A 115,343-nucleotide genomic window follows, 5' to 3' on the forward strand; every position below is an offset into this window, starting at 1 on the left:
CGGGGAGCTCGCCGGGACCCTCGTGCCCGACGGCGGCGAGGGGCTCGCTCGGGTCGTCGGCCTCGACCTCGGGGGACTGCACCCGCGGGCCCGCGAGGTGCGGTGGCGGCTGGCCGTCGACGTGACGAACCCGCTCGTGGGCGAGCGCGGGGCGGCCGCGGTGTTCGGGCCGCAGAAGGGGGCGAGCGAGGCGGACGTCGCGTTCCTGGACACGGCGCTCGTGCGCTGGGCCGACCTGCTCGAGCGCGAGACCGGCGTCCGCACGCACGACCTCTCGGGGGCGGGCGCTGCCGGTGGGGTGCCGGCGGCCCTCGTCGCGGTCCTCGGCGCCGAGCTCGAGCACGGCGCGACCCTGGTCGCGCAGGCGATCGGGCTGCCCGCGGCCGTCGCGGACGCCGACCTGGTGCTCACCGGCGAGGGCTCGTTCGACTCGCAGTCCGTCAACGGCAAGGTCGCCGACGGGATCGGGGCGCTCGCCGCGGCCGCGCCGGGCCGGCCGCCCGTCGTGGTGATCGCCGGGCAGGTGCTCCTGCCCGCGCGGCAGTCGCGTGCCGCGGGGATCACGGCGGCGTTCTCGATCGCTCCCGGACCGACCGACCTCGAGGAGCTCGTGGCGCGCACCGCGAGCCGGTTGACCGAGGTCGCGGCGTCGGTCACGAGCCTGTACCTGGGGTCCGTGCGTCGCTGATCCCGGCCGCTGAGTGCATGATCCGGCCGCGACGCGCCCGGCGAGTCGCGGCCGGACCATGCACTCAGCGTTTGGGCCAGTGCCACTGCGGCTCGTCGAGCGGTCCCTCGCGGCCCGCGACCGTCGTCTCGCCGAGCTCCTTGACGAGCTCGACGTGCACGAGCGCCGGGGAGGCCGTTCGCGAGCCGACCGCCGCGTCCTCCATGGCCCGGACCAACGCCTGCGAGTGCGTCACGACCACGACCTGCGTGCGTCGCGCGGCCCCGGCGACCAGGGCTCCGAGCGCGGGCAGCAGCTCGGGGTGCAGGCTCGTCTCGGGCTCGTTGAGCACGAGCAGCTCGGGCGGCCGGGGGGTGAGCAGGGCGGCGACCCACAGAAGGTAGCGCAGCGTGCCGTCGGACAGCTCGGCGCTGCCCAGCGGGCGCAGCAGGCCGTGCTGGCGCAGCTCGAGCGAGAACCGGCCGTCGTCCGTCACCCGCACGCGCACGCTCGACCCGGGGAACGCGTCCTCGACAGCGGCGTCCAGGTCGTCGGCCAGGCCCAGCTCGCGGATCGTCTCGAGGGCCGCGGCGAGGTCGGCGCCGTCGTGCGCGAGGACCGGGGTGCGGGTGCCGACGTGCGAGGCGCGAGCCGGGGCCAGGGCGTCGGTGCGGAACTGGTCGTAGAAGCGCCAGGAGCGCAGGCGCTCGCGCACCAGCACGAGCTCGGGGGCGCCGACGGGGTCCACGACCTCCGAGAGCATGCTGTCGAAGGACCGCAGCCGGCGCCCTGACGCCTGCCACACCCCGTCCTCGTCGCGCAGCCGGACCGAGGGGCCGTGCCGGTCGGCGACGAGCGTCGCGGGGCGCAGGACAGGTCCCGACCAGACGACCTCGGTCTTGATCTCGGGGTCCAGGCCGAACGACGCGCCGCCGTCCTGCGGCAGCCCCAGGTCGATCGCGTACCCGTACGCGCCGGTGAGCGACGCACCTGCGGACGCCGCGCCGTCGGGCAGGGGGTCCGGGCCGCTCGCGAAGCCCAGCCGCAGCGCGACCGGGCCACCGCGCACCGTGCCCTGCACGGGGTGCACGCCCTCGCGCACCGAGCGCCCGACGACCTCCGGCCCGGCCCACAGCGTCGAGGGCAGGCCGCCCTCGCGGGCCAGCGCCCCGACCGCGCCGCCCAGCGCGCACTCGGCGAGCAGACGCAGCGAGCGGTACAGGCTCGACTTGCCCACGCCGTTGGCGCCCGTCACGACCGTGAGGCGGCCCAGGGGCAGGACGAGGTGCCGCAGCGAGCGGTAGCCCTCGATGGCGAGCGTCTCGATCATCCCGCCAGGCTAGGCGCGGCCACCCACGGCGCGCGTTCCGCTGAGTGCATGGTTCGGCTGCGACACGCCCGGCGAGTCGCAGCCGAACCACGCACTCAGCGGCGGGGGGAGCGTCAGTCCGTGATCGCGAGCCCGTCGATCTCGACCAGCATCTCCTCGCGGGGCAGGCCCGTGAAGACCGTGGTGCGGGCCGGCAGGACGCCGCCCGGGCAGTTGGCCTCGACGAACGCGCCGTACGCGTCGTTCATGATCGGGAAGTCCTCGCGCTTGGTGAGGTAGACGCGCAGCATCACGACGTCGTCGAACGTGGCGCCCGCGCCCTCGACGATGGCCTTGACGTTCTCCAGGGTGCGCGTGGTCTGCGCCGCGACGTCCCCGGGGTACAGGTACTCGCTCGTCGCGGGGTCGACCGGGCCCTGACCCGAGACCTGGACGAACGGGCCCTTGCGCACACCCTGGTGGAAGGTGTGGGCCGGTGCCGGTGCGTGCGGGGTGCTGATCGGGGTCTTGGGGGTGTTCATCGTGTCTCTTTCTCTCGGGGTGGTCCGGGTGCTCCGCGACCGGGGTCAGAACTCGGTGCCGACGATGTCGACGACCTGGTCGTCGTCGCTCACGACGACGGCCACGCGCCACTTGTCGAACAGCGTGCACGGGTGCGAGATCCCGAGACCGACGACGTCGCCGGGCCGGATCTGCGTCGTGACCGGGGCGCTGCCCGCGGGCGTGGGGTCGATCGTGAGGTACAGGTGCTGGTCGTTGAGTCCCGTGACGCGCGCCCCCGCGAGGTCCTGCGCCGGGCGCAGCCCGCCGTTCTCGTCGAGCGTGCGCAGCCACAGGGCCGTCGGCAGGTCGATGTCGTACGACACGTCGCGCCGGCCCACGCCGCACAGCACGAGCCCGGGCTCGGGGACCGAGAGCACCTGCCCCCACACGACCGCGGCCGCGTGCATCGGCTCGCCGCCCGGGATGCGGTCCCACGGGTCCATGCGCGCGCAGAAGCCGTGGTCGTGGGTGACGTACGCGCCCGAGCGCACGACGACGCGCACGTCGCGCGTGACCGAGGACCCGTCGGGGCCGTCGGTCCCGGCGCTGCCCGGGATGGTGAGCGGGCCGGGGAGCTCGGCGAGCACGACGTCGAGGAACGAGCTGCCGCCCGCGGTCACGACCACGGGCTCGTCGTCGGGCACGAGGCCCTCGCGGACGAACGCGGCCGCGACGTCGCGCAGGCCCCGGCAGTAGGCCGTGACCTTGGCGAGGTCCTCGGGCGCGGTGCCGCCCGCGGCCGACCCCTCGTACCCGGCGACGCCCGGCACGCGCAGGCCTGCAGCGCGCACGGCGCGAGCCAGGCCCAGCGCGTCGGCCGTGCTGCGCACACCCGTGCGCCCGCCCGGGACGCCGACCTCGACGAGCACGCCGAGCCCCGCGACGACCTCGGGGGTCGCCCCCGCGAAGCCGCGCGTGAGGAGCCCGACGCCCTCGATCGAGTCGACGTACACCCACGCCTCGAACGGCGCACCGCCCGGGGCGACCGAGGCCTCGAGCTCGCGGCGCAGCCACGCGATGTCGCGCGGGTCCATGAGCTCGTTCGCGAGGAACACCCGCTCGACCCCCCACGTGCGCACGACGCGCAGCTGGGACGGGTTCGCGACGGTCGCGCCCCACGCCCCGGCGCGTGCCTGGCGCGCGTAGAGCGAGCGGGACATCGCGGTCTTGACGTGCGGTGCGTGCTCGACGCCGTGCTCGGCGCACAGTCGCGCCATGAGCGCGACGTTGTGGTCGAGCGCCGCGTCGTCGAGCGTCAGGAGCGGCCAGGAGAAGGCGTCGTCGGTGATGCGGGGCGAGTCGGCGAGCACGTCGGCGACGGTCCGCTCGGCGTCGAGCCGCAGGCCCTTGGTCGCGGGCCCGACGACGGCGCTCGCCGCCGCGGGCCCGGTCGCGTGTGCGGGTGGCTGGGTGGGGTGGGTCATGCGTTCCTCCCGGTGGGTTCGTAGCCGCAGCGCACGGAGCCCATCCCGGCGGAGACCGCGCGGGCGGCCTGCACGACGAGCGGGCCCAGCTCGCGCACCCGTGCGGGCGGCATGTGCGAGGCGAGGGCGGAGACGGAGAGCGCGCCGATCGCGGTCTCCGTGTGGTCGACGACGGCGGCCGCGACGCAGCGCACCTCGGCCTCGTTCTCGCGGTCGTCGATCGCGTAGCCGCGCTGGGCGACCGTGCGGATCTCGGCCCGCAGGTGCTCGGGGCTCGTGACGGTGCGCGCGGTGACGGCGGGCATGGGGTGCTCGAGCACGGCGTCGAGGAGCTCGACGTCGCTCGCAGCGAGGATCGCCTTGCCGACGCCCGTGCAGTACAGCGGCATGCGGCGCCCGATGCGCGAGGCCATGCGCACGACCGCGGTGTTCTCCTTCTTGTCGATGTAGACGACGTCGAGGCCGTCGTGCACGACGAGGTGGCACGTGGCCCCCGAGGCGCGCATGAGCGCCGCGAGGTGCGGTTCGGCGACCGTGCGCAGGTCGAGCCCTTCGAGGTACGCCTGGCCGAGCCGCAGCGTGCCAGCCCCCAGCACGAAGCGCCCGGTCGGGGTGCGCCGGACGAGGTGGACCTCGACGAGAGGCGCGAGCAGGCGCGAGACCGTGCTCTTGTGCGTCCCGAGGACGTCCGCGAGCTCGACGAGGCTCAGTCCGCGCGCCGCGTCGTGGCGCAGCGCGTCGAGGATCCCGAGCGCGCGCCGCAGCGACTGGGACGAGTTCCTGCTCGCGGCGTCGGTGGTCGTGACGGCGGTGGTCGCGGTGGCCCGCGGGCCGACACTCACGCGCGGACCGCCGGGACGGTCGGTCGCAGCGCACGCCCGGGGGTGGCCCCGGTGGGCAGGCCGCCCGCGAGCACGGGGACGCCGGCGACGAGCACGTCGTCGATCCCGGTCGCGGGCCGGCGCGGGTCCTCGTACGTCGCGACGTCCTGCACGGTCTCCGGGTCGAGCAGTGCGACGTCCGCGCGCGCGCCGGGCACCAGGCGGCCCCGGTCGGTGAACCCGAAGCGCTCGGCGGCCGCGGTCGACAGGTGCCGCTCGGCCTCGTGCCACGTCCAGTCGCCCAGCGTGCGCACGTGTTCCGCGAGGAACCGTGCGAACGCGCCCCAGCCGCGCGGGTGGGGCCGTCCGCCCTGGTAGATGGCGTCGGACCCGCCCATCTGGGCGGGGTGGCGCAGCAGGGTGCGGACGGACTCGGGGGAGTTGGTCGGCGGCTGGGCGAACACGCAGCCCGCACGCAGGTGCGTCGAGACGAGGATGCGCAGCGTCGTGTCGACCGGGTCGAGGCCGAGCCGGTCGGCCACGTCGAGCAGGGCCATGCCCTCGCTCCACCGCAGCTCGCCGGGGACGGCGGCCATGGTCACGCGGCCCCAGAGGTCGGCGAGGCCGGGAAAGTGCTCGGCCTTGAGGCGCGCGACGACGCCGGGGTCCTGGAGCATCGCGACCGTGGCGTCCGGGTCCGCGACGGGCAGCCACGTGGGCAGCGAGACCATCGAGAGGATCGAGGCGCCGCGCAGGTACGGGTAGGAGTCGAACGTGACGTCGAGCCCGGCCGCGTGGGCGTCCTCGACGTAGCCCACGAGCTCGGCCGCGGGGCCGTGGTAGTGCGAGACGTGGGTCGCGACGCCCGACGCCCGGGCAACTCGGACGAGCTCGGCCATCGCGGTCCCGGCCTTGTCCTCGTAGCCGCGCATGTGGCTCACGTGGGGCAGGTCGTGCTCGGCGAGGACGCGGGCCAGGGCGACGAGCTCGTCGTCGGTCGCGTTCGAGGCCGGGGCGTACTCGAGGCCCGTGGACATGCCGCACGCGCCGTCGTCGAGCGCCTCGCGCAGCAGGGCGACCATGCGACCGGTCTCCTCGGGCGTCGCGGGGCGGGCCGCGCCGCCCAGGACGCCGTAGCGCAGCGTGCCGTGCGGCACGAGGTAGGCGACGTTGAGCGGCGTCGTGCCCTCGTAGGTCGCGAGCAGGTCCGCGACCGAGCCGCCCCGGAACGTGGGGTGCTCGCCGTTGATCGCGCTGAAGTAGCCCGTGGCCCAGGTGTGCGCGTCGGGGGCTCCGTCCGCGACGGGCAGCGGCGCCGAGGGGGCGTAGGAGACGCCGTCCTGCCCGGTGACGATGCTCGTGACGCCCTGGCGCAGCATCGCGAGCTGCACGTCGGGGTCCAGGACCGCGGCCTCGCCGTGCACGTGGGAGTCGATGAAGCCGGGGAACGCGATGCGCCCCGCGGCCTCGACCACGTGCGCCCCGGCGGGCACGGGCACGGTGCCCGCCGGGACGACGTCGTCGATCGTGTCGCCCGCGACCAGCACGTCGACGGGCTCCGACAGCCCCTCCGGGGTCGTGAGCCGTGCGCCGCGGACGACGAGCGTCACCGGCTGGTCCGTGGTGCTCATGCCTGTCCCTCCGAGTGCTCGTCGCGGCCCTCGACCCAGCCGCCCACGCCCGCCCAGCCGCCCGCCGCCATCTCCTGGTCGAGGTGGCGCAGGAAGCCGTGCACGCCGGGGCGCTGCTGCCAGGGCTTCGGCCCGTCGAGCGGGCGGTACTCGACCCCTGCCGCGTCGAGGCGCGGCAGGTGGTCGTGCCCGAGCCGCGCGAGGAACTCGGCCGAGGCCGACCCGCCCGGGGCGCGCTCCGCCGTCGGGCTCCAGACGACCTCCGCGAACGCCGCGAGGCGCGGGAACGCCGCGTAGTCGACGCGGCGCGGGGAGTCGAGGTGCTCGGACCAGACCTCGGCCTGTGCGCCCAGCAGGCGGCCGGGCGCGGCGTCGAGCCCGGGGTACTGCGCGAGGACCTCGGGCGGGAACGGGTCGAACGCGTAGACGTCCTCGACCGTGCGCAGGAAGCCGACGGGCACGGGCTCGTCCTCGCCGTCGCCCGCGCGGTGGTCGAGGTACACGACCTGCTCGGGGGCCATGACGACGTCGTTGCCCGCCTCGAGCGCGTCCGCGCCGACCGTGAAGCCGCGCCACGCGGTCACGACGACGTCGCGCGGGAGCTGCTCGCCGAAGCCCTCGTCCCACACGACCGCCCGACGCCCCTTGGCCGTGACGTGCTCGCTCAGGCGGGCCAGGAACCAGCCCGCGAGGTCGGCGACGTCCGCGAGGCCGCGCTCCTCGGCGAGGGCCACGATCGCGGGGTTCTCGCGCCACAGGGTCGTGGGGACCTCGTCGCCGCCGATCGCGATCCAGGGGGAGTCGAAGACGTCGAGGACCTCGTCCAGCACGTTCGTGAAGAACTCGAGCGCCTCGTCCGAGGGGTCGAGGACCTCGGTGCTCACACCCCACGTGGTGCGCACCGCGTGCGGCGCCTTGCGGGTCCCGAGGAACGGGTAGGCCGCGACGGCCGCCTCGACGTGCCCGGGGGCGTCGATCTCCGGCACGACGACGACGCCACGCTCGCGGGCGTAGGCGACGATCTCGCGCAGGTCGTCCTGGGAGTAGAAGCCGCCGTGCGGCCGTCCGTCGAAGACCCCCGTGCGCCACGTCCCGACGTTCGACTCGGTGCGCCAGCCGCCGACCTCCGTGAGGAGCGGGTAGCGGTGGACCTGCATGCGCCAGCCCTGGTCGTCCGTGAGGTGGAGCTGGACCACGTTGAGCTTGTGCGCCGCCGCGAGGTCGACGAACCGCAGGACCTCGCGCGTGGGCAGGAAGTGCCGGGCGACGTCGAGCAGCACGCCGCGCCAGCCGAAGCGCGGGTGGTCCTCGATCGTGAGGGCGGGCAGCTGGGCGGCGTCCGCCGGGACGCCGACGACCGGCGCCGCGCGGTAGGCCTGCGGTCCCGCGAGCTGGCGCAGCGTCTGGACGCCCGCGTGGGCACCGGCCGCGTCGGCGGCCGTGAGCAGCACGGACTCGGGGGTGACCTCGAGGCGGTAGCCGCCTGCGGGGCGCGCCGCGTCGAGGGCGAGGGTCACGCCCGCGGGAGCGGCGGCGTCGGGCAGGGACGTGCCGCCCGACGACGGACCGGCGGGGCTGACGGTGAACGGCAGGTCGAGGCCGAACGCGTCCTCGGTGACCCGTCGCCACCAGCGCGCGGCGGCGACCAGTGCAGGGTCCGTGCGGACCGGCGTGCCGTCGGCCAGCGGGAACGAGCCGGCGGCAGGGTGCAGGCTCACGGGTGCGGGCAGGAGCCCGGGTGTGGGGGTGGGGGCGCTCACGCGTCGAGCCTAACCACGGCCCGGCGCTCGGAGTGTGCCGCGCACACGGGTTGTTGTGCACTGCACGACACCTCTCGGGGGTGATTCGCGTGTCGGTGGTGCGCCCTAGGCTCGCGGGCATGTCCGCGCAGAAGATCCGCCTCCTCGACTCGTTCTTCACGCTCGCGCACGAGCCCCACGCGTCCTTCCCCGACGACGACGAGTGGGTCGCGCTCGTCCGCGCACCCGAAGGCCTGACCGTCCTGCGCGAGGCCTCGCCCTTCGGCGGGGGCGGCGACCGGTGGGCCGGTTTCTACGGCGACCCTCACGGGCTCGGCAAGCCCGGCATGCTCGCGGCGATCGTCGGCCCGCTCGCCGACGCGGGGATCGCGGTCTTCGTCGCGTCGACGTTCCACGCCGACCTGGTGCTGGTCCCCGAGGACTCGGTCGAGTCCGCCGCGGACGTGCTCACCGACGCGGGGCACACGGTCACGCGGGGACGGCGACGGCGCTGACGGGCAGCCCGACGAGCGCCGACGGTGCCGCTCAAGATTGCGCAAGCGAACGCAAGCCGCTTGCGCTCTGCGTATAGTCAGGAGCATGTCCAGACGACTTGCCGAGGTGGCCAGGAAGGTCGGCGTCAGCGAGGCCACGGTCAGCCGCGTGCTCAACGGCAAGCCCGGGGTCTCCCAGGCGACGCGCGACTCCGTCCTCACGGCCCTCGACGTGCTCGGGTACGAGCGCCCCACCAAGCTGCGCGGTGAGCGCGGACGGCTCGTCGGCCTCGTGCTCCCCGAGCTCGCCAACCCCATCTTCCCGGCGTTCGCCGAGGTCATCGGCGGGGCGCTCGCGCAGCAGGGGTTCACGCCCGTGCTCTGCACGCGCACCGCGGGCGGCATCACCGAGTCCGAGTACATCGACCTGCTGCTCGGCCAGCAGGTCTCGGGCGTGCTCTTCGCGGGCGGGTTCTACGCCCAGCGCGAGGCCGACCACGAGCCGTACCGGCGCCTCGCCGAGCGCAACCTGCCCGTGGTCCTCATGAACGCCTCGATCGAGTCGCTCGACTTCCCGCGGGTCTCGTGCGACGACGTCGTCGCCATGAACCAGGCGCTCGGGCACCTGCTGTCGCTGGGGCACCGCCGGATCGGGCTGCTCCTCGGGCCGACCGACCACATCCCGTCCGAGCGCAAGCTCGCCGCGGCCCACGCGCTCGCGGCCCGCCACGGCGTGACCATCGACCCCGCGCTCGTCCAGCACAGCCAGTACTCGCTCGAGAGCGGCCAGGCCGCCTCGGTGCGGCTCCTCGACGCCGGGGCGACGGCGATCGTCTGCGCGAGCGACCCGCTCGCGCTCGGCGCGATCCGCGCGGTGCGCCGGGCCGGCAAGCAGGTGCCGACCGACGTCTCGGTCGTCGGTTACGACGACTCGGCGCTCATGAACTCGACAGACCCCGCGCTCACGACCGTCCGCCAGCCCATCGAGCCCATGGGGCGCGCGGCCGTCGACCTGCTCGCGAGCATGATCGCGGGGGCCGACGTATCGCGCGACGAGCTGCTGTTCGAGCCCGAGCTCGTGGTGCGCGGCTCGACCGCGCCGCTGCGGAGCACCGGGGCCGACTAGCCGCGCCGTTGCCGACGAGGGCGCCGTCCCGGGACTCCCGGGGCGGCGCCCTCCGTGCTGCCCGCGCCTGCCCCGCCTGTCCGGCCTGCCCTGCGTCTGCCCTCTTGAGCCTGGCTCCATCGAGAAGGTCGCGTTTTGATAACGCTGCTGTCGAGTTCTTGCGTGATTGCTGTCGAGTGATTACGTTGATGCTCAAGACGACGGATCCACGGATCAGGAGTCCAGCGGCCCACCCACCCGGGACGCCGCGCTCGACGAGGAGCACCCGTTCACGGCTGAACGGGACGGACGGAAGACGAGGACACGGTGCGCGAGGACGACTCGACCCGAGGGACCGACGCCACCTGGTGGCGCGACGCGGTCATCTACCAGGTGTACGTACGCAGCTTCGCGGACGGCGACGGCGACGGCACCGGGGACCTGGCCGGCGTCCGGCAGCACCTGCCGTACCTGCGGGACCTGGGCGTCGACGCCATCTGGTTCACGCCCTGGTACCTGTCCCCGCTCGCCGACGGCGGGTACGACGTCGCGGACTACCGCGAGATCGACCCGCAGTTCGGCACGCTCGCCGAGGCCGAGCAGCTCATCGCCGAGGCCCGTGACCTGGGCATCCGCACCATCGTCGACGTCGTGCCCAACCACGTCTCGGCCGCGCACCGCTGGTTCCAGGCCGCGCTCGCCGCAGGCCCCGGCTCGCCCGAGCGCGAGCGCTTCTGGTTCCACCCCGGCAAGGGCCCGGGCGGCGACGAGATGCCCACGCACTGGGTCTCCGACTTCCAGGGCACCACCTGGACCCGCACCACGAACCCCGACGGCACGCCCGGCGAGTGGTACCTGCACCTGTTCACGCCCGAGCAGCCGGACCTCAACTGGAACCACCCCGACGTCCGGCGCGAGCACGAGGACATCCTGCGGTTCTGGTTCGACCGCGGCGCCGCGGGCATCCGGATCGACTCCGCGGCACTGCTCGTCAAGGACGCCACGCTGCCCGAGGTCCCGGCCCACCCCGGCCCCGGCGAGCACCCGCACGTCGACCGCGACGAGATCCACGACGTCTACCGCGGCTGGCGTGCCGTCGCCGAGTCCTACGACGAGCCGCGCGTCCTCGTCGGGGAGGTCTGGCTCGCCGACCGCGCGCGGTTCGCGCAGTACCTGCGCCCCGACGAGATGCACACCGCGTTCAACTTCGACTTCATGGCCCGCCCCTGGGACGCCAAGGCCCTGCGCGAGTCCGTCCAGACCACGCTCGACGCGCACGCCCCCGTGGGCGCCCCCGCCACGTGGGTCCTGTCCAACCACGACGTGACCCGCCCCGTGACGCGCTACGGCCGCGAGGACAGCGCGTTCGCGTTCGGCGCCAAGCGGTTCGGGACGCCGACCGACCTCGCCGCCGGACGCCGTCGGGCGCGCGCCGCCGCCCTCCTGTCCGCCGCCCTGCCCGGCTCGCTGTACGTCTACCAGGGCGACGAGCTCGGCCTGCCCGAGGTCGAGGACCTCCCGCTCGACGTCATCAACGACCCCATGCACTTCCGGTCCGGGGGAGTGGACCCCGGCCGCGACGGCTGTCGCGTCCCCCTGCCGTGGACGCGCGGCGGCACCAGCCACGGGTTCGGGCCCGACGGCGGTGCTCACCCCTGGTTGCCCCAGCCCGCCGGGTGGGGCGAGGTGTCCGTCGAGGCGCAGGCCGGCGACGACGCGTCGATGCTCAGCCTCTACCGCCGCGTCCTCGCGCTGCGGCACACCGAACCCGCGTTCCGCGCCGACTTCGCGTGGGCCGACGACCTCGTGCCCGGCGACGCGACGGGCGACCAGGTGCTCGCCTTCACGCGGGGAGACCTGCTGTGCGTCGTCAACCTCGGGCCCGCCGTCCCGCTGCCCGCCGGGTACGACGTGCTCCTGGCGAGCGCCGACCTCGAGCCAGGCGCCGCAGGCACCCGGCTCCCCACCGACACGGCCGCATGGCTCCGGCGCACCCCGCCCGGCCACGCGACCGGCACCACCCCCGCCTGACAGCACCGACACGCACCACCCGCACACCCGCCCGACAAGGAGCAGAGACAATGAAGTCCACACGCCGCGCGATCGCCCTCACCCTCGTGGGGGCCCTCACCGCCACCGCCCTCGCCGCCTGCTCGAGCTCCGGCTCGGGCGACGACGAGTCCGCCGACGGGAGGACCACCCTCAAGGTCGTCTCCCTCCTGCCCGGCTCCGAGCCCGAAGCCATCGACGCCTTCAACGAGCAGGTCAAGCAGTTCGAGGACGCCAACCCCGACATCGACGTCGTGCCCGAGGAGTACGAGTGGAAGGCGACGACGTTCGCCGCCCAGCTCGCCGGCGGCACCCTGCCCGACGTGTTCGAGATCCCGTTCACCGACGCCAAGACCCTCGTCGAGAACAAGCAGATCGCCGACCTCGACACCCAGTTCCGCACCCTGCCCTACGCCGACAAGTTCAACCCCGCCATCATCGACGCCGGCACCGGACCCGACGGCCACGTCTACGCCATCCCCGCCAAGAACGTCTACGGCGTCGGCCTCCACTACAACCGTGCCCTGTTCGAGTCCGCCGGCCTCGACCCCGACTCCCCGCCCACCACCTGGGACCAGGTCCGCGAGTACGCCAAGAAGATCGCCGACGCCAACCCCGGCGTCGCGGGCTACGCCCAGATGACGCAGAACAACACCGGCGGCTGGCAGCTCACCGTCAACACCTACTCGCGCGGCGGTCGTGTCCAGGACGTCGCCGACGACGGCACGGCCACCGAGTCGCTCGACAACGACGGCACCAAGGAAGCCCTCGAGTTCCTCAAGACGCTGCGCTGGGAGGACAACTCCATGGGCAGCAACTTCCTCCTCGACTGGGGCACCATGAACGAGGCCTTCGCCGCCGGACAGGTCGGCATGTACACGTCGGGCTCCGACGTCTACACCTCGATGGTCCAGTCCAACGGGCTCGACCCCGCGACCTACGGCCTCACCGCGCTGCCCCTCGACGGCGGCGACGCCGGCGTCCTCACGGGCGGCACCCTCGCGGCCATGCCCGCCAAGGCCACCGACGAGAAGAAGGCCGCCGCCGTCAAGTGGATCGACTTCTTCTATCTCAACAAGCTCGTCGACCAGGACGCCTCCGTCAAGGACGCCCAGACGCTCGTCGCGAGCGACCAGCCCGTCGGCACGCCCGTGCTCCCCATGTTCAGCAAGGAGCAGTACCTCGAGAACCAGGAATGGATCAAGGACTACATCAACGTCCCGCTGAACCAGATGACCGGTTACACCGACACCATGTTCGACCTGCCCCTCGTCGGTGAGCCGTCGCAGAAGACGCAGGAGATCTACGCGCTCATGGACCCCGTCGTCCAGGCCGTGCTGACCGACCAGAACGCCGACATCGACAAGCTGCTGGCGGACGCCAACAAGCAGGCCCAGGCGCTGCTCGACCAGGGGTGACGCCGGCCCCGAGGTGAGGGGTGTCGTGCGACCTTCCCTCCGCGCTCGTGCCTCGCGCTCCCGCCAGGCCCGACCACGGTCGCGCCACACCCCTCACCCCGGGACCTCACCGCTGCTCTCGCCGAGGGCTCACCCGGTGCTCGTGAGAGCGGGCCCGGGGTGGCCCGGCCCCCCGGTCTCAAGAACTCCCGGTAGGTCGCGGGCGCCCCCTCCGACCGACCGGGAACCTCCTCTTCTCCTCGACCCCGAAGGACCTTCCGTGACCGCCACCAGTGCACCGGCGCGCAGACGCCACGAAGCGCCGGCCGACAAGCCCGCCCGACGACGGTCGCCCGCGACGTGGGTGCGCGGCGGCGGGCTCAGCAACCTGATCTTCATGCTGCCCGTGATCGTGATCTTCGGGGTCTTCTCCTGGTTCCCGATCGTGCGCGCGCTCCTCATGAGCGTGCAGGAGACGAACCTCGTCGACACCCGGTTCGTGGGGCTCGACAACTTCCGGTACGTGCTCGCCGACCCGCTGCTGTGGACCGCGGTCAGGAACACGGCGTACTTCGCGTTCCTCGCGCTGCTGTTCGGGTACCCGATCCCGCTCGTGGCCGCGGTGCTGATGAGCGAGGTGCGCAGGTACAAGGGCCTGTACTCGGCGCTCGCGTACCTGCCGGTCGTCGTCCCGCCCGTCGTGGCCGTGCTGCTGTGGAAGTTCTTCTACGACGCCGGTCCCCACGGCGTGTTCAACACGATCCTCGGCTGGGTGGGACTGGGCCCCTACCCCTGGCTGCAGGACGCCACCACCGCCATGCCGTCGCTCGTGCTCGCGGCCACGTGGGCCGGGGCAGGCGGCACGATCATCATCTACCTCGCTGCCCTCACGAGCGTCCCGCCCGAGCTCTACGACGCCGCCGAGGTGGACGGCGCGGGCGTGTGGCGCAAGGTGTGGCACGTGACCATGCCCCAGCTTCGCGGGGTCCTGTTCATCACGCTGATCCTGCAGATCATCGGGACCGCGCAGGTGTTCCTCGAGCCGTACCTGTTCACGGGCGGCGGCCCCGCGAACTCGACCATCACGATCCTGCTGCTCATCTACAACTACGCGTTCGCGAACAGCCTGGGCGGCAACTACGGCGCGGCGACCGCGCTCTCGCTCATGCTCGCGCTCGCCCTCGCGGCCTTCTCCGCCCTGTACTTCCGCCTGACCCGGTCCTGGAGCACCTCATGACGACCCCGCGCACCGACCGTCCCGCCGCCGTCCCGCCCGGGACGCCCGGCAGCACGCCCGACCTCGCCGGGCCCGACGGCGCAGCCCGCCCCGGCGAGTACCCCTCTCCGCTGGAGGTCTCGGCCCAGGGCGGCGGCTCCATGGCGGGGCTCGCCGAGAGGGCCTACCTGACCCGTCGCGAGGGCGACGCGGCGCGCGAACGCAGGCGGCGTCGTCGGGCCATGGACGGCGTGGCCGACCGCGGCGCGGTGTCCGTCGCGGACTGGCGGCGCCCCTCGGTGCGGTTCGGGATGGGCGGGACGCACGTCCTGCTGCTCGTGCTGCTCGTGGTCGCGGGGCTCGGGCCCATGCTGCTGCTCGCGAAGTTCGCGGTCACGCCCACGCAGGACATCCTGCGCACGCCCATGGCGATCTTCCCGAACGGCATCGCCTGGGACAACCTCGACAAGGCGTGGAACGAGGTGCAGGTCAGCAAGTACTTCTTCAACACGATCTGGCTCGCGCTGGGCTCGTGGGCCGTGCAGATGGTCGTCGCGACGACCGCGGGCTACGCGCTGTCGGTGCTGCGCCCGCGCTACGGCAAGGCGGTCCAGGCGGCGGTGCTGTCGACCATGTTCATCCCGGCCGTCGTGCTGCTCGTGCCGCTCTACCTGACGATCCTGGACCCGCCGCTGCTGGGCACCTCGCTCATCAACAGCTTCTGGGCCGTGTGGCTGCCCGCGGGGGCGAGCGCGTTCAACGTGCTGCTCGTGCAGCGGTTCTTCGACAACCTGCCGCGCGAGGTCTTCGAGGCCGCGCGCGTCGACGGGGCCGGCCCCTACCGGCTGTTCTGGTCGATCGTGCTGCCCATGTCCAAGCCCATCCTGGGCGTGGTGTCGGTGTTCGCGATCATCGCGAGCTGGAAGGACTTCCTGTGGCCGCTCCTGGTCCTCAAGGACCCCCTGATCCAGCCGCTGTCGGTGCGCCTGCCCGCGATCGCGGCAACGACCGACAAGGGCGTGTTCCTCGCGGCGCTCGCGATCTCGACCATCATCCCGGTGCTGCTGTTCCTCGTGTTCCAGCGCACGTTCCTGCAGGGCGCGGGGCTCGGGGGAGCGGTCAAGGGGTAGTCACGGGGGAGCGGTTCCATGGCGAGGGCGAGGGCGAGGGTCGTTCTGACGAACTGTCCCGTCAATGTCACGTCCGCGTCGCAGCCCTCCGGGGAAGAACCCCCAGGTGCGGCTGAGATGATGCGGACATGCCCTCGTTCTCGCCTCAGACGACGGCCGCCGGAACCGGTGCACGGACCAGCACCGCTCCTGCCGCTGCCGCAGAAGTCCGCCCTTACGACGCCCTCCTCCTCTACTCGTTCGGAGGACCCAACAAGCCCGAGGACGTCGTGCCGTTCCTGCGCAACGTCACGGTCGGCAAGGGGATCCCCGACGAACGTCTCGAGGAGGTCGGCGAGCACTACTACGGGTTCGGCGGCAAGAGCCCCATCAACGAGCAGAACCTCGCCCTCAAGGCCGCGCTCGAGGAAGAGCTCGCGGACCGCGGGATCGACCTGCCCGTCGTGTGGGGCAACCGCAACTGGGAGCCCTACACGCGTGACGCCGTCGAGCAGCTCGCCGGCACGGGCGCCCAGCGCGTGGTCGCCCTCGTGACCTCGGCCTTCTCGTCCTACTCCGGGTGCCGCCAGTACCGCGAGGACCTCGCGCTCACGCTCGACGCCCGAGGCGAGCTCGGAGCCGACGGCTCGACCGGCATCCAGTTCGACAAGGTGCGCTCCTACTTCAACCACCCCGGCTTCGCGCAGGCGAACATCGACGCCGTGCTCGAGGGGTACGAGGCGCTCGCGGCCAAGGGCGGCGACGTGCGCGAGGCTCGCCTGGTGTTCGTCACGCACTCGATCCCGCTGACCATGGAGGCCGCGTCGCGCATCTCGCACGCGACCTACTCGCGCCAGCACCTCGACCTGGCCCGCGTCGTCGCGGAGGAGGTCTCGACCCGCCTCGGCCACGAGGTCGAGTGGAACCTGACGTTCTGCTCGCGCTCGGGGCCGCCCGCGCAGCCGTGGCTCGAGCCGGACGTCAACGACCACCTCGAGTCGCTGGCCGCCGACGACGTCACGAACGTCGTGCTCTCGCCCATCGGCTTCGTGTCGGACCACATGGAGGTCGCGTACGACCTCGACACCGAGGCCATGGAGACCGCGACGCGCCTCGGGATCACCGCCGTGCGCGCCGGGACCGTCGGCACCCGCGCCCCGTTCGTCAAGGGCCTGGTGGACCTGGTCCTCGAGCGTGCGGCCATCGCGCGCGACGAGAAGTTCACCGAGGCCGTGGTCGGCGAGCTCGGCGCGTTCCGCTCGGTCTGCGCACCGGACTGCTGCCTGCGCCGCGACGGGGAGCCCAGCGGCATCCCCGCGCTGTGCAGCACGGACCTGCACCGCTGACCCGACGACCCGCACGACTCCCGGGACGTCGGCGTCCCAGGAGCACGCACTCCAGAGAGGCACGACGATGAACGACGCGCACCGCGTCCCCGTGGACCACGAACAGATCAACGACTCGATCCGCTACACGATGTGGTCGGTCTTCGCGCTGGCCGAGTCCCTGCCGGCCGACGCCGCCGAACGCACCGAGATGGTCGAGGCCGCGCTCGCCGCGGTCGGCGGCGGCGACGACCCGGCGGCCGTCGAGGGCGACCTCGTGGTCCGCGGCTGGTACGACCTGGGCGGACTGCGCTCCGACGCCGACCTCATGGTCTGGTGGCACGGCCCGACGATCGAGTCCGTCCAGGGCGCCTACCAGCGCCTGCGGGCGAGCGAGCTCGGCCGCCACCTCGAGCCGGTCTGGTCGAACGCGGCCCTGCACCGCCCGGCCGAGTTCAACCGCGGGCACGTCCCGGCGTTCCTCATGCACGAGGAGCCGGGCTCGTACCTGTGCGTGTACCCGTTCGTGCGGTCGTACGACTGGTACCTCCTGCCCGACGCCGAGCGCCGCACCATGCTGCGCGACCACGGTCTGGCGGCTCGCGACTACGCGGACGTGCGGGCCAACACGGTCGCGTCGTTCGCCCTCGGTGACTACGAGTGGCTGCTGGCCTTCGAGGCCCAGGAGCTGCACCGCATCGTTGACCTCATGCGGGACCTGCGGGCCACCGAGGCGCGCCGCCACGTGCGCGAGGAGACGCCGTTCTTCACCGGTCCCCGGACCACGCTCATCGAGTGGGCGGGGCGTCAGCCGCTGTCCTGACCTCGCGTCTCCGGGGCGTCCCGGACGTCCCCGGGGGCGCGGGCGTCGAGGAGGCGGCCCAGCGCCCCGAACAGGTCGACCGACAGCGGCACGTGGCCGTGCTCCCACGCCGGGGCGAGGTACTGCTGCTCGGCGAAGGTCCGGTCCGCCGTCGCGGTGGGCTCTGCCGATCCCGTTGCCGATGCCGCCGACCCCGCGCTGTCGCCGGACGTCTCGGCCCCGGGGGCCAGGACGTGGACGAGCGCGCCGAGCGCCGCTCGCAGCATGCTGTTCATGTGGTTCTCCGACGGCGGGCCGCGTCGCGGCGATCTGCTGGCGCCGGAGCGTAACCGGTCGAGGGCGCCCGGCGCCAGCGGGATGCGCACGAGATGCTCAGCATGCTGAGGGTTGGCATGCTGGGACCATGAGCAGCACCCGAGCAACCACGTCAGCCCAGCCCGCCGCGGCCCCCGCGACCGCCGACCGGGTCCGCCAGGTCACGGTCCTCGTCGGGGCGGCGGTCGCGATCGTCGGCGCAGCGTTCGGCTCCGGAGCGTTCGGCGGCCAGGCGATCCAGGACGCCGCCGGGGGAGCCCTCGCCGCCGACGCGACCCCCGTGGCGCCCGACGGCCCCGCGTTCTCCATCTGGTCGGTGATCTACCTGGGGCTCGCGGTCTTCGCGGTCTACCAGGCGCTCCCGCGCCAGGCCACCGATCCCCGCCTGCGGTCCGTGTCGTGGTGGGTCCTGGCCTCGATGCTGCTCAACGCCGCATGGATCGGCGTGGTCCAGACGGGCGTCCTGCCGCTCAGCGTCGTCGTGATCGGCGTGCTCGTCGCGGTGCTCGCCGTGATCCTCGTGCGGCTCGTGCGCACCCCGCCCACGAGCGGCGTCCAGTCCGTCGTCCTGGACGGCACGGTCGGCCTCTACCTGGGCTGGGCCAGCGTGGCCACGCTCGCGAACGTCGCCGCCGCGCTCACCGACGCGGGCGTGGGCGAGGCGGGTCTCGGCGCGACCGCCTGGGGTGTGCTCGTCGTCGCAGCCGGCGCGGTCCTGGCCGTCGCCTACGCCCTCTTCGCGGCGCGCAGGCCCGTGGTCGCGATCACGATCGGGCTGGCCATGGCCTGGGGGCTCGGCTGGATCGCCTACGGCCGTGCGAACGGCCCCCTCGTCGACGGCACCGTCGCGGTCGCGGCCGGCATCGCCGCGGGCGTCGCGATCCTGGCCCCCGTCGTGACCACCCTGCGCGCGCGCCGGGGCTGACGCGGCGCCGTCGGGCAGGGCAGGTCTCGCCCAGGGCCCCGGAGTGCCGGGCCAGGACGTGCGACAGGGCGGCCCTCGCCTCGCGGGGACCGCCCTGCCCAGGTCGAGGGCGACGTTACGGGTAGAGCCCGCGGATCTGGTGCGCCTCGGCCGTGCGCTGGATGCCGATGACGAGCGCGGCGTCGCGCAGGCTCAGCTCCTCGCGACGAGCCAGCGACGACACGCCCTGGTAGGCCACGTGCATGCGGTGCTCGAGCTTCTCGCCGATCTCCTGCTCGGTCCACCAGTACGCCTGGTTCGCCTGGACCCACTCGAAGTAGGACACGACGACGCCGCCCGCGTTCGCGAGGATGTCCGGCACCACGGTCACGCCGTTCTTGGCGAGGATGCGGTCGCCCGCAGCGGTGGTCGGGCCGTTCGCCCCCTCGACGACCCAGCGGGCCTTGACGGTGTGCGCGGTCTCGTCGTCGAGCACGCCCTCCACGGCCGCGGGGATGAGGACGTCCACGGGCAGCGCGAGCAGCGCGTGGTTGTCGATCGGCTCGGCGTCCTCGAAGCCGACCACCGTCCCGGTCTCGGCGACGTGCCGGAACAGCGCGGCGACGTCGAGCCCGTCCTCGTCGTGGATGCCGCCGTACTGGTCGCTCACCGCGACCACCCGGGCGCCCTGGCCCGCGAGGATCGCGGCGGCGTGCGAGCCCACCTTGCCGAAGCCCTGGACCGCGACCGACGCGTCCGAGAGCTCGAGCCCCGCCTCGGCGAGCGCGGCCCTGGTCGTGTGGACCACGCCCTGCGACGTCGCCGTGGTGCGCCCGAGCGAGCCGCCCACGGGGATCGGCTTGCCCGTCACGACGCCCGGGATCGTGTACCCCTGGTTGACCGAGTAGGTGTCCATGACCCATGCCATGGTCTGCTCGTTGGTCCCCATGTCGGGGGCCATGATGTCCCGCTCGGGGCCGATCACGGGCATGATCTCGCTCGTGTACCGGCGGGTCACGCGCTCGAGCTCGGCCTGCGTGTACTGGCGCGGGTCGATCGACACGCCCCCCTTGGCGCCGCCGTACGGCAGGTCCACGACGGCACACTTCCAGGTCATCCACATGGCGAGCGCGCGCACCTCGTCGATGTCGACGCTCGGGTGGTACCGCAGCCCGCCCTTGCCGGGGCCGCGCGAGACGTTGTGCTGCACGCGGTAGCCGCGGAACAGCACGATCTCGCCGCTGTCGCGACGCAGCGGGACCGAGACGTTGACCTCGCGGCGCGGGGTCGCGAGCATCTCGTGCAGGCCCGGGTCGTACCCGAGGATCTCGACCGCGTTCGCGAGCTGGCTGTGGGCCGTCGCGAGGGCCGAGGCCTTCTGGTGGGGGGGCTCGGCGGTGGATCCGGCCTGGGTGGGACCGCTGGTGGGCGGCGTTGACGTCGTCGTCACTCTTCCTCCGGGTGATGAGGGTTTTCCGGTCCCGAGGTGAGGGACCGTGCCCGTCCAACGTACCGCCAGGTCGGGGCCCGTTTCACGTCGCCCGCCGGATCGTCACCCGAGCGTGTCGATGCTCGCGAGCTCGTCGGGGCTCAGCGAGAAGCCCGTGACGTCGAAGTTCGCCTCGATCCGGGCCGGGGTCACCGACTTGGGGATCACGACGAATCCGTGGTCCAGGTGCCAGCGCACGACGACCTGGGCGGTGCTGACCCCGTGGGCCCTCGCGACCGCCTGCAGGGCGGGTGAGTCGAGGTTCGTGCGCTTGAACGGGCTGTACCCCTCGAGCACCACGCCGCGCTTGGCGTGCTGCTCGACGACCTGCGCGTCGTAGTCGTCCGGGCCCCAGGGGATCTGGTTGACCGCGGGCGTCTCGCCCGTCTGCTCGGACAGGACGTCGAGCTGGTCCACCGAGTAGTTCGACACCCCGACCGACCGCACGAGTCCCACGTTGCGCGCCCCGAGCATCTCGGCCCACACCCAGGGGGAGGCGTCGCCCGACGGTGGCCAGTGGATCAGCCACAGGTCCAGGTAGTCGGTGCCGAGCAGGCGCAACGACTGCGCGAGGGTCTCGTGCTCACGCCCGACGTCCGCGGGGCGCAGCTTGGTCGTGAGGAACACGTCCCCGCGCGGCACGCCGGACGCGGCGAGCGCCCGGCCCACCTGCTCCTCGTTGCCGTACATGGTCGCGGTGTCGATGTGCCGGTACCCGACGTCGAGCGCGTGGCGCACCGCGCGGTAGCAGTCGTCGCCCTCGGACTGCCAGGTGCCGAGGCCGAGCAGGGGGATGTCGCCGCCGGGCAGGGCGGCGGTGGGGATCGAGGTCATGGTTCCCAGTCTTGGCACGGGTGGCGCGGGAGCGCGAGCCGGAGAGCCGACCTACCGCCGAGCCCTGCGCCGGAACGACGACGGCGTCTCGCCCGTCAGGCGCGCGAAGGTCCGGGTGAACGCGGGCTGGTCGTAGAAGCCCGTGACGACCGCGATCTCGGCGATGGGGGAGTCGGAGCCCACGAGCAGCTCGGCCGCCCGGTCGACCCGGGCGCGGAGCACGAGCTGGCGCGGGCTGAGCGAGAACACGCGCCGCACGCGGCGGTCGAGCACCGCGGGCGTGCACCCCGCGAGCGCTGCGAGGTCCGCGACCGTGAGCGCCTGCCCCAGGCGCTCCTCGATGCCCGCGACGAGCCGCGCCATCGAGTCCATCGAGGCGTCGTCGGCGTCGTCCTCGCGCAGGTCCTGCGAGACCGAGACGAGCCCCACGAGGTGTCCTGCGGCGTCGTGCACGGGGAGCTTGGACGTGAGGAACCAGCCGGGCGTGCCGCCCAGGCGGCGGATGAGCTCGAGCTCGTTGCGCAGCGGACGGCCCGTGCGCAGGACCTCGGCGTCCTGCTGGTCGTAGCGCTCGGCGAGCTGTGGCACGAACAGGTCGGTGGCGCGCTTGCCGAGGACCGCGCGGCGCGAGCGCTCGTTGGTGCGGGCCACGAAGACCCGGTTGACCAGCACGTACCGGCCCGTGACGTCCTTGGCGCAGAACATGGTCGACGAGAGCTCGTCCATGAGGTCGACCATCGCGGGGCTGAGGGCAGCGAGCAGCGCCTCGCCGTCTGGCCAGGTGCGTGGTGGGGTGGACTTGTCCGGAAGCGATGCCATGACAGCCCGGATCGTACAAGACGAAGCGTCAGCAACGGAGGCACGCTAGGAGGATGAGCAGCCACGACTCGAGCGCCCCAGCGGGTGCTCCACGCGCGGACGACCGGTCACGAGCCGGTGCCTCCTCGCCCCTGACCAGCGTCGACGTCCAGACCGACACCCCGATCGAGGCCCTGGCCGACGACGCCGCGCGCCTCGCCCGCAGCTGGATCGCCGCCGCGGCCGCGGCCTCGGAGGGGGCGCGCGAGCGCAGGACCGCCGAGCGCCTCGGCGCCCTCGTGTCCGACCCTGCGGGCCTCGAGCTCGCGGTGCGTTTCGTCGACAACGTCGCCCGCCCCCAGGACGTCCAGGTCGCCGCGCACGAGCTCGGGCTCCTGGGCGACCTCGCCGGCGGCGCGAAGGGCTTCCTCGGCCCGGTCGACACCGCGCTGCTGCGTCTCGGCGCCCGCATGGCCCCGGTCCTGCCGAAGGTCGTCGTGCCCGCCGCGCGGATCCGCCTGCGCCAGCTCGTCGGTCACCTCGTGGCCGACGCCGGCCCGGGGCTCGGCAGGCACCTCGCGCGCACGCGTGCCGAGGGGTACGCGCTCAACGTCAACCTCCTCGGCGAGGCCGTGCTCGGCGAGGACGAGGCGCAGGCCCGGCTCGCGCGGACCATCGCGCTCGTCGAGCGTCCCGACGTCGACTACGTCTCGGTCAAGGTGTCCTCGGTCGCGTCCCAGCTCGTCACGTGGGACCTCGAGGGCTCGCGCGACCGCGTCGTCGAGCGGCTCCTGCCGCTGTACCGCGCCGCGCGCGACCACGGGGTGTTCCTCAACCTCGACATGGAGGAGTACCGCGACCTGGCCCTGACGACCGAGGTCTTCCAGGCGGTCCTGGGGCGTGAGGAGTTCCGTGGTCTGGAGGCCGGGATCGTGCTCCAGGCGTACCTGCCCGACGCGCTCGGCGCGCTCGACGGCATCACGGCGTTCGCGACCGAGCGCGTCGCGGCGGGCGGTGCCCCCGTCAAGGTGCGCCTCGTCAAGGGTGCGAACCTCGCGATGGAGAAGGTCGAGGCCGAGCTCCACGGCTGGGCCCAGGCTCCCTACCCGACCAAGCCCGACGTCGACGCGAACTACGTGCGCCTCGTCGACCACGCGCTGCGCGCCCCCCGCACCGACGCGGTGCGGATCGGCGTCGCGAGCCACAACCTGTTCCACGTCGCGCTCGCGATCCTCGTCGCACGTGCGCGCGGGGTCGCTCACGCGCTCGACGTCGAGATGCTGCAGGGCATGGCGCCGGGCGAGGCGCGGGCGGTGCGGGACGAGGTCGCTCGGGACTCGGGCCGCGTCGTCCTCTACACCCCCGTCGTGGCTCGCGAGGACTTCGACGTCGCGATCTCCTACCTCGTGCGACGTCTCGAGGAGAACGCGGCCGAGCAGAACTTCCTGCACGCCATGTTCGCTCCGTCGGACCACCCGTCGGACCATCCCTCGGACACCGCGATGGACCGCCAGGAGGCCGCCTACCGCGCCTCGGTCGAGCTCGGCACCCGCTACTCCGCCGCGGACGTGACGCCGCGTCGCCAGGCGCGCGACGCCGTCGGGCACGTGGCCGGGGAGCGTTTCACCAACGCCGCCGACACCGACCCGGCCGTCGCCGCCAGCCGCGCCTGGGCCGCGCGGATCGTCGGACCCGACTCCGGGTTCGTCCCCGCGCAGTCGCCCGAGGTGGCGAGCACGGACCAGGTGGACGACGTCGTCGCGCGCGCCGGCAGGGCCACCGCGGCCTGGGCGCAGGTCGCCCCCGCGGACCGCGCCCGTGCGCTGCGCGCCGTGGCCGCCCGGCTCGAGGAGGCCCGCACCGACCTCGTGACCGCCATGGTCCACGAGCCCGGCAAGACCGTCGCCGAGGCCGACCCCGAGGTCAGCGAGGCTGTCGACTTCGCGAGCTACTACGCGCAGTCCGCCGAGGCGCTCGACCAGGTCCCCGGCGCGAGGTTCACGCCCCACGGCGTGACCCTCGTGACCCCGCCGTGGAACTTCCCCGTCGCGATCCCCGTGGGCGGGATCGTCGCGGCGCTCGCGGCCGGCTCGGCCGTGATCGCGAAGCCGGCCCCGGCCACGCCGCGCTGCCTGGAGGTCGCGGTCGACGCGATCCACGCGGGGCTCGCGGACGCCGTCGCGGATGCAGCCGCCGGGAGCACCCTGACCGCGGAGTCCGTCCGGGACGTCGTGCAGCTCTCGCGCGTGCCCGACGGCGACCTCGGTCGCCACCTCGTGACGCACGAGGGAGTGGCCCGCGTCATCCTCACGGGGGCCATCGAGACCGCGCAGATGTTCGCGTCCTGGCGGCCGGGGCTCGACGTGCTCGCCGAGACGTCGGGCAAGAACGCGATCGTCGTGACGCCCTCGGCGGACCTCGACCTCGCGGCGGCCGACGTCGTGCGCTCTGCGTTCGGGCACGCGGGCCAGAAGTGCTCGGCGGCCTCGCTCGTGATCCTCGTGGGCTCGGTCGGTGACCAGCGGACCGAGACGGGGCGCCGGTTCTCGGTGCAGCTCGTCGACGCGGTGCGTTCGCTCGCGGTCGGCCCGGCCACGGACGTCTCGACGACCATGGGCCCGCTCACCGAGGCGCCCGGCGACAAGCTGCTGCGCGCCCTGACGACGCTCGAACCGGGCGAGCAGTGGCTCGTCGCGCCGCGCCGCCTCGACGCCGCGGGTCGCTCGTGGACCCCGGGGCTGCGCTCGGGCGTCGCGCCGGGCTCGTTCTTCCACCTCACCGAGGCGTTCGGCCCGGTGCTCGGGGTCATGACGGCCGCGACCCTCGACGAGGCCATCGAGCTCCAGAACGCGGTCTCGTTCGGACTCACGGGCGGCATCCACAGCCTCGACGACACCGAGGTCGACACCTGGCTCGACCGCGTCCAGGTCGGCAACGCCTACGTCAACCGCGTCATCACGGGCGCGATCGTGCAGCGCCAGTCGTTCGGCGGCTGGAAGCGCTCGGCCGTGGGTCCGGGCGCCAAGGCGGGCGGGCCCAACTACGTGGCCGAGCTGGGCACGTGGAGCGACGCCGTCGCCGCGGGTGCGGAGGGCGGGGCGCCCGACGCCGGAGCCGTCCCCGCGCGCGAGACCTCGCCCGAGGCGTGGCTCGCGTGGGCCCGGGCGGACGACGCCCGCTGGTGGGCGCACGAGTTCGCGGTCGAGCACGACCCGTCGGCGCTCCACGTCGAGTCGAACGTGTTCCGGTACCGGCCGATCGACGTCCTGACGGTCCGCGTCGGGGACGGGGCCGCGCCGGTCGAGGTCGAGCGCGTGCTGTCCGCGGCGCGCACGGCCGGGGTGCCGGTCGTCGTGAGCCGCGCCGCCGGGCAGTCGGCCGTGAGCCACGAGGCGTTCGCCGCGGCCGTCGCGCGTGGAGAGGTCAGGGGTCGCGTCCGCGTCGTGGGCTCGGCGCCCGGGCTGCGCGAGGCTGCGGCGGGCCACGTGGGCGACGTGACGGTGCTGGACCACCCGGTCCTCGCGAGCGGGCGGCGCGAGCTGCTCACGGTCCTGCGCGAGCAGGCGATCAGCCGGACGATGCACCGGTTCGGGCACGTGACGCGCTGACCCTCCGGACGTGTCAGGACCAGCGTGACCCAGGGGTCACGCTGGTCCTGACACGAGGCCGCCCCGAGGCACGTCAGGTGCGCCGCCGGGTCAGGGGCAGGTCGTCGTCCTGCAGGACGTCGGACAGCCGTCGACCGGCGAGCGCGGCCGCGTACTCGGAGGTCGTCCCGAGGTCGCGCGCCTCCTGGAGCACGTGACCCCTGACTCCCATGGCGGAGAGCTGCCCGCAGAGCTCGAGGACGTCGGCGCGCGAGTGCACGGTCGGGTCGACCGTGGTCCGCACCTCGTGCGGGACGCCCGAGCGTTGCAAGGTCGCGAGGGACCGGTACGCGGCCTCGCCCGAGGGAGCAGCGCCCGTGACCCGTGCGTACTGGTCGGGCAGGTCCTTGATGTCGAGCCCGACCCAGTCGACGAGAGGCAGGACGTGCTCGAGGCGTGCGGGCCACGCGCCCCCGGTGTGCAGCCCGACGCCGAAGCCCAGGGCGCGCACGTCGGCGATCGCCGACGGGAGCGCGGCCTGGAGGGTCGGTTCGCCGCCCGAGAAGACGACGCCGTCGAGGAGCCCCTGCCGCGTCGCGAGGAACGCCAGGACGTCGGTCCAGGGGATCGCTCGCTGCGCGCTGCGCGGCGCGGCGGTGACGAGGTCCGGGTTGTGGCAGTACGTGCAGCGCCACGGGCATCCCTGGAGGAAGACCGTCGCGACGTGCCGGCCGGGCCAGTCGACGGTCGAGAGCGTGGTCAGGCCCGCCACCACGAGGGGCGGGAGCGCACGCTCCGCGGACGAGCCCGCGGTGGCGGTCATGTCGTGTCCTTCCGGCCGGTCGTCAGGGGTCGTGGAACGGTCCCCGGGCAGGCTCGGGTCAGCGTCGGCACGACGTGCCTCGACGGTACGGGGAGGGGACGCTCGACTCACCGAGCCACTTTGTGAGAACCTTCACAAGCGGTTGTCAGTATGTCATGAGCGTCTCGCCGGGCGCGGGCGCGTACGTCCTCCGAGCGGTGCGGCCTAGGCTCGTGCCGTGCACCCGCGGCCTCGCCCGCCGACCGCGACGCACTACCGACCTCGCCGAGGAGGCCCCCGTGCTGGCTGTCTGGATCATCGTCGTCGTGGCGCTCCTCGTCGCGTGGCTCGCCTGGCTCGGGGCGACCGACCGGATGACGCGCAACAGTCTGATCGGGATCCGCACCCCCGCGACCCAAGCCAGCGACGCGGGGTGGATCGCGGGGCACCGGGCCGCGCTCAAGGTGGTGCTGCCGGGGGCGGCGCTCGTGACGGCGCTCGCGGTCGTCGGCAGCGTCATGGGTCCCGACGGCGCCACGGACGTCGTGTTCTTCGCCGTCGCCGGGGCGCTCCTCACCGAGGGGATCGCGGCGGCGGTGGTCGCCGAGGTCGCGGCGCGGGGTGCGGACGCCGTTCAGGGGGACGAGCACCCCGGCCAGTGGGACGTCGACTAGCGGCGCACGGTCAGTCCGACGCCCCGCGGATGAGCTCGGGGGAGAAGACGCGCGGCGACCGCGAGACGGGGTGGCCGGCGATGAGGTCGAGCAGCATCCCCGTCGCGGCCTTGACCATCTCCACGACGGGGTTCTGCACGGTCGTCAGCGCCGGGCTAGTCGCCCCGGCGACGCCGAGGTTGTCGAAGCCGACGACGGCCACGTCGCCCGGCACGGACTTGCCCCGTGCGCGCAGGACGCGCAGCGCGCCCTCGGCCATGAGGTCCGAGGCGGCGAAGACCGCGTCGATGTCGGGGTGGCGGTCCAGGAGCTCCTCCATGGCCGCCGCCCCGCCGGCCGCGGCGAAGTCGCCCGAGGCGATCGCGTCGTCGGGCAGGCCCGCCGCGCGCAGCGCCTTGCGCCACCCCGCGAGGCGGTCCACGCCTGCCGTCATGTCCTGGGGGCCGGTGATCGTCGCGATGCGCCGGTAGCCGCCGTCGATCAGGCGCTGGGTCGCGATGCGTCCGCCCTCGACGTTGTCGACGTCCACGTAGACCAGGTCGTCCATCGCGGTGAAGGGGCGGCCGACGAAGACCGCGGGGAGCGGGGAGGCGAGCACCGCGCCCTCGAGGTCGTCCTCGCGGTGGTGCGACGTGATGATCGCGCCGTCCACGTGACCGCTGCGCAGGTACCGCACGATGCGTCCCGCGTGCTCGTCGGGCCGGGCGATGAGCAGCACCAGCTGCAGGTCCGTGGGCGCGAGCGCCGCGCTGACCCCGCGCAGCGTCCCCGACAGGAACGGGTCCGTGAGGATGCGCTCGTCGGGCTCGGGGACGACGAGCGCGATCGAGTCGGTACGTCGTGTCACGAGTGACCGTGCCGCCCTGTTCGGGGTGTACCCGAGCTGGGCGACGGCTGCGTCCACGGCGGCCTGCGCCTCGGGGGAGACGCGCAGGCCGCCGTTGATGGCACGGGACGCCGTCGAGCGGGACACGCCGGCCGTCTGTGCGACCTCGTCCAGGGTCGGCGCGGAACTCAGGGTGCTCATGGTCTCAGTATCCTGCCAGGCCTGGATGAGAGAACTGCCACGTTCGCAGGCTCGCCCTCAGGGGCGGGCCGGGACCGCGTTCTGGGACGCGACCTGGGCGAACCAGTGCCCGCTCGCCTTGACGGTGCGCTCCTGGGTCTCGTAGTCGACCCGGACGATCCCGAAGCGCTTCGAGTAGCCCCAGGACCACTCGAAGTTGTCCAGGAGCGACCACGCGAAGTAGCCGCGGACGTCGGCGCCGTCGTCGATCGCGTCCTTGACGGCCCGCAGGTGGGCGTCGAAGAACTCGAGACGGTTCTGGTCGTCGACCGACCCGTCCTTCTCCACGACGTCGTCGTAGGCGCAGCCGTTCTCGGTGATGTAGAGCGGCACCCCCGCGGGGCCCGTGTAGTCCGCCTGGAGACGGTTGAGCAGGCGCGTGAGCCCCTCGGGCTGGACCTCCCAGTTCTGGTCCGTGACGGGCAGCCCGCGCGGGTGGTTGAACACGCCGTCGGCCGCGGGGTACGGGCTCGACGACGGGCGCTCGACCGGCGCAGAGCCGTCCAGCGTGGTCGACGCGGGCCGCGAGGAGACCAGCTCACCGTGGTAGTAGTTCACGCCGAGCGCGTCGATGGGCGACGAGATGATCGCGAGGTCACCGTCCTGGACGTGCTCCGCGAAGCCGTACTCCTCGACGTCCGCCAGGACGTCGGCCGGGTACTCGCCCTTGATGACGGGGTCCAGGAAGATCCGGTTGAACTGGCCGTCGATGCGGCGGGCCGCGTCGACGTCGCCCGCGTCGTCCGGGTCGAGCGGGTCGGCGACCGTGAAGTTGAGCGTGATCCCGAGGTTCGCCTCGGGGGCCCGCTCGCGCAGCGCCTGGACCGCGAGACCGTGGCCGAGCAGGAGGTGGTGCGCCGCGGCGAGACCGTCCGGACGGCTCTGGCGGCCGGGGGCGTGGACGCCGCCCGTGTACCCGAGGAACGCCGAGCACCAGGGCTCGTTGAGGGTCGTCCAGACCCCGACACGGTCGCCGAGCGCCTCGTGCATCGTCACCGCGTAGTCCGCGAAGCGGTAGGCCGTGTCGCGGTTCGTCCACCCGCCCTGGTCCTCGATCGCCTGCGGCAGGTCCCAGTGGTAGAGCGTGATCCAGGGCAGGAGGTCCTTGGCGAGCAGCTCGTCGACGAGGCGGGAGTAGAAGTCCAGCCCCTTCTGGTTGACGGCTCCGCCGCCCGGCTGGACGCGGGCCCACGACGACGAGAACCGGTAGGTGCCCAGGTTCAGGTCGGACAGGAGCGCGACGTCCTCGCGGAAGCGGTGGTAGTGGTCGCACGCGACCTCGCCGTCGTCGCCGCCCAGGACCGCACCCGGGACGCGGCAGAACGTGTCCCAGACGGAGTCCTCGCGGCCGTCGGTGTGCGCGGCCCCCTCGATCTGGAACGCGGCGGTCGCGGCGCCCCAGAGGAAACCCTGGGGGAACTCGACGCGGTCGGTGGCGCCCAGGTGGCGGGGGGTGATGATCTCGGTCATCCCTTGACAGCTCCTTGCATGATGCCGGCGACCAGCTGGCGACCGGTGAAGATGAACAGCACGATCAGCGGCAGCGTCACGAGGAACACGCCCGCCATGACGAGCGAGTAGTCCACGAAGTAGTTCGCCTGCAGCGACCGCACCACGAGCGGCAGCGTCGGGTTCTCCTGGTTCAACACGATGGACGGCCAGAAGAAGTTCGTCCACTGCTGGACGAACGTGAACAGGCCGAGCATCGCGGCCGCGGGCCGGGCCGCGGGCAGGGCGATCGACCAGAAGGTCCGGAACATCGAGGCGCCGTCGACGCGTGCGGCCTCGATGAGCTCGTACGGCAGCGACTCCGACAGGTACTGCGTCATCCAGAACACGCCGAACGCGGTGACGAGCGCGGGCACGATCACGGCCTGCAGCTTCCCGATCCACCCGAGGTCGGACATGAGGATGAACATGGGGATCACGCCGAGCTGGGTCGGCACGGCCATGGTGGCGATGACGAAGACCAGCAGGGGGCCGCGGCCACGGAACCGGAGCTTGGCGAACGAGTAGCCCGCGAGCGTGGAGAACAGGACCACGGACAGCGACGTGATGACCGCGATGATCACCGAGTTCGCGAACGCCTTCCAGAAGTTGATCGCGCTCGACCCGATGACCTCGGCGAACTGCGTGAACAGGCTCGCGTCGGGCAGGAGCTGCGGCAGCGCGGCCTTGGAGATCTCGGCCGGTGTCGACGAGCCCAGGATCAGCGTGAAGTACAGCGGGAAGATCGAGATCAGCAGCACGAGGCCGAGGAACGTGTAGGTGACCCAGCCCGGTCGGCGGGTGTGACCGCCCGTGCCCTTGCGGACGGGGCGGCGGTTCGGGCGTCGGGCGGCGGCGCGGGCGGCACCCGCTCCGGCGGTCTGCGCGACGACGGGGATCGAGCTCATCGCTTCTTCCGATCGTTGGGTGCGCTCGTGGGCGCGCTGGGTCGGCGGGCGGAGGAGCCTCCGCGCGGGCTGGTCGCGTTCTGGGCGCGCAGGGCGGCGGCAGCGGCCTTGCGGCGTGCGCGCTGGACGGCTCGTGGCGCCTTCTTGCTGGGGCCCGACGTCGAGATGCTGCGCGTGATCGCGAAGTTCACGAGCCCGATGAGCAGGATGATGATGAACAGGATCCAGGCGATCGCGGCCGCACGGCCGAAGTTCTTCTGGTTGCCCCACGCGACGTCGTACAGGTAGAGGACCGTCGTCATCCACTGACGGTCGGCGCCACCGAGGCCCTGCGCGTCGTAGGTGCGCGGCTCGTCGAAGATCTGCAGCCCGCCGATGGTCGAGGTGATGATGACGAAGATGATCGTGGCGCGGATCTGGGGCACGGTCACGGAGAAGAACTGCCGCACGCGGCCCGCACCGTCGATGATCGCGGCCTCGTAGAGCTCGCGCGGGACGGCCTGCATCGCGGCGAGGAAGATCAGCGCGTTGTAGCCGGTCCAGCGGAAGTTGACCATCGAGGCGATCGCGACGTGGCTCGCGAGGGCGTCGGCGTGCCAGCGGATCGGCTCGATCCCGATCACGCCGAGGAGCCCGTTGATGAGGCCGTACTGGTCGGCGAAGAGGCGGCCGAAGATGAGGCCGACCGCGACGGGGGCCACGACGTAGGGGAGCAGGACGCCCATGCGCCAGAAGGTCGCCGCGCGCAGGTTCTGGTCGAGCAGCGCCGCGATGATGATCGCGCACATGACCTGGGGCACGGAGGAGAGCAGGAAGATCGAGAAGGTGTTGCGCAGCGACTTCCAGAAGGTGGGCTGCGCGAGCACGTCGGAGAAGTTCTGGAGACCGACGAAGTCCCCCTGTCCGCCCAGCAGGTTCCACTCGTGGACCGACACGAAGGCCGTGTAGACGAGGGGGAAGAGCCCGGTGATCGCGAAGAGGATGAAGAACGGGGAGATGTAGAGGTAGGGGGAGAGCTTGACGTCCCAGCGGCCGAGGCGCTGGGAGAAGCCGACGCGCCGCTGGGGGCGTGGTGCCGGTCCGTCGAGGCCCTGGTTGGGCTGGGTGGGAGTGAGGACGCTCATCCGACTTTCCTGTGCTGGGTCGAGCGGGGACGCGATGCCCGACGGCGGGCTGGGACGGGGGAGCGCGGGGTGACCTCCCGTGGGGGTCACCCCGCGCGCCGGATCAGCTCAGGCCCAGGTCCTTGAAGGACTGGACGGCCTTGTCCCACGACGCCTTGGCGTCGTCGGTCTTCTCGACGTCGGTGCGCTTGATGGCGTCCTGGACGGTCTGGTGGATCGCGAAGTAGTTCGCACCCTTGAACGGCGCGCCCTCGATCGCGTTGGCGCGGGCGACGAAGATCGCGCCGACCGGCGCGGCGTTGAAGAACTCGTTCGTGAAGGCCTGGACGGCCTCGGAGTCCTGCGCCTCGACCTGCGAGGGGAACGTGCCGGCCGACTCGAACGCGGCGGTCTGCTGGGCGGGGTCGGTCAGCCAGGCGGCGAGCTCCTTGGCGGCGTCGGCGTTCTTGCCGGAGGCGGGCACCGTGAGGAACGAGCCGCCCCAGTTGCCACCGCCACCGGGGAAGACGTCGGCGACGTCCCAGCCGGTGACGCCGCCCGAGCGCTCCTCGATCGGGCCGGTCATCCAGGCGGGGCACAGCATGGTCGCGAAGCCGTCGTTCTGGAACGCGGCGTCCCAGTCGCCCGACCACTGCTCGAGGTGGGCCGACAGGTTGTCCGTCACGGACGCGGTCAGCACCGACTCGTACAGGCCCTGGATGTCGGAGTTGGTCGCGAGGTCCTTGGGCGTGCCGTCCGAGTTCTCGTAGGCGTTGTCGAGCTGGTTGACCATGCCCTGGTAGGTGGCCATGCCGCTGTCGAACCAGGCCTTGCCCGTCGCGGTGTTGTACTGCTTGCCCACGGCGAAGTAGTCGTCCCAGGTGGCGTCGGCGCCGCCGAGGAGCTCGGCGACCGCTGCGCGGTCCGTCGGCAGCCCGGCCGCGGCGAACAGGTCGGAGCGGTAGCAGATGGCCTCGGGGCCGATGTCGGTGCCGTACCCGATGAGCTTGCCGTCGGGGGTCGTGGCCTGCTGCGACTTCCACTCGACCCAACGGTCCGCGAGCTCGGGGTCCGTGAGGTCGGTGAACAGGTCGGGGTACTGCATGAGCTCGGGGAGCCAGTCGACCTCGATGGCCTCGATGTCGGCCAGCCCGTCGCCGCCGGCGGCGAGCTTGGTCGTCAGGTTGGTGCGTGCGTCCTCGGACTTCGCGGCCTTGACCTGCTTGACCTCGACGTTCGGGTGGGCGTCGGTGTAGGACTTCAGCATCTCGTCGGTGTAGCCGAAGTCGTTGAACGTCGCGACGGTGAGGGTGACCTTCTCGCCGTCGGACGAGCCGCTGCCCTCGTCCGACGAGCCGGAGCCCGAGGAGCAGGCGGTCAGGGTGAGGGTGAGGGCCGCAACCCCCGCGACGGCGGCTGCTGCTGTGCGGGTGCGGGTCGAACGAGTGCTGCTCAGCACGGTGACTCCCTTGTCGATGATCGGCGTGGCAGCGCTCCCATGCTCCTTCGAGTGGTAGCGCTCCCACGAAGTGCCACGATGGTGGCTGCTCGCTTCTCGGGATGTCAACCTCGGTAGGTGACCAAACGTCGTGGAAACGCTCCCATGGGAGTGTCTGCGCAGGTCACAGCGTTGCGTCGTCGGATCCTGTGCTCGAATCGTTATCGGTTACCGACCGCGCGTATGGGATTCGCGGCGCGCCCTGGTGGGCCTCGCGGACCGTCGCGCAGTCGCGAGACAGGGGCCCGTCAGGGGGCCGTGAGCCACTCCACGCCGGCCTGCTCCTCGGACGCGAGCGTGGCCCGGACGGCGCCCGCGGCGGCCTCCTCGACGGCCGCCGCGAAGAGCGGGACCGTCGCCTTGAGCTCGCCCTCGTACGACTGGCGCGTGCCGCCGTCGGGCAGGGCCACGAGCGAGACCGTGCCCGTCATCCGGACGGGAGCACCCGTGATCTCGAGCGAGACCGTGCCCCGACGGGAACCGTCCACCGCGGGCTCCCAGACCTCGGCCTGACGGATCTCGAGCGCGCTCCCCACGAACGCGCGCAGGTGGCCGGGGATCTGGTCCGTGGGCAACGTGCGCCGGACGACGACGGAGAAGCCCTCGTCGAGCGACCCTGTCACGTCGGCGAGGTCCACGAGGCTCTGCGGGCCGCCCGTGCGCTGCGCGCGCCACCGGACGAACGCCTCGCTCGCGAGCATCCGGGTGACGTCCTCCAGGCCGGCGGGGTAGTGCAGATCGACGCTCAGGTGCACAGGGTCTCCTCGGGACGTGCTGACCGGCGCGCAGGGTGCGCCGGGGAGACCGACTCTACCCAAGGAAGGGCGTCGATCCAGTGAAGGCGCCGGTGCATGCGTACGCTGGAGCCCGTGTCTGCCATGAGTGACTTGATCTCCCGCCATGCCGAGCTGTCGCCTGCCGACAACGAGTGGCTGCACCTTCTCGTCGGGGACTGGCAGGTCATCTCCGACCTGGCCTTCGCCGACCTCGTCCTGTGGCTGCCCACGGGCGACGGGAACTTCGTCGCGGTGTCCCAGTGCCGGCCGAGCACCGGGGCCACCGTGCACTACGACGACATCGTCGGCTCGATGGCCCCCGACGGTCAGCGACCCCAGCTCGAGCGCGCCCTGTCGGAGGCCCGCTCCCAGCGGTCCCGCGAGCCCCGCTGGTTCGGGGCGTACGCCGTGCGTGAGGAAGCCATCCCGGTCGTGCACAACGGGCACGCGATCGCCGTCGTGGCCCGGCAGACGAACCTCGGCAGCGGACGCACGCCCAGCCGGCTCGAGCTGAACTACGTCGAGGCCGCCGACGACCTCATCGCGATGATCTCCCGCGGCGAGTTCCCCGCACCCAACGCGGCGACCGGCCCCCGCCGGGGCGCCCCTCGCGTGGGCGACGGGCTGATCCGGCTCAACTCCGAGGGCGAGGTGCTCTACGCGAGCCCCAACGCCCTGAGCTGCTTCCACCGTCTCGGAGTGATCGGGCCGCTCGTGGGGCGCTCGCTCATCGAGGTCACGACCGACCTCATCGAGCACCAGACCCCGGTCGACGAGTCCCTGCCTCTCGTGGTCATGGGGCGGGCGCCGTGGCGCACCGACATCGAGGCCCGTGGGGTGGCGCTGTCGCTGCGCGCGCTGCCGCTCACCGAGTCGGGGCAGCGCATCGGTGCGGTGCTGCTCTGCCGCGACGTCTCCGAGCTGCGTCGCCGCGAGCGCGAGCTCATCACCAAGGACGCGACGATCCGCGAGATCCACCACCGGGTCAAGAACAACCTGCAGACGGTCGCCGCGCTGCTGCGCCTGCAGGCACGGCGCATGGACGTGCCGGAGGCGCGGGCGGCGCTCGAGGAGGCCATGCGCCGCGTCGCGACCATCGCCCTGGTGCACGAGAGCCTGTCCCAGACGCTCGACGAGGAGGTCGAGTTCGACGACATGGGCGGGCGGGCCCTGCGCCTGGCCGCCGACGTCGCCTCGGCCGACACCAAGGTCCGCACGGTGCAGACGGGGAGCTTCGGGCTGGTCCCGGCCGAGGACGCGACCCCGCTCGCGCTCGTCCTGACCGAGCTCGTGACGAACGCGGTCGAGCACGGGCTCGCAGGCCGCAAGGACGGGACGGTCGAGATCGACGCGCGGCGCAGCGGGTCGGCCCTGCGGATCGTGGTCGCGGACGACGGCGTCGGCATGCCGCTGCCGGGTGCCGCGCCCACCGTCAAGGCCAAGAAGAGCGGTCTGGGGTCGCAGATCGTCGCGACGCTCGTCACGAACGAGCTGGGCGGGACGATCGAGTGGTCCACCCGTCCAGGGGGTGGGACCCAGGTGGTCCTGGAGCTCGTGCTGCGCGACGGCGCGGGCTCGCGACAGGGGTGACGATCGGCCTCACGGGGAGGATCGGACGGGTCGACAATTCTCTTCCGTGGGCAACATAAAGGGCCGTCACCAGCAGGTGACGGCCCTTTATGAGAAAAGTATGTGAAGCTCAGCCGGCGCGACGGGCGCGAGCGGTGCGGCGCTTGAGAGCGCGACGCTCGTCCTCCGACAGGCCGCCCCAGACGCCCGCGTCCTGACCGGACTCGAGTGCCCACTTGAGGCACGTGTCGACGACGTCGCAGCGGCGGCAGACGGCCTTCGCCTCTTCGATCTGCAGGAGGGCGGGGCCGGTGTTCCCGATCGGGAAGAACAGCTCAGGGTCTTCTTCCAGGCAGGCTGCGCGGTGGCGCCAGTCCATGTGAGGTCTCCTTGGCATGGCGAGCAAGGCCACTTTGTGAATGTGTCGGACGCACGTCCACAATGGGCTTCGGGCTCAGGTGGGGGGTAATTGATGCTTGAACTAGGTTCACATCTCGTGAAGCCCAGCACAAGGGGTTACCGGAAAGTTTCTTCGGGGTGAACCGTGAGGTCTTGGTCACACTTCGGTGAAGGTGCAGGTCACGCGTACGCTGGGTTGTCGTGGCACCTGTGAGCACCCCGAATCAATCATCCCCCGAGCCCCCCGAGGAGGGGAAGGGCCCGTCGGCGACGCTCCCCGCAGGGGCGAGACCGCCCGCCCTGTGGGTCGTGGTCGCCGGGATCGCCCTCGAGGCGTTGGCTCTCGCTGCCGCCGCGGTGGTCGTCCTCGCCGAGCTCCTCTCGGGCGGCTCGTTCTCGGCCGGGGTCTCGATCTTCCTCGCCCTGTTCTGCCTCGGGGTCGCGGTCGTCCTCGGGGCCAGCGCTCGTGGCCTGCTCCGTGGCCAGCGGTGGGCACGGTCACCCGTGGCCACCTGGCAGCTCCTCCAGGTCGTGGTCGCCTTCAGCTGGCTCCAGTACCAGGTCACGCCCGGCGGGATCGGGACCATGGCGCTCGCCCTGGTCGTGCTCGTCGGTCTCATGCTGCGCCCGGTCGTCGTCGCGACGACCCGTGACGCGGCCCGCACCGACGGCTGAACCCGCTCGCGACGGTCCCTCGGCACGAGGCGCCTCGGCCTGCCCGTCCTCCGACGCGACCGCGACCGTCCCGGGCGAGGCGACCTGGACGGGCACCAGCTCGTTGCCGCGGATCGCGACCGCCCGACCGGTCGGCGCGACCTCGGGGTCGACCGACCAGCCCAAGGGCCTGCCGAAGACCTCGCTGCTGCCCCGTTCCTCGGGGGCCAGGACGAGTCCGCTGCGCGCGCCCCGCAGCTCGGCGAGGGGCCCCCGGTGGGCCGTTGCGGCCGCCACGGTCGAGGCCGACGCGAGGACGGTGACGCCGGTCCGCGCCAGGTCGGTGAGGAAATCCACCTCGAGAGGGAACGCCTGGACCAGCAGGTCCAGGTCGTCGACCACGACCACGTCGCCCACCACGAGCCCCGCTCCCGGCAGCGCGCCGAGAACGGCCCGCACCTCGGCCGACGACCGCCCGGTGACCACCCGAAGGTCGTGCGCACCGCCCTGGGCGAGGTCCTCGAACCGGGCGTCGGCAGAGACGACGGCCCGCAACCTCGCCGCGTCGTGAGCCTGGCGCGCAAGCACCAGCAGAGCGCTGCTGCGCCCGCTGCCCGGGGGACCTACGACGAGAGCGCCGCGCTCGACGTCGAGGTGGACGGGGTCCGCATGATCGCCACCGCGTCCTACGACCAGGCGTACGGGTGAGAGGACCGACGTGCGGGGGCCGGCCAGGCCCGCACCGACGGCGTGACCGGCCACCTCGGTGCCCGCGATGTCGGTCTCGGCCACGTACCGGGGAAGCGGGCGCAGCCGCACCGGCCCGTCGCGACCGGTCGGACCCCCGGATCCAGGGGTGACCTCGGCCGTACCGCCGAGCACGGCGTCGACGACCACCTGGCACTCGACGGCCTCGCCCGCCCCGAGCCACACCGCCCGCCCGGGGCGACCACCGCGCCCCGCGAGCCGTGACGGGACGCCGTGCGCGACGTCGTCGGGCACGGCGGCCGAGGCCAGCACGAGGCGGGGCCCCACGCGCTGGGACAGTCCCGCCAGGCCCGGGGACCCGCCCGCGAGCGCGACGTGCACGCCCGCTGCCGGTCCCTCGGCGAGCAGCCGACCGAGCTGGTCGGCCCCCGCCCCCGACGCGAGACGGCCGAGGGACGCGCGCAGGTCCTCCACGTCGTCGAGCAGCACGAGGGTCGGGCGGCCCCGTGCGTCGCGGAGCAGGAGGTCGACGAGGCGCGCGACCCGTCGTGCGTCGTGCCGTGGCACCACGGTCCCGCACCGTGGGTGCTGCGCGAGCCCGTCCGTGAGCGTCGGAGCAGCGCCGACGACGTGGACGTCCCAGCCACGGTCGAGGGCGGAGACCGCGAGCGCGCGCAGGGCCGTCGACCGCCCGGAGCGTGGGCGCCCGACGACCGCGAGGTGCCCGTCCGGGGGCAGCCAGGAGACCAGGCCACGCTGCTGCTGGTCAGGCAGGTCGGCCAGGGCCAGGGGCAGGCTGCCCGGCGCCGCACCCTCGCGGAGCACGCCCCCCAGGTCCGACGGCGTCACGCGAGCAGGGAGGGCGGGGAGCCACGGCGGCGCATGGGCCGGGAGGCGGGCGGCGTCCGCCGCGGCGACCGCGGCCGCGACGAGGTCGGTCACGGGGTCGGACGCAGGCCCGACACGGGCGAGGACCGTGTCCCGGGGCGCCCCCCATCGCCCGGCGGCTCGCACCCGGACGTCGGCGGGTGGAGCCGCCGTCCCCGCGTGCGCGCACTGGAGGGCCAGCGGCGGCCCGTTCCCGCGTCGCAGGACCGCCCGCCCGGGGAGACCGGTCGGGATGCGTGCGGCGTGAGGTGAGTCGATCACGTCCCGCGAGTCGCCCGGGTCGAGCTGCCGGAGCGCCAGCCGCAGGGAGATGTTCGCGCGCATGTCTGCCGTCACGGCCCCGGCGGGGCGCTGCGTGGCCAGGACGAGGTGCACCCCGAGCGACCGGCCCTGCGACGCGAGACGCAGGAGACCGGGGAGGAAGTCGGGGAGGTCGTCGGCGAGGGCCCGGAACTCGTCGATCACCACGACGAGCCGGGGCAGCGCCCCGCGGGGCAGGTCGTCGATGTCGGACACGCCGGCCTCCGCGAGCGCGTGCTCACGTCGGCGCAGCTCGGCGCGCAGACCGGTCAGCGCTCGTCCGGCGAGCCCCGGTTCGAGGTCCGTGACCTGCCCGACGACGTGCGGGAGTCCTGCGCAGGCGCCGAAGCCCGCCCCTCCCTTGAAGTCGACGAGCGCGAGCGCGAGGTTGCGCGGGCTGTTCGTGAGGGCCAGCGCCAGCACGAGGGACTGGAGCAGCTCGGACTTGCCCGCCCCCGTGGTCCCGGCGACCAGGGCGTGCGGACCGTCGCGGACCAGGTCGACCTGGACGGTCCTGCCCTGCGCGTCGGTGCCGATCGGGACGTCGAGTCCCGGGCGGGGGCGAGCCGCAGGGGGCGACCACCGGGCGGCGACCCAGGCGGGCCACGCGCCGGGCTCGTGGGGGAGCGGTACGTGCAGGAGCCCGGCGAGCGAGACGCTCGCGGCGAGGTCGGGGTGGGCGGGATCCGTGGGGTCGACGGGTCCAACGGGCTCGGCACCGGCGGGCCAGCGGCCGAGGCGTGCCGCGGCGGCGACGTGGCGCGCGTACCGCTCGGCCCGGTCGACCCCGACCCCGACCTCCGGGGCGGGCTCGACCGTGCCGTCGGCCAGGTGCCAGGTGTGCCGGGCCGTGTCGAGGAGCGTGCGGCACCAGGCCGGGACCGACCGGCGGTCGGCGGCGAGCAGGATCAGCCGCTCGGTCCCCGTCCGTCGTGCCCACCATGTCTCGACGGCCTCGGCCAGGCGACCGGACGTCGCGCCCGGGCTCCCCGGACCGGGCCCCGGGGGGACGTCCACCACGACGACCCGGACCGGCCGCGGGCGGCTCCCGCTCCCGCTCCCGCCCTCGTCCTGGGGAGCACGCGCCACCAGGTCGCTCCGGCGGGCGCCGGGCAGCCAGCGCAGCCAGGACCAGTCCGGCGCCAGGTCGTCCGGGTGCACGGCCTCGACCTCGGCCCCCGAGGCGACCTGGGCGAGGAGCAGGGTGCGGGCGGCCGCCAGCCGGGCGCCCCGGGGGCCGACGACGGCCACGCAGCCGTCGGGCAGGCAGGCACCCTGGGCGTTCGGGACGACGTCCCGGGGTGCGGGCCCACCCAGGGGCTGCGCGTCCGCGACCGGGGACGTGGCCGGGGAACGGGCCTCGGTCGCGTGATGGGCGGCGAACGCTGCGGTCATGAGGTCGGCCGGGTGCGGGGCCGGGTAGCGCGACCGGTCGAGCACGGCGCCCGGGACAGGTGCGCGCTCGTGCTGCGACGACGGCTGGGGTGACGGGCGACGTCCTGCCGCCCTGGCCCCCTCCGCGGGGCGCGCCGGGTCGGCGCCCGCCCTCCCGGGGGCCGACGCGTGCGGCACGGCGTGATCCCCTTCCGTGCCGCGCGGTCCGCGCGCGGCGGTGCGACGCCGTCGGGAGAGCAGGGCAACCAGGAGCGTGAGCGGGCCCACCAGAGCGAGGAGAGCGAACACGGGCTGGCGCGTGCCCGCCGCGAGCGCGAGCGACCCGACGGCCGGCGTGATCGCCATCGTGATCGACGCCGGGTCGAGGAGTCCGCGCGGCACGGGCCGGGCCGGGTGGGCGAGCCCGCTCACGACGTCCCACTCGTCGAGGTCGGGACGGGGGCGCAGGTCGTACGTCGTGGCGCCCACCCGCAGGACGTGACCCGGGCGCCAGCGCCGGGCGGCCACGCGCCGTAAGCGCCGCTGCCTGCCGTCGGGGGACTGCCGGTGGACCTGGACGGACGGCTCCGTGCCGCCCTGGACGGTGCCGCGCTCCGGCGCGCTGCCCGGGTCGCGCCTGACCCGAAGCCGCACCCGGGCCTCCGCCCCTGCCGCGGGTCCCCGCGCCCCCGAGGTCCGCAGGCCCTGGCGGCGCTGCGCGGCCAGGGTGACGACGACCGGCGGACCGGTCCTATGAGTCAGGACGAGCGGCGAGCCGGGCTCCAGCGGCAGCAGGCCTCCGCAGTCGGGCCCCGTGAGCACCGCGACGTGCCAGGGGGCGCGCAGCGCGGCGACGTCCGGGTCCACGGTGACGGCGCTCGCGGCCTGGTGCGCGCGAGCAGGTCGGGCCTCGCGGCCGTGCGTCCCGCTGACCGTCGCTCGGAGCGTCGCACCAGGCAGGAGAGGCCGCGTCCCGACCCGGTGGTCGTCACCGAGCAAGACGCCGTCGACCTCGAGCGGCGCGGTCGCGACCTCGGGGCGGCACGCGACGCGCGCGAGGTCCGGGCGGAGGTCTCCGAGGCGCGAACCCGGGGCCACGTCCAGGTCGACGCCCGGATGGAGGGTGATGAGCACCCGACGATCCTCGCGGTCGCACAGAGCTCGCCGCACACGCGGACGGCGCGCCTGTGGACGAGGAGATCGTCCACAGGCGCGCCGTCGGGCGTGCTTCCACGAGGTGCGGGGTCAGTCGACCGCGAGCGCCTCCACGGGCGACGTACGGGCTGCCGACCGTCCCGGGATCACCGAGGCGAGCAGCCCGGCGACGAGCGCCACGACCATGACCAGGGCGACGTCGCGCCACGGCACGGCGAGGGTCACGTCGCCCATGACGGCCAGGGCTGCGGAGGCACCGGCCCAGCCGTACAGGATGCCCAGCAGGATGCCGAGCACCGCGCCGACCCCCGCGATGAGCATGCCCTCGATCGCGAGCATCCACCGCAGCTGGGACCGGCTCAGGCCGATGGCCCGCAGGGTCGCGGACTCACGCCGGCGCTCGATGACCGAGAGCGAGAGCGTGTTCGCGACGCCGATGAGGGCGATGACGACCGCGACCGCGAGGAGACCGACGATGACGCCGAGGATCGTGTCGACGACCTTCTGGTACATCGCGCGCTCGACCGCGGCTCCCGTTACGTCGATCGGGAGGTCGGACTCCGCGAGTGCGTCCTGGAGGGCGGGCACCACGGACGCCGCGTCGTTGACGTCGGCCAGCCCGACCCACGCGCTCGTGACGGGTGTCCCGGTCGCGACGCCCTCGAGCGTCTGCGGCGTGACGAGCAGGGCACGACCACCCATCGGGGTCACGAGCGCCTCGAGGGTCGCGGGGGTGCCCTGGGGGTCCGCGGCGTCGGGGAGCGGGGCTGCGGCCAGCACGAGCTGGTCGCCCGACGAGATGCCCCAGTCCTTGGCGACCCCCGCCGGGACGACGACCGTGCCAGGGGCCAGGCCCTGGACCGCCTCCTTGTCGCGCACGAGCGTGCCCGCCGCCTCGGGTTCGACCCCGCGGGCGAGGAACGTGATGTCGCTCCCGTCGAGGTCGACCGTGACGGACGTCGCGGTCAGCGGGACGACGGACTCGACGCCGTCGACCTTCTCGGCCGTGCCGATCGTGGACTGCGGGAGCGCGACGGGCTGGTTGCCGCCGAACTCGTCGTAGCCGTCGGTCGCGAGCGAGACGTCCACGGGGTAGCGGCCGTCGAGCTCGTTGTTCATGCTCATCCGGGCGCTCACGGCCCCGGTCGACATCATGGCCACGAGCGTCACGCCGATGAGGAGCGCGGTGCTCGTCGCGGCCGTGCGGCGCGGGTTGCGCAGCGTGTTCGCGGCCGCCAGCTTGGCGGTGCTGCCCGAGCCCGTCAGGACCTTGCCCACGAGGCTCACGACCTTGGGGAGCCAGAAGATCGCTCCCACGAGGATGCCCACGAACGAGGCCGCGCCACCTGCGGTCGCGGCGAGCAGGCCTGCCTGCGCGCTGCCCTGCTGGCCCAGGAGGACCCCCAGGACCAGGAGGCCCGCACCGCCGACGACGAGGATCGAGGAGATCGCGAGGCGGACGCGTCCTGCACCCGACGTGAGGGTCGGCGCGTCGGAGGGACGCAGGGCGGCGAGCGGGGCGACCCGGGTCGCGGCGCGCGCCGGGGAGAACGACGCGACGAGGGTCACGACGGTCCCGACGAGCAGGGGGACGAGGACCGCGACGGCGGTCACCTGGACGACGGGCGGCAGCGGGATGCCGAGGTCCATGGTGCCCGCGACGGTCAGTGCGAGCTGGACGAGCCCGATGCCGAAGAGGATGCCGGCGACCGAGGCGACCAGGCCGAGGATGACGGCCTCGAGCAGGACCGAGCGGGACAGCTGCTTGCGGTCGGCGCCGACGCAGCGCAGGAGCGCGAGCGTCCGGGTGCGCTGGGCCACGAGCACCTGGAAGGTGTTCGCGATGACCAGGGCCGCGACCAGCAGCGCGATCGCCGCGAACGTGAGGATCACGTAGGTGAAGACGTCCTCGCCGCCCGTCATCTGGGCGGCCTGCTCCTTGGCGTACTCGGCGCTCGTCCAGACCTTGGCGTCTCCCCCGAGCGAGCTCGTGATCGACGACCGGACGGCCTCGAGGTCGGCACCGGGAGCCAGGGCGACCAGCACCGCGTTGTACGCGGTCGTCGCCTCGCCCGGGACGTAGCTGTCGGCCTCCCAGGTGGTCAGGTCGTCGTTCGACAGGACGCCCGCGCCGCCCACCTGGGCGTAGGCGCCCATCGGGTCGTCGAGGGTCCCGACGAGGGTCAGCTTCTCGTTCGTGTCGACGAAGGTGCCGGCGGGAGACTCGTCACCGGGCGCGGCTTCGTCACCGGGCGCGGCTTCCTCGGCGGGCGCGGACGCGCCGTCCCCGACAGCGGTAGCGTCGGCGGGTGCGGTCTCCTCGGGCGCGACGGCTTCCTCGGACGGCGCACCTTCGTCGGCCGTCGTGCCCGTACCGGCTGCAGCGTCCTCGGCACCGGGCGTCCACACCGAGCGCACGACCGTCACGGGGTCGCCGAGCCCGAGCCCGAGCCGCTCGGCGACGTCGGACGGCAGGGCGATCTCGCCCGAGCGGGTGGGCATCGCGCCCTCGACGAGCTCCTGCGCCTCGAAGCGCGGGTCCGAGGCGGCGGGGACGACGACCTGGTAGGTGCGCTTGCCCCCCGAGACGAGCTCGAAGGCGCGCAGGACCTGCGGGTCGGCGGCCTCGACGCCCTCGGTCCCGCGGATGTCCTCGAGGTCTGCCGGGTCGATGCCGGGACCGTTCGAGACCACGAGGTCGGAGTCGGCGAACTGCGCGGCGATCGAGTCGGTCGTGACGCGGTTGATGATGTTCCCCGCGAGCAGTGTCGCGGTGAGGAAGGCGGTCCCGATGAGGATCGCGATGCCGGCGGCGCTGAGCCGTCCGATGCTGCGGCGCATCTGCGCCAGGGTGAGCCGGACCATCAGGCGCGCACCGCCGTCGTGGTGCCGGTGAGGCCGTCCGCGGGGTCGCTCTCGAGGGTGCGCAGCGCGTCGAGCCCGGCGAGGACGGACTCGGGGGTCGGGTCGTCGATGTCTCCCGCGATGCGGCCGTCGGCGATGAGGATGACGCGGTCGGCGTAGGCGGCGGCCGTGGGGTCGTGCGTGACCATGATGATGGTGCGGCCGAGCTCGCGGACCGAGCGGCGCAGGAAGCTCAGGACCTCGGCGCCCGAGCGCGAGTCGAGGTTGCCCGTGGGCTCGTCCGCGAAGACGACCTCGGGCTTGGCGATGAGCGCGCGGGCGATGGCCACTCGCTGCTGCTGGCCGCCCGAGAGCTCGCTGGGGCGGTGCGTGAGGCGTGCGCCCAGGCCCAGGGTCTGGACGAGCGTCGCGAGCCACTCCTTGGTCTCGGCGTCGACCTTGCGGCCCGCCAGCTCGATCGGGAGCGTGATGTTCTGCTCGGCCGTGAACATGGGCAGCAGGTTGAACGACTGGAAGACGAAGCCGACGCGGTCGCGGCGGAGCCTGGTCAGCTCGTTGTCGCCCAGCGCGGTGATCTCGGTGTCGCCGATGAACCCCTGGCCGCTCGAGGCGGTGTCGAGCCCGGCGAGCAGGTGCATGAGCGTGGACTTGCCCGACCCCGAGGGGCCCATGATCGCGGTGAACGCGCCCTTCTCGAAGTCCACGTCGACGCCGTCGAGCGCGCGCACGGTCGCCTCGCCCTTGCCGTACAGCTTGGTCAGGGACCGGGCGCGCACGGCGGGCGTGCCCGGTGAGGCGGCGGTGCCGGGGATGGGCTGGTACACGGTGGTGTCCACGTCTGCTCCAGGGAGGTCGTCGTCGGTAGGTCTGGTCCCGCGGCGGGGCGCGTGGTGCGTCCGGCGTCGGGGCCGAGGGGGTGCGGGGGAGGGCGGAGGCCCTCGTTCCCACCTGATGACGACACTAGGAGCGGGGACGTGCCCGCCGCGTCCGGCGAGGGGCTGGTCCTGGTCGTGGGGGGAGTCATCCCGTGGTCGTACGTGCCTGGTCGGGCGGGTACGCCGCGCGTCGAGCAGGGACGTGTCGGGAGCCCGTCCGGCGCGTGGTGGTGCGCCAGGTGCCCGACGGCGTCACGCCCCCGGGCGCACCAGTCCCGTCTCGTAGGCGGTCACCACGGCCTGCACGCGGTCGCGCGCCTCGAGCTTGGCGAGGATGCGCCCGACGTGCGTCTTGACCGTGGCCTCGGCGACGAACAGGTCGCCCGCGATCTCGGTGTTCGACCGGCCTCTCGCCATGAGCACGAGCACCTCGCGCTCACGCTCGGTGAGCGAGGAGACCTGCTGCTGGGCGCCCGTGTCGACGAGCTGCTCGGCGGGCAGCGCGACGACGAGGTGCTCCAGGAGCCGGCGGGTCGAGGACGGGGCGATCACGGCGTCGCCCGAGTGCACGGTACGGATCGCCGCGAGCATCTCCTCCGGGGGCGCGTCCTTGAGGAGGAAGCCGCTCGCTCCCGACCGGATTGCCTCGAGGACGTACTCGTCGAGGTCGAACGTCGTGAGCACGATGACACGGGGCACGTGCTGCCCGTCCGCGGCCGCGGCCGTGAGCTGTGCCGTCGCGGCCAGCCCGTCGAGGTGCGGCATGCGCACGTCCATGAGCACGACGTCGACGGGGTGGTCCGCGAGCAGCCGCAGCGCCTGGAGCCCGTCGCCGGCCTCGACCGTGACCTGCAGGTCGGGCTGCGAGTCGATCACCATCCGGAAGCCGGCCCGCACGAGCTGCTGGTCGTCGACGAGCGCGACCCGGATCGGGGCGCGCTCGGGCAGGTCGGGCGTGAAGAAGGTGGAGGTCATGGATCCTGACGATCGTCGGGTGCGGGTGCGGGTGCGGGTGCGGGTGCGGGTGCGGGTGCGCTGCGTGGTCCCATCCTGCCCGACGGCGGGGCCGGCGGCGGGAGGACCGGGCCGGGACCCGCCGTCGGGCCGGGCGGTGAGGAGGGCGGCCCGGGGACCGGCGGGACCGGGGGCGCGGCGCCGTCGAGCCGGGGGATGGGCATGGTGAACCGGACGCGGAAGCCGCCCCCGGGGCGTGGACCCGTCGTGACGGAGCCGCCGAAGATCACGGCGCGCTCGCGCATGCCGAGCAGGCCGTAGCCGGGGGCTTGCGAACCGTCCGCGGACGCCCCCCGCCCGTCGTCGTCGACCGCCAGCTGGAGCGTGTCGACGCCCCAGGTCACGACCACCGTGACCGTCGGGTCCGGGCCCGCGTGCTTGAGGATGTTCGTCAGCGCCTCCTGGCAGACCCGGTACACCGTCAGGCCCGCTCCCGGGGGCAGGGCGCGCGGCGTGCCCATGCGGACCAGCGAGACGCGCATGCCGCTGTCTCGCACCTGCGCCACGAGGGTCTCGAGGTCGGCCGAGTCGGGCTGTGGGTTGAGCTCCACGCGACGCGTCGCGCCCGTGACGGGCAGGGGCCCCGTGGCGGGAGAGCCCGCGGAGGACGCGGACGGCCCGGAAGGGCCCGCGGGGAGCCCATGCGGGAGCGGCCGGGGCCTGTTGTTGAGGCCGGGGGCGTGCGTGAGCTGCGCGGGTCCGGCTGACGTCACGGCGTCACGGTCGTCGGTGCGCAGGACCCCGAGGAGCCGGCGCATGTCGGCCAGCGCGGCGCGCCCCGTCTCCGAGACCGTCGTCAGTGCGCGCGTGGCCGCGGCCGGGTCGGCCGCCCCCGCGTACCGGCCCCCGTCGGCCTGGGCGATGATGACCGACAGCGAGTGGGCGACGATGTCGTGCATCTCGCGGGCGATGCGGGAGCGCTCGGCAGCCGTCGCGATCTGCGCCTGCTGGTCGCGCTCGATCTCGAGGCGCTCGGCGCGGTCGACCAGCGCGTTGATGGTCTCGCGCCGCGACCGGCGCACGAGCCCGAACGCCCAGACCGCGAGGAACATCATGGTCGTGAACATCGTGGTGATCACGAGAACCGTGGCCGCCTCGCCCGGGCCGCTCGCCTGCATGGCGAGCGACAGCCCGAGCACGAGGGAGCCGGCGGCCGAGGAGATCATCGCGGTGCGGTGCGCCCAGCGGGGGCCGTAGACGGTGACCGAGAAGAGAGAGATCAGCAGGAGGACGTCGGCCGGGAGGAGGGGGATCCCAGCCAGCAGGTGGAGCAGCGCGACCGCGTAGACCGTGATCGCCGACGCCACGGGACGGACCCGGCGCCACGGCAGCGGGGCGATCATCCCGATCGTGAACAGCGTCGAGAGCGTCGAACCGCCCGTGGCGGACGTCCCGAGCGCCCAGGCCGCGGGCACGAAGGCGAGCGCGACGACGAGCGTCGTGGTCATGTCGACCCCGAACCGGTGCCGCTCCCACCACTTGCCCATGTTCTCGTACCAACCCATGCCTGCCAGCCTAGGTGCGGCCCGTCGTCGGAGGAGTCCACCCGTGGACGGACCAGGGGCGCGCCCCGGCGCGACCAGGGCATGATCCGGGCACGAGAGCGTGGGTCGGCCGCGCCGACGCGACCGGTCGGGCAGCGGTCACGACAGGTCGTGGGAGCGGCCTCCCATGACGTCCCGACGGCGTGCGCATGGCGGGCGCTACCGGGTGCAACCGGGCAGACCAGGGCAGAGCAGAACACCCCTGCCGCCGGTGTCCATCAGGTGTGTCATGGGTGTCCCACAACGCCTGCCGGATAACGCCAAAGTTCTGCGAATGCCCTAGCATGATCGAATGACCCACGTACTGCTAGCGGAGGACGACCCGGCGATTGCCGAACCTTTGGCGCGTGCGCTGACGCGTGAGGGTTACAACGTGGTCGTGCAAGGAACTGGTCAAGGAGCGATCGACGCCGCGAACGGTGTCGACATCGTCGTGCTCGACCTGGGCCTCCCGGACATGGACGGCCTCGACGTCGCACGTGAGATCCGCAACAAGGGCCTGACCACACCGGTCCTGGTCCTGACGGCCCGCGCCGACGAGGTCGACCTCGTCGTCGGTCTCGACGCCGGCGCGGACGACTACGTGACCAAGCCCTTCCGCCTGGCCGAGCTCCTCGCCCGCGTGCGGGCGCTCCTTCGGCGCACCCACGGTGACACCACCGACGAGGAGGAGCTGGTCGCGCAGGACGTCCGTATCGACGTCGCCGCCCACCGTGCCTTCCAGGGCGACCGGGAGCTGCACCTCACGACCAAGGAGTTCGAGCTCCTGCGCGTGCTCATCGCGAGCGCGGGCTCCGTCGTCGTGCGCGACACCCTCATGCGGGACGTGTGGGGCTCGGAGCCCGTGGGCTCCACCAAGACGCTGGACATGCACGTGTCCTGGCTGCGTCGCAAGCTCGGCGACGACGCCAACTCGCCGCGCTACGTCTCGACGGTCCGAGGGCTCGGCTTCCGTTTCGAGACCGGCGAGGGCTGATCAGCCGACAGGGCTGAGCGAAGGAGTAGGGCGTGCGTCGACGCGTGCTGCAGGCGACGGTCGCGGCCGTCGCCGTCGCCGTCCTGCTCCTGGGGTTCCCCCTGGCCTTCCTGGGAGCACAGTTCGTGCTCGCCAGCGAGAAGGCCCAGCTCCAGGGGCGGGTGGACACGCTCGCCCGGAACATCGACGCCCGGCTCTCGCAGAACGAGCCGATCCCGCAGTCGGTCCTGGACAACGCCTCCGAGGGGCGCCCGGGAGAGCTGCCCGCCTACGTCTTCGTGAACCTGCCCGACGGCGAGCAGATGACCGCCGGCGAGGTCATCTCGGGACGTGTCAACGAGGCCGCGGACCGGACCGACCAGAACGCGACGGTGGCCCTGACCACGTCATTCGCCGACAGCTACTGGAACGCCGCGAAGATCGTCCTGCTGGTCGTGGCGGCCTCCGTGGTCGCCTTCGCCGCAGGTATCGCCATGGCCGTGTGGCAGGCCAACCGGCTGTCGGCGCCGCTCGTGTACCTCGCGGCCTCGGCCGAGCAGCTCGGGTCCGGCCAGGTTCGGCCCCGCCTCGAGCTCTCCGGGGTCGAGGAGATCGACCTCGTGGCCGCCGAGCTCGCACGCAGCTCGGACCGCCTCGCCGGGCGCCTGGCCGCCGAACGTCAGTTCGCCTCCGACGCCTCGCACCAGCTCCGGACCCCGTTGACCGCGCTGAGCATGCGCCTCGAGGAGATCTCGATGGCCTCGGACGACCCGGCGATCCAGGAGGAGGCGCGCATCTCGCTCGAGCAGGTGGAGCGACTCGTCACCGTCGTCGACGACCTGCTGACCCAGTCCCGTCGCGCGCAGGGCGGCACGACCGAGGCCGTGCGCCTCATCGAGGTCGTGCGTCAGCAGGAGGAGGAGTGGGTCCCCACGTTCGCCAAGGCGGGGCGCCGGCTCGTGGTCGACGTGCCGGAGGGCTACCAGGTCCTGGCGACGCCCGGTGCGCTCGCCCAGGTGCTCGCCACGCTCATCGAGAACTCGCTCAAGCACGGGGCGGGCACCACGACCGTGCGCGCTCGTCCCAGCGGGACCAGCGGCGCGGTGGCGATCGAGGTCGGGGACGAGGGGGACGGGGTCTCGGACGAGATGGCCTCGCGCGTCTTCGAACGTGGTGCGACCTCGGGCGCCGGGACGGGGCTCGGTCTCGCGCTCGCCCGCGACCTGGCGGCGGCCGACGGTGGGCGGCTCGAGCTGGCCCAGCGTCGCCCGCCGATCTTCGCGCTCTTCCTCGCGGGCGTCCCCCGCACCCTCGACCCGCGGCTCGTGCTCCCGACCGGGACCACGATCTCGGCGTCCGGCGTCCGTAGACGGCGCAGGAGGCGCGGACAGGGCGACGAGGGCTAGTCCTTGTCGGCCGGGTTGCCGGCGAGATCGTCGGCGAGGCTCGGCCCGGTGTCGACCGGGCCGTTCTCGTCGGCCGTGCTCGCCACCTGCCCGCGACCCGCCGGTGACGAGCCCGTGAACACGACGCGTCGATAGGCGACGTAGCGGAACACGTTCGCCAGCGCGAGGCCGACACCGTTCGCCGCGACGTTCTCCGCGAGCGGCGACGTCAGACCCAGGATGCTCGTCGTGAACGCGAGCACACCGAGCGAGATGGCCATGCCCGCGGCGTTGACCAGCAGGAAGGTGAGCAGCTCGCGGCCGTGTCGGCTCGTGCGGCGGTCGGAGAAGGTCCAGTAGCGGCTGCCGAGCCACGACACGACCGTCGCGACGCTCACGGCGATCGCCTTGGCCTCGAGCGGGCTCGCGCTCAGCGCGTCCCAGGGGCCGAAGCGCAGGAGGTTGAACAGGCCGAGGTCCACGAAGAACGCGACGGTCCCCACGAAGCTGAACCGGCCCAGCTCGGCCAGGCGCGCGACGACGCGCGTCCGGCGCGGGGCGGCGCCGGACGTCGGGCGCGCTGCGGTCCCGGCGGGGACTGGCGCCCGGACGGGGACGAGCGAGAGCTCGTCGACCTGGCTGGACATGGTCGGCAGGGTACGCCGTGGACCTGGGAAAGATTGCCAGGAGCAACCGCCGGGTGGGACGGGTCGGCCGAGGGGCGGTCGAGCGACTACCCTCGGTACACGTGTCAGCACCAGTGATCGCCGTTGTCGGAGGCGGGCAGCTCGCCCGCATGATGGCCCCTGCGGCCGGTGAGCTCGGGGTGCACCTGCGGGTGCTCGTCGAGGCTCCCGGGACGTCGGCGGCCCAGGTGGTGACCGACGCCCCGGTGGGAGCGGCCACCGACGAGGGTGCGATCCGCGACCTCATCGCACCGGCGGACGGCAGGGCCCCGGCCGACGTCCTCACGTTCGAGCACGAGCACGTCCCCAACGACCTGCTCGCCGACCTCATCGAGCACGGCACCCCCGTGCGGCCCGCACCGCACGCCCTGGTCCAGGCGCAGGACAAGATCGTGATGCGACGACGACTCACCGAGCTCGGCGCCCCGTGCCCGCGCTGGGTCCCGCTGCCGGTCGACCCCGAGCAGGGGCACGCGACGCTCGCCGGGTTCCTCGCCGAGGTCGGCGGCCAGGCCGTCGTCAAGACGTCGCGCGGCGGCTACGACGGCAAGGGCGTGCGGGTCGTGTCCTCGGCGGACGAGGCCGCAGACTGGCTCGCCGCCGCGGCAGCGGGTGGCCCGCAGCTCCTCGTCGAGGAGAAGGTCCCGTTCACGCGCGAGCTCGCGGTCCTGGTCGCGCGGCGACCGAGCGGCGAGGTCCGCACGTGGCCCGTGGTCGAGTCGATCCAGCGCGACGGCGTGTGCTCCGAGGTCATCGCCCCGGCCCCCGACCTGACCGCCGACGAGGCCGAGGAGGCGCGTCAGGTGGCCGTCGCGATCGCCGAGGGGCTCGACGTGACGGGCGTGCTCGCGGTCGAGATGTTCGAGGTGGCTGAGGGCCCTGACGGCGCCGTCGGCTCGGCCGACGGCCGCCCCGCCCGCCGTGTCCTGGTCAACGAGCTCGCGATGCGCCCGCACAACTCCGGCCACTGGACCATCGACGGCTCGGTCACGAGCCAGTTCGAGCAGCACCTGCGCGCCGTCCTCGACCTGCCGCTCGGCGACACCTCGACCACGGCGCCGTGGACCGTCATGGCCAACGTGCTCGGGTCGAGCCTCCCGGCGCTCACCGACGCCCTGCCCGACGTCCTGGGTGCGTTCCCCGACGCGCGCGTCAACCTGTACGGCAAGGAGGTGCGCCCGGGCCGCAAGCTCGCCCACGTGAACGTGAGCGGCCAGGACCTGGGCGAGGTCCGCCGTCGGGCACTGGGGGCCGCCGCGCTGCTGCGCGGCGAACCCCTCCCCGAGAACCGCACCGACGAGAAGAAGGCCTGAGACATGACGGAGAGCACCCCAGTGACCAGCACCCCCGTGGTCGGGATCGTGATGGGATCCGACTCCGACTGGCCCGTGATGCAGGAGGCCGCGAACGCGCTGCGCGAGTTCGGCGTGGCCATCGAGGTCGACGTCGTCTCGGCCCACCGCATGCCCACCGAGATGATCGACTACGGCCGCGAGGCCGCCGGCCGCGGGATCCGCGTCATCATCGCGGGTGCCGGGGGAGCGGCCCACCTGCCGGGCATGCTCGCGGCCGTCACGCCGCTGCCGGTCATCGGCGTGCCCGTGCCGCTGCGCTACCTCGACGGCATGGACTCGCTCCTGTCGATCGTGCAGATGCCTGCGGGCGTCCCCGTCGCGACCGTCTCGATCGGGGGTGCGCGCAACGCGGGCCTGCTGGCCGCGCGCATCCTCGCCTCGGGCGTGGACGACGCCGCCGCCCGCCTGCGCGAGCAGATGGTCGCGTTCCAGGAGGGGCTGAGCGAGCAGGCCCACGCCAAGGGGGCCGCGCTGCGCGCCTCGGTCGCGGGCGAGCGCCGGACGGGCTTCGGGGCGTAGCTCCCCGGCACAGCGAGAAGGGCCCACGCCGGGCAGCGGCGTGGGCCCTTCTCGCTGCCGCCAGGGCGACGACGGCTCGGGACGACTAGGACTGGGGAAGGCCGCCCACGATGCCCGCGGGCAGCTTGCCGTCGCGGATGCCGGTCCAGAAGGCCGGGCTCAGGTCGGGGTCGAGCTGCACGGTCGACCCGACGCCGCCGGGACGGTAGTCCGGGTTGGAGATGGGCGGGGTGCCCGTGATGCCGTCGGGGCCGTTGGCCGCGCGGAACGCCAGGGCGAGCCTCCCGAGATCGAGCACGCCGGTCTTCTCGTCGACCTCGAGCGCACCGATACCGGCGCCGAGCAGCGAGACCTGGTCCCCGGGCCTCACGAGCAGGCTCGCGTCCACGGCCTTCTGGCTCACCGCGGCGATGACCTGCCGCTGCCGCTCACCTCGGCCGATGTCGCCCTTCGGGTCCGAGTAGCGCATGCGGGCGAAGGCCAGGGCCGTCGTGCCGTCGACCTCGTGGCATCCGGCGGCCCAGTAGAGCGCGCTGTTGGGGTCGTTGACGTCGTAGTCGAGGCACAGCTCGACGCCGCCGACGGCGTTGACGACGTTCGTCACCCCGCCCAGACCGATCTCGACGAAGTGGTCCACCGTCAACCCGGTCAGACCCTCGACCGTCTGGACGAGGAGCGGGGCGCCGCCCCACGAGTACGCGGCGTTGAGCTTGGCGGGGCCCTTGCCGGGAACCTCGACGAACGTGTCCCGCGGAAGGCTGATGAGGGCCGCCGGGCCGCTCGTCGGCTCGTGCAGGATCATGATGGTGTCCGTGCGGGCTCCTTCCGTACCGTCCTCTGCGATGCCGTCGCCACCACGCGCGTCGGAACCTGCGAGGAGGTACGTGGTGCCCGGGGTCCCTGCCGCGCCCGAGAGCGCGTCGACGTGCTGGATCTTGCCGTTGGCCCACACGAGCAGCCCGACGGGCCAGGCGACGAGCAGCACCAGCGCGAGGACACCCACCATCGCGACGACACGTCGTCTGCGTCGGCGCCCGCGGGGGGCACCGACAGCGGACGGCGGTCGGTTCGACGGCGGACGGGCGCCCGTGGACGACCCGGGGTGCGCCGAGGGGCCCGCACCTCGTGCCGTCGTTCCTGCTCCGCCCTGACGTGCCGCAGCAGGGCGCGAGGGCGACGTACCCGAGCGAGGTGCGGCGGTCCCGTTCCTCTGCTGCCCGGGCGCACCGGTCGCTGGACGCGCAGGAGACCCCTGCGGTCGAGCCGGCCTCCCTCGTGCCGGGGGGAAGGACGACGGTGCGGAGCTCTCGGCCGCCGTCTGCGACCGGGAGCCCGCGGCGCGGGCACGGCCGTTCTCCGTGGCGCCGACGGGCCGGGCCGGAGGGGCCGGCGGCGGAGTTCCCGGGCGGGACGGGGGAGCAGCGGCGGTCCGCGACGACTGGCGCTTGATCCGAGGCTCGGCCGAGAGCGGGACATCGGGGGAGATCGGCTCGACAGGGCGGTTCGAGGGAGGTCCCGAGCCGTCGGAACCGACCGCGATGGCGTCGCTCGCGCTGGGAGGGCGTCCCGCACGACCCGTCTGCGGGGTGAAGCTGGGAGGCCTGGTCCGTCCCGAGGGGGACTCGTCGTGAGACATGGGCTCAACCACCCACGTGTGCGACGGCGTCGGGCAGCGGAGGCCGACGGACCCGGAGGGCGTCCGGACGCGAGACGGACATGGGGACGATGATGCCATCGACCGGTCGCGACCTGGGGTAGGCGCGGCCGAGGCGGGAGTCCACGGCGGCAGCGTGCGCCCGAGCGACCACGTGCCGCTGACGCGACGGCGCGACGAGCGGGACCGTGCACGCGGAGGTCCTTGCTGTCGTGCCGGACGAGAGACAGCTACGAGAGGTCACGGGTCAAGAGCATAGGACGTACCCCGGGCCGCACCGGGACGCCCGAGAGGTCGCAGCGTGGAGGTCTCGTAGAGACACCCGCCGCGCAGGTCGCCGAGGCGTTCCCGGGACATGGACGGGCCCCGCACCGCTGGTGTGCGGTGCGGGGCCCGACCGACCCGTGCCGAGGCTCGGGGCCTCGCCGGAACCTACCCCGGCGTGACCGTGACGGCCCCGGCCGACGACACCGTGATGGTCCCGTTCTGGAACCGCTGGGACGTCCCGGAGGCCGAGACCACCGCCGCGGCGACAGGGAACCCGAGGCGACCAGCAGGACCGCCGTTCGCGACGAACGCCGCCTGGACGACCGTGGGGACGGTCTGGATCCCCGTCGTTCCCGCGATGTAGATCGTCCCGGTCTGGAAGGACTGGACGATCGCACCCGCCTCGACGCGCGGGCTGCTCGTCGGGAACCCGAGAGTGCCCGCAGGGCCTCCGCGGTCCCGATAGACGTCACCCATCCAACCCGACGAGTAGTTGAACCCCGTCGAGCCGGAGATGTACATCGTGCCCTTCGTGTACGGCTGGACGATCCCGCCCGCGACGCCGCGCTCAGGACCCGCGGGCCACCCGAGGGTCCCGGTCGGACCGCCGAGGGACCGGAAGTACATCTCGGCCAGGCCTCCGGTCGGGTTGCTCTGGATGCCGCCCGAGCCGGAGACGTACACCGTGGCGCTCGTGAACGCCTGGACGATCCCGCCTCCTACGAAGCTCGTGTTGCTGGTGGGGAGGCCCAGCGACCCCTTGTAGCCACCACGTGAGGCGTAGACGTCGGCCATCATCCCCCGCGCGACGTACCCGCTCGACCTCCCGTCGGTGTAGAGCACCCCGGACTGGAAGGGCTGGTAGGTGACGGGGTTCGCGGTCGTCGCAGGGCCCGTCGGGAAGCCGAGGGGGCCCGCCGGTCCCTTGGTCGACGCGTACACGGTCTGGATCGCCGTGGGGACCGTCTGGATGCCCGTCGAACCGGCGATGTAGACCGTCCCGCGCTCGAACGTCTGGACGATGCCACCAGCCTCGACCCGTTGGCCCCCGACAGGCAGACCCAACGGGTTCTTGGTCCCGCCGTTGGCCCGGTAGAGGTCGTACATCCACCCGGACACCGGGTGGTAGCCGCCGCCGTAGCCGTAGATCGCACCGTGCTGGAACAGGTGGACCTCGACCCCGTCCGAGGTCGTCCGACCCGTGGGGAAGCCGAGCGGCCCGGCGGGCCCGCCAGCGGCGACGTAGGCGGTCTGCACGGCGGGCGGGAGGGTGTGCACGCCTGCGGAGCCGGAGATCCAGACCGTCCCCCCCTGGAACGACTGCGTCAGCCCACCGGCGACGACGGAGCCCGGGGTCGTCGGGAAGCCCAGAGCACCGGCCGGTCCGCCGTTCGACGTGTAGACGTCGAGCATCCACCCTGAGACGAACGTGAACCCCGTCGCTCCGGAGATGAACATCGTCCCGTTCTGGAACGGCTGCGAGAGCCCGCCGGCGGGACCGGAGTGGGAGCCGGTGGGGAACCCCAGCACGCCGGCCGGCCCGCCCAGGGTGTTGTAGTAGAGGTCGAGCAGCCCCGCGGGCACCATCTGGACCCCGAACAACCCGGACATGTACACCGAGCCGCCCTGGAAGCCCTGCCTGACCCCGCCCGCGACCACCGAGGCCGCCGTCGTCGGGTCTCCGGCCGCGGCCCTGTTGCTCGCCACCTGGTACCAGTTCCAGATGTAGGGGGAGATGACGAACCCGGAGGAGCCGAACCAGTCGCCGAAGTACAGGAAGAAGTTGCGGTTCCCGTAGCTCGAGCACGAGTTCCCCGTGCCGTACCCTGCGGCGAGAGCCGCCGCGTTCGGCACGTAGGGGGTGTAGTTGTAGAGCGCCGCGGTGGCCTGGTTCTGGATGTGGACCTGGGTCGTCCCGCACGCGGTGTTCGGGTGGTACAGGATCGTGTTCGTCCGGCCCGCGACGTAGGAGTAGCTGGTGGGCCGGGCCTTGTAGAGCTGGAACTGACGAGCTGCGCGCTGCATCTGGATGAAGAAGCCCGAGTAGCTCGGGTCGCACCAGCCCCCTGCGTTGTCCGGGCACCCGTAGCCGAGAGCACGGCGGAACGTCGCCGCCGGCTTCCCGGCGGTCGACGTGACGAGCCCCTGCTCCTTCTGAAGGGTGACCAGGAGAACCTGCGGGTTGATCTTGCAGGCGACCGACACCTTGGCGATGATCTGCGCCGCGGTCTCCGACGGCGCTCCCTGGTAGGCCGCGCAGTAGCTGTCACCAGGGATCGTGTTGGTCGACTCGCGATAGCTCTTGAGACAGGTGTTGCCCGCCGCAGGTGTGCACCGGGCCCCCTTCGTCTCGATGAACGACTGGATCTGACTCGTGCTCATCGCGCCCGAGTCGTAGAACACGGCGTCGGAGATGATGAAGCCCGGGTTGAAGTCGGAGCCCGAGACGGCGGAGGCCGGGGCCGTGGAGAACAGCGCACCGGTGAGCACCAGCGCGAGCGACGTGAGAGCGGCCAGGAGGGAGCGTGCGCGCCCTGAGCGCGGACCCGGGCCGGTCATGACACGGTCACCACGACGGGAGCAGAGGCTCCCCACGCCGTCGTCGACTCGTAGGAGAGGACCGCGGTCCAGTCACCGGGGGAGACCTCGGCGGAGCTCACGATCAGCTCGCCGCAGGACATCGTCGTCGGCCCCTCGAGGGCCTCGGACGTGACGCTCCGGACGACCCCGGACAGGGACAGCTCGAGCGTGCAGGTCGCCTCCGTGTCGACGGTGTCGGCGAACCCCCGCACGACCACTCCCGCGGCAGGGTCCCAGGTCGAGTTGGAGATCATGACGTCGATGCTCCCCACCGTCGGCTTGGCCGGGCCCGGGGACGACGAGGGAGCCGGAGCGGAGGTGGACGGGGTGGACGGGGTGGACGGGGCGGACGGGGCGGGCGAGGACGGACCGGGGTCCGGAGAGACCGCGTCGTCCGTGGTCGTGGGGCTCGGTTCGACCGCGGTCGGGGAGGAGGTGCCGGCCCCCTCCGGGCTCTGTCCGCCGGTCGAGCACCCGCTCGCGACGCCTGCCAGCACGAGGACGAGTGCCGTGGTCGAGATCACTGCCTTGATGGTCATGGGCGCGCCTCCTGGGTCCGGTGGGCGGCTCGCGACGATCGAGGAGCCCGGTCCGTCCGGACGTGCACCGGCGTCGATGGATCGTCCGGTCGGGCTAGACGAAGGCGGGAGCGGCGTTCCTTGGCAGGATAGGTCGCCGACCACGGGACGGCGCGTCGAGGGCAGGTCGTCACCCCGGCGCGCGGGTCGGTCAGACGAAGATCCAGAACCTGTAGAGCAGGTAGTTCCAGCACGTGCTCGCCGCGACGATGACCGTCTTGCCGGCCACGACCGGCATGCCGAGCATGGCCGTCAGGTGGAGGAACGCGAGGGTGACCAGGTAGTTGAACCCCAGCAGGATCCCGTAGCGGGTGGTCTGTCGCAGAAGGTTGCCACCTTCGCGCGCCATGACCGTGCGGTTCAGCGTGAAATTGACCAGGACCCCGGTCCAGTACCCGATCGTCGCTCCCAACCAGACGTCCCAGCCCAGGACGCCGGTGCAGAACCAGAGAAGGCCAGCATCGATGACAAAACATAGGCCCCCTATGCTGATGTACTTCACCAGAGGGTGTCTCGCGAGGCGCCGAGGCATGGAATCAGCCTTCGAGGCCTCCTGCCGGGGGGCGGAGACGTCGTCGCTCGGCTGTACCTCGGTCATCGCTTCGTGCCACCTTTCGCCGTGCGCCCCTGCGCCGGGCCTCGCCTGGCCACCCGGGAGGCGGACCAGCCCCAGACTATAGTGGCCGCCATGAAGTTCCCCCTCCTCGGCGAAGCGTCGCAGACCCCAGCGCCCCGTACCGACACCTGTGCCGTGCTCAGGTGTGCAGCGGCGTCCGACCGGCGGGTGGCGGCGTGACGCGTCACTCCGTGCGTCGGCCGATGGACGGTCTGCGCTGGCTCGTCGTGTCGGCCGCGCTCTTCGCGATGTGTTCGTTGTGGGCGATCGCCACCCCCGCGATGTCCTCGCCGGACGAGCCCAGCCACGCCGTGAAGGCCGTGGCGGTGGCTCACGGGGAGCTCGTCGGGGACATCGGTCCTCGGCCGACGACGTGGATGATCCCGGGGGCGATGACGACGGTCGAGATCCCCGCCGACTACGCAACCGTGGCCGACCTGGGCTGCTACGTGGCGATCCCGGACCAGGACGCCTCGTGCATGCCGGCGTTGCCCAGTGATCACACGTCGTTCGCCGAGGCCCAGACCGCAGCGGGGCACTACCCGCCGCTCTACTACCTGCTCGTCGGCTGGCCGAGCACTCTCATGCCTGCCGATCCGGGGATCCTGGTCATGCGCCTGGTGTCCGGCGCGGTGTCCACGATCTTCGTCGTCGCCGGGCTGATCGCGCTGCGGGCCACCCGTGCGAGCCGGGTCGTGCGGTGGGGAGCGGTCACCGCGCTGACCCCGATGTCCCTGTTCCTCTTCGGGACCATCAACCCCAACGGGCTCGAGATCTCGGCGGCCTTCGCCGCCTGGGCGTCGATCTGGGCCGTGTTCCGCGCCCGCGGCCAGGCGCCGAAGCACGTGTACGCGATCGCGGCCGTGAGCTTCGCGGTGCTCGCCAACGTGCGTGGGCTGTCCCCGCTCTGGGCGATCGTCATCGTCGCGATCGCGGCCCTGGGCAGCGGTCAGCTCGGCGCGCTCTGGCGGGACCGACGTCCGCTGCTCCTCGGGAGCTTCGCATTCGTGGCGGTGGTCTCTCTGCCCGCGATCCTGTGGTCCCTGCGCTACGGGACGCTGTTGACGGGTGAGGGCATCTGGCCGCAGTACCAGGACCGGGTGCTGGCGGTCACCGACATGGTGCTCTCCCTGAGCAGGCAGTACGAGCAGATGATCGGCAACCAGGGGTGGTTCGACTCTCCTGTTCCTCTCCTGACCCTCCTCGTCTGGACCATCTCTCTCGGCATGCTGGCCGCTCACGCGCTGCAGCGTCGCGGGCAGGTCTCGGGCAAGCTCGCCTTGTGCGTGCTGTTCGTGGGCGTCGTCGTCGGGCCGATGCTGATCCAGCTCCCCGGGGCTGCCGACGCCGGGCTGGTCTGGCAGGGCAGGTACACGCTCCCGATCGCGATCGGTCTGCCTCTCCTGGCGGCCTGGCTCATCTCCGCACCGGGTGGGGGAGAGGGCACCAGCGTCGCGGAACGTATCGCCCGAGGCATGATCCCGGCGCTCGGCGTCGCCCACGTGCTGGCCTTCTACGGCACGGCCCGTCGTTACGCGGTCGGCATCGACGGCCCCTACGCGACGACGGACCCCGCCTGGTCGTCGAACCTCGGGTTCATGCCCGCGGTCGTCATCTACGGGGTCGCGGTGGCGGTCTTCCTGATCGCCCTGTCCGGTCCTCGGCGGCCTGGCGCCGTCGAGATCACGCCGGACCCGGCGACGGGTGGGACGGCCGCACCTGCCGAGGTCGCGACCGCACCGCAGGCCCTGGAGCCCACCCGGTCGTAGTCCAGGGGTGGGGTAGCATCGTGCAGTCCTCGGCGCGGCTCTGCCGAGCGAGTTCGCGATACGGAGGAATCGATTGAAGCGCGTTGCTTTTTACCTGTTCTGGGCCGCCGACGGTCATGCGGACGACTACATCCCATACTGTCTTGAGGACCTGGGACGCAGCGTCGAGACAATCGTCTTCGTGTCCAACGGCCCACTGGACGACGACTCGCGTGCGCGCATAGCGCCTCTCGTCAGCGAGATCGTCGAGCGTGAGAACGTCGGATACGACGTCGGGGGCTACCAGGACGCCCTGGCGCGCTTCGGTGCCGAACGGCTGCGCGAGTACGACGAGCTCATCCTCATGAACTACACGTTCTTCGGTCCGATCTACCCGTTCGCCGAGGTCTTCGAGCGCTCGGAGACCTGGAACGTCGACTTCTGGGGACTGACCGACCACGGATCGGTGACGCCCCACCCGTTCGCCGCGAAGAAGACCATGCACGCGCACATCCAGTCCCACTGGATCGCCGTCCGTCGTTCGCTCTTCGACACCGACGCGTTCCGTGAGTACTGGGCGACGATGCCGCTCATCGAGTCGTACAACGACTCGGTCGACCATCACGAGGCCCGCTTCACCCATCACTTCGAGAGCCTCGGGTTCGGCAGCATGGTGGCGTTCCCCGAGCGCAACTACCCCAGCAAGCACCCGGCCATCGACCTGCCGGTGCTGCTGCTCAACGACCGCTGCCCGATCATCAAGCGCAGGTTGTTCTTCCAGGACCCGCTGTACCTGAACGACAACGCCGTCATCGGCCGGGACGTCATCGAGAAGGTCAAGTCGACGGACTACCCGCTGAGGTTCGTCTGGCAGAACATCTCGCACACTGCCGAGCCGCGGGTCGTGTCGACGAACATGACGCTCACGCACGTGCTTCCCGACGTGCCGACCGGCACCGGGAGCGGTGCGAACCTCTCCATGGCCGTCCTGATGCACGTCTTCTACGAGTCGATGATCGACGAGATGATGGACTCGGTCGAGAACGTGCCCGTCCCGTACGACCTGTACATCACGACGACGGACGCGATCAAGAAGGAGTACATCGAGCGTCGGCTCGCCGCGCGGGGGCGGGAGCAGTTCGACGTCCGGGTCCTCGAGTCGAACCGCGGTCGTGACATCACCGCGTTCCTGATCGGGCTCCGTGACGTCCTCCAGGACCCCAAGTACGACGTGATGCTCAAGGTCCACTCCAAGAAGTCCGCCCAGGACGGCTTCGCGGTCGGGGAGTGGTTCAAGCGCCACCTCATGGAGAACCTGCTCAGCTCCCCGGGGTACGTCCAGAACGTCCTGGACCTCTTCGGTGACGACGAGTCCGTCGGGATGGTGTTCCCCCCGGTGGTGCAGATCGGCTATCCCACGCTCGGCAAGGCCTGGTACAGCAACAAGAAGCCGGCCGCGGCTCTCGCCAAGCGACTCGGGATCGACGTTCCCTTCGACGCGAACACGCCCCTGTCGCCCTACGGTTCGATGTTCTACTTCCGGCCGGAGGCGCTGAGGCCGCTGCTCGACGCCCGGTTCCGCTGGGCGGACTTCCCCATGGAGGGCCAGTACGGGGACGGATCGCTCGCGCACGTGGTCGAGCGGCTGTTCAGCTATGCGTCCCTCTCCGAGAAGTACACTGTTCACTCGGTGATGAACACCACGAACGCCGCGATCAACTACAACTTCCTGGAGTACAAGCTCAGCGCCCTGAGCTCCCGCCTCCCTGGAACCATCACCGAGCAGTACGAGTACCTGGTGTCGATCACCGGGCTGCCGAACGTGCTGGTCGCGATCAAGCGTTCCGTCGCGCTGCGCCACCCCCGCGCAGCCAACATCCTCCGCCCTGCCTACAGGGGTGCTCGAGGTGTCCGTCGCCTTCCTGGCGCCGTGGTCCGGAGCATCAAGGGCGGCACGACGGCCGAGAAGCGAGCGGACGAGGACCTCACGTGACTGCTGGTGTGTTCTCCGTCCCGCGCAAGCTGAGGCTCCAGGGCGGGCCGCTCTCGCTCGTCGAGGCCTTCGACCCGCGTGCGAACAGCATCGGGTTCCTGCGCTGGCTCATGGCGTTCCTCGTGATCTTCAGCCACGCTGGTCCGATCGCCGGTTTCTACGGCGGTCACGACCTCGGCGTCCAGATCAGCTCGGAGCAGTCGATCGGCGGCGTGGCCGTCGCCGGCTTCTTCTTCTTCAGCGGATTCCTGATCGCGCGCTCGCGCATGGGCTCGTCGACCATCTGGCGCTACCTGTGGCGTCGTTGCCTACGCATCTTCCCCGCGTTCTGGGCGACGCTCCTGCTCGTGGTCCTCGTCTTCGCGCCGATCGCCTGGTGGCACACGACGGGGTCGCTCACCGGCTACTGGAGCGTGAACTTCGAGTCCCCGCTCACCTACTTCTACAACAACATGTGGCTCGACCTGGGGCAGCGCAACATCGCCGGCATGGGCGCCGAGCTCCCGTACTCGCAGCTCCACGGAGGGTACGACTGGAACGGCTCGGCCTGGACGCTGCGCTACGAGTTCCTGGCGTACATCGTCGTCGCCGTGCTGGGACTCTTCGGTGCTCTGGCGAACCGGATGATCGGCGGCATCTTCTGCGCCGTGGTCCTGGTGCTCAACGCGATGCAGTGGTCGGGTGCCGGCACCCTGTGGTCGGTCAACCCGATCTTCTCGGACCCGTTCCTCCTGATGTTCCTCGCTCCGTTCTGCTTCGGGGTCCTGTTCACCCTGTTCGGCGACCGCATCCCGGTCGACGACCGCCTGGCGATCGGTGCGCTCGCTCTCGGGGCACTGACGTACGCCTACGGTGGCTGGAACGTCATCGGCCAGTTCGGCTTCCTCTACTTCCTCATGTGGTTCGCCGTCCGAGGAAGGATCACCAACTGGGAGAAGCACGGCGACTTCAGCTACGGGATCTACATCACGGCCTGGCCCGTGATGACGCTCGGAGCGTTCTTCGGCCTCCAGGACTCCGGCTGGCTGGTCTATCACGTCGTGGTGATCGTGGCGACGCACGTCCTCGCCTATCTCTCCTGGCACCTGATCGAGAGCCCGGCCATGAGCCTCAAGAACTGGACGCCACGGCTGCTGGACCGCGGGCTGACCTTCATGAGGCCGGCCACCACGTTCTTGCGTGAGGAGCTCGTCAACCCGGACTTCTCGTCCACGCCGTACGCCAGTCGGCTGCGCAAGCAGCGGCAGTCAGCAGAAGGACAGTCATGAGCGACACCCAGCAGGGCACAGGAGACCCCACCCCGGTGCCAGAGCCGACGCCGACCGTGCAGCCCACGGTGCGTCCGCGTGCCGCGCTGCTGCCGCGTCGTTCCTACATCCCGCTCACGGCCCTCGTCGTGGTCTCCGCGATCATGGCAGGACTCGGGCTCGCGTCGAGCAAGGGCTGGCTCGATGCCGAGGCTGCCGTGGAGGCGAACACCCCGGACACCTGCCGCTCCGACCTCGTCCCGGGGGACCCGACGATCTGGACGGGCCCCAGGACACCCGAGTCGGAGGCGGTCTTCGCGGCCAACACCACGAATCTCCCGTTCCCTGGCGTCCCCGGCCGCGAGGGCTTCATGTTCTGGTCGGACCTGCAGGCCAACAACTTCTCCGACATGCTCGGGCGGGCTCCGTGGCTCGACGAGCAGCGTGACCAGTGGCGTGACTACTTCGCCGACCTGCGTGCGGGGCTGGCCCGCGAGGGGACCGACCTGCTCGTCGTCGTCGCCCCCTCCTCGGGAACCGTCTACCCGGAGATGCTGCCCGACTGGGCACAGCCGCTGCGGGGTCTGACCCACTTCGACCAGCTGCTCGCCGTCTCGGGTGACCTGCCGATCGTGGACGTCCGAGGGACCATGCAGGACGCTGCCGAGGACGAGTGGGTCTACAGCGCCGTCAACAGCCACTGGACCCCTTACGGGGCATCGGTGGCGTGGCAGTCGATCAGCGAGTGTCTCCAGGACCTGTACCCGGACTCCGGCTACGACGGGCTCGCGAGCGCGGACGTCGTCGGGGTCGATGTCCAGGCCCCGCCGAACGAGTTCGCGGAGTGGGGTGTCGTCGCGCCTCGCGACGACTGGACGGTACCGACGCTCGACCCCGGCCCCGTGACGACCACGAAGGTTGCCGGCGACGGGACGACGACGGACCTCGTCTGGCCGGCCGGCGTCGACCTGCTCGAGCTTCCCGTGACCACGTCCGGGGGCGAGATGGCCAAGAAGGCGCTCGTCGTCGGCGACTCGCAAGGTACTGCTCTGTCGGCCTTCTGGGCAGGCTCGTTCGAGTCGACCGTCCAGATCCGTCACTTCCTGGACGACCCGAGCCAGCGCGCCAACGTGCTCGACGCAGCACGTCAGTCCGACGCCGACCTGGTCGTCTTCGAGCTGACGGAGAGATATCTGAGCCTGCAGCCGCCCACGATCCTCAACTGATCCGTTGGTGAGAGGACCCTGGATGGGCATGCACGGCATGTGTGGAGGGAGTACGGATCGATGACGACGTGTGTGGTGACCGGAGGAGCCGGATTCATCGGCTGCGCTCTCTCGACCGCGCTCGCGGACCGTTTCGACCGGGTGGTCGCGTTGGACAACCTGCACCCGCAGGTCCATGCGGATCAGGTACGCCCTCCGGGGCTGGACCAGCGCGTCGAGCTGTTCCGCGGGGACGTGACCGTGGCCTCCGACTGGGAGCGCCTCCTCGATCACGTTACGCCTGACGTGATCGTGCACCTGGCTGCTGAGACGGGGACCGCTCAGTCCTTGACCGAGGCGAGCCGTCACGGGCTCGTCAACGTCGTCGGCACCACGCGGATGCTCGATGCCCTGGCGACCCGCGACGTGCGACCGCGGTCGATCGTGCTGACCTCGTCCCGCGCGGTCTACGGCGAAGGGGCATGGCGGGACCGGCGAACCGGTGGGATCAGCTATCCGGGACAGCGTTCCCACGCGATGCTCACGTCCGGGCAGTGGGAGTTCCCGGGCCTCGAGCCGGTTCCGCACGGCTCGCGGACCGTGCGACCGGCGCCGTCGAGCATCTACGGCTCGACTAAACTGTGCCAGGAGAACCTCGTGGCGGCGTGGTGCCAGTCGATGGGGGTCGCCTCGGTGCTCTTCCGGCTCCAGAACGTCTACGGGCCGGGGCAGTCGCTGAGCAACCCTTACACCGGCATCGTCCCGCTCTTCGCGCGGATCGCCAAGGCCGGGAAGTCCATCCCGGTCTACGAGGACGGTGACATCGTCCGGGACTTCGTCTTCATCGACGACGTCGCGTCGGCGATCGTCGCCGGAACCGGACTGAACAGCTCCACGGCCGACCCGTTCGACATCGGGTCAGGCAGCGGGACGAGCATCATGCAGCTCGCGACCTGGATCGCCGCCCGGTACGGCGCTCCGGCGCCCCATGTCACCGGGGAGTTTCGCGACGGGGACGTCAGATCAGGCGTGGCAGACATTGAAGCGGCGCAGGCCGCCCTGGCATGGCGTCCCGCCGTGCCGGTGGAACGTGGGATTGGCCTACTGTGCGATTGGATCGATGGCAGTGAGCAGTACTGAGAGAACGGCGTCCGAACCTACGGGGAGTGAGGAGTTCCGGCTGACGATCGGCTTGATCTGGAATCTCGCTCGACGCCAGCTGGGCTCGCAGTACAAGAGGACGGCCCTCGGCCGTCTGTGGTCCTTGCTCAACCCGTTGGCCTCGATCGCCATCTACTCGCTCGTGTTCGGGCTGGTGATGCGGGGTGGCGTCGCGCCGGGGACGAACTCGGGGATCACCTCCTTCGCGGTGTGGATCGCCATCGGGGTCATCGCCTGGGGGTACCTCTCGGGGTCCATCATGTCGGGGATGAACTCCCTGACCTCCAACACGGCGCTGCTGACGAAGGTGTACTTCCCCCGCTGGGTCCTCCTCGTCGCGGAGATGGTCGCGAACACGATCAACCACCTCCCCGAGATCGGCATCCTGATCGTGCTGGTCCTCCTGGTCGGAGGACCTGGGGTGCTTCCGCTCGTCCCGTTGCTCCTCGGAGTCGTCCTGCTCACGGGACTCTTCGCGACGGGGGTCGGTCTGACGCTCTCCCTCGGCATGGTCTACTTCCGTGACCTGTCGTACCTCTGGGGGATCTTCAACCAGATCTGGCTCTACATCTCGGGAATCGTCTTCCCGCTCACGCTGCTGGTGAGCGTCCAGAACGATCTCTACGAGAAGGGTTGGGAGCTCAACGGCGAACCGATCCCGCTCGCACAGATCGCTCGTCTCAACCCTGCCCAGCTCTATATCGAGGCGTATCGGAGCATCTTGTACGACTTTTCTGCACCGTCGCTCGGAGTGTGGCTCGGCTGCCTCGCGTGGGCGGTTCTCGCGCTCGCTGTCGGGATCCTGGTGTTCCGCAAGCACAGCGCACGGATCGTGGAGGCACTGTGAGCAACTCAGCCATCTCCGTCAACGACGTCTCGAAGACGTTTCGGATGTACACGAACAGGAGCCAGTCGCTCAAGTCGTTGTTCGTCGACCGCAACCGGACCAAGTACGAGGACTTCTGGGCCCTGCGGGACGTCGATCTGGAGATCCCGGAGGGCAAGACCTTCGGCCTCCTGGGCAACAACGGCTCGGGCAAGTCGACCCTTCTCAAGTGCATCGCGAAGATCCTGACGCCGAACAAGGGCAGCATCGTCAGCCGTGGTCGCATGGCTGCGATGCTCGAGGTCGGCTCCGGTTTCCATCCCGAGCTGACCGGGCGGGAGAACGTCTACCTCAACGGGTCGATCCTCGGGATGAACCGGCAGGAGGTCGACCGCAAGTTCGGCGACATCGTGGACTTCGCCGGTATCGGCGACTTCATCGACCAGCCGGTCAAGAACTACTCCTCCGGGATGTACGTCCGTCTCGGGTTCGCGGTGTCGATCCACGTCGAGCCCGAGATCCTGCTCGTCGACGAGATCCTCGCCGTCGGTGACGCGGAGTTCCAGGAACGCTGCATGGGCAAGTTCGCCGACTTCCGTCGGGAGGGGCGGACGGTGGTCGTCGTGAGCCACGGCCTGGAGCAGATGCGCAACTTCTGCGACGAGGCCGCGTGGCTCTCGCACGGTCGGCTCATGGGTACGGGGCCGGTCAACGAGGTCATCGAGAGCTACTCGGAGGCGTCGCACCTGGCGAAGCCGGTCGAGGGCGGGGGCATGCGCATCGGGTCCGGCGGGGCGAAGATCACGCAGATGGAGTGGCTCCACCAGGACGGTCGTGACGCGCACGTCTGCCGGACGGGCGACGAGATCCGGATCCGGCTGCACTACTCCGCGTCCGAGCGGATCGAGCGCCCGGTCTTCGGGGTCTCGGTGCAGACCCTCGACGACAGGCTCATCTGGGGGCATCACGCCCAGGACTCCGACTACGTCCCCGAGAGCATCGAACCCGGTGACGGATCGATCGACGTGGTGATCCCCAGCCTTCCGCTGCGCCCCGACACGTACACCCTGTCCGCGTCGATCCAGGCGCCGGGGACGTCGCACCTGGTCGACGGGCTCCTGCGGGGTGTGACCTTCACCGTCGTGCCCACGGGCCGGACGGAGTCGGGCGGCTACGTGGTGTTCGGCTCCCACTTCGAGAAGCTGACGCCCCCGCGACCGATGGTCACGTCGCCCAGGGACGACGTCGTCGATGCCGCAAGCTGACGGCCCGCACGTCGCCCTGGTCGTCGAACAGCTCTGGCAGCCCGTACCCGGCGGCTCCGGCACCTACGTCCGCGAGCTCGCCAACGGCCTCGCGGCGGCAGGTCAGGTGCAGCCCCGCGGTGTCCGGGCCCGCGGGGCGGTCGGCGACCGCCGGGGCCTGGCTCCCGAGGTACGGGTCGACATGTCGCACCTGCCGCGCCGGGCCCTGTACGAGTCCTGGCGCCGCCTCCGAGCGCCACGGGTCCCCGGCTGGCGCACGGCCGACCTGGTCCACGCCACGACCTGGGCGGTCCCGCCCGCGTCGGCCCCCCTCGTGGTGACGGTGCACGACCTCGCCTTCCTGCGGGAGCCCGAGCACTTCACGAAGCACGGTGCGGCCTACTTCCGGGACGCGCTCGCGCTCACCCGGGACGAGGCCGCGGTCGTGATCGTGCCGTCCGAGGCGACGGCGCAGGACTGCACGGCGGCGGGGATCGAGCGGAGCCGGGTGCGCGTGATCCCGCACGGGGTCGCTGCGCTGCCGACGTCGGACGACGAGGTCGCCACCTTCAGGCGACGTCACGGTCTGGAGCGACCCTATGTCCTGTGGGTCGGTACCCTCGAGCCGCGAAAGAACCTCCCCGCGCTGCTCAGGGCATACGGGGCGCTCCGGTCGGAGGGCACCGACCTGGATCTCGTCCTCGTCGGTCCCCAGGGGTGGGGCGAGACGGCGGAGGAGGTCGACCATGCGGTCGGCACACTGGGTCGCGACCGGGTCCACCGGCTGGGGAAGCTGAGTCAGCAAGACCTCCAGGCCGCCTACGCCGGTGCCCGGACGTTCTGCTTCCCGTCCGTCTGGGAGGGGTTCGGCCTGCCCGTCCTGGAAGCCCAGGCGCATGGCACGCCGGTCGTGACGTCGCGCGGGACGTCGATGGAGGAGATCTGTGGAGCGAGTGCTCTGGCGGTCGATCCCGGCGACACCCGGGCGTTGGCCGAGGCGTTGATGCTCGCCGCCGACTCTCGCCACGACGAGCTGTCGAGCGCGGGGCTGGCGAACAGCGCCCGTTTCACGTGGGACGCGGCCGTCGCGGCCACGACCGCCGCCTATCGGGAGGTGATCTCGTGACCACGCCTCTGGTCCGGGCCGTCGTGGTCAACTGGAACGGCGAGGACCTCCTGCCGACCTGCCTGGACTCGCTCGTCCGTCAGGACCTTCCCCCGGGTGCTCTCGAGGTCGTCGTCGTCGACAACGACTCCCACGACGGCTCGGTCGACCTCGTGCGTCGGGACTTCCCGGACGCGAGGCTCGTGCAGAACTCGACGAACCGGGGCTTTGCCGGGGGGGTCAACTCTGGGCTCGAGGATCTCGAGGCCCCCTACGTGGTGCTGCTCAACAACGACGCACGGTTCGACCGGGATGCTGTTCGTCGGATGATCGACGTGCTCGAGGCCCCTGGGAACGAGGACGTCGGGGCGGTGACGGCTCTGCTCCTGCTGGAGGACACCGCCCCGGACGGGACCAGGCTGGTCAACTCGACGGGCAACGTCGTCTCTCGTTCCGGCTCCGCCACGGACCGCGACTGGCTCACACCCCTCGAGCGTCTGGACGCCCGGCCCGAGGTCTTCGGCTTCTGCGGTGGCGCCGTGGTCCTGCGGACGACGGCGCTCGAGCAGGTGGGCCACTTCGACGACTCCCTCTTCCTCTACTACGAGGACACGGACCTGTCCTGGCGTCTCCGTGCAGGGGGATGGCGGATCCTGTTCGAGAGGGAGGCCGTCGCCTGGCACCGGCACGCCCAGAGCTCCGACTCGACGAGCGCGCTGTTCCGCTACTACAACAACCGCAACGCGCTCCTCGTGTTCGCGCGCTACGCACCGCTGCCCGTCGTGGTGAAGGCCTTCGCACGGCAGGCGCTCGCCCCTGTGCTTCACGTCCTGCGTCGCGACGAGCGGCCAGAGCTCCTGCGCGCACGGGCCCGCGCCCTGGTGGACGCGGTGCGGCGTGCAGGGGGAGAGCGGCTTCGTGCCCGGCCTGCCCGCCGAGGCCTCGAAGCACAAGGAGGCCTGGGCGCGCCCTTCGGCGACTAGCCCGGGCCGCCGAGGGGCTGGTGCGCCGGGAGAGGGGGCGGCCCGATCGTGCCGTCCCCCGCGCCCCGCGTCCTGGAGGCTGGTCCTGCCCCTGGCGGAGATGCGGCAGAATGGCTGCGTGACTCGGATACTTGTGACAGGAGCGAACGGCTACATCGGCGCCCACGTGGTGACTGCCCTGCTGCGTGCGGGCGTCACGGTACTGGCGGCGGATCGATCGGCCGACGCCGTCTCGAGGTACCCGAAGGGGGTGATCCCCGTCGAGGGCGACATCTTCGCGGATCCGGAGCGGCTGTTCGAGCGGGCCGGCGAGGTCGACACCGTGCTGCACCTCGCGTGGGAGAAGGGGTTCGTCCACAACGACCCCGTCCACATCCGTCGTCTCCCGGACCACCTGCGGTTCTTCGAGGCCGCGATCAGTGCCGGTGTGACCCACCTGGTGGCTCTCGGGACCATGCACGAGGTCGGCTATCACGAGGGTGCGATCGACGAGTCGACCCCGACCAACCCGCGCTCGTTGTACGGGATCGCCAAGGATGCGCTGCGCCGGAGCCTGGGGGTCGTCACCGACGGCAAGGGGGTCAGCGTGCAGTGGTTGCGCTGCTACTACATCTACGGCGACGACCAGCGGGGCAACTCGATCTTCGGCAAGATCGCCGCGGCGGCACAGGCGGGGCAGAAGGAGTTCCCCTTCACCAGCGGGAAGAACCGCTACGACTTCATCGAGGTGGGCGAGCTCGCCGAGCAGATCGCGGCGGTCTCGCTCCAGCGAGAAGTGACGGGCATCATCAACTGCTGCACGGGGGAACCGGTGTCCCTGGCCGACGAGGTCGAGGCCTACATCGCTCGGCACGGCTACGACATCACGCTCGCGTACGGAGCGTTCCCGGATCGCGCCTACGACTCGCCGGGGGTCTGGGGCGACGCCGGCAAGATCAAGCAGATCCTCGCCGCGCGCTCCTAGCCCTGCCTGCGAGGTCGGGCTCCTGCCCCGACGTAGGGAGCAAGAACCCGACCGGTGCGGACGGGTTCAGCTCTTGGTCGACGTCAGCCGACGAGCGGTGCGTGCGACGAGACGTGCTGGTGCGAGCACCCCGTTCCCGACCCGCCAGGTGATCGAACGGCGCAGAGCCTGGACGTCCTGGAGCGCGGTCACCTCCTGGAGGCTGATGATCTCCTTCGCGGTGCGCAGCTCGTCGTCGCGATCGGTCAGTGCACGGCGGAGCTGTTCGGCCTCCTCCCGAGCCGAGAGGAGACTCGGGCTCTCGGGAGGGACGACCGCGGATCCGGCGGGTACCGGCTCGACACGCCTCGGCGTCTCGCCGGCGACGGCCCGTCGGACGACGAGGACGAACTGGTAGCCGAGCGCGAGCGGCTGTCCTCGTACCCAGTCGACGATGCCGTCGGGCAGCTCGGCGGGATCGATGTCGACCTCCGTCGCGAGCGGGTCGGCGGTGGTCATCCAGGCGTCGGTGATGCTCAGCCCGGCACCGACGAGAAGGTCCTGGAGGGTGTCCCACGTGAAGAAGCGGATGTGGGTCTCGTCGAGCAGACCGAGAGGCGTGTAGTTCCATCGCCCTTGCAGCAGACCCAGCCGGAGGGAGCCGTGGCCTACGTTGGGGATCGAGATGACGAGCGTGCCGGTCTCGGTCAGGACGGAGAGCGCGCCTTCGAGCACCCGCTCGGGGGAGCGGGTGTGCTCGAGGACGTCGGCGAGGACGACGACGTCGAAGGCGTCTGCGCCGTACTGGGCCTTGTAGTCGAGCAGCTCGGCGTCAGCGACCACGACCGAGGCCAACCGGGTCCGGGCGGTCTCGGCCGCCTCCTCGTCGAGCTCCACACCGTGGACGGTGCAGTTCTTCACCTGCAGGGCGTCGCCCAGGTATCCGGCAGCGCACCCGACATCGAGTACCCGACTCCCGGCCGGGATCACCCCCACGACGAGCCCGTGGCTCGTGTTGGTGACCGCTGGATCGAAGTCGAACTCGTATTTCGATGACATTCACAGGCTCCTTTAGCGAATCTGCGCGGGGCGTCGTGCTGCCGGGCCACGCCGACGGCGCGGTCGGTGGTGGACAGCGTACTCATTCCTGCCTCCCCGGAAGGACAGTCGATCCGGCGCACGGAGCGGCCGCTGCTGTTCGGTAGGCTTGCAGGCCACACCACGTCCAGGAGGAACACCCCTATGCGTCTGCTCGTCACCGGCGGAGCCGGCTTCATCGGATCGAACTTCGTCCACCTGACGGTCCGGGAGCGTCCCGACGTCAAGGTCACGGTCCTCGACGCCCTCACCTACGCGGGGGACAAGTCCTCCCTGAGCTCGGTCGCGGACGCGATCACCTTCGTCGAGGGCGACATCGCGGACGCGGCGCTCGTCGACTCGCTCGTCGCCGACGCGGACCTCGTCGTGCACTTCGCCGCGGAGTCGCACAACGACAACTCGCTCAACGACCCGTGGCCCTTCGTGCAGACCAACGTCATCGGTACCTACACGCTTCTCGAGGCGGTGCGCCGGCACGACGTGCGGTACCACCACATCTCGACCGACGAGGTGTACGGCGACCTCGAGCTGGACGACCCGGAGCGCTTCACCGAGAGCACCCCGTACAACCCGTCGTCCCCCTACTCGTCCACCAAGGCGTCGAGCGACATGCTGGTGCGCGCCTGGGCGAGGTCGTTCGGAGTGCAGGCGACGATCTCGAACTGCTCCAACAACTACGGTCCGTACCAGCACGTCGAGAAGTTCATCCCGCGCCAGATCACGAACCTGATCGACGGCGTCCGGCCCAAGCTCTACGGCGCGGGCCTCAACGTGCGCGACTGGATCCACGTCGAGGACCACAACTCTGCGGTGTGGGCGATCATCGACGGCGGCCAGATCGGCCAGACGTACCTGATCGGTGCGGACGGCGAGGTCAACAACCTGGACGTCGTGCGGACGCTGCTGGAGATCTTCGGTCGCCCCGCTGACGACTTCGACCACGTCAACGACCGTCCTGGTCACGACCTGCGCTACGCGATCGACTCGAGCCGCCTGCGGACCGAGCTCGGCTGGACGCCTCGCTACACGGACTTCCGTGCCGGGCTGGAAGCCACGGTCGCGTGGTACCGCGAGAACGAGGCGTGGTGGCGTCCTGTGAAGGCTGCCACGGAGGCCAAGTACGAGCGCTCCGGTCAGGTCTGAGTCCCACCCCTCCCACATCCATCCATCCCCGGCTCCGGCCAGGACGAGGAGTTCTTCCATGCAGTGGATCGTCATCGGCGCGGCCGGGATGCTCGGTCAGGACGTCGTGTCACGGTTGACCGCCGACGGGCGGTCGGTCGTGGCGCTCGACCGTGCCGATCTCGACATCACCGATCCCGGGGCGTGCACGAGCGGCCTCAAGGGGGCCGACGTGGTCGTGAACTGCGCCGCATGGACGGCCGTCGACCTGGCGGAGGAACGAGAGGCCGAGGCGTTCGCGGTGAACGCCACGGGTGCGGCGAACCTGGCGCGTTCCGCGACGGACGTCGGCGCACGGCTCGTGCACATCTCGACCGACTACGTGTTCGACGGGTCGGCGCGCTCACCGTACGCGGCCGACGCCCCTCAGGACCCCGCGACGGCCTACGGACGGACGAAGGCCGCCGGTGAGTGGGCGGTGCAGAGCTTCGGTGCCCAGCACCTGGTCCTGCGCACCGCCTACCTGTACGGCGCGGGCGGTGCGTGCTTCCCGCGGACGATCGTGAAGCTCGCGGCCGAGCGGGGTGGGGTCGACGTGGTCGACGACCAGTACGGTCAGCCCACCTGGACGGTCGACGTCGCGGACCTCGTCGTCCGTGCGGTCGATGCGAAGATCCCGGGTGGGATCCACCACGCGACGTCCCAGGGCGGCACGAGCTGGTACGAGTTCGCCGCCGCGGCGGTCGCCGCCGCAGGCATGGATCCGCAGCTCGTCCGTCCCACGACGAGCGCCTCGTTCGTGCGCCCCGCTCCTCGTCCTGCCTACTCGGTCCTGGGGCACGAGTCGTTGCGTGCGGCGGGGGTGGAGCCGATCGGCCCCTGGCAGGAGCGGTGGAGCCTGGCGGCTCCGTCGGTGCTCGGTCTCTGAGACCGGTCGGTCGCCCACGGACCGCGGGGGCGCCCGACCGGTAGGAGACCGGGAGGTGCTAGCGGGCGTCCGGTCCGGGAGTCCCGTGACCGTTCGCGCTCGGCTGCCCGTCGCGGGCGTCCGTGGCGCTGCTCGGGCGGCTCGACGCGGCCGCGTCGAGCCGTTCGACGTCGAAGCGCACCAGGGCGATCTCCTCGGCGAGCGTCCGCGTCTCCTCCTCGAGCTCCGTGATCTCGACGCTGAGCTGGATGCACACGCCCAGCAGGACCATGAGGGCCAGCGCGAAGATGAGGTTGCTCGGGGTCTCGACGCCGACCACGGAGGCGACGGACTCCACCAGGTGCGGGAAGGCACCGAGGACGCAGACGCCGAGGGCGACGACGATCCAGGTCATGGCGTACTTCTCGCGGAGCCTCCTGCGACGCAGCAGGACGACGAGGAAGAGGACCAGCGCGACACAGCTGGCGAGGGCGAAGTAGTAGCCGCTCATGAGGACTGTCCAATCGGCTGACGGGTCGGCCGCGAGAGCGCGATCACCAGGGCGAGGACCGCTCGCCCGAGGAAGAGGGTTGCCTTGACAGGGTTGTGGGAGGGGGTCCCGCCCGCTCGAGGTCGCATCTCGACCCCGATCTGTCGGATGGTCAGTCCGGCGCGGGAGGCGATGACCATCGACTCGATGGTGTCGCCGAGGTACTCGGCCGGGTAGTCGACCGCGAACAGGGCGATCGCCCGCTTGTTCGAGGCCTTGAACCCGGAGGTCGTGTCGGTCAGCCGCGTACCGACCACCCGTGACAGGGTGGCCGAGAGCAGCTTCATCGCCCAGCGGCGTGGTCCTCGGGCGATGTAGTTGCCCTTGTCCGCGAAGCGTGCGCCGATCACGATGTCGGCGTTGTCGGTGGCCAGGGCCTCGACCACCCGCGCGACGTCGGCGGGGTCGTGCTGCCCGTCGCCGTCGACCTGGACCACGACGTCGTAGCCCCGGCGGGCCGCGAACTTGTAGCCGGCGCGCATGGCACCGCCGACCCCCAGGTTCACGGGCAGATCGAGCACCATCGTCCGTCCCCGTCGCGCAACGACCGACGTCTGGTCCGTCGATCCGTCGTTGACGACGAGGTAGTCGGCCTGGGGGAGGGCTGCATGCAGCTCGTCGAGCACTCCGGGTAGGGCCTCTTGCTCGTTCCATGCTGGAACGACGATGAGAACGTCTGCTGTGCGGTCACTGGTCACCGGAGGATCTTAGCGTCGGAGCGTCCGGTGGCCCGTATCGACGACCAAGTACGCTGGCACCGGCCCCGCCCGGGAGAGCTCCTGCGGTGAGGCGTCCTCCCTTCGACCCTGCTCCACGAGGTGCTCATGCATGTTCTGCTCGATGCGACCGCCGTCCCCGCCGACCGCGGAGGTGTCGGGCGCTACGTCGACGAGCTGGTGCCCGAGCTCGACACAGCCGAGCTCGACCTCACGCTCGTCGTCCAACGTCGCGACGTCGAGCACTACCGACGACTGGCTCCCCGTGCGAGGGTCGTCGCAGCTCCCGCCTGGACGGCTCGCCGCCCGGCGCGCCTGCTCTGGGAGCAGGTGGGGCTGCCCGCACTCGTCCGACGGATCAGGCCCGACGTCGTGCACAGCCCGCACTACACGATGCCGTTGCTGACCCGCACCCCGGTGGTCGTCACGTTGCACGACGCGACCTTCTTCACGACCCCGGAGCTGCACCTGCGGTCCAAAGCGGTCTTCTTCCGGACGGCGATCCGGATCGCGGCCCGACGCGCGGCACGCCTGGTCGTCCCGTCCCGCGCGACCCGCGACGAGGTCGTTCGCCTCGTCGGCGCCCGCCCCGAGAAGTTCACCGTCGCCTACCACGGCGTCGACCACGATCTCTTCCGTCCGACGAGCGTGGAGGAGCAGACCCGTGTCAAGGAGTCCCTCGGGCTGTCGGCGACCACCTACGTCGGCTTCCTCGGCACGCTCGAGCCGCGCAAGAACGTGCCCGCGCTGATCCAGGGCTGGGTCGCGGCGTGCGAGGACCGGGCGGACCCGCCCGTGCTCCTGCTGGCAGGTGGGCGAGGCTGGGACGAGAGGATCGACGCCGTGATCGACGAGGTCCCGGCACACCTCACGGTCCGCCGGACCGGCTTCCTGCCGCTCGAGGACCTGCCGGCGTTCCTGGGCGGTGCCGTCGTGGTCGCCTACCCGAGCCTGGGTGAGGGCTTCGGCCTGCCGGTCCTGGAGGCGATGGCCTGCCGTGCGCCGGTGCTGACGACGAGGGAGCTGTCGCTCCCCGAGGTCGGTGGGGACGCGGTCGCGTACTGCGGCACGGACGCGGCGTCGATCGGCCGTGAGCTCGCCGCTCTGCTCGACGACCCCGAGCGGCGGGCACTCCTGGCCGAGGCGGGGGCGGAGCGTGCTGCAGGATTCACGTGGGCCGTCGCCGCAGGCCTCCACGCGGAGACCTACGAGGCGGCCTCGGTGCGTTGATCGGCGTGCTGCGGGCCGCAGGTGGTCCGACCACCGGCGGCCCGCAGACGGTCAGGACGAGCGCAGCGACTCGAGGTGCTCGTTGACCTGCTCGAGGGTCGGCAGCAGGCCCTGCGCCGCGGCCTCGCCCAGCCCGGGGGCCACGAGGTCCTTCTCCGAGAGCATCGGCGTCAGCGGCGAGCCGTCCCTGGCCGACGTCGGCCACTCGATACCCACCTCCGGGTCGAGCGGGTGGATGCCGTGCTCGCGACCCGGCGAGTAGCCCGTCGAGCACAGGTACACCACGGTCGAGTCGTCCTCGAGCGAGAGGAAGGCGTGCCCGAGCCCCTCGCCGAGGTAGATCGCCCGTCGGTCCGTGTCGTCGAGCAGGACGGAGTCCCACTGCCCGAAGGTCGGGGACCCGACGCGGATGTCGACCACGACGTCGAGCACCGCGCCCTTGGGGCACGTGACGTACTTCGCCTGCCCCGGAGGGGTGTCGGCGAAGTGGATGCCACGGAGGACTCCCGCCGAGGACACCGACATGTTCGCCTGCTGGAGGTCGAGGCGGTGCCCGAGCGACTCCTCGAACTTCTCCGACTTGAACCACTCGAGGAACACCCCGCGAGGATCACCGAACTGCTTCGGGGTGATCTCCCAGGCTCCAGGGACGGACAGTTCGCGATACTCCACGGGACAGCTCCTTCAGCGGTTGCGGGCGGTGGACATCCACCACGGCCAAGGGTCGAGTCTAGTGTCGTCGCCCCGGAGAGCCCGGGGCGTGGACGACGAAGGCCCGCCGTCGGTCGACGGCGGGCCTTCGTGGTGGCTGGTCAGTCGCGCTCGAGCAGGCCGAGCAGGTAGGTCCCGTAGCCGGACTTGACGAGCTTCTCCGCACGCTCGCGCAGCTCGTCGTCGCTCAGGAAGCCACGGCGCCAGGCGACCTCCTCGGGTGCGCCGACCTTGAGGCCCTGGCGGTGCTCGATCGTCTTGACGAAGTCCGAGGCCTCCACGAGGGAGTCGAAGGTGCCGGTGTCGAGCCAGGCGGTGCCGCGGGGGAGGACCTCGACCTGCAGGCGCCCCTGCTCCAGGTAGGTCCGGTTGACGTCCGTGATCTCGTACTCGCCGCGCGCGGACGGGGCGAGGTCGCGTGCGATCGCGACGACGTCGTTGTCGTAGAAGTAGAGGCCGGGGACCGCGTAGTTCGACTTCGGGGCGGCGGGCTTCTCCTCGAGCGAGAGCGCACGACCGTCGGCGTCGAACTCGACGACGCCGTACGCCGTCGGGTCGGCGACGCGGTACGCGAAGACGGCGCCGCCGTCGAGGTCTGCGTAGCGCGAGAGCGTCGACCCCATCCCGGGGCCGTAGAAGATGTTGTCTCCCAGCACCAGGGCCGCCGGCTCGTTGCCGATGAAGTCGGCGCCGAGGACGAAGGCCTGGGCGAGCCCGTTGGGCTCGGCCTGGACGGTGTACTCGATCGACACGCCGAACTGGGACCCGTCGCCGAGGAGCCGACGGAACTGGTCGGCGTCGTGAGGCGTCGTGATGACGAGGATGTCCTTGATACCCGCGAGGATCAAGGTCGAGAGCGGGTAGTAGATCATCGGCTTGTCGTAGACGGGGACGAGCTGCTTGCTGATGCCGAGAGTGATCGGGTGCAGACGAGTGCCGGATCCGCCGGCCAGGATGATTCCACGCATGCGGGCCATTGTGCCGCATGCGCCGCTCATCGGCGCCGTGCGCCCCGGATCTCGAGCCGCTCGCGGACGAAGAGGCCCACGGTCAGCGCCCAGCGCAGCGGCGCCTGGTACCACGCGCCGTACCGTCTCGACAGGTAGCGGTGCGCGCTGACGTGGTGCGCGCGGATCATCGGTGCGGGGTCCTTCTTCCACGAGACGCCCTGGACGTGCGTGACCTCGGCGGAGGGGACGAAGACGTTCTCCCAGCCGTCCTGGCACAACCGGTCGCCCAGGTCGAGGTCCTCGAAGAACATGAAGTAGCCCTCGTCGAATCCGCCGACCTGCTCGAACGCGTCACGGCGCAGCAGGAGGCACGCGCCGGAGAGCCATCCCGCGACCCGTTCCGTCGCGTCCCCGGGGGCGTTGGCGCTCCGGTACGCGCGGGAGAAAGGGTTCTCGGGCCACAGGCTGCCGAGCAGGGCGTGGCCCGCACCGAGCCGGAGGGACGGGATGGCGCGCGCGGAGGGGTACTCGGTGCCGTCCGTGTTGAGGATCCGAGGACCCAGTGCGCCGGCACGCTCGTGCCGTGCACCCGCCGCGACGAGCGCGTCGAGAGAACCGGGCGTCCAGACGAGGTCGGGGTTGGCGACGACGATCCACTCGCCGGTGGCCCCGCGCGCCCCCAGGTTCGCGGCGCGACCGTAGCCCAGGTTCCCGCCGGACTCGACCAGACGCGTGCCGGGCTCGTGCGCGAGCCGTTCCGCGAGCTCGCTGGGGCCGCCGTTGTTGACCAGGACGAGCTCGGTCGCGCGGGAGGCCGCGGTCCTGAGCGATGTCGCGAACTCCACGAGCTCCGGCCCGGGGTTGTAGATCACGCAGATGACACGGAGGGCGTTCGGTGCGCCGGCGGAGCTGCTCATGATGTCGCACAGCCTATCGACCGGTGGAGTCCTCGCGAACCACGAGGTCGTGCAGGTGTGGTGGTGGTTCTCGCGAATCAGTCGGTGATGCGTTCGGTCGCGCGGAGACGGTCGAGCCGCTCGGGTTCGTCCGCGAACGCGGTCGTGCTCGCGACGGACGTCACGATCACGGAACCGTCGAGGGACAGCGCCTGCAGGGTCCGGCGGAGCACGACGAGGGGGTGGTCCTCGCCGACGAGCGTCCGCGGCTCGGAGGCCGTCGGGCGTGGGGTGCACGCGAGCGCCCACGTGACCAGGTCCTCGTGGCGGAGGGCGGGCTCGACCGCGATCGCCGTCGGGTCGATCTCCTCGACCCAGCCGATCTGGTCACCGTAGGTCATGACGGCGGAGCCGGCGTCGATGGTCCCGGGCGGCAGGTCGCCGTCGAACCGGCGTGCGAGCGCGGGCAGGGGGACGGCGACGAGCTGTGCGCTGGTGCCCGTCCAGGAGGTGGGGTGCGAGGTGACCACGACCTCGACGTCGGCGACGCCTCGGTCCTGCTCCTGCCCGACGACGGCGCTCCCCTCCGTGGTCGGCGGCAGCACGAGCGTGGCTCCGGTCCGCCACGTGGCGAGCGCCCAGACGACCGCGCGCCAGTGCGGGGGAAGGTCGAGCAGCACGCGTGTCCCGGGGGCGGCGTCGAATTCTTCGACGAGGAGGTTGACGGTTTTGTTGACCCAGTTGTGCAGCACCGCACCCGACAGCTCGACGCGCTCGCCGTCGTCTCCGTACCAGGTCAGGCGTGGGCGACCGGGGTCTCGGGTGATGAGACGCTGCAGGTCAGCGATGTGCATAGGAGGGGTCGAGGTTGCGGCCATGCGGCCCAGCCTAGGACGCGCCGAGACGTCCGACGTCGTGATTTCACCCACCGAATCGCCCGGATAGCACATTTCGGCTTGACGGACGTGGATGACACGCGTGTAATTTCTCTAATGCAGTTTTCATATAACGGCATGAAGGGGCGCATCATGTGGAACGTGCTGGGCGATGATCTGGGGGTCTTTCCCTCGGATGCGGGTCGGCCGGTAGAGACGGTGGCTCCTGTGCTGCCTCTCTTCGGTGAGGTCGTGGACGACGGGCTGATGGGGTGGCAGGAGCGCGCGCTGTGCGCCCAGACCGATCCTGAGGCGTTCTTCCCTGAGAAGGGGGGCTCGACGCGCGAGGCCAAGAAGGTCTGCACGGGCTGCGAGGTGCGGGCCGAGTGCCTCGAGTACGCGCTCGAGCACGACGAGCGCTTCGGCATCTGGGGCGGGCTCTCCGAGCGCGAGCGTCGCAAGCTCAAGCGCCGGGTGGTCTGAGCGCGACGTCCCGCAGCCCGGGAGCGGGCGAACTGTCGCTCGGGTAGACGACCTGCCGTGTCGAGGTCCCACGATCTGCGCTGAGCACGGGTCATGATGTGGCCAGGATGACTTCTTCAGACACGACCACGGTGACCGGTCCCTACCACCAGCCAGGTGCGGCGCAGCAGCGCGCACGTGGTGCGTCGCCCCACGCCGTCGCGGCGGTGACCGGTTCGGTGCCCGCCGTCGTCTCGGTGACTGCGGTGGTCGTCACCCAGGGGCACACCCGTTACCTGCCGCACACGCTCGACGCCGTCCGGTCCCAGTCGGCCGTGCCGGACACCGTGATCGTGGTCGACGTCGCTGCGTCCCAGGCGATGAGCGAGTACCAGGAGCTCCAGCTCGGTGGCGCGCGGTTCCTCGCAGCCCCTCACGCGCGCACCTTCGGGCAGGCCGTGGACATCGCGCTCGCGTCCCGCGGTGCGCAGGACCCACCGACCTGGATCTGGCTGCTGCACGACGACTCCACCCCCGAGCCCGGCGCCCTGGCGGAGCTGCTCCGGGCGGTCGAGCACTCGAACGCGGTGGCGATCGCCGGTGCGAAGCAGCGCCGCTGGGACCTGGACGGTGACTCCGACGGGGTGCTCCTCGAGGTCGGTTTCACGGTGTCCCCGCTCGGTCGCAGGATGACCGGGATCGACGAGCACGAGATCGACCAGGGGCAGCACGACGCTCGCGAGGACGTCTTCGCCGTGGGCCTCGCCGGTGCGCTCGTGCGCACCTCGGTCTGGCAGGCGTTGGAGGGCACCGACCCCGAGTACGGGGTGTTCGGAGACGGGCTCGACCTCTGCCGCCGCGCGCGCCTCGCCGGGCACCGGGTCGTGGTCGTCCCGCGTGCCGTGGTCCGGCACGCGCAGGCGTCGCTCCTCGACCTCCGCGACGAAGGGCGCCACGAGGACGACGACGAGCCCCGGGTGCCGGACGTCGAGGCGTCGTACGGGCCCCGGCGTCGCAGCCACCTGCACTACCGGCTCGTGAGCGTCGCCTGGCCGATGCTCGTACCCGCCGTGATCGCCATGATCCTGTGGGCACCGTTCCAGGCCATGTACCGACTCGCGATCAAGCGGCCGGCGCAGGCGCGGGACGAGCTCCTCGCGCCGCTCTGGGCGGTCGTCCGGCTCCCCGCGCTCGCTCGGTCCCGCCGGTCGGTCCGCCGCACGAGCGTTCTTCCCCGACGTGCGCTGACCCCCCTCCAGGGCACCTGGCGCGACGTCCTCGGGGAGCGCAGGGACCACCGGTTGGCGAACGCCGAGGAGCACCGGGTGTCGACGGCTCCCACGGATCTCGAGCGGGCGGAGCTCCGCGCGATCGGTCGTCGGCGTCGCACCATGCTCGGGCTGCTGACGCTCGCCCTCCTCGCACTGACCGCGGTCGTCTTCGGGTCGGTCCTCGGGACCCTCGCCGCCGGTGGGCGCTTCGTCGGTGGCGAGCTCCTCCCGGCGGACGGGAGCTTCGCGGCCATCTGGCAGGCAGCGACCGGTGGCTGGGTCGCGGACGGGCTGGGCTCGCCCGCACCTGCCGACCCCTTCACGACGTTCCTCTTCCCGCTGGCGCTGCTCGGCGGGGGATCGCTCCAGCCGGCGGTCGGTGTCCTGGTGGTGCTGTCGTTCGTGGTCGCGGGGCTGGGTGCCTGGTTCGCGGCGGGCGGGGTGACCCGCTCCGTCTGGCTGCGGGCCTGGGCCGCGCTCGTGTGGGTTGCTGCCCCGTCCTTCGTCCTCGCGCTCGGCGAGGGACGGCTCGGCGCCCTCGTCGCGCACGCCGCCCTTCCATGGGTCGCGCTGGGGATCCTGCGCGCCCTGGGAGTTCAGGCGTACGACGAGCTGAGCCCTGCGCTCGGGCCGGTGGGCGGCCGTGCGCAGGCGGGCCGGCGAGCGTTCAGGCGGCGGCGGCCAGGCTCGGTCGGCGCGGCGGCAGCCGCGGGGCTCGCTCTGCTCGTCGCGGTGTGCGGGGCCCCTGTCCTCCTCCCGGTGTTCGTCCTGGCGCTGGGCGTCGTCGCCGTGGCGGCGCGGCAGCACCGCCGGTACCTGCTCCTGGTCCTGCTTCCCTCCCTCGTGCTCCTGGCTCCCTTCTGGTATCACGTCGGTACCACCTGGACCGACGGTGGGTGGCGCCTCCTGGCGACCGGTCCAGGCGTGCCGGTCGGCTCGGAAGCGGCACCGGCGTGGCAGCAGCTCCTCGGGATGCCGGTCGAGGCGGCCCCGTGGTTCGGCCTCGACGGCGGGGTGGTCGGCGAGGTCGCCCGCTTCGCGCCCCTGGCGACGGGAACACTGGTCGCCACGCTCGCAGTGCTCGCGCTCTTCCGTGCGCGGGTGGCCGGCGTGGCCTGCGCCTGGTTCGTCGCCGCACTGGGTCTCGCCGCCGCCGTCGTCACCGGGGCGGTCGAGGTCGCCGTCTCGGCGGACGGCCCTGTCCGCGGTTGGCCTGGCGCAGGGGTCTCGGTCGTCGTCCTGGGGCTCCTGGGGGCCGCGCTGCTCGGGGCTCCTGGGCTGCGGCACGCCCGATCGGCCGACCCGCAGGTCACCGCGGACGCCCCCGCGGGGGCCGGGGCCGCGGAGACGCAGGGGGCTCCCACGTCCAGCACGACGGGAGCACGGCAGCCTGTCGAGAAGCACCCTCGCCGCACGGCCCGTCGCGACCGTGCGCTCGCCGGGTGGCGGGCGGGCGGCGTCGGCCTGCTCGCGCTGGTCGCGGTCCTCGTCCCCGTCGCGTCGGTGACGTCGTGGACCCTGACGGCGACCGACCGGGACGGGACCGTCGGAGACCTGGCCGTCGTGACCGAGCCTGTCGTCCCGAAGGTCGGCCAGCAGATGCAGGAATCCGAGCGCGAGGTGCGCGTGCTGTCGCTCGAGCTCGCCCCCGGCGGAGTCCTCGAGTACGCGCTCCTGCGAGGAGACGGGCCCCAGATGATCGACGCGTCGAGCGTCGTGCAGGCGCGGGCCATGCTCGACCCGTCGTACGCGCAGGGGGACCTCCCGGCGATCGTGGCGGGCATGGCGACGGGGAGTGCTGCCGGCGCGGCGCGCGAGCTCGGTGACCTGGGCGTCGGTGCCGTCGTGCTGCCGACCTCGACGACCGAGGACGCGGTCGCCGAGCGTGAGCGTGCCGAGCTCGTGGCGCGTCTCGACATGGTGCCGGGTCTCGAGCGGGTGACCGAGGGGCAGACGTCGGTGCTGTGGCGGGTCGCTCCCGGCCCGCTGGAGACGGACGCCCCGGCGTGGGCGCGTGTCGTCGAGACGCTGCCGGTCGCGGCCCCGGGCGCCACCGACGAGCCCGTCGTGGTCGAACGGCTCCTCCCTGCCGACGACCGGTCCGTCGCGGCCCGCGTCGAGGCGGGTGGTGCTGAGCGCGCGATCGTGCTCGCCGAGACCGCGGATCCCGGGTGGACCGCGACGCTCGACGGTCGCGTCCTCGAACGCACCGAGGTCGACGGCCGCCAGGCCTTCCTCCTCGGCTCCGAGGAGGGGGCGCTCTCGATCGGCTTCGTCCCCGAGCACCGGTTGCCCTGGCTCGCGGTGGCGGGTCTGACCCTGTTGATCTTCGTGCTCCTCGCCGTACCGGTGGGACGTCGTCGGACCGGAACGAGGTAGTGCCCGTGACCACCAGAAGCGCCAGACCGCACCCCCTGCTGCGCCGCGTGGCGACGATCGGCACCGGCCTGGTGGCCGTCGCCCTCACGGGTGCGGTGGCCGCCGTCGGGCTTCCGGACGACTTCGGGACTGTCCCCGGTGCCGCGGCGGACGTCGAGCAGATCGAGGCGTCGACGCCCGAACGTACCCTCGTGTGCCCCGCGCCCGTCCGCCTGGCGGACTCGGCACAGGTGGGCGACGCCCAGTTCGGCGCCGCGCCTGTCGAGACGGCGACCGTGCTGCGCGCCGGTGTGGTCGGTGGGGGTTCGACGACGGGGGCTCCCGGTGAGACGCCCGTGACGCTCACGGGGCTCGAGGCGCTCGACGCGGCGCCGCTCGAACCGGACGACGCGGGTGCCACGGTGGTCTCGCTGGCCGACGTCTCCGAGGGGCAGGCGCTGCGGGTCGGCGCCGGGATGCCGGTCGACACTCGCGTCGCGGCCGCCGTGGCGTCGACGACGACCGCGGGGGACCTGCGCGGGCTCGCGGCGGCGAGCTGCGCGACACCGGACATCGACCACTGGCTCGTCGGAGGGAGCACCGAGGTCGGCAGCAGCGCGCAGCTCGTGCTCCAGAACCCCGGCCGCACGCCTGCGACCGTGCGGATCGAGGTGTGGGGCCCCGGGGGCCAGGTCGTCCTGAGCGGCGGGGGCCAGTACCTGGTCCCGCCCGGCGAGGAGGTCGTGACGCTGGTCGAGGCGGCAGCGCCCGAGCAGCGCCGGCTCGCGGTCCGCGTCGAGTCGACGGGAGGGACGGTCGCGGCCTACCTGCAGCACAGCACGCTCGCGGGCCTCGTGCCGCTCGGCGTCGACTACGTGGTCCCCGGGGCTGCGCCGTCGCTCAGCACGGCCGTCGGGTTCACGAGCTCGGGGGAGGCCGTCGACGACGCGCTCGCCCCGCAGGTCAGGCTTCTGGCACCGGGGGCCGAGGCAGGGACCGCGACGCTGACGGTCTATGGTGCGGACGGTCGCGTCCGGGTACGTGGGGGTGAGCAGGTAGAGCTGTCCCCGGGAGTCGTGACCGACCAGTCGCTCGGGGGGCTGCCCGCCGGGTCGTACACGGTCGTGGTGGACGCCACGGTGCCGGTCGTGGCCGGGGCGTCCGAGGCCCGGGCGGGCGACGCCGTCGAGGACTCGCCCTCGGGCGCGGTGCCGGTCGACCGCGCGTGGATCGCGTCGATCCCGGTCGCTGCGGCCGCCACCGGCGACGAGACGCCCGCCGGGACGCGCGGGACGCACGACCGCGGCACCGTCACGCTGGTGCCCGGTACGTCGAGCCTGGTCCGCGTGGGCGCGGTCCCTCGGGAGCGCTCCGATGACTCCGACCCGACGGGGGCGTTCCGCGGCACGTTGCGTGCCTACGGGCCGGACGGCGCCCTGCTCGGGGAGAAGGCCCTCGACGTTCCTGCGGGCTCGACCGCCACGTTCGACGCCGCGGTGCTGGGGGCCGGTACCGAACCCGCCGTCCTGACCCTCGACGCGGGCGAGGACGGGACCGGACCGGAGCCCGTCTGGTCGGTCCTCGCGACGGCCGGTGCCCCGCTCACCGGCGCGCCCGAGGGGGCGCCGGGAACCTTGGTCTCCGTGCTCCTGCCGGTTCCTCCGGCCGAGAGCCAGGGGAGCGTGGACGTGCGCGCCACGCGGACCGCAGGGCTGCCCGACTGATCCGTCAGCGGCCGCCCTGGTAGCGGGGGTCGATCTCCTCGGGCGTGCGCGCGAGCATGTGCGCGACCTGCTCGACGACGACGTCGCGCACCAGGTCGGCCAGGTCGTCGTCGTCGAACGCCCGGGACTCGACGGGGCGGCGGTAGACGACGACGCGGGCCGGCTGCCCGGCGTCGGCAGGGAAGTAGCGCCCGAGGGGGACCCCGGCGTCCTCCCAGGGGGCGGGGTCCGAGGGCGGGACGTCCTCGACCGCGAACTCGGTGCCGTGGAGCTGGCGGGACCATCCGCGCTCGAGCAGGCTGATGGTCGCGATGACGTGCTCGTCGAACTTCTCACCGCGCGTGCGGTTCGCAGGGGCCGACGGCGGGAGCAGCGGCCCGCGGACGCCGCGTCCGCGCCGGTCGCGACGTCGCGGGTGCGGTCCGACGTCGTTGAGGTCCGGCCCGCGCGGTGGGATCTGCAGAGACGCGACGAGCGGCGCCGGGGCGTCGGTCGATGCCTTCTCAGGGCGACGGCGCGAACCGTGCGGGGCGGGGGAGGGCGAGTGACCGGGCACGCCTCCGAGCCTAGACGAACCGCCGGGCGTCCGCCGCGACCGCGCCGTGACCACGACGTGCGGGACGGGCGCACGGCGTGTATGGCACCGCGACCACCCCGCAGGGCGTAGTGTCAGCCCGTGAGATCCGTCAGACAGTGCTCGCGCACCGCATGCACCCGTGCTTCGGTGGCGACCCTCACCTACGTCTACGCGGACTCGACCGCCGTGCTCGGGCCCCTGGCCCACCTGGCCGAGCCGCACAGCTACGACCTGTGCGCCGAGCACGCCGAGCGCCTCACCGCGCCCCGTGGCTGGGAGGTCGTGCGTCTCGCGCAGCACTTCGTCGAGACCGGCCCCAGCGCCGACGACCTCTCGGCGCTCGCCGAGGCCGTCCGGGAGGCGGGACGCCCGCGCCCCGGTCCTGAGCCCGACGACGTCACCGAGGTCGGGCGCCGAGGTCACCTGCGGGTCCTGCGCGCCGAGGGCGACTGAACGCGCTCCCCGGCCGTCCCGGCTAGGCTGACCGGGTGCCCATCGACCTGACCCAGCTCATCAAGGCCTACGACGTCCGAGGCACCGTCCCGGACCAGTTCAACCCACAGGTCGCCCGTGCGATCGGCGCGGCCTTCGCCCGTGTCGTGGTCCTCCCCGAGGCGACCACCACCGGGGGTGAGGCGACCGCCCGCCCGAGCGTCGCCGTCGGGCGGGACATGCGCGACAGCGGACCCGAGCTCGTCGACGCGTTCGCCGAGGGCCTCGCGGACGCCGGCGTGGACGTGCTCCGGATCGGGCTGTGCTCGACCGACGGCCTCTACTACGCGTCGGGCGCGCTGGACGTCCCGGGCGCCATGTTCACGGCCTCTCACAACCCGGCGGTCTACAACGGCATCAAGCTGTGCCGGGCGGGCGCCCGACCGGTGGGGCAGGACTCGGGCCTGGTCACGGTGCGCGAGCTCGCCCAGGAGTACCTCGACGGCGAGCTGCCCGCCCCGGTCGCGGACCGTGGCGAGATCACCGACCGCGACATGCTCGCGGACTACGCGTCGTTCCTGCGCTCGCTCGTCGACCTGCGGGGCATCCGCCCGCTCAAGGTCGTGATCGACGCGGGCAACGGCATGGGCGGCCTCACGGCACCCGCGGTCCTGGGGACCGCGGCAGGTCTCGAGGCGCTGCCGCTCGACGTCGTGCCCCTGTACTTCGAGCTCGACGGGACGTTCCCGAACCACGAGGCGAACCCGCTCGACCCCAAGAACCTGCTGGACCTGCAGGCCGCGGTCGTCGAGCACGACGCGGACCTGGGCCTGGCGTTCGACGGCGACGCCGACCGCTGCTTCGTGATCGACGAGCACGGCGACCCGGTGTCCCCGTCCGCGATCACGGCCCTCGTGGGACTGCGCGAGGTCGAGCGCGAGAAGGCCGCGGGGCGGGTCCCGACGATCATCCACAACCTCATCACGTCGCGTGCCGTCCCGGACTTCATGACCGCGGCAGGGGCGAAGGTCGTCCGCACGCGTGTCGGCCACTCGTTCATCAAGGCGCAGATGGCCGACAACGACGCGGTGTTCGGCGGCGAGCACAGCGCCCACTACTACTTCCGCGACTTCTTCTTCGCGGACACGGGCATGCTCGCGGCCATGCACGTGCTCGCGGCCCTGGGCGGGCAGGAGCACCCGCTGTCCGCGCTCGGCGAGGTCTACGAGCCCTACACCGCGAGCGGCGAGATCAACTCCCAGGTCGACGACGTCCCCGCCGCCCGGGCCCGCGTGGTCCAGGCGTACGTGACCGAGGAAGGGGCGGGGCCGGTCGTGGTCGACGAGCTCGACGGCCTCACCGTCTCCCACTGGGACTCCCACCCGCAGTGGTGGTTCAACCTGCGTGCGTCCAACACCGAGCCGCTCCTGCGGCTCAACGTCGAGGCCGCCGACGAGGACATCATGGAGAAGGTGCGAGACGACGCCCTGTCGCTCGTGCGCGCCACCGAGAACGAGAGCTGAGGCCGAGCACATGAGCAACGACACGACGCCGGGCACCCCCGGGCCGGTCACCCTCGACCCGTGGGTCCGCGAGGCGCTGCGGTGCCCCGTGACCGGAGCCACGCTCGTGGACGGCACGGCCCCGGACGGCAGTCCCGAGCTCCGCTCGACCGACCCGGAGCGCCCGCTCGCCTACCCGGTCCGCGACGGGATCCCCGTGCTGCTCGAAGGCGACGCGCGGGCCCTCTAGGGACCTGCGCCGTCCTTCGACGACGACGGGCGCGAGCCCGGCACCCCCAGGGGTGCCGGGCTCGCGGCGTGTTCCACGGTTCCCGTCCCCACGGTGAGCCCGCGGTGCGATGCTGGACCGAGCACTCGCCGCGGGCCGCGCCCTGCGACGTCCCGAGTCGAAGGAGAGCCACGCCATGTCAGCTCAGGGCGGCACCAAGGCAGTCGTCGCGGCACTGCTCGCGAACATGGGCATCGCCGTCACGAAGTTCGTCGCGTGGGGCCTCACCGGAGCCTCGTCGATGCTCGCCGAGGGCGTGCACTCGCTCGCCGACTCGGGCAACCAGGCGTTGCTGCTCCTCGGAGGGAGACGGTCGCGACGGGCGGCCGACGAGGAGCACCCCTTCGGGTACGGCCGCGAACGCTACGTCTACGCGTTCATCGTCTCGATCGTGCTGTTCACGGTCGGTGGGCTGTTCGCTCTGTACGAGGCGTGGCACAAGTGGCAGGACCCGCACCCCATCACCGAGTGGCAGTGGGTCCCCATCGCGGTCCTGCTGGTCGCCATCGGCATGGAGGGGTTCTCGTTCCGCACCGCGATCCGTGAGTCGAACACCGTGCGCGGTGAGCAGTCGTGGCCGTCGTTCGTCCGCAACGCCAAGGCGCCCGAGCTCCCCGTGGTGCTCCTCGAGGACTTCGGCGCACTGATCGGCCTGGTCCTCGCCCTCGGTGGCGTGGGGCTGACCCTGGTCACGGGGGACGGGCGCTGGGACGCCGCCGGCACCGCGTGCATCGGCATCCTGCTGGTCCTCATCGCGATCGTCCTGGCCCTGGAGACCAGCTCGCTGCTGCTCGGCGAGTCCGCGACCAGCGCCGACGTCGCCGCGATCCGCGCGGCTCTCGTGGGCGAGGGCGTCGCGTCCGTCATCCACCTCAAGACGCTGCACCTCGGACCCGAGGAGCTGCTCGTCGCGGCCAAGATCGAGGTCACGGCGACCACCGACGGGGCGTCGATCGCGCGGGCCATCGACGCCGCCGAGGAACGCGTCCGTGCGGCCGTCCCGATCGCGCGCTCCATCTACCTCGAGCCGGACCTGCGCCGGGCCGAGCCCGGTGTCCCGGGCGCGGTGGCCCCGGACTGAAGGCTGCGGGCCGGGGACGCACGACGGGCCGGCACCCCCGGAGGGTGCCGGCCCGTCGCGTCCCGGGAGGCTCAGGCCTCCGCGGCGGCCTTGAGGTCGTCGACGAACGTCGGGTTGGCCTCGAGCCACTCGCGCACCGAGGCGTCGTTGTCCGCGCCCTCGTTCTCGTTGAACATGATGTTCTCGAGCGAGAAGAGCTGCTCGTCGCTCAGCGTGAGCGCGGAGATCCACGACGCGACGTCGGGGTGGTCCTCGGTGAAGCCGGTGCGGGCGACCGAGTGGATCTTCTCGGCCTCGCCCATGGCACCCTTCGGGTCCTCGAGGTCCTTGACGGGGAAGGCGTCGTAGGCCCAGTGCGGACGCCACAGCGTGACGGCGACGTTCTCGCCCGCGTCGGTCGCGCCCTTGAGCTCGGCGAGCATGGCCGGGGTCGAGGAGATGACGAAGTCCATGCCCTCCAGGCCGTAGGCCGGGATGGCCTCGTCCTGCGTGATGCGGGTCAGGCCCGCGCCCGACTCGATGCCGACGATGCGGTTGCCGAACAGGTCGGCGTTCGCGGCGAGCTCGTCGATGCTGTCGATCGGCGCGTCCTCGTTGACCGCGATGGTCAGCTTGGCGTCGTCGTACCAGTAGCCGAGGTCCTCGAGGTCGTCGCCGTACTGCTTCTTGTAGTCGGCGTGCGTGAGGGGCAGCCACATGTCGAAGTTGACGTCGAAGTCGCCTCCGGCCATGCCCGTGTAGACGACGCCGGGGTCGGCCGTCTCGGTGCGGACCGTGTAGCCCTCGTCCTCGAGGATGGCCTTGAAGAGGTGCGACACCGCGATGCCCTCGTCCCAGCCAGAGTGGATCGCGATCGTGATGTCCTTGTCGGCCTCGCCTCCGGAGCCGGCGTCGGTGCCCGAGGCGCAGGCCGAGAGGCCGAGCCCGAGGGCGAGCGAGGACGCGACGATCGCGGTGCGACGACGAGCCTGGTGGTGACGTGCGGGAGACATGGTGTCCTTCCTTCGGTGGGCCGACCGCAGGTGCGGCGGTGCCCACCTGGGTTGGTGGTGGTACGGGGAAGTGCGAGGGCGTGCTGGGTGCCCGGCGGTGTCGGGGCCGGACGACGGTGCCGACCCCGACGGGGGAGCCTCAGACGGCGGTGGCCGCGAGGGCCTTGGCGACAGGCGAGCGGGTGCTGAGGGCCGACGTCACGCGGTCGAGGAAGATCGCGAGGATCACGACGGACAGACCCGCCTCGAAGCCGAGCGAGATGTTGACCCGCTGGAGGGCCGCGACCACGTCGCGTCCCAGGCCGGCCGCGCCGACCATGCCGGAGATCACGACCATCGAGAGCGAGAGCATGATGACCTGGTTGACGCCCGCCATGATGGTCGGCATCGCGAGGGGGAGCTGGATCTGGCGCAGGATGCGGCCCGGCGTGGAGCCGAACGCGTGCCCGGCCTCGACGACCTCCCGGTCGACCTGGCGGATGCCCAGCTCGGTGAAGCGGACACCCGGAGCGAGCGCGAACACGACGGTCGCGACGATGCCCGGGACGGCGCCCGTGAGGAAGATGATGACCGTCGGGATGAGGTACACGAACGCGGGCATGGTCTGCATGAAGTCGAGCACGGGGCGCAGGACCCGCGAGACGGTGTCGTTGCGGGCGGCCCAGATGCCCAGCGGGATGCCGATCAGCAGTGCGATCGCGCTCGCGACGAGCACGAGCGCCAGGGTGTCCATGGCGTTGTCCCACTGGTCGACGCTCGAGATCACGACGAACCCGACGAGGGCCGTGACGCCCAGCCTCCAGCCCTTGGCGAAGAACGCCAGGGCTGCGAGCACGAGTGCGACGACGAGGAAGGGCGGGCCCTGGAGCACCGCTGCGAGAGCGTCGTAGCAGCCCAGCAGGACGTCCTTGACGACCGCGAAGAACGGCTTGAACGTCGCGGTCAACCATTCGACGAAGACGGCGACCCAGTCACCGAGGGGCAGGCGGGGGACGAACGTGTCGGTGGCGCTCACGCGTCTGCTCCTTCCGTCGAGGCGGTGTCTTGCGGGGCGGGCGCGTCCTCGGTCGTGTCCTGCCCGACGGCGTCGGGCTCCTCGAGCGTGGGCGGCACCATGGCCTCGAGCAGGGTCACGCGCGGGATGACCCCGACCAGGCGGTTCTTGTCGTCCGTCACGGCGACGGGCAGAGGAGACTCGGCCGCCGGCGCGAAGAGCTCCGCGAGGGGGGTGTCGACGCTCACGGGAGCGACGCCGTCGTGCACGATCGACTCGATGCTCGTGGCGTGGTCGCCGCTCGACTTGAGCAGCGCGACCGCGTCCGCGTCGCGGACGACGCCGCGCAGGACGCGCTGACGGTCGACGACGTAGGCCGCCGACACCTGTGCCTCGCGCATGGTGCGGCTCGCGACGCGGGGGCCGCCGCCGAGCGGGACGACCGCGGTCGGCCGGACCATGACCGACGCGGCGGTCAGGACACGGGTGCGGTCGACGTCGGCGACGAACTGCGCGACGTAGTCGTTCGCGGGGTCGGAGAGGATCTCCTCGGCCGTGCCGATCTGGACCGTGCGGCCGTCACGCATGACGGCGATCCGGTCGCCCAGGTGCATGGCCTCGTTGAGGTCGTGCGTGATGAAGATGATGGTCTTGCCGAGCGTCTGCTGCAGGTCGAGGAGCTGCTCCTGCATCTCGCGCCGGATGAGCGGGTCGAGCGCGGAGAACGCCTCGTCCATGAGCAGCACGTCGGTGTCCGCGGCGAGCGCGCGGGCGAGCCCCACGCGCTGGCGCATGCCGCCCGAGAGCTGCGAGGGCAGCGAGTCCTGCCAGCCCCCCAGGCCCACGAGGTCGAGCGCCTGCTGCGCCTTCTCGCGGCGCTCGGCCTTGCCCATGCCCTGGATCTCGAGCGGGTACGCCGCGTTGTCCAGGACCGTGCGGTGGGGGAGCAGGGCGAAGTGCTGGAACACCATGCTGACGCGGCTGCGCCGCAGGGCCCGCAGCTGCTTGGCGTTCACCGTCGCGAGGTCGTCGTCGCCCAGGAGGACGTGGCCGGCCGTGGGCTTCCACAGGCCGTTGAGCATGCGGATGAGCGTCGACTTGCCCGAGCCCGACAGGCCCATGACGACGAAGATCTCGCCCTGCTTGACGTCGAAGCTCGCGTCGATGACGGCGGCCGTCCCCAGGGACTTGACGTCGGCGCGGCCCGCGCCGTCCTTGAGTCGCCGGACGGCCTCCTGCGGGCGGCGGCCGAAGACCTTGTAGACGCCCTGGACGCTCACGGCCACGGGCCGGTCGTCCGGCAGGGGGTCGGTGCCGTGGGCGCCGGGGAAGGGTTCGGTCTCCACGGGGATGAGGACGGGGGCGGTGCTCGTAGGTGGCTCGGTGCTCGTACTCGTGCTGGTGCTGCTTGCGGTCATGCTGGCGGGTCTCGCCACCTTCCAGGTGTCGTGGCGGGTCCGGAACGCTCCGCGGAGGGCGCCAGGGTGACCTGGCTGCGACCTCCCGGTGCGCTCAGCGCCGCGAGGCGCGTCACGGTCCACCGGATCGAGGCCCGCCGCCGGGGGCCACCCGGGTGGGTGGCCGCCGCGAGGCGCAGCGGGCGCTGACCTGTCGTGGGGTCGGCGCGAGCCGGCCCTGGACAGGTCGATCTGTCTCCAGCACCCTGCCCGATCCCAGGGCGAATTGCTACCGAGTGGCCGGTGTGCATGGCGGTTTCGAGGGAGATGCTTGACCGTATAATCGTTGAAAGCGTGCGGTTTTGACCATTCACGGGATCGTTATCGCTTCGTGACCTTGATATGGTCAAGCAGATTTGTTATCGCGCGCGGGCGCGAACTGTTGATCTGGTGCTGACGCCGAGGGCGACGCACTGGTGCGCCGACGGCGACGGTGAGCGGCGCCGTCGGGCCCGCTGCTCCCCGACGAGAGCCCGGCCGCACCCGTCGGCGCAGGTTGCGGGCCCCCTCAGCACCCCTGCCGGTCACCCTCGGCGGACAGGTCCGTCACCCTCGGCTCCCACGGTGGTCACCGTCGGCGCGCGGCGAGCCGCCCCCGGTAGTCTGGAGCGACACCGTCAGAACCGTCGTTCGGAGCACCATGTCTTCTGCCACGCCCGCCGCCCAGGCCTCGTTCGACGAGGTCCCCGGCCGCTACAAGGTCCGAGACCTGTCCCTCGCCGAAGCGGGACGCCACCAGATCCGCCTCGCCGAGCACGAGATGCCCGGGCTCATGGCGCTGCGGGCCGAGTTCGGCGCGTCGCAGCCGCTCGCGGGCGCGCGCATCGCGGGCTCGCTCCACATGACCGTCCAGACGGCCGTCCTCATCGAGACCCTCGTCGCGCTCGGAGCTCAGGTGCGCTGGGCGAGCTGCAACATCTTCTCGACGCAGGACGAGGCCGCCGCGGCGATCGTCGTCGGCCCGCACGGCACGCCCGAGGACCCCCAGGGCGTCCCGGTCTTCGCGTGGAAGGGCGAGAGCCTCGAGGAGTACTGGGACTGCACCGAGCAGATCCTGCTGTGGCCGGGCAGCAACGGCGCCGAGGGGGCGAACCTCATCCTCGACGACGGCGGCGACGCGACCATGCTCGTCCACCTGGGGCTGCAGTACGAGCGCCTCGGCACCGTCCCCCCGGACACCCTGCCGGGCGAGCCCGACCACACGCACGAGATGAACGTCGTGCGCTCGGTCCTGCGCCGGGCGCTCGCGGCCGACCCGCTGCGCTGGACCGCCGTCGCGGACCAGCTGCTCGGCGTGACGGAGGAGACGACCACGGGCGTGCACCGCCTGTACCAGCTCGCCGAGTCGGGCGAGCTGCTGTTCCCGGCGATCAACGTCAACGACTCGGTCACCAAGTCGAAGTTCGACAACAAGTACGGCATCCGTCATTCGCTGCCGGACGGCATCAACCGCGCGACGGACGTCCTCATGGGCGGCAAGGTCGCGTTCGTCGCGGGCTACGGCGACGTGGGCAAGGGCGCGGCCGAGGCCTTCCGCGGTCAGGGCGCGCGCGTCATCGTGTCCGAGGTCGACCCGATCTGCGCGCTGCAGGCCGCGATGGACGGCTACCAGGTCGCGCGCATCGAGGACGTCCTGGGCGAGGCCGACTTCTTCATCACGACCACGGGCAACAAGGACGTGGTCACTGCCGCGCACATGACGGCGATGAAGAACAAGGCGATCGTCGGCAACATCGGTCACTTCGACAACGAGATCGACATGGCCGGACTGGCCCAGGTCCCGGGGATCACGCGCACCGAGATCAAGCCGCAGGTGCACGAGTGGACGTTCCCGGCGGCCGACGGCGAGGAGGCCCGCTCGATCATCGTCCTGTCGGAGGGGCGCCTGCTGAACCTGGGCAACGCGACGGGCCACCCGTCGTTCGTGATGAGCAACTCGTTCTCGAACCAGGTCATCGGCCAGATCGAGCTCTTCGAGGACAGCAAGCGCCCGGAGGGCGAGCGGACGTACGAGCGCCAGGTCTACCGCCTGCCCAAGGTCCTCGACGAGAAGGTCGCGCGCCTGCACCTCGACGCGCTGGGCGTGCGCCTCACCGAGCTCTCGAAGAGCCAGGCGGACTACCTCGGCATCCCGGTCGAGGGGCCGTACAAGCCGGAGCACTACCGCTACTGAGCGGTCGCGAGCGCCCCTGAGCAGGGGGCCCGACGGCGGAGGGCCGGGTTCCGGGAGGAGCCCGGCCTTTCGCGTGCGGTCGCCCTGGGCGGGGCGTCGCGTCGCCCTCGGCGGGTGGGCACGTCACCCTCGGGGGTCGGGGACGTCGCCCTCGGCGGATGGGCACGCCACCGTGGGCGCTTCCGGCACTCCTGCGCAAGGATGGTCCCAGCAGCGCGCCGACAGGAGAAGACGATGGCGACGATCCCGAGCGAGCCCACGATCAGCGACTCCGAACGAGCAGAGCTCGAGGCCCTGCGTGCGGAGGTCCGGCGCCTGCGTGCCGAGCGCGCCGCCCCGCCCTCCGGGACGGTCCCCGACGCGGCGCCCCGCCGCGGCGGGTGGCTCCGCTGGACCGCCGTCACGGTGCTCCTGGTGCTCGCGGGGGTCCTCATGCTGGGCTCGGTCGTCGCCCGGTACGTGCGCGGCGAGATCCTCGACACGGACCACTACGTCGCGACCGTGACACCGCTGGGCTCGGACCCCGCGATCCAGGCCGAGATCAGCACCAAGGTCTCGGACGCGATCCTCGAGCGGATCGACCTCGAGACCGTGACGACGCAGGCGCTCGCGACGCTCACGCAGAACGTCGACCAGGTCCCACCTCAGGTGCAGGGCCTGGCCCCGCTCCTCGCGAGCCAGGGCGAGTCGTTCGTCCGCTCGACCGTGGACCGCATGGTCACGTCGCCGACGTTCGAGGAGCTGTGGATCGTCGCGAACCGCCAGGCTCACAAGAACCTCGTCTCGGTCCTCACGGGCGAGGGCGGCACGGCGGTCACGGCCGACGCGAACGGCCAGGTCACGCTCTCGCTCGGGCCCATGATCGACGAGGTCACGAAGCGGCTCTCGGCGCGGGGCTTCACGTTCGTCGAGAACCTGCCGTCGATCAACCCGCAGTTCGTGCTGTTCACCTCGGACGACGTCGTGACGGCGCAGCGTGCGGTGGCCGCCCTGAGCAAGGCGGCGAACGTCCTGCCGTGGCTCTCGCTCCTCGTCGCGGCCGGCGCGGTGTGGGCGGCCCCGCGCGGGCGGCGTCGCCGGGCCGTGATCCTCGCGGGCGTCACGTACGTCGTCGCGATGGCGATCCTCGCGATCGCCATCACGGTCGGCCGGTCGTTGTACCTGGGCGCCGTGCCGTCGGACGCCCTGTCGCCGTCGGCGGCGACGGCCCTGATCGACGCGGTGCTGGTCCCGCTGCGCACGTCGTTGCGCGCGGTGTTCGCGTTCGGTGTGGTCGTCGTGCTCGCCGCGTACCTCACGGGGCCCAGCCGGTCGGCGGTCGCGGTGCGCGGCGGGTTCAACTGGCTCGTGCGCGCGGCCAGCCGCGGCCACGCGGGCGACAGCGGGCGCCCCCCGCACCCCTTCGAGGTCTGGGTCGCGAGGCTGCGCTGGCCGCTGATCGCGCTCGTCCTGGCCGGGGCGCTGGCCGTCCTGGTGTTCTCGCGCTACCCGAGCGGGAGCACGATCCTGGTCATCGCGCTGGTCGCGGCCGTCCTGGTGGTCGCGATCCAGGTGGTGTCCGCGCCGGCCCGCGGTGCAGCGAGGGCGACCGGGCCGGAGGGGCCGGGCGGCGCCGTCGGGGTGGGGGGCTCCACGGAGCAGGAGGGCTCCGCCGAGGAGGAGGCCGCGACGCCCGTCGCGCGCTGAGCACGCCGCAGAGGGGGGACATCCCCCCTGCACGACGGCGGAGCGCACCCTGGGCGCGCGGACTCCGGTCGGCAAGACTGGTGGTACCGCTCGAACCAGACCCAGGAGTCCTGCCACCATGTCTGCTGTGACATCCCCCCAGCCGCCGCTCGGCGACGCCGCGCCCGACGGCGAACCCTCGCCCGGGTACGCGCCGCCGACCGAGCCTCTCCTGTCCTTCGAGACCCAGCCGGCCGAACCCGCCGGCGACCTGCGGCACGTCCCCGACGGGCTCGACCCGCGCTACGTGGACCTGCGCGAGCCGGTCGGCTTCCTGGCCGCGCCGTTCGCGCGCCAGACCTGGCGCGAGTTCGGCTACCTGTGGCTGTCGCTGTTCGTCGCGCCCTTCGCGTTCACGTACGTGATGTTCACCGTGAGCTTCACGGTGGGGATCCTCGTGACGGTCGTGGGGCTCGTGGTCTCGGGCGGCCTGGTCCTCGGGGCGCGCGGCTGGGGCGGCATGTACCGCTCGATGGCGCGCTCGATGCTGTCGGTCGACGTGCTGCCACCCACGCCGCACACGCCGCGCCGCGGGTTCTGGCGCATGCTCTGGTCGAACCTGTCGGACGGTCCCGGGTGGCGGGCCATGACGTTCATGTTCGTGAGCTTCTTCCTGGCGCTCGTCGCCTTCGTCGTGTCCGTGACGTTCTTCCTCGTCTCGCTGGGGGCCGCGACTCACTGGTTCTGGTCGCAGTTCCTGCCCGCGCAGATGGCCGCCGACGGCACGTGGCACCGCGGCGCGCAGATGGGGACCGACTGGTACGTCGACACCCCGCTGCGCCAGTCGGCGCTCGCGGCCGTGGGCATCGCGCTGTGGTGGTTGTGGCCGCAGCTCGTGCGCGGGTTCGCGCAGCTCTTCCGCCTCCTGTCGGTCAACCTGCTCGGCCCCACCCGGGCGAGCCTGCGCGTGGCCGACCTCGAGAAGTCCCGCGGCAAGACCGTCGAGGACGCGGACGCCAAGCTGCGCCGCATCGAGCGCGACCTGCACGACGGCACCCAGGCCCGGCTCGTCGCGGTGGCGATGCAGCTCGGCGAGGCCAAGGAGCAGCTCGCGGCGGGCGGCGACGCGTCCGAGGCCCTCGAGCTCGTCGACAATGCGCACGCGTCGACCAAGGAGGCGCTCGTCGAGCTCCGTGAGCTCGCTCGGGGCATCCACCCGCCCGCGCTCGACAACGGCCTCGCGGTCGCCCTCGAGACGCTCGCGGCCAGGTCCCCGCTGCCCGTGACGGTCGACGTCGACCCGGGCATCACGCCGTCGCCGGCCGTCGAGACGATCGCGTACTTCTGCGTCGCCGAGCTCGTGACGAACGCCGCCAAGCACGCGCGCGCCTCGGGCGTCTACGTGCTCGTCGAGGAGCAGGGCTCGCGGCTGCGCCTGCGCGTGCGCGACGACGGACAGGGCGGTGCGCGCGTCTCGACGCCCGACGCGCGCGGCCACCGGTCGGGGCTCGCGGGCCTCGAGGAGCGGGTTCGTTCGGTCGACGGCACGTTGGACCTCGTCAGCCCGGTCGGTGGGCCTACCGTGGTCACGGTCGTCCTGCCGAGCAGGGTGTAGCCGGCCCCACCCGCGGAGCGGCCCGGACGTCTCGACCGAGGCGCCCGGGCCGAACCATCGACACAGAAGAGGTACCACCGTGCGGCTCGTGATCGCCGAGGACTCCGTCATCCTGCGCGACGGGCTCGTCGCCCTGCTCACCCGTCGTGGCCACGAGGTCGTGGCGGCCGTGGGCGACGGCGACGCGCTCGTCGCGGAGGTCGCGCGCCTGGCCACGCTCGGCGAGCTGCCCGACGTCGTCATCATCGACATCCGCATGCCCCCGACGTTCACCGACGAGGGACTGCGCGCGGCGCTCACCCTGCGCGCCGCGTCGCCAGGGCTGGGGGTGCTGCTGTTCTCGCAGTACGTCGAGACGCGGTTCGTGAGCGAGCTGCTCACGGGCGGCGCCGAGGGGGTCGGGTACCTCCTCAAGGACCGTGTCGCGGACGTGAGCGAGTTCCTCGACGCCCTGACGCGCATCGCCGCGGGGCAGACGGTGCTCGACCCCGAGGTCGTGAGCCAGCTCATGGGCGCCTCACGCTCGGACGACGGCCTGGCGCGCCTCACGCCCCGCGAGCGCGAGGTGCTCGAGCTCATGGCGCAGGGGCGCTCGAACACCGCGATCGCGGAGAACCTGTTCCTGTCCTACGGGGCCGTGGAGAAGAACGTCACGGCGATCTTCGGCAAGCTCGGCCTGCCGCAGGACGCGGGGGACCACCGCCGGGTGCTCGCGGTGCTCAGGTACCTGCGGGACTGAGCGTGTCGCGGCGGTGCCTGCGGGGGACATCCCCCGCGGAGGTGACCGGACCGCCGCCGTGGCCTCGGGGGAGGCTCCCGTTCCGGGACGTACCGGGATTTTCGAGACTGGTGGGGAACCTTTTCCCTCCGTCCCGAGGAGCATCCCGTGGCCGTCGTCGACGTCCCTCGTCTTCCGTTCCGGCCCGCCCGGACACCCCGTCCGTCCCGGCCCGCCCGCCCGTCCTCCCTCGCTGCGGCGCCGCCGGCCCTTCGCCCGGCGCCGGCGCCCCGCCGTCGGGCCGTCGCGGGTGCACCCGCCCGGCGCGACGTGTTCGTCGACGCGGTGCGCGCGCTCGCGACCCTCGCGGTCCTGAGCGTCCACTGGCTCATGCCCGAGGTCACGTGGGACGGCGAGCGCCTCGGGATCGGCAACGCCCTGGCCCACGGCGGGGCGTGGACCATCACGTGGGTCCTGCAGGTCCTGCCGCTGCTGTTCTTCGCGGCCGGGGCGTCGGCGGCGTACCAGCTCTGGCGCCCGGGCACGGCGAACGGGCCCGACGGCGCCGCTCGCCTCCCGGCGGCAGGTCGCCAGGGCGCCGCACGGGGTCTCGTCGCGGCCGGACGGGACGTCGTGCGGCGCCGGATGCCGCGCATCTGGAAGCCGGTCGCGGCCTTCGTCGGTGCGTGGGCCGTGGCCGCCGTCGTGCTGGTCGCCGCAGGCGTGCCGGAGACGGCCGTGCTGCAGGTCGCCCGGATCGCGCCGCAGCTCCTGTGGTTCCTCGGGGTGTACCTGCTGCTGCTCGCAGTCACCCCTGCCCTGCTGCGGGCCTACCAGGTGTGGGGCTGGCGCATGGTCGTGGTCGTCGTCGCCGCGCCGTTCGTCGTGGACGTGCTGCGCTTCGGGGCGGGCGTCGAGCACGTGGCCGTCGCGAACGTCCTGCTCGGCTGGGCCGTGCCCTACGTCCTGGGGATCGTCTACGTCGACCTCGTCCGGCGTGACGCGCTGCCCTCCCGGCGCACGCTCGCCCTCGTGGCCACCGGCGCGCTCGCCGCGATGGTTGCCCTCCTCGTCGTCGGTCCCTACCCCCTGAGCCTCATCGGGATGCCGGGCGACGCGATCTCCAACCTCGGGCCGCCCACGGCTCTCGCCGTGACCCATGCCGTGCTCCAGGTGAGCGTGGCGCTCACCGTGCGCGACGTCGTCGTGCGCTGGGCGCAGGGGCGTGGAGCAGCCCTCGTGGGGTGGGTCGCCGGTCGGTCCATGACGCTGTACCTGTGGCACCTGACCGCGATGTTCGTGGTGCTCGGGGTGGTCCTGCTGGGGCTCGGCACCCCTCTGCCCGCGTCGTGGAGCGCCGACTGGTGGGCGAGCCGGCCCCTGTGGTTCGGCGCGGCCGCGCTCGTGCTCGGTGCGCTCGTGCTGGCGTTCGGGCGATTCGAGGCGGGGGCTCCGCGCCGCGCGGGGGCGCGGAGCGTGCCCGTCAGCTCCGGGGGTCGGGCACCGAGTACGGCAGGCGGTGCAGCATCTCGCCCTGCTCCTGGGCGAGCACGCGTCCCCGCTGGGCGCTGACCCAGTCCCGGCTGCGTCGCTCGGCGAGGACCGCGCACAGGAAGTCCTCGGGCGGCGTCCCGGGCGGCGGGCCCGGGGCTACGTACTGCTCGATCCGGCCCGCGAGGTCCTGACCGATCCGGACACGCGAGGCCGGGTTGAGCCCGGCAGCACGCCCGAGGAACTGGCGGACCGCGAGGGCCAGGCCGTCCGGGAGCCTGCGCATGTCGGCGTGCGAGGCCCACCCCGCCAGGTGGGGCGGCATCGCGATCGCCGCGTACGTCGGCTTCCCGCCGCGCACCCGGATCGCGTACGTCCCGGCGAGCATGTCCCCGACCCGCTTGCCCTTGTCGTTCGACAGCGACGCGACGATCGCGACCGAGCCGAACGTCATCCACAGCTCGCCCACCCCCACGAGCGCACGGATGAAGGCGTGCCGGAAGCGGACGGGGCCGCCGTCGTCGCGCACGACCCGGATGCCGGTCGCGAGCTTGCCGAGCGACCGGCCCCGCGAGAGGGTCTCGACGGTCGTCGGGATGCCGACCATGACCAGGACCAGGAGGACGATCCACACCGCGGGCGCGAAGTCGATGCTGACGGCGTTGAGCGCCGCGCCCGCCACCGCGACGAGCACCAGGACGAGGAAGGTCCCGAGCGCGACCAGGTCGATCACGGCCCCCAGGGCGCGCGTCACGAAGGACGCCGGCCGGGCGTCGAGGACCACGCCCTCGCCGGTCAGGATGCCGTCTCGCACGCTTGCTCCTCCAGGGTCGTCGACACGGGTCGAGGGATCGTCGCCGCTCCCGGACGGTGGCCGGTGACGACGAGGGGGGTCCGGCCCACTGTAGGGCAAGGTGTGGCAGGGTAGCCGCGTGGACCTCGATGCCTTCAGCGCCGTGCACAGCGACGAGTGGTCGCGGCTCGCCGAGCTGACCAAGAAGCGCTCGCTCGACGGTGCCGAGGCGGACGAGCTCGTCCGCCTCTACCAGTCGGTCGCGACGCACCTGTCGACGATCCGCTCGTCAGCCCCCGACCCCGTGCTCATCACGCGGCTCTCCGACCTCCTCGGGCGCGCGCGGGGACGTCTCGCGGGGGCGCACGAGCCTGCCTGGCGCGACGTGACACGCTTCGCCACCGTCTCGGTGCCGGCCGCGCTGTACCGGATCCGGTGGTGGACCGTGACGGTCATGGTGCTGTTCCTCCTCGTCGCCGTCGTCGCGGGCTGGTGGGTCGCGACGACTCCCGACGCGCTCGCGTCGATGGGCACGCCCAGCGAGCGCGAGGCCTACGTCAACGAGGCCTTCGCGAGCTACTACGACCCGGGCGCGGACTTCGCGACGGTGGTCTGGACGAACAACGCCTGGATCGCCGCGCAGTGCATCGCCCTGGGGATCTCTGGCGTCTTCCCGGCGTACGTCCTGTTCGCCAACGCCGTGGGCGTCGGGTCCACGGGCGGCATGATGGCGTACTACGGCGAGCTCGACACGTTCCTCACGCTCATCGCCCCGCACGGCCTGCTCGAGCTCACCGCGATCTTCGTCGCGGGGGCCGCGGGGCTGCGCCTGTTCTGGACCATGGTCGACCCGGGGCCGCGGACTCGTCTCCGGGCCCTGGCGGAGGAGGGGCGCGCGCTCTTCACGGTCGCGGTGGGGCTCGTGGTCGTCCTGGGCGTCTCGGGCCTCATCGAGGGGTTCGTCACCGGGTCGGGGATGGCATGGTGGCTCAAGATCGTCATCGGCGCGATCGCCCTCGCGGCCTTCTGGGCCTACACGATCGTGCTCGGCCGCCGGGCCGTACGGGCGGGGGAGACGGGTGACCTCTCGGCCGACCACGCGGGGGACGTCGCGCCGGTCGCGGGCTGAGCCGTCCCGGCCCGGCGAGGGCCGCACTACGAGGCCGCGTCATCTGCCACCGCTACGAGGCCGTGACGGTGACGACGTGCTCCGACGCCTCGGGCGCGACGAACCGCAGCAGCTCGGTGCCGCGCGCGTCGAGGGCGGCTCGCTGAGCGCGCGTGAACGTGTGGCCGAGCGGGGAGACGTCGAGCTGCGCGACGGCGTCGGGCGTCGTGGTCGGCCGCGTCCCGACGCGGCGCACCTTCCACGTCGCGACCACGTAGCCGTCCACGAGGACCGTCCCGGGCACCTGCCCGTTGACGGTCGTGATCGCCTTGCGCCGCACGTCGTCGACGACGCGCGTGCGGTCCGCATGGCCCAGCACCAGGTTGTCGAACTCCGCCACGAGCACCAGGGGAGCGGGGGCGCCCGCGCCGGGGCGCGGAGCGTCGGGCAGGTCGAGATACTCCTTGCCGTCGGGGCCGGTAAAGGTCACGAGCTCTGGCCGCAGCCGCCCGACGGCGTCGCGCAGGCCCGTCAGCCCGGACCACCGCTGGGCGTCCATGACCGTGGCGGGGCCGAACGCCGCGAGGTAGCGGCGGACGAGGCGCACGAGCGCCGCGGCGCGCTCGTCGGGGTCGAGGAGCGCGCGGCTCGGCCGTCCGAACCAGGCGTCGGCCGTGGTCCAGGTCGTCGTCGTGCCGGGGCCGTTGGCGCCCCACAGCCCGCGGGGGGTGACCTGGACGAGGGGGAGGAAGCAACGGGCCGTGTAGGCCAGGTGCTGGGGATGGACGTCGGGCCAGCGCTCGCCGAGCAGTCGCCCCAGGTCGCCCGAGGTCAGGGGGGACCCGGTCAGGAGGTCTCGCGCTGCGGCGGCGACGGCGTCGAGGTTCGTGCCCGCCAGTGCCTTGGCGTGCGCGCTGCCCGTCCGGACCCCCGACTCGAGCAGGGGGCGCAGCGCGCCCGGGAGCTCCAGGGCGTCGTCGGCCGTGACGAGGTGGACCGTGCCGCGCATGACCGCGATGCGGGTGACCGAGCGGTCGAGGAACCGCTGCGAGAGGTCGTCGGTCCGGAAGCCGTCGAGGCGCGACCACAGTCCCGGGTAGGGGCTCGTCGGTGCCTGCGACTGGAGGCCCACGAGGTGGTCGACCTCGGCGACGGGCGTCGAGGAGCCGGGGGAGAGCAGGTGCTGGCGGGCCAGCAGCGCCCGGTTGAGGTCGTCGAGGGTGATGCTGGGCCCGTGGCGGCCGGCGGCGGTCATGGAGTCATCCTGCCGTGAGGACGGCGACCGCGCCGGGCTCACGCCGGCCGCGAGGTGGGCTCCGGGCAGCAGCCGAGGGCGCGCGGCAGGCTTGACCGATTCTTGACGTTCTGATTCGGTAGGTCGGATGAGACGCAAAGTTCTGCTTGACCCGTCGCGCGCGCCCCTCGCGCGCCGTGGGGCGTTCTGCGGTGCGGCGGTGGTCGTGGTCCTAGCGGGTGCTCTCGCTGGGTGCAGCCCGACGCCGGGCTGCGCACCGTCACAGGTGTTCGCCACCGCACCGGGGCCGCACGACGCCGTCGGCGCAGGCTCCACGGACGTGACCGTCGACGAGCTCGGTCAGACCAGGCTCCTGCACGAGCAGGACGACCTCTCCGTCTACCTGGCCGAGTGGCCCTCGCAGGACGCGGACGTGTGCGTGTGGGTCGAGCGCGACGGAGACTTCGTCGGCAGCGGGTGCGCCGGCGGGTGGGTGCAGGCGAGCTTCCTGGACGCAGGGGTGAGCGTGCTCTACGACTCCCACGGGGACGTCGCCGAGCGCGCTCCGCGCGGCTGGGTGAGCGTCAGCGGATGCCTCGCGATCGGGGCCTAGCGAGCGATGCGCGAGGTCCCCGGTCGTGGTGCCGGACGGTACCGCCGGAGTGCCGGAAGGGCACCCGTCAGAAGATGAGGAAGCCCAGCGCCGGGATGACGAAGGTCGCGGACAGCGCGAAGATCACGATGATCGCGACCCGTCGGTTGCGGGCTTCACGGTCGCGCGGGGTGGCCGGTCGGGTCACGGTGCTGCTCCTCGGGAGTCGGGGGTCTCTGCCACCAGCCTAGGCCGTGGGGTGGGGGTATCCCGCCGGGACCGTGTGACGGTGGGGTGAGAGCCGGGCGGACGAGCCGACAGGCCGCGAGGACCCGGAGGGCACGCTCGTCCTGACGGCGTCGTCAGAGGCGTCCCGCGGCCTTGAGCGCGAGGTACGTGTCGGCGAGCCGCGGTGCGAGCTCCTCGGGCAGCCCTTCGACGACCTCGACCCCCTTGCGGGACAGCACGGTCCGCACCGCGGTGCGTTCGAGCTCGACGCGCGCGGCGGCCGCTGCGTCGTAGACTTCGGCGCTCGAGTCGCGTGCGTCGCGCAGGGCCGCCACCTCCGGGTCCGCCACCGAGGCGACGACCACCTGGTGCTTGGCCGTGAGCTGACCGACGACGGGCAGCAGGCCCGTCTCGACCGCGGCCGGGTCGAGGGTCGTGAGGAGCACGACGAGCGCGCGCTGCGAGAGCCGCTGGTGCACCGAGCCGACGAGCCCCGGCCAGTCGGTCTCGAGCAGCACCGGCTGGACGGGGGCGAGCGCGTCCGCCAGGGCGGGCATGAGCCGAGGACCGGCCGCGCCCGCGACACGGGCCCGCACGCCGCGGTCGTACGCGAACAGCTCGACCCGGTCGCCCGCGCGACCTGCGAGGGCCGAGAGCAGCAGCGCCGCCTCGATGCTCGCGTCGAGGCGTGGCTCGTCGCCGATACGGGCCGCCGACGTGCGCGAGGTGTCGAGGACGATCAGGACACGGCGGTCACGTTCGGGGCGCCAGGTCCGCACGACCATGTCCGCTCGGCGGGCCGAGGCCCGCCAGTCGATCGACCGGACGTCGTCACCGATCACGTACTCGCGCAGCGAGTCGAACTCCGTCCCCTCGCCGCGCACCTGGACGGCCGAGCGGCCGTCCATCTCGCGTAGCCGCGCGAGCCGGCTCGGCAGATGGCGGCGCGAGGCGAACTCGGGCAGCACGCGCAGCCGCCCCGGGACGTCGAGCGAGACCTGGCGGGCCGCGAGCCCGAGCGGGCCCGCCGAGCGGATCGTGACCGCGCCCGCGGCGCGGTCACCGCGCCGCGTCGGGACGAGCGTGGTCACCAGGCGCGCCGACTCCCCGGGTGGCAGGTCGACGGGGTGCCGGTTGTCGTGCGCGCCAGCGGAAGGAGCCCAGGCGTCGCGCACCACTGCCCGCAGCCGCCGCCCGGTCATGTTCGTCACGACGAGCTGCGACGTCGCCCTCCCCGTGAGACGCACCGAGCCCGGCACGCGCCGCTCGACCGCTACCTGGCGCGGGGAGGCCGCGAGGGTCACGTCGAGCGCGCACAGCGCCATCACGACGAGCGCCCAGAGCAGCACGGTGCCGTACGAGGGCACCACGAGGACCGCCACCACGCCGAGGGCCGCCAGCGCGACGGCGCGCCACGTCAGAGCCATGTCATCCCTTCAGGCACGTGGCGCTCAGCGCGGGACCGGCACGGAGGCCAGCACCGTGTCGAGCACGCTCTCGGCGGTCACGCCCTCGAGCTCGGCCTCGGGCCGGAGCTGGACGCGGTGGCGCAGCGTCGGGTGGGCCAGGGCCTTGACGTCGTCGGGCGTGACGTACCCGCGACCGGACAGCCATGCCCACGCACGAGACGTCGCGAGCAGGGCCGTGGCGCCTCGCGGCGAGACGCCGAGCGACAGCGACGGCGAGTGGCGCGTGGCACGGCACAGGTCGACGGCGTAGCCGAGGACCTCGCGCGACACCTGCACCTGGGCCACCTCGGCGCGTGCACGGTCCAGGACGTCGCGGCCCGCGACGGGTCGCACGCCCGCCGCGGCCAGGTCGCGCGGGTTGAAGCCGGCGGCGTGCCGTGCGAGGACCTCGATCTCCTGGTCGCGCTCGGGCAGCGGCAGGACGAGCTTGAGCAGGAAGCGGTCGAGCTGGGCCTCGGGGAGGGGGTAGGTCCCCTCGTACTCGACCGGGTTCTGCGTCGCGATGACGAGGAACGGGTCCGGCAGCGGGCGGGGCGTGCCGTCGACCGAGACCTGGCGCTCCTCCATGGCCTCGAGCAGCGAGGCCTGGGTCTTGGGGGGCGTGCGGTTGATCTCGTCGGCGAGCAGCAGGTTCGTGAAGACGGGTCCCTCGCGGAAGCTGAACTCGGCCGTTCGCGCGTCGTACACGAGCGAGCCCGTGACGTCGCCCGGCATGAGGTCGGGCGTGAACTGGACGCGCTTGGTGTCCAGGTCGAGCGAGGCCGCGAGCGTGCGCACGAGCAGCGTCTTGGCGACCCCGGGCACGCCCTCGAGGAGCACGTGGCCCTTGCAGAGCATCGCGATGAGCAGGCTCGTGACCGCGGCGTCCTGGCCGACCACGGCCTTGCCGACCTCGGTCCGCACCGCGGCCAGGGCCGCGCGCAGCTCGTGCGAGGGGCCCGACGGCGCAGCCTGGGCGGGTGCGTCGGCGACGACGTGCGGGGCGGGGGCAGCGGGCGCCGGAGGGACGGGGGCGCCGTACGCGGGCGGCTGCGCCGGGGGCTCGGCCTGGTCCTGGGGGTGGGCGGGCACCGGCTGTGCGGGCTGCGGGGGCTGGGCCTGCGGAGGCGCGTAGCGGTCCGCGGGCTGCTGATAGGGGTTCGACCCCTCGGGGTGGTGCGTCACGGGTGGAAGACCTCGCTCTCCAACTGGTCAAGGTGACGTGCGAGCTCGAGCAGCGCTGCGTCGTCGGCGGGTGGTGGGCCGTACAGGAGGTGCGCGACCTGCTCGGCCGGGCGGTGCGTGGCGCGGACGACCGCGTCGATCAGCGCGGGGGCGGCTGCGGACCGGGGCAGGCCCAGGCGTGAGGCCATGCGATCGGCGCTGTGAGCCCGCAGACCTGCTGCGGCGTGGCCGCGCGAGCGGGACCGGCGGTACAGGCGCCCCCGGCCGCGTGTCGTCTCCGACGCGCGGACGACGACCGGGAGGTCCTCGGTCACGAGCGGACCGAGGCGGCGTCCGCGCCAGAGCGCCGCGAACAGGGCGACCACGAGGAGCTGGACGAGGACGATCGGCACCCACGGTGGCAGCGTGGCCGCCCCTGCGACGGAGGTGTCCGTGGACGAGGTGTCCAGGAGGTCGGGGACGAACCAGGTCAGGGTCTCGTGCCGGCCGAGCGAGCGCAGCGCGAGGGCCGCGTTGCCGTCCTGGTCGATCCGGGAGTTGGTGATCAGCCCCGCGTCGTCGAGCGCGACGACGCGGCGGTCGCCCTCGTGGACCAGGTAGGCGCCGGTGTCGGGCGGGCTGTCGTCGCCGGGGAAGCAGACGACCGACCCGGGGCCGGTCGAGGTGAAGCCGTAGCCCGTGCTGCGGATCTCCTCGGCGGCGGTCGCGTCGGGGTCGGTGCACTGCGGGCTCCGCAGGGCGTCGGGCGACGACCAGTCGTCGCCCAGGGTCGCGGCCCCGTCGGTCGCGCCCTCCAGCAGGTCGTACCCCGGCTCGAGGAGCACCAGGTCGGCCTCGGTCGCCAGGATCGCGTCGACCTGCTCGGGCAGGAGGTTGAGGTCGGAGGTGACGAGGAGCGTCGTCCCGGCGTCGGCGCGGGAGACCGCGTCCGCGGTCGTGGTCACGTGCTCGACGTCGACGCCCTGGTCGCCCAGCACCTGGGCAAGGGCCCGGGCACCGTTCGGCCCGGCGTTGTCCGGGGCGAACGGGGTGCTCGAGACAGCGGGTCGCGACAGTGCGGCGAGCCCCGCGACGATCGCGATCAGGAGCAGCACGGCGAGAGGCCAGCGCGCGGCCCGCCACCGGCGTGCGGCACGGGAGCCGGTCGTGGTGCCGTCGCCCGTCACGCGCACAGGGACGTAGGCCGTGGTGACGGCTGCGGCGGTCGTGTCGGGTGCCGAGACGGGGGGCGGCGGTGCGTCGAGACCAGTCGTCACCGGGAGCCTCCCGAGGGGGTGGGCGCCTGCGCGGGGGAGTCGGGCTCCAGGCCGCCGAGCAGGTGGGCGGGCGGCGTCGGCGTCGTGGCGAGGGTCGCGGCGTCGAGCTCTCGCAGCGCCTGGTCGGCCGCTGGGCCCACCGACACCTTGCCGTACCGGACGTCGTCGAACAGGCGCGCGCCGACCGTGAGCCGGTCGGCGAGCGCCGGGAGTCGCAGGGCGGCGTCGTCCGCGGCCTCGTGGGCCGTGCGACCGGGGCGCGGGTCCAGGATCACGCGCTCCTCGAGCGAGCGCACGACGGCGCGGTAGCGCTCCACGACGGCGGTCGGCCAGTCGCCCACCGAGGCGGCGGCGTCGGCCGCGGCCCGGAGCTCCTTGGCCGAGCGCTCGTCGTCGTCGAACACAGCGACCGACGAACGGGCCTTGCGGGACAGGCGGACCGGGCCCGTGACCACGTAGGCGACCACCGCTACGACGAGGACGAGCCCGACGATCACGAGCGAGGCCACGACGGGGTTCACGTCGAGGACCCGGACGTCGGTGAACAGGCCGGTCAGCCAGTCGATGAAGCGCGACAGGAGCGAGGGCTGGTCCACGTACACGGGGTCGAGGAGCTCCTCCTTCAGCCACTGCCGTGCGGTGTCGGCGTCGGGGACGACCGGGACGTCCCACCGCACACCCTGCGCAAGGCCGAGGCGCGCCGGTGCGGCCGCCTGCCAGGCGGCGAGCGACGCAGGGAGCGCGCCGGTCACGCCGGGCCGTGGCCCGTGTGCTCTTCGGCCGCGGCCGTGAGCTCGACGTCCAGCCCCTCGCGGCGCATGCGGACGTCGATGTAGAGCAGCGAGACGACGCCCGCGAGGAACACCGCGCTGATGACCCCCGTGACGATCGACCCCACGGCCACGATCGCATACATCGCGAACATGCTCATGAGCGAGACCATGCCGCCGATGATCCCGAACGGCTGCGAGACGAGCCAGGTGATGGTGCCGACCGCGACGGAGGCCAGGAGGTAGATCCCGAGCAGCCGCCAGAACGAGCCGCGAGAGACGGTCCAGCCGCGCTTCACGCCGCTCGCGAAGCCCTGGCCCTCGAGGACCATGGCCGGCGGGACGAGGAGCGTGCGGACGAGGAACCAGCAGCCGAACACGGCAAGACCCAGCAGCCCGAGGAGCGCGACGGCGATGCCGAGGCCGACGTCGGCCGTGAACGCGAGGACCGTGAGGAGCAGGTAGACGAACCAGACGGCCCCGAGCGCGATCGACCAGAGGATCGAGAAGCCCAGCAGGGGCCAGATCTTCGACTTCGCCTGGGCCCAGACCTCGCCCGCGCTCGCCTTGCGACCGATCACGGACTGGCCCACCGAGGTGATGAGCAGGCCGTTGACGACGGGCATCGCGAGGGCGAGCACGACCGAGGACACCATCGAGGCGCCGAGGAGGGGAAACATCTCCGTGAGGCCCGTGGCGTCGGCGCCCATCTCGACGCTCAGCTCCGCCTCGATCTGGGCGAGCTGGGGCGAGAAGATCCCGCTGATCAGCACGCCCAGGCCGAGCCCGAGGACCGTCGCGATCGCGATCACGGTCGCGCTCATCCCGAGCATCACCTTGGGGTTGGCGCGGATCGCACCGAACGCGCCGTCGAAGATCTCGCCGAGGCTCAGCGGGCGCAGCGGGATGATGCCGGGCTTGTTCGCGGGCGGGGCGTAGGGCTTGCCCGCGAAGGACGGCGGACCGTAGCCGGGCTGCGGGGGGCCGCCGTACTGCGGTGCGCCGTACTGGCCGGGCTGGCCGTACTGCCCGTGCTGCGGCGCACCGTGCTCGCCGGGCTCGCCGGAGGGCTGGCCGTACTGGCCCTGCTGCCCGTACTGCGGCTGCCCCCACGCGTTCGACGTGGGCTGGGCCGGCGCAGGCTGGCCGGACTGTGCCGGGGGGCCGTACCGACCGGGCTGCGCGGGCGGCCCGCCGACGGGTGGCGTCGCGCCCGCCGGTGGCTGCGGGGCGCGCTGGCCGTAGCGCGGGGTGTCGTCCGGTGCTGGCGTGCCGGCGTCGTCGGGCGTCGTCATCTGCTCTGCTGTCCCCGCTCGGTTCTGTCGGGCCCCGAGGGCTCGTCCTGATGAGGCCGTGCACGACGCCACGACGGCGTCCGGCCCGGTAGCGGACCACCCTAGTACGGGGGACCGGCCGACGCGGCGGCCGGGCCGTTCGGGTGAACACCGGCCGCCCCACGGTGGGTCGGACCGACGAGCCCGCGGTCGATGGCAAAATGGGGCCATGAAGGTACGTGTGCTTGTGGTCGACGACGACACCGCTCTCGCCGAGATGATCGGCATCGTGCTGCGGTCCGAGGGGTTCGACCCGGTGTTCTGCGCGGACGGGGACCTCGCTCTGGCCGCGTTCCGCAGCACCCAGCCGGACCTCGTCCTGCTGGACCTCATGCTGCCCGGCAAGGACGGCACCGAGGTGTGCCGTCTGATCCGTGCGGAGTCGGGGGTGCCCATCATCATGCTCACGGCCAAGAGCGACACGGTCGACGTCGTGCTCGGCCTGGAGTCCGGCGCGGACGACTACATCTCCAAGCCGTTCAAGCCCAAGGAGCTCGTCGCGCGGATCCGGGCCCGCCTGCGCCGCTCGGACGAGCCCGCCCCCGAGCACCTCGCGATCGGCGACGTCGAGATCGACGTGACCGGGCACCGGGTCACGCGCGACGGCCGCCCCATCGCGCTCACGCCCCTCGAGTTCGACCTCCTGGTCGCGCTCGCCCGCAAGCCCTGGCAGGTCTTCACGCGCGAGGTCCTCCTCGAGAAGGTCTGGGGCTACCGTCACGCGGCGGACACGCGCCTGGTCAACGTCCACGTGCAGCGCCTGCGGTCGAAGGTCGAGCACGACCCGGAGAACCCGGAGATCGTCCTGACCGTGCGCGGCGTCGGGTACAAGGCGGGTGCGGCGCGCGGGTGAGCGCTCCGTCGCTGCGCGCGCGGGTGGGGCGGTCGTTCCGTCGCGCCCGACGGCGCCTGCGCGCCACGGTCGGTCGCCTCACCTGGCGGGCCCGGTCGTCGATGCAGCTCCGCGTGGTCGGGACCGCGCTCGTCGTCGGGGTGATCACGGTCGCGGCACTCGGCGCGTACCTGTCGAGCACGATGCGCGACGGCCTGTTCGACCAGCGCCTCGAGCAGATCAACGTCGAGAGCGCCAACTCGATCCAGCAGGCCCAGAGCCTGTTCACGGCCTCGGTGTCCAAGACCAAGGACTCCGAGATCCAGACCCTCCTGCTCGACGTGCACAACACCCTGCGCACGAGCGGCAGCCCCGACCGCAAGATCTTCCTCATGCGGCCCGAGGGGGCGCCGTCGCGCCTCAACGACGTGAGCACCGACAACCAGCTCGCGAGCCTGGTCTCGGACGAGCTCCGGGCCGCGGTCATGGAGAGCGACGGCCGCGAGCTCCAGTCGGTCGCGATCCCGCGCGACCCGTCCGACCCGCACTCGCCCGTGGACCCCGGGGTCCTCGTGGGGTCGAAGGTCCAGGTGCCGACGGTCGGTGTCTACGAGCTCTACTTCCTGTACACGCTCGCGCCCGAGCAGGAGACCCTCTCGTTCCTCCAGGGGACCCTGGTCGTCGGTGCGGTGTTCGTCGTGGGCATCCTGGGGCTCATCACCTGGGTCGTGACCCGCCAGGCGGTCCAGCCGGTCCGCAACGCCGCGGGGGTCGCGGAGCGGCTCGCCGACGGGCACCTGAACGAGCGCCTCCCGGTCAAGGGCCACGACGAGCTCGCGACGCTCGCCCGGTCGTTCAACGAGATGGCGGAGAGCCTGCAGCTCCAGATCGGCCGCATGGAGGAGCTGTCCTTGCTGCAGCGGCGCTTCGTGTCGGACGTGTCGCACGAGCTGCGCACGCCGCTCACGACGATCCGGATGGCGGGCGAGGTCCTGCACGCCTCGCGCGACGACTTCGACCCCGCGTCCAAGCGGTCGGCCGAGCTCCTCCAGACCCAGCTCGACCGGTTCGAGGACCTCCTGGCCGACCTGCTGGAGATCAGCCGGTTCGACGCGGGGGCCGCGCAGCTCGACGCCGAGCGCCGCGACGTGCGGGACGTGGTCAACGCGGCCGTCGAGCTCGCCGCGCCGCTCGCGGAGCGTAAGGGCGTGTGGATGTCGGTGCACCTCCCCGACGAGGCCGTGACCGCGGACGTCGACCCTCGTCGGGTCGAACGGATCGTGCGCAACCTCGTGGTCAACGCGATCGAGCACGCCGAGGAGAAGCCCGTCGAGATCACGGTGGCCCACGACCGGTACGCGGTCGCGGTGGTGGTCCGCGACCACGGCGTCGGGATGACGCAGGACGAGGCGCTGCACGTGTTCGACCGCTTCTGGCGGGCCGACCCGGCGCGCGCCCGCACGACCGGGGGGACGGGGCTCGGCCTCGCCATCTCGCTCGAGGACGCGCACCTGCACGGTGGGTGGCTCGAGGTCTGGGGGCGCCCTGGCCAGGGGGCCGCCTTCCGTCTCACGCTCCCGCTGCGCGCCGGGATCCGGCTCGAGGCGTCGCCGCTCCCGCTGGTGCCCGAGGAGCCGACGCACGGACGCGGTCTGCGCCCGCCGACGGGACAGATCGAGCGGGTCGAGGACCCGACGGAGGGCACCACGAGCCCCTCGGCCCTTCCCGTCCTCCCTGACGAGAACCTCACGTTCGTCCGCCAGGGCGTCGTCACCGAACGACCGGGTACGTCCGTCGACGAGGAGCAGGCACGATGACCGAGCGACGACCCGGCAGGCCGACGAGCGCCCTCGGAGCAGGGCTCGTGGTGGCGGCCCTCGCGCTGTCCGGCTGCGCGTCGATCCCGACCTCGGGCCCGGTGATCCGTGGCAGCGACGTGGTGCAGGGTTTCAACGCCCCGGGGCTGCGCGCGCGGGGACCGGTCGCGGGTGACGACCCGGTGCGGATCGTGTCGGGCTTCCTGACCGCGCAGGCGGCCGGACCGGCCGGTGACTTCGACGTCGCCCAGGAGTTCCTCACGGACGCCGACGCCTGGAGCTGGGACTCCCAGGTCCTGGTCTTCGACGGCGACCTCGACCTGACGATGGACGAGGAGGCCGTGAAGACGGGGCAGGTGACGGTCACGGGCAGCGCGACGGTCGTCGGGGCCCTGGACAAGCGTGGCGTCTACACCGAGGACGTCCCCCGCGGGGAGGGCGCCGTCCCGGTGTCGTTCGGGCTGGTTCGCCAGGGTGACGGACAGTGGCGGATCGAGACGGCCGAGGACGGGCTGCTGCTCTCCGAGAGCAGCTTCCAGGCGGCCTTCCGGCAGACCCGCCTGTACTTCCCGTCGGCCGACCGTGAGGTGCTCGTCCCCGACGACCGCTGGTTCCCCAACAGGGGGTGGCAGACGAGCGCCGTGACCGAGATCCTGATCGGACCGGTCGAGTGGCTGAGGGGCGCGACGGCGCCCGTGGTCCCCGAGGGAACGCGTCTGAGCATCGACGCGGTGCCGAGCGAGGGCGGCGTCACCGAGGTCCGGCTGACGGACACGATCTCGCTCGCGCCGCCCGAGGACCGCGCGCTCCTCAAGGCCCAGCTCGAGGCGACGCTCTTCGACGCGTTGCCGCTCACCGTCAACCTCTACCGCGGGGAGGACCTGCTGAGCACCCCCACGGGCGGGACGGTGCCGATCAAGGCGGTGACGGAGGGGAGCGAGGTCGTCGCGGCGGAGGGCGAGATCAAGGCGCTCGACGGCGGCGCGGACCAGGCGACCTCCTTGTCCCCGGCGGTCTCGCTCGCCGGGACCACCGCCACCGCGCTGGCGCAGGGCAGCAACGCGCGCCCGCTCGTGGTCCGCGACGGCTCGGACGGGCTCGTCCGGCTCGCGACCAAGAACCTGCCGCAGGTCCCGCTCCTGACGGGCGAGGACCTGCTCGCGCCGAGCGTCGACCGGTTCGGCGGGGTGTGGTCGGGTCCCATGGCGCAGTCGGGCGCGCTGCAGGTCGTCCGTGCGGACCTCGCGGAGGCGGGCGAACCTGTCACGGTCGCCGCGCCGTGGTTGGCGGGGCGCACCGTGCAGTCGATCCGCGTCGCGCACGACGGCGCCCGGATCGCGGTGGTCAGCTCGGACGGTACGGGCACCCGGGTGGAGGTCGCCGGGATCGTGCGCGACGAGAAGGACGTCCCGACGGGGCTCTCGGAACCCTTCCGGGTCGGTGCTCCCATCACCTCGGCCTCGCAGGTCGTCTGGGCCGACGAGACGACGCTCGCGGTCCTGGGCACCGACGACACGGAGGCCGCCCCGACGGTCCACCTCGTCCTGGTCGGTGGCGAGACCACGAGGCTCTCACCGGTGGCGGGGGCGACGGCGATCAGCGCGGGCGACGGCGACCGGACGGTCCAGGTGCTCACCCAGGACGGGACGCTGTTCGGGCGAAGCCGGTCGGGCGCCGTCTGGGAGAAGCGGATCGAGAACGTCGCGCTGCCGGCGTTCCCGGGCTGAGGCCGAGGCGCCCTGCGGCAGGGGGCCGTGAGCGGGCCGTGCACAGGCTCGCGCTCGGCGCAGCCGTCCACAGGCGCGTTCCCGACGGCGACGGCGCCGACCGGCAGTCCTGCACGATCGCGTGCGTGCGCCACCGTCCCCAGCAGCCCGAGCCCGCTCGCCTCCCCGGCCTCCTCGTCGCCCTGAGCGGGTGGGCACGCACGCTCTCGCGCCTGCTCGTCCCGGTCGAGTGCCCCGGCTGCGGTGCGCGGGACGTCCCGCTCTGCTCGGCGTGCGCTCAGGTCCTGGACCGCGCCCCGACCCGTCGCGAGGCCGACGCTCCGCGGCTCGACCGGATGGACGGGACCCCGCCGCTGCCCGTGTGGGTTCTCGCACCGTACGCCGGCCCGCTCCGGGGCATCGTGGTGTCGTGGAAGGACAAGGGGCGTCACGACCTCTCGACGGTCGTCGAGGGGGCCGCGTACCGCGCCGGGCGTGCCGTCGCACCCTGGGTGCGCGGCGCCGTCGGGCCGGGGGAGGGTGCGCGGTCCGGCGCACCGGCGCGCGTCCTGGTCGTGCCCGCGCCGTCGTCCGCCGCGGCGCGCCGCGCACGCGGTTCCGAGCCCGTCCAGGGGCTCGCCAGGGCCCTCGCCCGCGGCCTCGCGGACGCCGGGGTCGACGCGGCCGCGGCGCCCGTCCTGGCGCAGCGGGGACGGCACGGGCGGGACCAGGTGGGCCTGGGGTCGAGGAGCCGGGGCGCACGCCTCCGGGGCGTGCGCGTCGCCCGCCGCGCGGCGCGCCGGGGCCTCCCGCGACCAGGAGCCGTCTGCCTCCTGGTGGACGACGTGCTCACCACCGGGGCCACGCTCGCGGC

At 72.5% G+C, this 115,343-nt stretch carries 94 protein-coding genes and 1 pseudogene (2 of these 95 only partly in view); 49 read left to right on the forward strand and 46 right to left on the reverse strand.

What is annotated here, in order from left to right; genetic code table 11:
* On the forward strand, positions 1 to 688 hold the 3' portion of the coding sequence (locus tag WFH32_RS05150) for a glycerate kinase (RefSeq protein WP_191794217.1). It extends 557 nt beyond the left edge of the window; only the last 688 of its 1,245 coding nucleotides appear in the window; its start codon lies beyond the left edge, outside the window; the stop codon is at positions 686 to 688.
* 64 nt (positions 689 to 752) lie between these two features.
* Here the strand turns inward: WFH32_RS05150 and WFH32_RS05155 are convergent, their stop codons facing one another.
* The 6 genes from WFH32_RS05155 to WFH32_RS05180 form a co-directional block, all read right to left on the reverse strand.
* A complete protein-coding gene (locus tag WFH32_RS05155; protein WP_191794216.1) occupies positions 753 to 1,997 on the reverse strand; it encodes an AAA family ATPase in 1,245 nt (414 codons plus the stop codon).
* Between the two features lie 113 nt (positions 1,998 to 2,110).
* Positions 2,111 to 2,518 carry a RidA family protein gene (locus WFH32_RS05160; RefSeq protein ID WP_336706396.1) on the reverse strand — a complete coding sequence of 136 codons (408 nt, stop codon included), beginning with the start codon at positions 2,516 to 2,518 and terminating at the stop codon, positions 2,111 to 2,113.
* A 45-nt stretch (positions 2,519 to 2,563) separates the two neighbouring features.
* Positions 2,564 to 3,964 carry an alanine racemase gene (locus WFH32_RS05165; RefSeq protein WP_336706397.1) on the reverse strand — a complete coding sequence of 467 codons (1,401 nt, stop codon included), beginning with the start codon at positions 3,962 to 3,964 and terminating at the stop codon, positions 2,564 to 2,566.
* Positions 3,961 to 4,806 (reverse strand): IclR family transcriptional regulator, encoded by an 846-nt coding sequence (locus tag WFH32_RS05170; protein WP_191794214.1) that lies wholly within the window; start codon positions 4,804 to 4,806, stop codon positions 3,961 to 3,963. Before WFH32_RS05170 ends, WFH32_RS05165 begins: the two co-directional genes overlap by 4 nt.
* The gene (locus tag WFH32_RS05175) at positions 4,803 to 6,416 is read right to left on the reverse strand and encodes an N-acyl-D-amino-acid deacylase family protein (RefSeq protein WP_336706398.1); all 1,614 of its coding nucleotides are present in this window, start codon (positions 6,414 to 6,416) and stop codon (positions 4,803 to 4,805) included. Before WFH32_RS05175 ends, WFH32_RS05170 begins: the two co-directional genes overlap by 4 nt.
* On the reverse strand, positions 6,413 to 8,176 hold the full coding sequence (locus tag WFH32_RS05180; protein ID WP_336706399.1) for a beta-N-acetylhexosaminidase: 1,764 nt from the start codon (positions 8,174 to 8,176) through the stop codon (positions 6,413 to 6,415). Before WFH32_RS05180 ends, WFH32_RS05175 begins: the two co-directional genes overlap by 4 nt.
* Before the next feature lie 119 nt (positions 8,177 to 8,295).
* Between WFH32_RS05180 and WFH32_RS05185 the strand changes: the two genes are divergently transcribed.
* The 8 genes from WFH32_RS05185 (at position 8,296) to hemQ (ending at position 17,673) form a co-directional block, all read left to right on the forward strand.
* Positions 8,296 to 8,670 carry an ACT domain-containing protein gene (locus tag WFH32_RS05185; protein WP_336706400.1) on the forward strand — a complete coding sequence of 125 codons (375 nt, stop codon included), beginning with the start codon at positions 8,296 to 8,298 and terminating at the stop codon, positions 8,668 to 8,670.
* Between the two features lie 85 nt (positions 8,671 to 8,755).
* Positions 8,756 to 9,775: a LacI family DNA-binding transcriptional regulator gene (locus WFH32_RS05190; RefSeq protein WP_336706401.1), complete on the forward strand. Its 1,020-nt coding sequence runs from the start codon at positions 8,756 to 8,758 to the stop codon at positions 9,773 to 9,775.
* Positions 9,776 to 10,081: 306 nt separating this feature from the next.
* A complete protein-coding gene (locus WFH32_RS05195) occupies positions 10,082 to 11,785 on the forward strand; it encodes a glycoside hydrolase family 13 protein (protein ID WP_336706402.1) in 1,704 nt (567 codons plus the stop codon).
* Positions 11,786 to 11,835: 50 nt separating this feature from the next.
* On the forward strand, positions 11,836 to 13,221 hold the full coding sequence (locus WFH32_RS05200; RefSeq protein WP_336706403.1) for an ABC transporter substrate-binding protein: 1,386 nt from the start codon (positions 11,836 to 11,838) through the stop codon (positions 13,219 to 13,221).
* Positions 13,222 to 13,480: 259 nt separating this feature from the next.
* Positions 13,481 to 14,437 (forward strand): carbohydrate ABC transporter permease, encoded by a 957-nt coding sequence (locus WFH32_RS05205; RefSeq protein ID WP_336706404.1) that lies wholly within the window; start codon positions 13,481 to 13,483, stop codon positions 14,435 to 14,437.
* Positions 14,438 to 14,658: 221 nt separating this feature from the next.
* Positions 14,659 to 15,546: a carbohydrate ABC transporter permease gene (locus WFH32_RS05210; RefSeq protein WP_225227556.1), complete on the forward strand. Its 888-nt coding sequence runs from the start codon at positions 14,659 to 14,661 to the stop codon at positions 15,544 to 15,546.
* A gap of 128 nt (positions 15,547 to 15,674) precedes the next feature.
* Positions 15,675 to 16,871 (forward strand): ferrochelatase, encoded by a 1,197-nt coding sequence (locus tag WFH32_RS05215; RefSeq protein WP_191794207.1) that lies wholly within the window; start codon positions 15,675 to 15,677, stop codon positions 16,869 to 16,871.
* Between the two features lie 67 nt (positions 16,872 to 16,938).
* A complete protein-coding gene (gene hemQ, locus WFH32_RS05220) occupies positions 16,939 to 17,673 on the forward strand; it encodes a hydrogen peroxide-dependent heme synthase (protein ID WP_191794206.1) in 735 nt (244 codons plus the stop codon).
* Here the strand turns inward: hemQ and WFH32_RS05225 are convergent.
* Positions 17,658 to 17,948, reverse strand: coding sequence for a hypothetical protein (locus tag WFH32_RS05225; RefSeq protein WP_191794205.1), 291 nt, complete (start codon positions 17,946 to 17,948; stop codon positions 17,658 to 17,660). The genes hemQ and WFH32_RS05225 overlap by 16 nt on opposite strands.
* 128 nt (positions 17,949 to 18,076) lie before the next feature.
* Between WFH32_RS05225 and WFH32_RS05230 the strand changes: the two genes are divergently transcribed.
* On the forward strand, positions 18,077 to 18,913 hold the full coding sequence (locus tag WFH32_RS05230; RefSeq protein WP_191794204.1) for a tryptophan-rich sensory protein: 837 nt from the start codon (positions 18,077 to 18,079) through the stop codon (positions 18,911 to 18,913).
* A gap of 115 nt (positions 18,914 to 19,028) precedes the next feature.
* Here the strand turns inward: WFH32_RS05230 and WFH32_RS05235 are convergent, their stop codons facing one another.
* The 3 genes from WFH32_RS05235 to WFH32_RS05245 all read right to left on the reverse strand — a co-directional run bounded on the left by WFH32_RS05235 (position 19,029) and on the right by WFH32_RS05245 (position 22,034).
* Positions 19,029 to 20,342, reverse strand: coding sequence for a Glu/Leu/Phe/Val family dehydrogenase (locus WFH32_RS05235; protein ID WP_442946305.1), 1,314 nt, complete (start codon positions 20,340 to 20,342; stop codon positions 19,029 to 19,031).
* Between the two features lie 102 nt (positions 20,343 to 20,444).
* Complete coding sequence (locus tag WFH32_RS05240) at positions 20,445 to 21,215, reverse strand: aldo/keto reductase (RefSeq protein WP_191794202.1); 771 nt, start codon at positions 21,213 to 21,215, stop codon at positions 20,445 to 20,447.
* A 51-nt stretch (positions 21,216 to 21,266) separates the two neighbouring features.
* On the reverse strand, positions 21,267 to 22,034 hold the full coding sequence (locus tag WFH32_RS05245; RefSeq protein WP_191794201.1) for an AraC family transcriptional regulator: 768 nt from the start codon (positions 22,032 to 22,034) through the stop codon (positions 21,267 to 21,269).
* Positions 22,035 to 22,087: 53 nt separating this feature from the next.
* Here WFH32_RS05245 and WFH32_RS05250 point away from each other — a divergent pair, with 53 nt between their 5' ends.
* The gene (locus WFH32_RS05250; RefSeq protein ID WP_336706405.1) at positions 22,088 to 25,621 is read left to right on the forward strand and encodes a proline dehydrogenase family protein; all 3,534 of its coding nucleotides are present in this window, start codon (positions 22,088 to 22,090) and stop codon (positions 25,619 to 25,621) included.
* Between the two features lie 73 nt (positions 25,622 to 25,694).
* Here the strand turns inward: WFH32_RS05250 and WFH32_RS05255 are convergent, their stop codons facing one another.
* Positions 25,695 to 26,423 carry an anaerobic ribonucleoside-triphosphate reductase activating protein gene (locus WFH32_RS05255; protein WP_336706406.1) on the reverse strand — a complete coding sequence of 243 codons (729 nt, stop codon included), beginning with the start codon at positions 26,421 to 26,423 and terminating at the stop codon, positions 25,695 to 25,697.
* A 278-nt stretch (positions 26,424 to 26,701) separates the two neighbouring features.
* Between WFH32_RS05255 and WFH32_RS05260 the strand changes: the two genes are divergently transcribed.
* Positions 26,702 to 27,076, forward strand: coding sequence for an SdpI family protein (locus WFH32_RS05260; protein ID WP_191794198.1), 375 nt, complete (start codon positions 26,702 to 26,704; stop codon positions 27,074 to 27,076).
* Positions 27,077 to 27,086: 10 nt separating this feature from the next.
* Here the strand turns inward: WFH32_RS05260 and WFH32_RS05265 are convergent, their stop codons facing one another.
* The 6 genes from WFH32_RS05265 to WFH32_RS05290 form a co-directional block, all read right to left on the reverse strand.
* A complete protein-coding gene (locus WFH32_RS05265; protein ID WP_191794197.1) occupies positions 27,087 to 28,103 on the reverse strand; it encodes a LacI family DNA-binding transcriptional regulator in 1,017 nt (338 codons plus the stop codon).
* Between the two features lie 57 nt (positions 28,104 to 28,160).
* Positions 28,161 to 29,612, reverse strand: a complete 1,452-nt coding sequence (locus WFH32_RS05270; protein WP_336706407.1) for a GH1 family beta-glucosidase — start codon at positions 29,610 to 29,612, stop codon at positions 28,161 to 28,163.
* Positions 29,609 to 30,538 (reverse strand): carbohydrate ABC transporter permease, encoded by a 930-nt coding sequence (locus tag WFH32_RS05275; protein WP_138823337.1) that lies wholly within the window; start codon positions 30,536 to 30,538, stop codon positions 29,609 to 29,611. Before WFH32_RS05275 ends, WFH32_RS05270 begins: the two co-directional genes overlap by 4 nt.
* On the reverse strand, positions 30,535 to 31,662 hold the full coding sequence (locus WFH32_RS05280) for a carbohydrate ABC transporter permease (protein ID WP_191794195.1): 1,128 nt from the start codon (positions 31,660 to 31,662) through the stop codon (positions 30,535 to 30,537). The genes WFH32_RS05275 and WFH32_RS05280 overlap by 4 nt, the downstream gene beginning before the upstream one ends.
* A 103-nt stretch (positions 31,663 to 31,765) precedes the next feature.
* On the reverse strand, positions 31,766 to 33,100 hold the full coding sequence (locus WFH32_RS05285) for an ABC transporter substrate-binding protein (RefSeq protein ID WP_191794194.1): 1,335 nt from the start codon (positions 33,098 to 33,100) through the stop codon (positions 31,766 to 31,768).
* 287 nt (positions 33,101 to 33,387) lie between these two features.
* Positions 33,388 to 33,894: a DUF2505 domain-containing protein gene (locus WFH32_RS05290; protein ID WP_191794193.1), complete on the reverse strand. Its 507-nt coding sequence runs from the start codon at positions 33,892 to 33,894 to the stop codon at positions 33,388 to 33,390.
* 123 nt (positions 33,895 to 34,017) lie between these two features.
* Here WFH32_RS05290 and WFH32_RS05295 point away from each other — a divergent pair, with 123 nt between their 5' ends.
* The gene (locus tag WFH32_RS05295; protein WP_138827244.1) at positions 34,018 to 35,505 is read left to right on the forward strand and encodes a sensor histidine kinase; all 1,488 of its coding nucleotides are present in this window, start codon (positions 34,018 to 34,020) and stop codon (positions 35,503 to 35,505) included.
* Positions 35,506 to 35,614: 109 nt separating this feature from the next.
* On the opposite strand, the gene WFH32_RS05300 is transcribed toward WFH32_RS05295, so the two are convergent.
* Positions 35,615 to 35,863 carry a WhiB family transcriptional regulator gene (locus WFH32_RS05300; protein ID WP_030150075.1) on the reverse strand — a complete coding sequence of 83 codons (249 nt, stop codon included), beginning with the start codon at positions 35,861 to 35,863 and terminating at the stop codon, positions 35,615 to 35,617.
* A 221-nt stretch (positions 35,864 to 36,084) separates the two neighbouring features.
* Here WFH32_RS05300 and WFH32_RS19270 point away from each other — a divergent pair, with 221 nt between their 5' ends.
* Positions 36,085 to 36,558, forward strand: a complete 474-nt coding sequence (locus WFH32_RS19270) for a hypothetical protein (RefSeq protein ID WP_404821980.1) — start codon at positions 36,085 to 36,087, stop codon at positions 36,556 to 36,558.
* Between the two features lie 1,833 nt (positions 36,559 to 38,391).
* Here the strand turns inward: WFH32_RS19270 and WFH32_RS19275 are convergent.
* The 5 genes and pseudogenes from WFH32_RS19275 to WFH32_RS05325 all read right to left on the reverse strand — a co-directional run.
* Positions 38,392 to 40,173 (reverse strand): annotated as a pseudogene (locus WFH32_RS19275) (FtsK/SpoIIIE domain-containing protein); the annotation flags it as partial.
* Between the two features lie 879 nt (positions 40,174 to 41,052).
* Positions 41,053 to 43,803 carry an ABC transporter permease gene (locus WFH32_RS05310; protein WP_336706409.1) on the reverse strand — a complete coding sequence of 917 codons (2,751 nt, stop codon included), beginning with the start codon at positions 43,801 to 43,803 and terminating at the stop codon, positions 41,053 to 41,055.
* A gap of 23 nt (positions 43,804 to 43,826) precedes the next feature.
* On the reverse strand, positions 43,827 to 44,663 hold the full coding sequence (locus tag WFH32_RS05315) for an ABC transporter ATP-binding protein (protein ID WP_191794190.1): 837 nt from the start codon (positions 44,661 to 44,663) through the stop codon (positions 43,827 to 43,829).
* A gap of 291 nt (positions 44,664 to 44,954) precedes the next feature.
* Complete coding sequence (locus WFH32_RS05320; protein WP_138823351.1) at positions 44,955 to 45,677, reverse strand: response regulator; 723 nt, start codon at positions 45,675 to 45,677, stop codon at positions 44,955 to 44,957.
* Positions 45,674 to 47,221 carry a sensor histidine kinase gene (locus WFH32_RS05325; protein ID WP_336706410.1) on the reverse strand — a complete coding sequence of 516 codons (1,548 nt, stop codon included), beginning with the start codon at positions 47,219 to 47,221 and terminating at the stop codon, positions 45,674 to 45,676. Before WFH32_RS05325 ends, WFH32_RS05320 begins: the two co-directional genes overlap by 4 nt.
* A gap of 331 nt (positions 47,222 to 47,552) precedes the next feature.
* Between WFH32_RS05325 and WFH32_RS05330 the strand changes: the two genes are divergently transcribed.
* Both WFH32_RS05330 and WFH32_RS05335 read left to right on the forward strand, forming a co-directional pair.
* Positions 47,553 to 48,236, forward strand: a complete 684-nt coding sequence (locus WFH32_RS05330) for a response regulator transcription factor (RefSeq protein WP_030150069.1) — start codon at positions 47,553 to 47,555, stop codon at positions 48,234 to 48,236.
* A 32-nt stretch (positions 48,237 to 48,268) separates the two neighbouring features.
* Positions 48,269 to 49,621, forward strand: coding sequence for an ATP-binding protein (locus WFH32_RS05335; RefSeq protein ID WP_191794189.1), 1,353 nt, complete (start codon positions 48,269 to 48,271; stop codon positions 49,619 to 49,621).
* Here the strand turns inward: WFH32_RS05335 and WFH32_RS05340 are convergent.
* A complete protein-coding gene (locus WFH32_RS05340; RefSeq protein WP_191794188.1) occupies positions 49,618 to 50,247 on the reverse strand; it encodes a GtrA family protein in 630 nt (209 codons plus the stop codon). The genes WFH32_RS05335 and WFH32_RS05340 overlap by 4 nt on opposite strands.
* 101 nt (positions 50,248 to 50,348) lie before the next feature.
* Here WFH32_RS05340 and WFH32_RS05345 point away from each other — a divergent pair, with 101 nt between their 5' ends.
* Together WFH32_RS05345 and purE are read left to right on the forward strand one after the other, a co-directional pair.
* On the forward strand, positions 50,349 to 51,599 hold the full coding sequence (locus WFH32_RS05345) for a 5-(carboxyamino)imidazole ribonucleotide synthase (protein WP_191794187.1): 1,251 nt from the start codon (positions 50,349 to 50,351) through the stop codon (positions 51,597 to 51,599).
* A 3-nt stretch (positions 51,600 to 51,602) separates the two neighbouring features.
* Positions 51,603 to 52,160: a 5-(carboxyamino)imidazole ribonucleotide mutase gene (purE, locus tag WFH32_RS05350; protein WP_191794186.1), complete on the forward strand. Its 558-nt coding sequence runs from the start codon at positions 51,603 to 51,605 to the stop codon at positions 52,158 to 52,160.
* Between the two features lie 85 nt (positions 52,161 to 52,245).
* Here the strand turns inward: purE and WFH32_RS05355 are convergent, their stop codons facing one another.
* The 4 genes from WFH32_RS05355 to WFH32_RS05370 all read right to left on the reverse strand — a co-directional run bounded on the left by WFH32_RS05355 (position 52,246) and on the right by WFH32_RS05370 (position 57,741).
* Positions 52,246 to 53,166 carry an LCP family protein gene (locus WFH32_RS05355; protein WP_225227501.1) on the reverse strand — a complete coding sequence of 307 codons (921 nt, stop codon included), beginning with the start codon at positions 53,164 to 53,166 and terminating at the stop codon, positions 52,246 to 52,248.
* A 1,080-nt stretch (positions 53,167 to 54,246) separates the two neighbouring features.
* Positions 54,247 to 56,640 carry an LGFP repeat-containing protein gene (locus WFH32_RS05360; RefSeq protein WP_191794184.1) on the reverse strand — a complete coding sequence of 798 codons (2,394 nt, stop codon included), beginning with the start codon at positions 56,638 to 56,640 and terminating at the stop codon, positions 54,247 to 54,249.
* The gene (locus WFH32_RS05365) at positions 56,637 to 57,200 is read right to left on the reverse strand and encodes a hypothetical protein (RefSeq protein ID WP_336706411.1); all 564 of its coding nucleotides are present in this window, start codon (positions 57,198 to 57,200) and stop codon (positions 56,637 to 56,639) included. The genes WFH32_RS05360 and WFH32_RS05365 overlap by 4 nt, the downstream gene beginning before the upstream one ends.
* A 190-nt stretch (positions 57,201 to 57,390) precedes the next feature.
* A complete protein-coding gene (locus WFH32_RS05370; protein WP_191794182.1) occupies positions 57,391 to 57,741 on the reverse strand; it encodes a GtrA family protein in 351 nt (116 codons plus the stop codon).
* Between the two features lie 290 nt (positions 57,742 to 58,031).
* Between WFH32_RS05370 and WFH32_RS05375 the strand changes: the two genes are divergently transcribed.
* The 10 genes from WFH32_RS05375 (at position 58,032) to WFH32_RS05420 (ending at position 70,331) form a co-directional block, all read left to right on the forward strand.
* Complete coding sequence (locus WFH32_RS05375; RefSeq protein WP_336706412.1) at positions 58,032 to 59,624, forward strand: DUF2142 domain-containing protein; 1,593 nt, start codon at positions 58,032 to 58,034, stop codon at positions 59,622 to 59,624.
* 181 nt (positions 59,625 to 59,805) lie between these two features.
* Positions 59,806 to 61,596, forward strand: coding sequence for a rhamnan synthesis F family protein (locus tag WFH32_RS05380; RefSeq protein ID WP_191794180.1), 1,791 nt, complete (start codon positions 59,806 to 59,808; stop codon positions 61,594 to 61,596).
* The gene (locus tag WFH32_RS05385) at positions 61,593 to 62,864 is read left to right on the forward strand and encodes an acyltransferase family protein (RefSeq protein WP_318243919.1); all 1,272 of its coding nucleotides are present in this window, start codon (positions 61,593 to 61,595) and stop codon (positions 62,862 to 62,864) included. The genes WFH32_RS05380 and WFH32_RS05385 overlap by 4 nt, the downstream gene beginning before the upstream one ends.
* A complete protein-coding gene (locus WFH32_RS05390) occupies positions 62,861 to 64,069 on the forward strand; it encodes an alginate O-acetyltransferase AlgX-related protein (RefSeq protein ID WP_336706413.1) in 1,209 nt (402 codons plus the stop codon). The genes WFH32_RS05385 and WFH32_RS05390 overlap by 4 nt, the downstream gene beginning before the upstream one ends.
* A gap of 60 nt (positions 64,070 to 64,129) precedes the next feature.
* Positions 64,130 to 65,188 carry an NAD-dependent epimerase/dehydratase family protein gene (locus tag WFH32_RS05395; protein WP_191794178.1) on the forward strand — a complete coding sequence of 353 codons (1,059 nt, stop codon included), beginning with the start codon at positions 64,130 to 64,132 and terminating at the stop codon, positions 65,186 to 65,188.
* A 52-nt stretch (positions 65,189 to 65,240) separates the two neighbouring features.
* Positions 65,241 to 66,056: an ABC transporter permease gene (locus WFH32_RS05400; protein WP_225227499.1), complete on the forward strand. Its 816-nt coding sequence runs from the start codon at positions 65,241 to 65,243 to the stop codon at positions 66,054 to 66,056.
* Positions 66,053 to 67,300, forward strand: a complete 1,248-nt coding sequence (locus WFH32_RS05405; protein WP_318243918.1) for an ABC transporter ATP-binding protein — start codon at positions 66,053 to 66,055, stop codon at positions 67,298 to 67,300. The genes WFH32_RS05400 and WFH32_RS05405 overlap by 4 nt, the downstream gene beginning before the upstream one ends.
* Positions 67,287 to 68,405: a glycosyltransferase family 4 protein gene (locus WFH32_RS05410; protein WP_191794176.1), complete on the forward strand. Its 1,119-nt coding sequence runs from the start codon at positions 67,287 to 67,289 to the stop codon at positions 68,403 to 68,405. The genes WFH32_RS05405 and WFH32_RS05410 overlap by 14 nt, the downstream gene beginning before the upstream one ends.
* Positions 68,402 to 69,367 carry a glycosyltransferase family 2 protein gene (locus WFH32_RS05415; RefSeq protein WP_191794175.1) on the forward strand — a complete coding sequence of 322 codons (966 nt, stop codon included), beginning with the start codon at positions 68,402 to 68,404 and terminating at the stop codon, positions 69,365 to 69,367. Before WFH32_RS05410 ends, WFH32_RS05415 begins: the two co-directional genes overlap by 4 nt.
* 118 nt (positions 69,368 to 69,485) lie before the next feature.
* The gene (locus WFH32_RS05420; protein WP_318243917.1) at positions 69,486 to 70,331 is read left to right on the forward strand and encodes an NAD-dependent epimerase/dehydratase family protein; all 846 of its coding nucleotides are present in this window, start codon (positions 69,486 to 69,488) and stop codon (positions 70,329 to 70,331) included.
* A 66-nt stretch (positions 70,332 to 70,397) separates the two neighbouring features.
* On the opposite strand, the gene WFH32_RS05425 is transcribed toward WFH32_RS05420, so the two are convergent.
* On the reverse strand, positions 70,398 to 71,369 hold the full coding sequence (locus WFH32_RS05425) for a class I SAM-dependent methyltransferase (protein WP_191794173.1): 972 nt from the start codon (positions 71,367 to 71,369) through the stop codon (positions 70,398 to 70,400).
* 183 nt (positions 71,370 to 71,552) lie between these two features.
* On the opposite strand from WFH32_RS05425, the gene rfbB reads away from it, so the two are divergent.
* Together rfbB and rfbD are read left to right on the forward strand one after the other, a co-directional pair.
* Positions 71,553 to 72,551, forward strand: coding sequence for a dTDP-glucose 4,6-dehydratase (rfbB, locus tag WFH32_RS05430; RefSeq protein WP_191794172.1), 999 nt, complete (start codon positions 71,553 to 71,555; stop codon positions 72,549 to 72,551).
* A 58-nt stretch (positions 72,552 to 72,609) separates the two neighbouring features.
* The gene (gene rfbD / locus WFH32_RS05435) at positions 72,610 to 73,458 is read left to right on the forward strand and encodes a dTDP-4-dehydrorhamnose reductase (protein WP_336706414.1); all 849 of its coding nucleotides are present in this window, start codon (positions 72,610 to 72,612) and stop codon (positions 73,456 to 73,458) included.
* 58 nt (positions 73,459 to 73,516) lie between these two features.
* Here rfbD and WFH32_RS05440 read toward each other — a convergent pair whose 3' ends face one another.
* Positions 73,517 to 73,948: a DUF2304 domain-containing protein gene (locus WFH32_RS05440; protein WP_191794170.1), complete on the reverse strand. Its 432-nt coding sequence runs from the start codon at positions 73,946 to 73,948 to the stop codon at positions 73,517 to 73,519.
* Positions 73,945 to 74,685 (reverse strand): glycosyltransferase family 2 protein, encoded by a 741-nt coding sequence (locus WFH32_RS05445; RefSeq protein ID WP_336706415.1) that lies wholly within the window; start codon positions 74,683 to 74,685, stop codon positions 73,945 to 73,947. The genes WFH32_RS05440 and WFH32_RS05445 overlap by 4 nt, the downstream gene beginning before the upstream one ends.
* Before the next feature lie 126 nt (positions 74,686 to 74,811).
* Here WFH32_RS05445 and WFH32_RS05450 point away from each other — a divergent pair, with 126 nt between their 5' ends.
* Complete coding sequence (locus tag WFH32_RS05450; RefSeq protein WP_191794168.1) at positions 74,812 to 75,933, forward strand: glycosyltransferase family 4 protein; 1,122 nt, start codon at positions 74,812 to 74,814, stop codon at positions 75,931 to 75,933.
* 51 nt (positions 75,934 to 75,984) lie between these two features.
* Here the strand turns inward: WFH32_RS05450 and WFH32_RS05455 are convergent, their stop codons facing one another.
* The 4 genes from WFH32_RS05455 to WFH32_RS05470 form a co-directional block, all read right to left on the reverse strand.
* On the reverse strand, positions 75,985 to 76,605 hold the full coding sequence (locus WFH32_RS05455; protein WP_191794167.1) for a dTDP-4-dehydrorhamnose 3,5-epimerase family protein: 621 nt from the start codon (positions 76,603 to 76,605) through the stop codon (positions 75,985 to 75,987).
* 140 nt (positions 76,606 to 76,745) lie between these two features.
* Positions 76,746 to 77,612, reverse strand: a complete 867-nt coding sequence (gene rfbA / locus WFH32_RS05460) for a glucose-1-phosphate thymidylyltransferase RfbA (protein WP_191794166.1) — start codon at positions 77,610 to 77,612, stop codon at positions 76,746 to 76,748.
* Between the two features lie 26 nt (positions 77,613 to 77,638).
* Positions 77,639 to 78,511, reverse strand: coding sequence for a glycosyltransferase family 2 protein (locus WFH32_RS05465; RefSeq protein ID WP_336706416.1), 873 nt, complete (start codon positions 78,509 to 78,511; stop codon positions 77,639 to 77,641).
* 77 nt (positions 78,512 to 78,588) lie between these two features.
* Positions 78,589 to 79,368 (reverse strand): TIGR03089 family protein, encoded by a 780-nt coding sequence (locus tag WFH32_RS05470; protein WP_336706417.1) that lies wholly within the window; start codon positions 79,366 to 79,368, stop codon positions 78,589 to 78,591.
* A 150-nt stretch (positions 79,369 to 79,518) separates the two neighbouring features.
* Between WFH32_RS05470 and WFH32_RS05475 the strand changes: the two genes are divergently transcribed.
* The 3 genes from WFH32_RS05475 (at position 79,519) to WFH32_RS05485 (ending at position 85,180) form a co-directional block, all read left to right on the forward strand.
* Positions 79,519 to 79,848 carry a WhiB family transcriptional regulator gene (locus WFH32_RS05475; RefSeq protein WP_138827248.1) on the forward strand — a complete coding sequence of 110 codons (330 nt, stop codon included), beginning with the start codon at positions 79,519 to 79,521 and terminating at the stop codon, positions 79,846 to 79,848.
* 107 nt (positions 79,849 to 79,955) lie between these two features.
* Positions 79,956 to 83,477 carry a glycosyltransferase family 2 protein gene (locus WFH32_RS05480; protein WP_191794164.1) on the forward strand — a complete coding sequence of 1,174 codons (3,522 nt, stop codon included), beginning with the start codon at positions 79,956 to 79,958 and terminating at the stop codon, positions 83,475 to 83,477.
* A 5-nt stretch (positions 83,478 to 83,482) separates the two neighbouring features.
* A complete protein-coding gene (locus tag WFH32_RS05485; protein WP_336706418.1) occupies positions 83,483 to 85,180 on the forward strand; it encodes a DUF5719 family protein in 1,698 nt (565 codons plus the stop codon).
* Between the two features lie 4 nt (positions 85,181 to 85,184).
* On the opposite strand, the gene WFH32_RS05490 is transcribed toward WFH32_RS05485, so the two are convergent.
* On the reverse strand, positions 85,185 to 85,736 hold the full coding sequence (locus WFH32_RS05490) for a metallopeptidase family protein (RefSeq protein WP_404821979.1): 552 nt from the start codon (positions 85,734 to 85,736) through the stop codon (positions 85,185 to 85,187).
* A 120-nt stretch (positions 85,737 to 85,856) separates the two neighbouring features.
* On the opposite strand from WFH32_RS05490, the gene WFH32_RS05495 reads away from it, so the two are divergent.
* The 4 genes from WFH32_RS05495 to WFH32_RS05510 all read left to right on the forward strand — a co-directional run bounded on the left by WFH32_RS05495 (position 85,857) and on the right by WFH32_RS05510 (position 89,061).
* Entirely contained in the window at positions 85,857 to 86,210 is a 354-nt protein-coding gene (locus WFH32_RS05495) for a DUF3499 domain-containing protein (protein WP_030150032.1), read from the forward strand.
* Positions 86,211 to 86,245: 35 nt separating this feature from the next.
* A complete protein-coding gene (locus tag WFH32_RS05500) occupies positions 86,246 to 87,712 on the forward strand; it encodes a phosphomannomutase/phosphoglucomutase (RefSeq protein WP_336706419.1) in 1,467 nt (488 codons plus the stop codon).
* Between the two features lie 10 nt (positions 87,713 to 87,722).
* Positions 87,723 to 87,941, forward strand: coding sequence for a Trm112 family protein (locus WFH32_RS05505; RefSeq protein ID WP_191794161.1), 219 nt, complete (start codon positions 87,723 to 87,725; stop codon positions 87,939 to 87,941).
* A 175-nt stretch (positions 87,942 to 88,116) separates the two neighbouring features.
* On the forward strand, positions 88,117 to 89,061 hold the full coding sequence (locus tag WFH32_RS05510) for a cation diffusion facilitator family transporter (RefSeq protein WP_336706420.1): 945 nt from the start codon (positions 88,117 to 88,119) through the stop codon (positions 89,059 to 89,061).
* 71 nt (positions 89,062 to 89,132) lie between these two features.
* Here WFH32_RS05510 and WFH32_RS05515 read toward each other — a convergent pair whose 3' ends face one another.
* From WFH32_RS05515 to WFH32_RS05525, 3 genes are all read right to left on the reverse strand, one after another.
* Complete coding sequence (locus WFH32_RS05515; protein WP_191794159.1) at positions 89,133 to 90,053, reverse strand: glycine betaine ABC transporter substrate-binding protein; 921 nt, start codon at positions 90,051 to 90,053, stop codon at positions 89,133 to 89,135.
* Between the two features lie 139 nt (positions 90,054 to 90,192).
* Complete coding sequence (locus WFH32_RS05520; protein WP_336706421.1) at positions 90,193 to 91,068, reverse strand: ABC transporter permease; 876 nt, start codon at positions 91,066 to 91,068, stop codon at positions 90,193 to 90,195.
* Positions 91,065 to 92,465 (reverse strand): quaternary amine ABC transporter ATP-binding protein, encoded by a 1,401-nt coding sequence (locus WFH32_RS05525; protein ID WP_336706422.1) that lies wholly within the window; start codon positions 92,463 to 92,465, stop codon positions 91,065 to 91,067. Before WFH32_RS05525 ends, WFH32_RS05520 begins: the two co-directional genes overlap by 4 nt.
* A gap of 679 nt (positions 92,466 to 93,144) precedes the next feature.
* On the opposite strand from WFH32_RS05525, the gene ahcY reads away from it, so the two are divergent.
* From ahcY to WFH32_RS05550, 5 genes are all read left to right on the forward strand, one after another.
* Positions 93,145 to 94,677 carry an adenosylhomocysteinase gene (gene ahcY / locus WFH32_RS05530; protein WP_191794157.1) on the forward strand — a complete coding sequence of 511 codons (1,533 nt, stop codon included), beginning with the start codon at positions 93,145 to 93,147 and terminating at the stop codon, positions 94,675 to 94,677.
* A 234-nt stretch (positions 94,678 to 94,911) separates the two neighbouring features.
* Positions 94,912 to 96,363, forward strand: a complete 1,452-nt coding sequence (locus tag WFH32_RS05535) for a hypothetical protein (RefSeq protein ID WP_336706423.1) — start codon at positions 94,912 to 94,914, stop codon at positions 96,361 to 96,363.
* 127 nt (positions 96,364 to 96,490) lie between these two features.
* Positions 96,491 to 97,957: a sensor histidine kinase gene (locus tag WFH32_RS05540; protein WP_336706424.1), complete on the forward strand. Its 1,467-nt coding sequence runs from the start codon at positions 96,491 to 96,493 to the stop codon at positions 97,955 to 97,957.
* Between the two features lie 79 nt (positions 97,958 to 98,036).
* Complete coding sequence (locus WFH32_RS05545) at positions 98,037 to 98,696, forward strand: response regulator transcription factor (RefSeq protein WP_191794154.1); 660 nt, start codon at positions 98,037 to 98,039, stop codon at positions 98,694 to 98,696.
* 147 nt (positions 98,697 to 98,843) lie between these two features.
* A complete protein-coding gene (locus tag WFH32_RS05550; RefSeq protein ID WP_336706425.1) occupies positions 98,844 to 100,247 on the forward strand; it encodes an acyltransferase family protein in 1,404 nt (467 codons plus the stop codon).
* On the opposite strand, the gene WFH32_RS05555 is transcribed toward WFH32_RS05550, so the two are convergent.
* Positions 100,159 to 100,980 carry an RDD family protein gene (locus WFH32_RS05555; RefSeq protein WP_191794152.1) on the reverse strand — a complete coding sequence of 274 codons (822 nt, stop codon included), beginning with the start codon at positions 100,978 to 100,980 and terminating at the stop codon, positions 100,159 to 100,161. The genes WFH32_RS05550 and WFH32_RS05555 overlap by 89 nt on opposite strands.
* A gap of 118 nt (positions 100,981 to 101,098) precedes the next feature.
* Between WFH32_RS05555 and WFH32_RS05560 the strand changes: the two genes are divergently transcribed.
* Positions 101,099 to 102,088: a stage II sporulation protein M gene (locus tag WFH32_RS05560; protein WP_336706426.1), complete on the forward strand. Its 990-nt coding sequence runs from the start codon at positions 101,099 to 101,101 to the stop codon at positions 102,086 to 102,088.
* Positions 102,089 to 102,140: 52 nt separating this feature from the next.
* Here the strand turns inward: WFH32_RS05560 and WFH32_RS05565 are convergent, their stop codons facing one another.
* Positions 102,141 to 103,322: a winged helix DNA-binding domain-containing protein gene (locus WFH32_RS05565; protein WP_336706427.1), complete on the reverse strand. Its 1,182-nt coding sequence runs from the start codon at positions 103,320 to 103,322 to the stop codon at positions 102,141 to 102,143.
* Between the two features lie 265 nt (positions 103,323 to 103,587).
* On the opposite strand from WFH32_RS05565, the gene WFH32_RS05570 reads away from it, so the two are divergent.
* On the forward strand, positions 103,588 to 103,914 hold the full coding sequence (locus WFH32_RS05570) for a hypothetical protein (protein WP_336706428.1): 327 nt from the start codon (positions 103,588 to 103,590) through the stop codon (positions 103,912 to 103,914).
* Between the two features lie 341 nt (positions 103,915 to 104,255).
* Here WFH32_RS05570 and WFH32_RS05575 read toward each other — a convergent pair whose 3' ends face one another.
* The 5 genes from WFH32_RS05575 to WFH32_RS05595 form a co-directional block, all read right to left on the reverse strand.
* Positions 104,256 to 105,548, reverse strand: a complete 1,293-nt coding sequence (locus tag WFH32_RS05575; RefSeq protein ID WP_336706429.1) for a DUF58 domain-containing protein — start codon at positions 105,546 to 105,548, stop codon at positions 104,256 to 104,258.
* Between the two features lie 24 nt (positions 105,549 to 105,572).
* Positions 105,573 to 106,661: an AAA family ATPase gene (locus tag WFH32_RS05580; RefSeq protein WP_442946311.1), complete on the reverse strand. Its 1,089-nt coding sequence runs from the start codon at positions 106,659 to 106,661 to the stop codon at positions 105,573 to 105,575.
* An 89-nt stretch (positions 106,662 to 106,750) separates the two neighbouring features.
* Complete coding sequence (locus WFH32_RS05585) at positions 106,751 to 108,010, reverse strand: DUF4350 domain-containing protein (RefSeq protein ID WP_336706433.1); 1,260 nt, start codon at positions 108,008 to 108,010, stop codon at positions 106,751 to 106,753.
* Positions 108,007 to 108,762, reverse strand: a complete 756-nt coding sequence (locus WFH32_RS05590) for a DUF4129 domain-containing protein (RefSeq protein WP_191794148.1) — start codon at positions 108,760 to 108,762, stop codon at positions 108,007 to 108,009. The genes WFH32_RS05585 and WFH32_RS05590 overlap by 4 nt, the downstream gene beginning before the upstream one ends.
* Positions 108,759 to 110,075 (reverse strand): hypothetical protein, encoded by a 1,317-nt coding sequence (locus WFH32_RS05595; RefSeq protein WP_336706435.1) that lies wholly within the window; start codon positions 110,073 to 110,075, stop codon positions 108,759 to 108,761. The genes WFH32_RS05590 and WFH32_RS05595 overlap by 4 nt, the downstream gene beginning before the upstream one ends.
* A gap of 208 nt (positions 110,076 to 110,283) precedes the next feature.
* Here WFH32_RS05595 and mtrA point away from each other — a divergent pair, with 208 nt between their 5' ends.
* The 4 genes from mtrA to WFH32_RS05615 all read left to right on the forward strand — a co-directional run.
* A complete protein-coding gene (mtrA, locus tag WFH32_RS05600; RefSeq protein ID WP_138823451.1) occupies positions 110,284 to 110,967 on the forward strand; it encodes an MtrAB system response regulator MtrA in 684 nt (227 codons plus the stop codon).
* A 101-nt stretch (positions 110,968 to 111,068) separates the two neighbouring features.
* Positions 111,069 to 112,763 (forward strand): MtrAB system histidine kinase MtrB, encoded by a 1,695-nt coding sequence (mtrB, locus tag WFH32_RS05605; RefSeq protein ID WP_191794265.1) that lies wholly within the window; start codon positions 111,069 to 111,071, stop codon positions 112,761 to 112,763.
* On the forward strand, positions 112,760 to 114,490 hold the full coding sequence (locus WFH32_RS05610) for an LpqB family beta-propeller domain-containing protein (RefSeq protein ID WP_336706438.1): 1,731 nt from the start codon (positions 112,760 to 112,762) through the stop codon (positions 114,488 to 114,490). The genes mtrB and WFH32_RS05610 overlap by 4 nt, the downstream gene beginning before the upstream one ends.
* Positions 114,491 to 114,615: 125 nt before the next feature.
* Positions 114,616 to 115,343: the 5' portion of a ComF family protein gene (locus tag WFH32_RS05615; protein WP_336706440.1), read on the forward strand. Its footprint extends 235 nt past the window's final position; 728 of the gene's 963 nt are visible here — the first part of the coding sequence; the start codon lies at positions 114,616 to 114,618; its stop codon lies beyond the right edge, outside the window.

This window comes from Oerskovia sp. USHLN155 (assembly GCF_037145535.1).
In the GTDB taxonomy this organism is placed as follows: domain Bacteria; phylum Actinomycetota; class Actinomycetes; order Actinomycetales; family Cellulomonadaceae; genus Oerskovia; species Oerskovia rustica.

Bases quoted from the DNA above. Each gene is read 5' to 3' on its own strand.
- WFH32_RS05155 (WP_191794216.1), bottom strand. From the start codon at position 1,997: ATGATCGAGACGCTCGCCATCGAGGGCTACCGCTCGCTGCGGCACCTC.
- WFH32_RS05160 (WP_336706396.1), bottom strand. From the start codon at position 2,518: ATGAACACCCCCAAGACCCCGATCAGCACCCCGCACGCACCGGCACCG.
- WFH32_RS05165 (WP_336706397.1), bottom strand. From the start codon at position 3,964: ATGACCCACCCCACCCAGCCACCCGCACACGCGACCGGGCCCGCGGCG.
- WFH32_RS05175 (WP_336706398.1), bottom strand. From the start codon at position 6,416: ATGAGCACCACGGACCAGCCGGTGACGCTCGTCGTCCGCGGCGCACGG.
- WFH32_RS05185 (WP_336706400.1), top strand. From the start codon at position 8,296: ATGTCCGCGCAGAAGATCCGCCTCCTCGACTCGTTCTTCACGCTCGCG.
- WFH32_RS05190 (WP_336706401.1), top strand. From the start codon at position 8,756: ATGTCCAGACGACTTGCCGAGGTGGCCAGGAAGGTCGGCGTCAGCGAG.
- WFH32_RS05200 (WP_336706403.1), top strand. From the start codon at position 11,836: ATGAAGTCCACACGCCGCGCGATCGCCCTCACCCTCGTGGGGGCCCTC.
- WFH32_RS05210 (WP_225227556.1), top strand. From the start codon at position 14,659: ATGGACGGCGTGGCCGACCGCGGCGCGGTGTCCGTCGCGGACTGGCGG.
- WFH32_RS05215 (WP_191794207.1), top strand. From the start codon at position 15,675: ATGCCCTCGTTCTCGCCTCAGACGACGGCCGCCGGAACCGGTGCACGG.
- hemQ (WP_191794206.1), top strand. From the start codon at position 16,939: ATGAACGACGCGCACCGCGTCCCCGTGGACCACGAACAGATCAACGAC.
- WFH32_RS05225 (WP_191794205.1), bottom strand. From the start codon at position 17,948: ATGAACAGCATGCTGCGAGCGGCGCTCGGCGCGCTCGTCCACGTCCTG.
- WFH32_RS05230 (WP_191794204.1), top strand. From the start codon at position 18,077: ATGAGCAGCACCCGAGCAACCACGTCAGCCCAGCCCGCCGCGGCCCCC.
- WFH32_RS05240 (WP_191794202.1), bottom strand. From the start codon at position 21,215: ATGACCTCGATCCCCACCGCCGCCCTGCCCGGCGGCGACATCCCCCTG.
- WFH32_RS05245 (WP_191794201.1), bottom strand. From the start codon at position 22,034: ATGGCATCGCTTCCGGACAAGTCCACCCCACCACGCACCTGGCCAGAC.
- WFH32_RS05250 (WP_336706405.1), top strand. From the start codon at position 22,088: ATGAGCAGCCACGACTCGAGCGCCCCAGCGGGTGCTCCACGCGCGGAC.
- WFH32_RS05255 (WP_336706406.1), bottom strand. From the start codon at position 26,423: ATGACCGCCACCGCGGGCTCGTCCGCGGAGCGTGCGCTCCCGCCCCTC.
- WFH32_RS05265 (WP_191794197.1), bottom strand. From the start codon at position 28,103: ATGAGCACCCTGAGTTCCGCGCCGACCCTGGACGAGGTCGCACAGACG.
- WFH32_RS05270 (WP_336706407.1), bottom strand. From the start codon at position 29,612: ATGACCGAGATCATCACCCCCCGCCACCTGGGCGCCACCGACCGCGTC.
- WFH32_RS05275 (WP_138823337.1), bottom strand. From the start codon at position 30,538: ATGAGCTCGATCCCCGTCGTCGCGCAGACCGCCGGAGCGGGTGCCGCC.
- WFH32_RS05280 (WP_191794195.1), bottom strand. From the start codon at position 31,662: ATGAGCGTCCTCACTCCCACCCAGCCCAACCAGGGCCTCGACGGACCG.
- WFH32_RS05295 (WP_138827244.1), top strand. From the start codon at position 34,018: ATGAGTGACTTGATCTCCCGCCATGCCGAGCTGTCGCCTGCCGACAAC.
- WFH32_RS05300 (WP_030150075.1), bottom strand. From the start codon at position 35,863: ATGGACTGGCGCCACCGCGCAGCCTGCCTGGAAGAAGACCCTGAGCTG.
- WFH32_RS05310 (WP_336706409.1), bottom strand. From the start codon at position 43,803: ATGCGCCGCAGCATCGGACGGCTCAGCGCCGCCGGCATCGCGATCCTC.
- WFH32_RS05320 (WP_138823351.1), bottom strand. From the start codon at position 45,677: ATGACCTCCACCTTCTTCACGCCCGACCTGCCCGAGCGCGCCCCGATC.
- WFH32_RS05325 (WP_336706410.1), bottom strand. From the start codon at position 47,221: ATGGGTTGGTACGAGAACATGGGCAAGTGGTGGGAGCGGCACCGGTTC.
- WFH32_RS05330 (WP_030150069.1), top strand. From the start codon at position 47,553: ATGACCCACGTACTGCTAGCGGAGGACGACCCGGCGATTGCCGAACCT.
- WFH32_RS05340 (WP_191794188.1), bottom strand. From the start codon at position 50,247: ATGTCCAGCCAGGTCGACGAGCTCTCGCTCGTCCCCGTCCGGGCGCCA.
- purE (WP_191794186.1), top strand. From the start codon at position 51,603: ATGACGGAGAGCACCCCAGTGACCAGCACCCCCGTGGTCGGGATCGTG.
- WFH32_RS05355 (WP_225227501.1), bottom strand. From the start codon at position 53,166: ATGGTGGGTGTCCTCGCGCTGGTGCTGCTCGTCGCCTGGCCCGTCGGG.
- WFH32_RS05360 (WP_191794184.1), bottom strand. From the start codon at position 56,640: ATGACCGGCCCGGGTCCGCGCTCAGGGCGCGCACGCTCCCTCCTGGCC.
- WFH32_RS05365 (WP_336706411.1), bottom strand. From the start codon at position 57,200: ATGACCATCAAGGCAGTGATCTCGACCACGGCACTCGTCCTCGTGCTG.
- WFH32_RS05390 (WP_336706413.1), top strand. From the start codon at position 62,861: ATGAGCGACACCCAGCAGGGCACAGGAGACCCCACCCCGGTGCCAGAG.
- WFH32_RS05395 (WP_191794178.1), top strand. From the start codon at position 64,130: ATGACGACGTGTGTGGTGACCGGAGGAGCCGGATTCATCGGCTGCGCT.
- WFH32_RS05410 (WP_191794176.1), top strand. From the start codon at position 67,287: ATGCCGCAAGCTGACGGCCCGCACGTCGCCCTGGTCGTCGAACAGCTC.
- WFH32_RS05425 (WP_191794173.1), bottom strand. From the start codon at position 71,369: ATGTCATCGAAATACGAGTTCGACTTCGATCCAGCGGTCACCAACACG.
- rfbB (WP_191794172.1), top strand. From the start codon at position 71,553: ATGCGTCTGCTCGTCACCGGCGGAGCCGGCTTCATCGGATCGAACTTC.
- rfbD (WP_336706414.1), top strand. From the start codon at position 72,610: ATGCAGTGGATCGTCATCGGCGCGGCCGGGATGCTCGGTCAGGACGTC.
- WFH32_RS05440 (WP_191794170.1), bottom strand. From the start codon at position 73,948: ATGAGCGGCTACTACTTCGCCCTCGCCAGCTGTGTCGCGCTGGTCCTC.
- WFH32_RS05450 (WP_191794168.1), top strand. From the start codon at position 74,812: ATGCATGTTCTGCTCGATGCGACCGCCGTCCCCGCCGACCGCGGAGGT.
- rfbA (WP_191794166.1), bottom strand. From the start codon at position 77,612: ATGCGTGGAATCATCCTGGCCGGCGGATCCGGCACTCGTCTGCACCCG.
- WFH32_RS05465 (WP_336706416.1), bottom strand. From the start codon at position 78,511: ATGAGCAGCTCCGCCGGCGCACCGAACGCCCTCCGTGTCATCTGCGTG.
- WFH32_RS05470 (WP_336706417.1), bottom strand. From the start codon at position 79,368: ATGGCCGCAACCTCGACCCCTCCTATGCACATCGCTGACCTGCAGCGT.
- WFH32_RS05475 (WP_138827248.1), top strand. From the start codon at position 79,519: ATGTGGAACGTGCTGGGCGATGATCTGGGGGTCTTTCCCTCGGATGCG.
- WFH32_RS05480 (WP_191794164.1), top strand. From the start codon at position 79,956: ATGACTTCTTCAGACACGACCACGGTGACCGGTCCCTACCACCAGCCA.
- WFH32_RS05505 (WP_191794161.1), top strand. From the start codon at position 87,723: ATGAGCAACGACACGACGCCGGGCACCCCCGGGCCGGTCACCCTCGAC.
- WFH32_RS05510 (WP_336706420.1), top strand. From the start codon at position 88,117: ATGTCAGCTCAGGGCGGCACCAAGGCAGTCGTCGCGGCACTGCTCGCG.
- WFH32_RS05515 (WP_191794159.1), bottom strand. From the start codon at position 90,053: ATGTCTCCCGCACGTCACCACCAGGCTCGTCGTCGCACCGCGATCGTC.
- WFH32_RS05525 (WP_336706422.1), bottom strand. From the start codon at position 92,465: ATGACCGCAAGCAGCACCAGCACGAGTACGAGCACCGAGCCACCTACG.
- ahcY (WP_191794157.1), top strand. From the start codon at position 93,145: ATGTCTTCTGCCACGCCCGCCGCCCAGGCCTCGTTCGACGAGGTCCCC.
- WFH32_RS05535 (WP_336706423.1), top strand. From the start codon at position 94,912: ATGGCGACGATCCCGAGCGAGCCCACGATCAGCGACTCCGAACGAGCA.
- WFH32_RS05565 (WP_336706427.1), bottom strand. From the start codon at position 103,322: ATGACCGCCGCCGGCCGCCACGGGCCCAGCATCACCCTCGACGACCTC.
- WFH32_RS05575 (WP_336706429.1), bottom strand. From the start codon at position 105,548: ATGGCTCTGACGTGGCGCGCCGTCGCGCTGGCGGCCCTCGGCGTGGTG.
- WFH32_RS05595 (WP_336706435.1), bottom strand. From the start codon at position 110,075: ATGACGACGCCCGACGACGCCGGCACGCCAGCACCGGACGACACCCCG.
- mtrA (WP_138823451.1), top strand. From the start codon at position 110,284: ATGAAGGTACGTGTGCTTGTGGTCGACGACGACACCGCTCTCGCCGAG.
- mtrB (WP_191794265.1), top strand. From the start codon at position 111,069: ATGCAGCTCCGCGTGGTCGGGACCGCGCTCGTCGTCGGGGTGATCACG.
- WFH32_RS05610 (WP_336706438.1), top strand. From the start codon at position 112,760: ATGACCGAGCGACGACCCGGCAGGCCGACGAGCGCCCTCGGAGCAGGG.